The sequence below is a fragment of the Mucilaginibacter sp. genome (assembly GCF_028288225.1).
In the GTDB taxonomy this organism is placed as follows: domain Bacteria; phylum Bacteroidota; class Bacteroidia; order Sphingobacteriales; family Sphingobacteriaceae; genus Mucilaginibacter.
The window spans coordinates 1-87455 of the sequence record NZ_JAQBOC010000060.1; the positions used below are offsets into that span (position 1 = coordinate 1).

General features: G+C 41.5%; 63 protein-coding genes, 1 tRNA gene and 1 pseudogene. 35 read left to right on the forward strand and 30 right to left on the reverse strand.

All coding sequences use genetic code 11. The annotated features are described in order from the left end of the window. The first annotated feature begins 312 nt into the window (after positions 1-312). From JWQ54_RS18190 to JWQ54_RS18220, 7 genes are all read left to right on the forward strand, one after another. Positions 313-2898, forward strand: a complete 2586-nt coding sequence (locus JWQ54_RS18190; RefSeq protein ID WP_299587656.1) for a kelch repeat-containing protein — start codon at positions 313-315, stop codon at positions 2896-2898. A 349-nt stretch (positions 2899-3247) separates the two neighbouring features. After that, entirely contained in the window at positions 3248-6400 is a 3153-nt protein-coding gene (locus JWQ54_RS18195) for a TonB-dependent receptor (protein WP_299587658.1), read from the forward strand. Between the two features lie 15 nt (positions 6401-6415). Beyond that, positions 6416-8326: a RagB/SusD family nutrient uptake outer membrane protein gene (locus JWQ54_RS18200; protein WP_299587661.1), complete on the forward strand. Its 1911-nt coding sequence runs from the start codon at positions 6416-6418 to the stop codon at positions 8324-8326. A 10-nt stretch (positions 8327-8336) separates the two neighbouring features. Further along, positions 8337-9092 (forward strand): DUF3823 domain-containing protein, encoded by a 756-nt coding sequence (locus tag JWQ54_RS18205; protein ID WP_299587664.1) that lies wholly within the window; start codon positions 8337-8339, stop codon positions 9090-9092. 112 nt (positions 9093-9204) lie between these two features. Next, positions 9205-11382, forward strand: coding sequence for a hypothetical protein (locus tag JWQ54_RS18210; RefSeq protein WP_299587668.1), 2178 nt, complete (start codon positions 9205-9207; stop codon positions 11380-11382). A gap of 127 nt (positions 11383-11509) precedes the next feature. Continuing rightward, positions 11510-12514 carry a hypothetical protein gene (locus tag JWQ54_RS18215; RefSeq protein WP_299587670.1) on the forward strand — a complete coding sequence of 335 codons (1005 nt, stop codon included), beginning with the start codon at positions 11510-11512 and terminating at the stop codon, positions 12512-12514. A gap of 47 nt (positions 12515-12561) precedes the next feature. After that, complete coding sequence (locus JWQ54_RS18220) at positions 12562-14844, forward strand: GH92 family glycosyl hydrolase (protein WP_299587673.1); 2283 nt, start codon at positions 12562-12564, stop codon at positions 14842-14844. A gap of 52 nt (positions 14845-14896) precedes the next feature. Here the strand turns inward: JWQ54_RS18220 and JWQ54_RS18225 are convergent, their stop codons facing one another. The 3 genes from JWQ54_RS18225 to JWQ54_RS18235 all read right to left on the reverse strand — a co-directional run bounded on the left by JWQ54_RS18225 (position 14897) and on the right by JWQ54_RS18235 (position 23523). Next, a complete protein-coding gene (locus JWQ54_RS18225) occupies positions 14897-18562 on the reverse strand; it encodes a CheR family methyltransferase (protein WP_299587676.1) in 3666 nt (1221 codons plus the stop codon). 288 nt (positions 18563-18850) lie between these two features. Next, positions 18851-20440, reverse strand: coding sequence for a SusD/RagB family nutrient-binding outer membrane lipoprotein (locus JWQ54_RS18230; RefSeq protein ID WP_299587679.1), 1590 nt, complete (start codon positions 20438-20440; stop codon positions 18851-18853). Between the two features lie 23 nt (positions 20441-20463). Continuing rightward, positions 20464-23523, reverse strand: coding sequence for a SusC/RagA family TonB-linked outer membrane protein (locus JWQ54_RS18235; protein WP_299587682.1), 3060 nt, complete (start codon positions 23521-23523; stop codon positions 20464-20466). 310 nt (positions 23524-23833) lie between these two features. Here JWQ54_RS18235 and JWQ54_RS18240 point away from each other — a divergent pair, with 310 nt between their 5' ends. Together JWQ54_RS18240 and JWQ54_RS18245 are read left to right on the forward strand one after the other, a co-directional pair. Next, entirely contained in the window at positions 23834-24601 is a 768-nt protein-coding gene (locus tag JWQ54_RS18240) for a ThuA domain-containing protein (protein ID WP_299587685.1), read from the forward strand. Between the two features lie 271 nt (positions 24602-24872). Next, a complete protein-coding gene (locus JWQ54_RS18245) occupies positions 24873-27791 on the forward strand; it encodes a triple tyrosine motif-containing protein (RefSeq protein ID WP_299587688.1) in 2919 nt (972 codons plus the stop codon). A 52-nt stretch (positions 27792-27843) separates the two neighbouring features. Here JWQ54_RS18245 and JWQ54_RS18250 read toward each other — a convergent pair whose 3' ends face one another. The 7 genes from JWQ54_RS18250 to JWQ54_RS18280 form a co-directional block, all read right to left on the reverse strand. Further along, positions 27844-29871 carry a hypothetical protein gene (locus JWQ54_RS18250; protein WP_299587691.1) on the reverse strand — a complete coding sequence of 676 codons (2028 nt, stop codon included), beginning with the start codon at positions 29869-29871 and terminating at the stop codon, positions 27844-27846. Between the two features lie 206 nt (positions 29872-30077). Then, positions 30078-30836 (reverse strand): ThuA domain-containing protein, encoded by a 759-nt coding sequence (locus JWQ54_RS18255; protein ID WP_299587694.1) that lies wholly within the window; start codon positions 30834-30836, stop codon positions 30078-30080. Positions 30837-30849: 13 nt separating this feature from the next. Continuing rightward, the gene (locus JWQ54_RS18260; RefSeq protein WP_299587697.1) at positions 30850-31383 is read right to left on the reverse strand and encodes a DUF4468 domain-containing protein; all 534 of its coding nucleotides are present in this window, start codon (positions 31381-31383) and stop codon (positions 30850-30852) included. A 73-nt stretch (positions 31384-31456) separates the two neighbouring features. After that, positions 31457-32215: a ThuA domain-containing protein gene (locus tag JWQ54_RS18265; protein ID WP_299587700.1), complete on the reverse strand. Its 759-nt coding sequence runs from the start codon at positions 32213-32215 to the stop codon at positions 31457-31459. Between the two features lie 125 nt (positions 32216-32340). Further along, on the reverse strand, positions 32341-33108 hold the full coding sequence (locus tag JWQ54_RS18270) for a ThuA domain-containing protein (protein ID WP_299587703.1): 768 nt from the start codon (positions 33106-33108) through the stop codon (positions 32341-32343). A 289-nt stretch (positions 33109-33397) separates the two neighbouring features. Next, positions 33398-34537, reverse strand: a complete 1140-nt coding sequence (locus JWQ54_RS18275) for a redoxin domain-containing protein (protein ID WP_299587706.1) — start codon at positions 34535-34537, stop codon at positions 33398-33400. An 11-nt stretch (positions 34538-34548) separates the two neighbouring features. Next, positions 34549-36369, reverse strand: a complete 1821-nt coding sequence (locus JWQ54_RS18280) for a glycoside hydrolase family 9 protein (RefSeq protein ID WP_299587709.1) — start codon at positions 36367-36369, stop codon at positions 34549-34551. A 136-nt stretch (positions 36370-36505) separates the two neighbouring features. Between JWQ54_RS18280 and JWQ54_RS18285 the strand changes: the two genes are divergently transcribed. The 7 genes from JWQ54_RS18285 (at position 36506) to JWQ54_RS18315 (ending at position 42471) form a co-directional block, all read left to right on the forward strand. Beyond that, a complete protein-coding gene (locus tag JWQ54_RS18285) occupies positions 36506-36772 on the forward strand; it encodes a hypothetical protein (protein ID WP_299587712.1) in 267 nt (88 codons plus the stop codon). A 103-nt stretch (positions 36773-36875) separates the two neighbouring features. Then, on the forward strand, positions 36876-37310 hold the full coding sequence (locus tag JWQ54_RS18290; protein ID WP_299587714.1) for a hypothetical protein: 435 nt from the start codon (positions 36876-36878) through the stop codon (positions 37308-37310). Further along, entirely contained in the window at positions 37303-37773 is a 471-nt protein-coding gene (locus tag JWQ54_RS18295) for a PTS sugar transporter subunit IIB (protein ID WP_299587717.1), read from the forward strand. Before JWQ54_RS18290 ends, JWQ54_RS18295 begins: the two co-directional genes overlap by 8 nt. A gap of 107 nt (positions 37774-37880) precedes the next feature. Continuing rightward, positions 37881-39461, forward strand: a complete 1581-nt coding sequence (locus JWQ54_RS18300) for a PTS system mannose/fructose/sorbose family transporter subunit IID (RefSeq protein ID WP_299587719.1) — start codon at positions 37881-37883, stop codon at positions 39459-39461. A 12-nt stretch (positions 39462-39473) separates the two neighbouring features. Continuing rightward, complete coding sequence (ptsP, locus tag JWQ54_RS18305; RefSeq protein WP_299587721.1) at positions 39474-41180, forward strand: phosphoenolpyruvate--protein phosphotransferase; 1707 nt, start codon at positions 39474-39476, stop codon at positions 41178-41180. Between the two features lie 265 nt (positions 41181-41445). After that, a complete protein-coding gene (locus tag JWQ54_RS18310; protein ID WP_299587724.1) occupies positions 41446-41712 on the forward strand; it encodes an HPr family phosphocarrier protein in 267 nt (88 codons plus the stop codon). Beyond that, positions 41713-42471 (forward strand): 6-phosphogluconolactonase, encoded by a 759-nt coding sequence (locus JWQ54_RS18315; protein ID WP_299587726.1) that lies wholly within the window; start codon positions 41713-41715, stop codon positions 42469-42471. 108 nt (positions 42472-42579) lie between these two features. Here JWQ54_RS18315 and JWQ54_RS18320 read toward each other — a convergent pair whose 3' ends face one another. Next, a complete protein-coding gene (locus tag JWQ54_RS18320) occupies positions 42580-43704 on the reverse strand; it encodes a glycoside hydrolase family 18 protein (RefSeq protein ID WP_299587729.1) in 1125 nt (374 codons plus the stop codon). Positions 43705-43875: 171 nt separating this feature from the next. After that, a complete protein-coding gene (locus tag JWQ54_RS18325) occupies positions 43876-46866 on the reverse strand; it encodes a glycosyl hydrolase family 28-related protein (protein ID WP_299587731.1) in 2991 nt (996 codons plus the stop codon). Positions 46867-47149: 283 nt separating this feature from the next. Between JWQ54_RS18325 and JWQ54_RS18330 the strand changes: the two genes are divergently transcribed. After that, entirely contained in the window at positions 47150-48076 is a 927-nt protein-coding gene (locus tag JWQ54_RS18330) for a Nif3-like dinuclear metal center hexameric protein (protein WP_299587733.1), read from the forward strand. Positions 48077-48207: 131 nt separating this feature from the next. Here JWQ54_RS18330 and JWQ54_RS18335 read toward each other — a convergent pair whose 3' ends face one another. Both JWQ54_RS18335 and JWQ54_RS18340 read right to left on the reverse strand, forming a co-directional pair. Beyond that, positions 48208-48792: a carboxymuconolactone decarboxylase family protein gene (locus JWQ54_RS18335; protein ID WP_299587736.1), complete on the reverse strand. Its 585-nt coding sequence runs from the start codon at positions 48790-48792 to the stop codon at positions 48208-48210. Between the two features lie 68 nt (positions 48793-48860). Next, a complete protein-coding gene (locus JWQ54_RS18340) occupies positions 48861-49406 on the reverse strand; it encodes a peroxiredoxin (RefSeq protein ID WP_258138145.1) in 546 nt (181 codons plus the stop codon). 517 nt (positions 49407-49923) lie between these two features. On the opposite strand from JWQ54_RS18340, the gene JWQ54_RS18345 reads away from it, so the two are divergent. The 3 genes from JWQ54_RS18345 (at position 49924) to JWQ54_RS18355 (ending at position 54178) form a co-directional block, all read left to right on the forward strand. Then, complete coding sequence (locus JWQ54_RS18345) at positions 49924-51549, forward strand: hypothetical protein (protein WP_299587739.1); 1626 nt, start codon at positions 49924-49926, stop codon at positions 51547-51549. A 175-nt stretch (positions 51550-51724) separates the two neighbouring features. Then, positions 51725-52597: an ABC transporter ATP-binding protein gene (locus tag JWQ54_RS18350; RefSeq protein ID WP_299587742.1), complete on the forward strand. Its 873-nt coding sequence runs from the start codon at positions 51725-51727 to the stop codon at positions 52595-52597. A 3-nt stretch (positions 52598-52600) separates the two neighbouring features. After that, positions 52601-54178, forward strand: coding sequence for a hypothetical protein (locus JWQ54_RS18355; protein ID WP_299587745.1), 1578 nt, complete (start codon positions 52601-52603; stop codon positions 54176-54178). A 67-nt stretch (positions 54179-54245) separates the two neighbouring features. Here JWQ54_RS18355 and JWQ54_RS18360 read toward each other — a convergent pair whose 3' ends face one another. The 3 genes from JWQ54_RS18360 to JWQ54_RS18370 all read right to left on the reverse strand — a co-directional run bounded on the left by JWQ54_RS18360 (position 54246) and on the right by JWQ54_RS18370 (position 56096). Beyond that, a complete protein-coding gene (locus JWQ54_RS18360; RefSeq protein WP_299587747.1) occupies positions 54246-55067 on the reverse strand; it encodes an N-acetylmuramoyl-L-alanine amidase in 822 nt (273 codons plus the stop codon). Positions 55068-55110: 43 nt separating this feature from the next. Continuing rightward, positions 55111-55545: a Fur family transcriptional regulator gene (locus tag JWQ54_RS18365; protein WP_299587749.1), complete on the reverse strand. Its 435-nt coding sequence runs from the start codon at positions 55543-55545 to the stop codon at positions 55111-55113. Between the two features lie 125 nt (positions 55546-55670). Next, the gene (locus tag JWQ54_RS18370; RefSeq protein ID WP_299587751.1) at positions 55671-56096 is read right to left on the reverse strand and encodes a MerC domain-containing protein; all 426 of its coding nucleotides are present in this window, start codon (positions 56094-56096) and stop codon (positions 55671-55673) included. A gap of 142 nt (positions 56097-56238) precedes the next feature. Between JWQ54_RS18370 and JWQ54_RS18375 the strand changes: the two genes are divergently transcribed. Beyond that, a complete protein-coding gene (locus JWQ54_RS18375) occupies positions 56239-56898 on the forward strand; it encodes a phosphatase PAP2-related protein (protein ID WP_299587753.1) in 660 nt (219 codons plus the stop codon). A 3-nt stretch (positions 56899-56901) separates the two neighbouring features. Here JWQ54_RS18375 and JWQ54_RS18380 read toward each other — a convergent pair whose 3' ends face one another. From JWQ54_RS18380 to JWQ54_RS18400, 5 genes are all read right to left on the reverse strand, one after another. Then, a complete protein-coding gene (locus tag JWQ54_RS18380) occupies positions 56902-59757 on the reverse strand; it encodes a hypothetical protein (protein WP_299587755.1) in 2856 nt (951 codons plus the stop codon). Continuing rightward, entirely contained in the window at positions 59754-60515 is a 762-nt protein-coding gene (locus tag JWQ54_RS18385; RefSeq protein WP_299587757.1) for an NYN domain-containing protein, read from the reverse strand. Before JWQ54_RS18385 ends, JWQ54_RS18380 begins: the two co-directional genes overlap by 4 nt. 152 nt (positions 60516-60667) lie before the next feature. Continuing rightward, entirely contained in the window at positions 60668-61456 is a 789-nt protein-coding gene (locus JWQ54_RS18390; protein ID WP_299587760.1) for a hypothetical protein, read from the reverse strand. 16 nt (positions 61457-61472) lie between these two features. Further along, on the reverse strand, positions 61473-62441 hold the full coding sequence (locus JWQ54_RS18395) for a hypothetical protein (RefSeq protein WP_299587763.1): 969 nt from the start codon (positions 62439-62441) through the stop codon (positions 61473-61475). Positions 62442-62567: 126 nt separating this feature from the next. After that, positions 62568-63686, reverse strand: a complete 1119-nt coding sequence (locus JWQ54_RS18400; RefSeq protein ID WP_299587766.1) for a DUF2911 domain-containing protein — start codon at positions 63684-63686, stop codon at positions 62568-62570. Positions 63687-63905: 219 nt separating this feature from the next. Between JWQ54_RS18400 and JWQ54_RS18405 the strand changes: the two genes are divergently transcribed. The 9 genes and pseudogenes from JWQ54_RS18405 to JWQ54_RS29200 all read left to right on the forward strand — a co-directional run. Then, positions 63906-64925 (forward strand): sensor histidine kinase, encoded by a 1020-nt coding sequence (locus JWQ54_RS18405; protein ID WP_299587768.1) that lies wholly within the window; start codon positions 63906-63908, stop codon positions 64923-64925. Continuing rightward, positions 64922-65632: a LytTR family transcriptional regulator DNA-binding domain-containing protein gene (locus JWQ54_RS18410; protein ID WP_299587770.1), complete on the forward strand. Its 711-nt coding sequence runs from the start codon at positions 64922-64924 to the stop codon at positions 65630-65632. Before JWQ54_RS18405 ends, JWQ54_RS18410 begins: the two co-directional genes overlap by 4 nt. 129 nt (positions 65633-65761) lie before the next feature. Further along, the gene (locus tag JWQ54_RS18415) at positions 65762-66445 is read left to right on the forward strand and encodes a response regulator transcription factor (protein WP_299587772.1); all 684 of its coding nucleotides are present in this window, start codon (positions 65762-65764) and stop codon (positions 66443-66445) included. A 37-nt stretch (positions 66446-66482) separates the two neighbouring features. Beyond that, complete coding sequence (locus tag JWQ54_RS18420; protein WP_299587775.1) at positions 66483-67841, forward strand: ATP-binding protein; 1359 nt, start codon at positions 66483-66485, stop codon at positions 67839-67841. Between the two features lie 76 nt (positions 67842-67917). Next, on the forward strand, positions 67918-69201 hold the full coding sequence (locus tag JWQ54_RS18425; protein WP_299587778.1) for a TolC family protein: 1284 nt from the start codon (positions 67918-67920) through the stop codon (positions 69199-69201). Positions 69202-69215: 14 nt separating this feature from the next. Then, complete coding sequence (locus JWQ54_RS18430) at positions 69216-70313, forward strand: efflux RND transporter periplasmic adaptor subunit (RefSeq protein WP_299587780.1); 1098 nt, start codon at positions 69216-69218, stop codon at positions 70311-70313. 134 nt (positions 70314-70447) lie between these two features. Next, positions 70448-73585, forward strand: a complete 3138-nt coding sequence (locus JWQ54_RS18435; protein ID WP_299587782.1) for a CusA/CzcA family heavy metal efflux RND transporter — start codon at positions 70448-70450, stop codon at positions 73583-73585. 122 nt (positions 73586-73707) lie between these two features. After that, positions 73708-73941 (forward strand): hypothetical protein, encoded by a 234-nt coding sequence (locus JWQ54_RS18440; protein ID WP_299587784.1) that lies wholly within the window; start codon positions 73708-73710, stop codon positions 73939-73941. A 31-nt stretch (positions 73942-73972) separates the two neighbouring features. After that, positions 73973-74221 (forward strand): annotated as a pseudogene (locus JWQ54_RS29200) (type II toxin-antitoxin system RelE/ParE family toxin); the annotation flags it as partial. A 42-nt stretch (positions 74222-74263) separates the two neighbouring features. On the opposite strand, the gene JWQ54_RS18445 reads toward JWQ54_RS29200, so the two are convergent. Beyond that, a complete protein-coding gene (locus JWQ54_RS18445; RefSeq protein WP_299587787.1) occupies positions 74264-74545 on the reverse strand; it encodes an ATP-dependent Clp protease adaptor ClpS in 282 nt (93 codons plus the stop codon). Positions 74546-74628: 83 nt separating this feature from the next. On the opposite strand from JWQ54_RS18445, the gene JWQ54_RS18450 reads away from it, so the two are divergent. Further along, positions 74629-75486: a hypothetical protein gene (locus tag JWQ54_RS18450; protein ID WP_299587789.1), complete on the forward strand. Its 858-nt coding sequence runs from the start codon at positions 74629-74631 to the stop codon at positions 75484-75486. A 45-nt stretch (positions 75487-75531) separates the two neighbouring features. Here JWQ54_RS18450 and JWQ54_RS18455 read toward each other — a convergent pair whose 3' ends face one another. From JWQ54_RS18455 to JWQ54_RS18480, 6 genes are all read right to left on the reverse strand, one after another. Further along, entirely contained in the window at positions 75532-75993 is a 462-nt protein-coding gene (locus tag JWQ54_RS18455) for a DUF2314 domain-containing protein (protein WP_299587790.1), read from the reverse strand. 17 nt (positions 75994-76010) lie between these two features. After that, entirely contained in the window at positions 76011-77885 is a 1875-nt protein-coding gene (locus JWQ54_RS18460; RefSeq protein ID WP_299587791.1) for a CocE/NonD family hydrolase, read from the reverse strand. 246 nt (positions 77886-78131) lie between these two features. Beyond that, positions 78132-78386, reverse strand: coding sequence for an ATP synthase F1 subunit epsilon (atpC, locus tag JWQ54_RS18465; protein ID WP_299587792.1), 255 nt, complete (start codon positions 78384-78386; stop codon positions 78132-78134). Between the two features lie 82 nt (positions 78387-78468). Further along, complete coding sequence (gene atpD, locus JWQ54_RS18470; RefSeq protein ID WP_299587793.1) at positions 78469-79974, reverse strand: F0F1 ATP synthase subunit beta; 1506 nt, start codon at positions 79972-79974, stop codon at positions 78469-78471. Between the two features lie 252 nt (positions 79975-80226). After that, a complete protein-coding gene (locus JWQ54_RS18475) occupies positions 80227-81222 on the reverse strand; it encodes an NAD(P)H-quinone oxidoreductase (RefSeq protein ID WP_299587794.1) in 996 nt (331 codons plus the stop codon). A gap of 132 nt (positions 81223-81354) precedes the next feature. Continuing rightward, complete coding sequence (locus JWQ54_RS18480; protein ID WP_299587795.1) at positions 81355-83718, reverse strand: ABC transporter permease; 2364 nt, start codon at positions 83716-83718, stop codon at positions 81355-81357. A gap of 153 nt (positions 83719-83871) precedes the next feature. Between JWQ54_RS18480 and JWQ54_RS18485 the strand changes: the two genes are divergently transcribed. The 4 genes from JWQ54_RS18485 (at position 83872) to obgE (ending at position 86297) form a co-directional block, all read left to right on the forward strand. Then, positions 83872-84333 (forward strand): peroxiredoxin, encoded by a 462-nt coding sequence (locus JWQ54_RS18485; RefSeq protein WP_299587796.1) that lies wholly within the window; start codon positions 83872-83874, stop codon positions 84331-84333. A gap of 71 nt (positions 84334-84404) precedes the next feature. Further along, positions 84405-84478, forward strand: a tRNA-Arg gene (locus tag JWQ54_RS18490). A gap of 129 nt (positions 84479-84607) precedes the next feature. Beyond that, a complete protein-coding gene (locus tag JWQ54_RS18495) occupies positions 84608-85180 on the forward strand; it encodes an adenylate kinase (RefSeq protein WP_299587797.1) in 573 nt (190 codons plus the stop codon). Positions 85181-85298: 118 nt separating this feature from the next. Further along, positions 85299-86297, forward strand: coding sequence for a GTPase ObgE (gene obgE / locus JWQ54_RS18500; protein WP_299587798.1), 999 nt, complete (start codon positions 85299-85301; stop codon positions 86295-86297). An 81-nt stretch (positions 86298-86378) separates the two neighbouring features. Here the strand turns inward: obgE and JWQ54_RS18505 are convergent. Then, a partial coding sequence (locus tag JWQ54_RS18505; RefSeq protein ID WP_299587799.1) for a hypothetical protein occupies positions 86379-87455 on the reverse strand: 1077 nt, incomplete at its 5' end.

Genomic DNA, 87455 nt, shown 5'->3' on the forward strand with positions numbered 1-87455 from the left:
CTCCTGATAGTTTTTCTTTCCTTGCATGACACAATATACTAATAATCAGTATATTAAACAAATTTATTGTTTGTTAGGCATGTAGTCGTGCAACAGCCACTGAAGCCAAACGGCAATGAATGAAAAAGATAGCAGATAACTTCATTGCCGTCCCATTTTATGGGGCGGATAAGGATAAAACAAGAGCTAAGGGTTTTAGCCAAAAACCAGCAGGTTAGCGACAATTTGATTTGCACCCCCTAACATCCTAAAAAAATTATAATTTAGCTATGTTATTTATGGGGACCGTCCTTTTTTAGTTTACGTGATTAAATGATAAGAAAAAATAAATTTTTAATACTGCAATTAAAGGTATCTAAGATCATATTTCTTTTTGTTTTTCTGTCGGTTGCCTTTAAAAGCAAAGGTCAGGGCTTGCAATTTAACTCTAACGACAGCCTGTTAAGCAAGCGTACTTCTTACTCAGTTTTTAAAACAGACCCGCCAACCTTTTCGGGTCATTTATACATAAACTTTGATCTTTCTTTGTGGGATAATGAGCACCTGGGCTATATTTTAAACATAACCGATACCAAAAACAATTCATATAGCCTAAGTTCCATATACAACGGCTCACCTTTTTTAAATTTTAATATTGATAGCAAAAGCAATAAAATAACAATCCCGCTTAGCCTAAACCAGCTAAAAAAACGTAACTGGATGCCGGTAAAAATTGATATCGACTTAAAAGCTAATACAGTAGGAATTTTTATAAACGGCAAATGGTACCGGGCCGGTGAGTTTAATTTTGATGGCGCAATTACCCCAAAGATCTATTTTGGGAGAAATGAACATTACTCTGATGTACCAAAAATGGCCATCAGGAATCTGACGGTCAGCGATGCGGACAAAAGGTACACTTTCCCCTTAAATGAATGGAGCGGAAAAAATGTATACAGCAGTGATGGGAATGACTTAGGGGTGGTTGACAATCCTGTTTGGCTCATCAATGAATCCTATTTCTGGACACCGCGGTTTACACGCAATTTTAAGGAGGTAGCCGGTGTTAATTTTAATGAAGCAGGGCAGAAACTACTGATGTTTAAAAGCGATTCGCTGATAGCTTATGACGTACAGCGAAACACTTTATCAACCCAAGCCTATCAAAACAAATGCCCCATACCCCTGCATTTGGGTAAAAGTATTATCAATACTAAAGAAAATAAATTATATGCCTATGAAACCTTAAAGGCTCCCAAGGCACCAAAACCTGTCCCGAGCATTGCCGCGCTTGATCTGAACATCTTAAAATGGGACGTTATTGGCTTTGCTACCATTACCGAGCAAAGGCATCACCACAATATATTTTACGATAATACCCAAGATAAATTTTACCTGTTTGGCGGCTACGGCTCGTTCAAATACTATAAGGATTTTTTTGAGTATAATAACAAAGCCGACACATGGGATAAACTCACGTTTAGCGGCGATAAAATAACGCCCCGTTTTTTTTCGGCCTACAGCCAGGCAGATGAAAACAACAACGTTTATATTTTTGGCGGATACGGCAATCAAAGCGGTAACCAAATAGTTGGCGGTGAGCATTTTTATGATCTGTACTGCGTTAATTTAACCACCCGCACTATAAAAAAATGCTGGGAGATAAAGCCGCCTGCCGAAGATTTTGTAGCGGCCAACAACCTGATCATCTCCAGCGATAAAAAATATTTTTATGCGTTGTGCTATGCACACGAAAAACCTAAGACGAGCTTAAAACTCTATAAGTTTTCCTTAAAAGATGGTTCATATGAAGCGGTTAGCGGCAATATCCCGACTAAAGGCGAACGTATTGAAACCGATGTAAATCTCTTTTACAACCACAAGCAGGAAACCTTTTATTGCGCCATACAGGAATTTACCACGCCTGATTATTCAACCGTAAGGGTTTATTCCCTGGCATCACCGCCGGTGCATGAGCAGGATTATTTAGCCTCGCAGCAAGCAAATATATCCTCTGGTTGGTATTTTAAATTTTTGGTTCCTGAGTGGATAATTGTTTTGGCTATAATTATTGCTTTAGCGGGATTTTTATATTTCAAACAAAAAAAGAATAAGCCTAAAGTAATACCCGAAGATATTGACCGGGATCCGGCAATTATAGCTATCCATAAAAAAGAGGATGAAAAAAGAGCCAATGCCATTTATTTATTGGGCGAGTTTACGGTGTACGATAAAAACAGGAGGGATATAACATACCTGTTTAGCCCTAAAATAAAGCAGTTGTTTATATTGATCTTACTAAATAGCAAGGATGAAAGCGGCGTGGTATCAAAAAAGATCTCAACTACTTTATGGCCCGATAAAGACATCGCCAAAACAAAAAATATAAAAGGCGTTACCATTAACCACCTGCGCAATATTGTTGCGGACATTGATGGCCTTGAGCTTACTTTTTTAAACGATACCTACTGCTTTAAGTTAAGCAATACGTTTTTTTGCGATTACTTTATTGTAACAGATGCTATTAAAGAACTAAACAGCACTGCTAAACAGCCTGATGAAAATATATTAACTCATTTTGACCTCATCGCCCGCGGCGGTTTATTACAGCACATCCCCGAAACCTGGTTGGATGATATTAAGCAAACCTATGAGGAAACACTAATGCCCTGGATCCTCCCCGAAGTAAAAAAAGTTTATGAAAGCGGCGACTTCCGCAAAACCATCGAAATAACCCGGGTAGTTTTAAATATCGATCCTTTTAATGACGAGGCTATAAAATTCAAGCTGAAGGCCTTTCGTCGCATAAAAGGCATTGAGTATGCCCACAAGGTCTACAGCGATTTTATTGCTGAATATGAAAAATCATTAGGTGAAACTTATTCAATTCCTTTTGAGAAGATTTGTGCTGTGAAGTGAGGTTGATTGAGTTTCGGCTGTCCTCTAATGCACATGCAAATCCCTGCTGAACGAATTGCGAAAACAGATCTCTTCAATAATTACAACTTTTACAACAATCTAATCCAACTTAATCAACCTAATCCAACTCAATCAACCCCAAACCCCATTAACAAATGGGTTAATTCTACCCGGTTAATGAAATTTTAATGTTATTAACCCCTTTTTTAACCCATCCTTTAATACCGCCCGCTCTATTATTGTTTCACCAATTGGAAAGCTTAAGATGCCCCTGACAGGTTTAACCAGCCTGTTTATCCTTTGATTTTTCTGTTGGATAGATTTTTATAAACCAATTAACCAATTATTTATGAAGGAAAATTTTACCAATTATGGTGGGTGCCCCGGCATTCATTATCCGGCTAAATTCAAAAGGTTACTGCAATATTGTATTGCATCCTTTTTGTTTTTACTCATGTGTACTTCGGCCATTGCACAAACCAGCAGCATAAAAGGCGTGGTATTAGATGAACAAAAATTGCCGATGCCCGGCGTAACCGTTAAGCTAAAAGGCACAACTACCGGAACTGTAACCAGTGTTGACGGGCAGTTCTCCATTAACGCGGCTCTGGGTCAAACGCTCGTTTTTAGCTTTTTAGGTTATTCGCAGCAGGAAGTAACCATAAAAGATCTGAAAACCATTACCGTAAACCTCGCTGCAAATGCAACCAATATGAACGAGGTTGTTGTTGTAGGTTATGGCACGCAGAAAAAGGTATCGTTAACCAGTGCGGTATCATCAATAAACAGCGCTGAAATTGTTACTACCAAAAACGAGAATGTACAAAATATGCTAACCGGTAAAGTAGCCGGCCTACGTGTGGTACAAAACAGCAGTGAGCCTGGCTCATTTGATAACTCGTTTGATATTCGTGGACTTGGCTCCCCGCTGGTGGTTATTGACGGGATTCCCCGTGATAATATTACTCGCCTTGATCCTAATGACATTGAAAGTGTATCCGTTTTAAAAGATGGCGCAGCAGCTATTTATGGCGTTCGTGCAGCAAACGGCGTAGTGCTTATTACCACCAAACGCGGTAAAAAAGGCACGCTTGAGCTTACCTACTCCGGCGATTATGGCTGGCAAAAGCCATCGGGCTTACCAAAAGCTGTTGGTGCACTTGATTACATGACGCTGGCTAACGAGCTGCTGATGCATAATGTAAATGGTGGTCACCTGGGCTATACAGCTGCAGATATGGCTCCCTACCTTGACGGCTCCAAAAAAAGCACAAACTGGTACACGCCTGTTATCCGCAATAATGCACCACAATCACAGCATAGTTTAACTGCCAGCGGCGGTAATGAAACTACCAACTATTTTATAAGCATGGGCCTTACCAACCAGGATGGTTTCCTGCGCAGCGGCGATTTGAATTATAAAAGATACAATGTGCGTTCAAACATTACCAGCAAGATCTCAAAAAACCTAACTGTTGATTTAAACATGACGGGAATAATGGACCAAAAGAACCAGCCTTACCAGGATGCATGGTGGATAATCCGTTCATTTTGGAGGCAGGTACCTACCCAGACCATTTATGCTAATAACAATCCTGATTATTTGAACAATGGGCAGGTTGACGGAAGTAACCCCGTAGCGCTTGCCGATCAGAATGTTGATGGTTATAAAAACTTAACTAACAAATGGTTCCAGTCGTCAGCATCACTTACGTATAATGTTCCGTTTGTAACGGGGCTTACTGCTAAGGCTTTGTATAGCTATGACTATTATATGTCTGATAATAAGATCTATCAAAAATCATATAACCAGTATAACTATGATGCCAATAGCAATACTTACAACCCGGTACCAAACCAAACCCCTGCAACAATTTTAAGGCAGTTTTACAATAAACCGGCAACACTGTCGCAGTTATCACTTAATTACGACCGATCATTTAAAGGCGGCCACAACTTAAGCGCTTTGTTGCTTTATGAAGAAAGTGAAAACAAAGGCGATAATTTTTATGCACAGCGCGAGCTTTCATTAGGCGTTGACCAGCTGCTTGCAGGTAACAGCTTAAACCAGCAGGGTTATATTGATCCGGGGGTGTTGTATGATAACGTTAACAGGGGGCTTGTTGGCCGTGTAACCTATAACTACAAGTCAAAATACCTGGCCGAATTTAGTTTCAGGAATGATGGTTCATCAAAATTTGCGCCGGGCAAACAATGGGGTTTCTTCCCTTCAGCTTCATTAGGCTGGAGAATTTCTGAAGAAAACTTCTGGAAAAACTCATCAACCCTGTCATTTATCGATAACTTAAAACTACGTTTCTCGTACGGTAAACTGGGTGATGACTCAGCTTCAAGCTACCAGTTTATTACAGGTTATACTTACCCCGCAGGCGGTTCAAACAACCAGTTGCCTCCGGGATCAGTGTTTGATGGTACGTTTGTTAACGGGGTTCAAAGTAAAGGGATAGCTAATCCTAACCTTACCTGGTACACTTCTGAAACCTATGATGCAGGTATTGATATAGATGCATGGAAAGGTCTACTGGGCGTTACCTTTGACGTGTTCAGGCGCAATAGAAGCGGCTTATTAGCTACTGAAGTGTTAAGCTTGCCAAGTGTGGTAGGTGCCGATCTTCCGCAGGAAAACTTAAACAGCGACCTTTCACAAGGTTTTGACTTTGAAGTTAACCACAGAAATCACATTGGTAACTTTAACTATTTTCTGAAAGGCACTTTCTCATACACCCGCACGCAAAACAGAACGCTTGTACAGGCAATGGCCGGTAACTCACAGCTTAACTGGCATAACAACGGTAACAATCGTTACAACAATACTTATTGGGGATATGGCGCCGATGGCCAATATACTTCATACCAGGATATTTTAAACAGGAACGTCTTTGTACCACGCGGTACCCTTGTAGGCGATTACAAGTATGAAGACTGGAACGGTGACGGCCAAATTGATGGTAACGATGTGCACCCTGTAGCTTATACCGGCGCACCAATGGTAACTTACGGCTTAACTATCGGCGGCTCATATAAAGGGTTTGATTTCAATATGTTATGGCAGGGAGCTGCTGATGTTGATGTATCATACTTTGAACAGCTTAATACCCCGCTTTGGGGTGGTGGCAGTGCGCTTAGCCAGTTTTTAGACAGGTATCACCCTGCTGATCCTAATGCCGATCCTTATGCGCCAAGTACCGTATGGGTACCGGGCCATTTTGCCTACACCGGATCAGTGCCTGATCAGAATTCATTGTTTAATATTCAAAGTGCCTCATACATAAGGTTAAAATCCGCCGAGCTGGGTTACAGCATTCCTGCCGGTTTTGCCAAAACAATAGGCATAAAAGGAGCACGGGTATTTGTTAATGGTTACAATTTGCTAACCATTACCAAGCTAAAATATCTTGATCCTGAGCACCCGTCAAGCACCTATGGCTACTTGTACCCGTTAGACAAAACCATCTCTGTAGGCGTAAATGTTAAATTATAGTAATCCGTAAAAATCATGAAAAAATATACATACATCATATTGTCCGTTTTGATCTGCTGGACATCGGCATGTAAAAAGCTAAATGTAGCGCCGATGAATATCATACAGGATAAGGACGTTTTTACCAGCGAAGGCGGGATCCAGGCCTACATGGCAAGGATCTATAGCGAGCTTCCGATAGAAGATTTCAGGTATTCACCAACCAGGGGGTTGAACTTTTTCTGGATCATAAGCCCTTTTAGCTGTATCAGCGGAGAAGGCTTAAGCCGCGATCAGACAAGCGCAACCCAGGAAACTTTTGGTTACTGGAGCGATGCCTACAAGCTGATCCGTGAAACCAATTATTTTATGGAAACGTTGCCCAAATATTCGGGCACTTACTCAACTGCACAGGTAAACTCATGGTTGGGCGAGGCGCGTTTTATCCGCGGCGCAACTTATTTTGCTTTGGCAAAACGCTATGGCGGTGTACCAATTGTTGATAAGGTATTGCAGTACCCTGGCACAAGCATCCAGGAGTTAAACATTCCACGTGCATCAGAAGAAAAGGTGTACGATTTTGTTGCTGCCGATTTGGATTATGCCTATGCCAATTTGAATGCATCAAACCAGGTTGGCAGGGCCAATAAATATGTGGCAGCCGCATTTAAATCAAGAGCGATGCTCTATGCAGGCTCAATTGCCAAATACAACAATATAAGCCTTGTTGATAATACCGGCAACAGGCTTTGCGGCATGCCTGCAGCTAAGGCTATCACCTACTTTAAGGCAGCATATAATGCAGCCATTTTGCTGGATGGCCACTATAGCCTTTATAAAAAGGCTTGGGCGGCAGGTGATAAAGCAGCACAGTACCAAAACTACGTAAACCTTTTTGGTGATGCTTCAAGCCCTGAGAACATTTTTGTACGTCAATACCATTATCCTGAATCGGTACACGGATACGATTCTTATAATGTACCCCGCCAGCTAATGGGCGCTAACGGTTATTCAGCTGAAATTAATCCGACGCTGAATTTCGTTGAAATGTTTGACGGTCTCCCAAAAAATGCCGATGGAACAATAAAAACTTTAGATGCCAGCGGTAAATATATAGAGTATACAAACACAATGGACCTGTTTGCTAATGCCGAACCAAGGTTGAGGGCTACAGTAATATTTCCGGGCGATGAATTTAAAGGTCAAAGCATCGAGATTCGTCGTGGTATTTATACCGGTAGCTCAACAGGTGGAATAAACAGGCTGTTACCTGCAGGTTCAACCTCAAATTATCCTGCTGAAAACCTGGTTACCTCATCAAACGGGGCGCAAACACCTTATAAACTGCCCGACGGGACAACAATGAATCCGGCCGGTTTAAGCGGTGTGTTCACTGCTGATGGAACATGTGCCATATCAGGTTTCTCCATCCGCAAAAACCTCGATCCTAACAAACCAACTTCTGAAGTGCTGGAAAACCATTCGGACGAAACATGGATTGAATTACGCTATGCCGAAGTTTTATTGAACCGTGCTGAAGCCGCTGTTGAATTAAATTCATTAGGAGATCAAACTGTTGGATATTTACAGGATGCATTTGTTGCCATTAACCAGGTGCGTGAAAGGGCCGGTGCTGATCTGTTAACCAGCGCAGCAACATTAACCGACTTAAACATTGTTCGGAAAGAGCGCCGGAAAGAGCTCGGTTTTGAGAATAAAACCTGGTGGGACCTGAGAAGATGGAGAATTATCGACAAAGAACAAAATTCAACCATTTACCGGGTGTTGATGCCGTTTTACTCGGCAACTGATAAGAAGTATTTCTTTGATGCAAGGCCCGATGAAAGAAACGCGCGTTACACATTTGATAACCGCTGGTACTACGAACAGATCCCGCAAGGTGAAATTGCCAAAAGTCAGAGTTTAATTCAGAACCCCGGATATTAACACTAAAAAGATGAAAAAGATATTTTATTACATAGCAATAACCATGATTGTTGGAGCAGGCAGCTCATGCAAAAAATTGGATAATTACAATGCCCCAGCCGAAACATTAACAGGTAGTGTTGTTGACGCCAGCGGCAAAACCGTGCAAACCGAAACAGCAGGTAACGGAACACGTGTTAAATTATTGGAAACAAGCTGGAGCGCTAACCCTACTCCATTCTATTTTCAATCTATGCAGGATGGTACATTTAATTATACCAAATTATTTGCCGGCACGGATAAGGTAAGCGTTGAAGGTCCGTTTGTGCCATTAGTACAAACCGATAATACAGGAGCCACTATTGTTGATAAAAGTCAGACGGTACAAATAAAGGGCGTTACCACCCTAAAGTTTACTGTTGAACCTTTCCTGGATATTGAATGGATAGGCGAGCCGGTTTTAAATGCAGACGGCACCATAACCGCTACCATTAAATTTATCCGCGGCACTACTAACCCTGCCTTTCAGCAAAATGTGAGTGATCTGTTCCTGTTTGTGAATGCTACCAAATATGTTGGCAATAACAATTATGATAACAGGTATTCAAATCATATTGGATATAACGGCACTGATGGTAACAATGCCGTTGGCCAAACAATTACCTTAACAACAACAGGTGGCAAATTACCCGGTCAAAGAGAATACTTTATAAGGGTAGGCGCCAGGATCTCGTACGGGCTTAATTATTATAACTATACCGACGTAAAAACTGTAACCGTTCCCTAATTATATAAGAGATGCAAGAATCAAGATGACAGGAATCAAGAGAAGCATTAAGTTGCTATAATTTATCTTGATTCCTGACCTCTTGATTCTTGCATCTAATTACAAACTATCTATGAAAAACATTTTATTTTTCTTCTGCCTTATCGCGCTGGCTTTTACCGTAAATGCGCAGGATCAACCAAACCAATTAAAAGAAAAAACGGCTTTTCAAACCAGCAGCCCGTGGATGCCAGAGATTGATGTACGATCAGACATTGCCATAGTTTATGGCGCTAATGACAGGGCAGGAATGACATTTGAAGAGCGCGTAAAATCATGGCGCGACCATGGCTACCAAGTAAATTTTATGACAGGCATTGCCTGGGGTCAGTATTACGATTACTTTTTGGGTAAGTGGGACGGAAAAAACCATCTTGGTGTTGGCCAGGTAACCATGAAGGGCGATACCATTTTCCATGGTAAAAACATGCCTTACGTTGTCCCTGTACAGTCGTTTATTGATTATATGAAAACGGCAGTTGTTAAAAGGGTGATCGATGCCAATATCGGCACCATATTTTTAGAGGAGCCTGAGTTTTGGGCTCGCGCAGGTTACAGCGCGCCATTTAAAAAAGAATGGCAAAAATACTACGGCTTTCCATGGAAACCCCAGGATGCATCAGCCGAAAATACTTATCTATCGAGTAAACTTAAATATCATTTATATTATGATGCTATAAAACAGGTATCCGAATACGCCAAATCATACGGTAAAAGTAAAGGGATGAACATTAAGGTTTTTATAGCAACGCATTCCCTTGTTAACTACTCCTCATGGCAAATTGTAAGTCCGGAAGCAAGCCTGGCCTCGTTGCCTAGTATTGATGGCTACATTGCCCAGGTGTGGACAGGCACCGCCCGTGAACCTACGTACTTTAACGGGATCCAAAAAGAACGCGTTTTTGAAAACGCCTTCCTTGAATATGGTTCCGCAGTTTCAATGACCGCGCCAACCAAACGCAAGATGTTCCTTTTAACAGACCCTATTGAAGATCGTGTACATGACTGGAGCGATTATAAACGCAACTACCAGGCTACATTTACAGCCAAACTTTTGTACCCTATGGTTGCTGATTATGAAGTAATGCCGTGGCCCGAAAGGATCTATACCCATCCTTACCCGGTACCCGGCAGTAATGAAAAAATCCTGATCCCGCAATTTTATTCAACCCAAATGCAGATAATGGTTAATGCTTTAAACAGTATGCCTAAATCAACTAACCAGGTATCAGGCGTAAATGGTGTTGGGGTATTAATGAGCAATACGCTGATGTTTCAGCGCTTTCCTACCCATAACGGGTTTGAGGATCCGCAGTTTTCCAATTTTTACGGGCAAACGTTGCCATTGTTAAAACGTGGCGTACCGGTACAAACCGTACACATGGAGAACCTAAGCTATGCCGCGTCATTACAGGATATTAAGGTTTTAGTGATGAGCTATTCAAACATGAAACCGGTATCAGCAGAAATACATACCGAATTAGCCGGCTGGGTTAAAAAGGGAGGTGTATTAATTTACTGCGGAAGAGATGACGACCCTTATCAATCAGTAATGGAATGGTGGGATACAAAAAGAAACAAATTTATGGCACCATCGCAACATCTGTTCAAACTGCTGCGCATAAAGCCAGCAAAAGACAACCAGAAATTCAAAGTTGGCAAGGGCGCTGTTTATGTGTTAAGGCAAAATCCAAAGGAATTTGTGATGCAGGCAAATAACGACAGCACCTACGTAAGCCTTATAAAAAAGGGTTATGAAAATGACGCTAAAGCAGGCGGGCTGACATTCAAAAACAGCCTGTACCTTGAAAGGGGGCCTTATGATATTGTTTCGGTAATGGATGAGAATGCCGACAGCAAGCCGTATACTATAAATGGCCCGGTGATCGATCTTTTTGATCCGCAATTGCCTGTATTAGCCGAAAAAACTGTAAACCCCGGCGAGCAGGCATTATTATACGTTGTAGGCCGTGTGGCTGATAAAACAAAGCCCCAGGTTTTGGCATCGGCATCAAGAATTTATGAAGAAAACATACAAAGCGGCAGTTATTCATTTGTTGCCAAAAGCCCTATAAAAACATTGAACAGCGCACGCGTGCTGTTACCATCGCAACCAAAAAACACTACGGTTACCGATAGCAAAGGACAAACTATCACCGATGTTAAGACATCATGGGACCCATCATCAAACACGCTCTACCTCGGCTTTGCCAACAGCCCCGATGGTATAAAGGTTGATTTGAAATGGTAATAAGAGCTTTTTTGAGGAAAGGTTGGTTTCTTCCGTGCACGAGCAATCGTGCGCGGGAGTTTTTTGAAGCCGGAATTTTCCATAAAGTGCTACTCAAATGGAGTTAATAAATTAACCAGGAAAAGCTATGAGAAAGCGCACATTTATTATCAATAGCCTCGCAACGCTTGTGCTATTTATTTCATGTCAAAAAAGTAATAATAACTTAAACATTAAACAGCAACTGCCTTCCGCGCCACCGTCGGATGGGCCAAGGGCTATGCTGAGAGGTTATATTGAAAATGTAACTACTGCCGATGGTAAGATTTATGCAGCTAAAGATAATACAGGTAAAACTATGGATTGCCTTAAAATAATTGCAAATCCTTCGGGGGGCTATATTGGCGTGTACCATACCATGATAGCCGGTACATTTAAAACAAATGTTGCATCCTCAACAGACCTGCTTCACTGGACATGGATAAGGGAGCTTGCCGGCAGCGTTACCGGCGGGGCCTCGCAACCTACTATTGCCGCTACTGCCGGAGGTGGCTTTGTTATGGTATGGGAACAGGAACCAAACAATCACCTTAAATTCAGTTATTTTAACAGCTGGATGGATCTGAAAAACGGGACAGTTGGTAAAACATACGAAGCGCCGCATACGCTCTCATCCTGCGCAGAGGGTACGCCTAATATTTACTCGGCGAGCAGTACTTCTGTTGATGTTGGCTTTCATTATTGGAGCAATTGTGATGTTGACCGCCAGGCGCGCGGCACAACCAACTGGACATCATGGAGCGCAAGTGCTCAAACACAAATTGACAATGCAATTTTATATTGGGGTGTTAAAGGAAATATTGGCGACCGGGACGGCTACCTGAACTTTCAGACCTATAACTTTGGTGTTATTGAAGGCCAGGGTACCAAAGGCGACTTTGGAACCTGGAAATGTTATCTGTATGATTATCAAACGGGGAACGCTGATAAATTGTCCATCCATACAGATGGCGGCAGTGCCGCATTTGCAAACCCTACAATTACCTTATTAACAGTTGGCGGCCAGCCGGCAATTGTTGTTACTCAATTTATCCCTTCACAGGGATCAGCCGGCGGCGAATCCGGGGAGCTGATCTATTACAAGAAAATTTAATCCCTTAACATAACCGTCAGACTTTCTTATTAGAATATCCATAATACATGAAAACCGTCATTCTATTAGCTGCATTACTTCTTCCTCTTTCTTTATTCGCACAATCACCTGGTGGTGTTACTGATCCTGTCGATCTGATCAATCCTCTGATGGGAACTGCTTCTAAACCGTCACTCTCAAACGGCAATACTTACCCGGCCATAGCGTTGCCCTGGGGTATGAACTTCTGGACACCGCAAACCGGTAAAATGGGTAATGGCTGGCAGTATACTTATGAGGTCGATAAGATCCTTGGCTTTAAACAAACCCATCAGCCATCGCCATGGATGAATGACTATGGCATGTTCTCTATCTTCCCTGAAACCGGCAAACTCATACTCGACGAAGGTAAACGGGCCAGTTGGTTCTCACATAAGGCCGAAATTGCAAAGCCTTACTATTACAGCGTTTACCTTGCCGATTATGATGTTACCACCGAAATTACGCCAACCGAACGGAGCGCCAGCTTCAGGTTTACTTTTCCAAAAAGTGACAGCTCTCATATTTTAATTGATGCTTTCGATAAAGGATCGTATGTAAAGATCATCCCAGGCGAACAAAAGATAGTTGGCTACAGTACCAAAAACAGCGGGGCAGTAACCGAAAACTTTAAAAACTACTTTGTTATTTATATCGATAAGCCTTTTGAGCTGGCAGCGGCCTGGCATGATAAGCAAACCGTTGATGGCAAGCTTGAATACACAGGCGACCATGCTGGTGCGGTTATCAGCTTTAAAACAAAAAAGGGAGAGCAGGTTCACCTGCGGGTAGCTTCATCCTTTATCAGCATTGAGCAGGCTGAAATCAACTTAAAACGTGAGCTTGCAAATGACAGCTTTGAGGTAACTAAACAAAAAGCAAAGGCTACATGGAACAAAACCCTGAGCCGGTTAAATGTTGAGGGCGGCGCTATCGATCAAACCCGTACTTTTTACTCTTGCCTTTACCGTATGCTTTTCTTCCCCAACAAAATGTATGAGGTCGATGCCAACGGGAAAAACATTCATTATAGCCCGTATAATGGCAAAATATTGCCGGGATACCTGTTTGCGGGTACTGGTTTTTGGGATACCTTCAGGGCGCTTTATCCCTTTCTTAACCTTGTTTATCCATCTATAAATAAAGAAATGCAGGAGGGCCTGATAAATGATTACAAAGAAGGCGGGTGGCTGCCCGAATGGTCGAGCCCGGGTTATGCCGATTGTATGATAGGCAATAACTCAGCATCGGTAGTTGCCGAGGCTTATTTAAAAGGGATGCGTGGTTATGATATTAAAACCCTGTATGAGGCATTAAAGCATGGAGCAAATAATGAAGGGCCAAATGCGGCCGGACGAAGGGGCGTACAATATTATAATACCTTAGGCTATGTGCCTTATGATGTAAAGATCAATGAAAATGCCGCCCGCACACTGGAATATGCTTATGATGATTTTGCAATTTATCAGCTTGGCAAAGCGCTTGGCCGCCCGGCAGCTGAAATTGATATTTATAAAAAACGCAGCCAAAATTACCGCAACCTGTATGATAAGCAAACCGGTTTAATGCGTGGCAAAAACAAGGATGGATCATTTGAAACGCCTTTTAACCCTTTTAAATGGGGAGATGCTTTTACCGAAGGAAACAGCTGGCATTATAGCTGGGGTGTTTTTCATGATATCCAGGGCCTGATTAACCTGATGGGCGACAAGCAGCAATTTGTGGCTAAGCTCGATTCGGTATTTACCCTACCTCCTGTTTTTGACGATAGCTATTACGGAACTGTGATCCACGAGATCCGCGAGATGCAGATAGCCAACATGGGGCAATATGCGCATGGTAACCAGCCCATTCAACACATGATATACCTGTATAATTTTGCCGGCGAGCCATGGAAAACTCAATACTGGGCCCGCGAAACTATGAATAAACTCTACAAAGCCACGCCTGATGGTTATTGCGGCGATGAAGATAACGGGCAAACATCGGCCTGGTATGTATTTTCGGCAATGGGCTTTTACCCGGTAACCCCGGCTAGCGACCAGTATGTGTTAGGCGCGCCACTGTTTAAAAAGTTGACTATCAATTTAGAGAATGGTAAAACCATCACCATAAACGCAGCAAACAATAGCGCGGAAAACAAATATGTAAACAGCCTGCAGGTTAACGGCAAACCCTATAATTTTAACTGGCTGAGCCATAAAGCATTGCTGGAAGGTGCTGATCTTAATTTTGATATGTCGGCAACGCCAAATAAGCAAAGGGGGATTGATAAGGCAGCTGTGCCTTATTCAATGTCGAATGAGAAATAAAAAAATATTTGAACCATGATTGTTATGTATCAAGCAATCATGGTCCAAAAAATTATAAAGGCAACGTAAACCAAAATGTTGAGCCAACGCCTACTTCACTATCAATGCCAATGTTCCCGCCGTGCCGTTTAATAATTTCTGAACAAATATAAAGCCCCAGTCCCAGTCCTGAATATTGCCCGCCATTATAATCTGCCCGGTAATAGCGGTCAAACAAATGGGGGATCTTATCCTTCGGAATGCCCGGACCGGAATCCTTAATAGAGATCTTAATTACATTGCCATCCTTCTCAACAATTACATAGATGATCTTGCTATCTGGCGCATATTTAACAGCATTGTTCACCAGGTTAACCACTACCTGTTCAATCCGGTCTTCATCGGCATTTACCTGCAGTGTTTCATCTCCCTGTATAACCAGTTCATGGTCACCTGCCGCCCGCACATGAACGCAACACAGATTTAGCATATCGGCAATGGTAAACGGAGCTTTATTTAACCTTAACTGCCCTTCTTTCATACTATTAACATTTAACAGCTCGTCAATAAGGCGTGTTATTCTTTCCATACTCCTGTTAGCCTGGTCAAGAAACTTTGGCAGCATCGGCGAAGGGTTGCTCTTCATCCGGTCAAGCAATTGCAGCGATGCTTTAAGGCTTGTGATAGGTGTTTTTAACTCATGACTGGCTATGCTTATAAATTCGTCTTTTTTCCGCAGCATCTCTATCGTGCTATCTTCCAGTTCCTTTTCAATAGAAATATCAAGAACAGTACCTATAAAACGTGTGGCTTTATTTTTTTTATTAAAATAAGCTTTGCCCTTTGACTTTATCCAGCGCAGCTTTTGGTCATTTTGGCCAATAGAGCGGTACTCAACATTAAATTCCCCTCCATTTACTCCGTTCAATGCTTTATTTATGGCATCATCGGTATCGGCACGGTCATCAGGATGAATAAGCTTTAAAAAAATCTCAAAGTTAATTTCATCTGCCGGTGCAAGGCCAAATAGCTCTTTGTTCCGGTTATCCCATATCAGTTCCCTGGTTATTGGGTTAAAATCCCATGCCCCTATCCCGGCAGATTCAATTGCAAAATGCAGCCTTTCTTTACTTTCGGCCAGTAAACGTTCAGCTTCGGCAAGCCCTTCTTCCACTTTCCGCTTATCGGTTATATCATGTATGGCCAGCAAGGTTAGCTTTTCGTTAGTATAGGTATCAAACTGCCTTGCAGTTAGCTGCATTATCCTGCGGCCTATGGTTTTAAAAATATGGTCAACTTCAAAAGCCTTAAAAAAGCCCTGCTCCGGTAATACTTTTTCTAACTGATGCCTCAAGGCAGGGATATCCCATTGCCTATTGCCCAGGTCATATATAAATTTCCCCTCGGTGTCTTCCTCATTCACCCTGAACATATTGTAAAAACCGTCTGTCGCACGTAATACAACAAGGTCCTTATCCAAAATAACCAACGGATCATGTATGGTATTAAAGATCTCCTCGGTATATTTTCTTGAGTTGTTCAGTTGATCATTACGGTCAAGCAACTCATTATTAACAATAGTAATTTCCTCGTTGGTACTTTGCAGCTCCTCGGTTGATGTTTCCAGCTCTTCATTCAAACTGCGGAGCTCCTCACTCCCGGATAGCAGCTCTTCATTGGCGCTTTGCAATTCTTCATTGGCGGCTTCCTGTACTTCGGTTATTGTCCGCATATCCTCACGGGTTTGGCTCAACTCTTTTTCCAGCTGATCTATGCGCTGTACCCAGGCATTTATACTTTCCTGCGGATGTTTGGATGATGTGATATTTTTACCTAAAAACGATGCTCCTGAAAGAATGCTATTTTGAAAAAGTATTAAATAATAAGTTTCCTCCGCATCAGCTATCGGTATTACTTCAATATTAACATATTGCTGTGCTTCGTCTACCTTAAATGAAATGCCTTCTTTTCGTACCGTAATGTGCTTGGTTTTAGCCAGGTGCAGCAGGTTCCTTATCTCAAACGAAAGGCCTTCCCGCGCCATTTTCAATACATTGAAACTTGGTTTCCCCGGCGATACCGTAAGCCATGCATCCGTTTTACCACGAAACTGGATAATATCAAAAGCCTGGTTAACCATAACACCCGCAGGTGTATATTTTGATAATAATATGTTATCAGCAATTTTATTAATATCCTTTTCGCTGTTTTTGTCAGGTGCTGACTGGTCAAGGTCCCTTAAAGTTTGCTCACTCCTTTCAGATGTTACCGTTCTGAACCGTCCATGAGGGCCCTTTGACTGGTAGATCTTTTCGTGCTTATTAGTAGGTGCAAACAGGTCAGTGCTGGTGCCTATGGTTTCTGATTTACCCAGTACTAAATAGCCCCGCTCATTCAACGCATAATGAAAGGTAGCCAAAGCCCTTTTTTGCAGTACCGGTTCAAGGTATATCATAACATTCCGGCAGCTCACCAAATCTATTTTTGAAAAAGGAGGGTCTTTTAATAAATTATGATGTGCAAAAACACACATCTCCCTTATTGATTTATTTACCTGGTAGCTGCCATCCAGCTTATTAAAAAACTGTTGGATCTGCATTGCTGAAAGGCCCTCAAGTTCCGTCTGGCGGTAAATACCGGTCCTGGCCCTTGATATGGCAGTTTCAGACACGTCGGTTGCAAAGATCTGTATTTTGCGGGTAGTAATTTTATCACCCAAATATTCCTGGAGACAAATAGCCATTGAATAGGCTTCCTCGCCGGTAGCGCAACCTGCTACCCAGATCCTTAACGGCTCGTTTGGTGTTTTTTGAAGCAGCAGGCCCGGCAGTATGTTATTACATAACAATTCAAAGCTTTGCGAATCCCGGAAAAAATTAGTTACTGATATCAGCATGTCATTATATAGAGCGTCCTGTTCACTTTTATTTTCCCTCAAAAAAGTTAAATAATCCTTTGGATTATCAATCTTATTCAGGGCCATACGCCGAACAATACGACGCTTAATGGTATTTTGCTTATAGTTGGTAAAATCAACTCCCCTTCGGATGCGCAAAACTGTAAGCAGCTGCCTGAAAATCTCCTCATCCTGTTCGGACTCATTTTGTTTGACTTCTGAAGAGGTGTGATTTGCGTTAAAGGGATGGTTAATATTTATAAGTTTTGGAATAATTTGGTCGGCCGGCAAAATAAAATCAACCGCACCCGACCTGATAGCGCTTTTGGGCATGCTATCAAATGTCGCCGAATCCTCACTTTGGGCAAATGTTAGTCCCCCGTATGATTTAATTACCTGTAAACCAAGTGTACCATCATCTAATGCACCCGATAATACCACGCCAACGGCAAAACTTTGATGCACTACTGCAAGTGATGAGAAGAAAATGTCGATGGTTTTAACCTTTTTATTTTTTAACGGCTCAAGCTTAAGCACCCCGTCTACAGCTGTAAGTATGCTGCCCGGCGGGATGATATAAACGTGGTTAGGTTCCAAATGGATATTATCGGCAATTAAATAAACCGGAATTTTAATAAGCTTTTGAAAAATTTCGGGCAAATAACTATCGTACTCCGGGCTTAAGTGCTGTACAAATACATAAGCCATGCCCGAATCTTCAGGTACCGCCTGCAAAAATAGCTTAAATGCCTCTATGCCCCCTGCCGAAGCACCTATTCCAACTACAGGGAATTGTTTTTCTGTGTTGAAGGTTTCAGGTGGAACGGGATCAGGTAATCGCATAATTAATATTTACAAATTGGATGGAAAGTTGGAAAAAGTAGCCATCAGAACGAAGATAAAGGTATAATAATTTAAATAAATGAAGTCCCTTACAAATAAATGCATATCCCCTGTTTTTAATAACAACGCCTCATTATTCAAACTGTTTTACTATCGGGTAACTCTTTTTATTTAATAATTAATCTCATAGGATTAACCGCGTAAAATTCAATAAAAAAATACCCCCCTCATCGTTTCCAATGAGAGGGGTTTCTAACTTTACTTAATTAACCAATCGATCTTATTATCTTAATTTACATCCCACCATAAACGTTTGCCGGCACTGTCATCGCCACCAAATTCTTTGGCCACAGCGGCATCAACCTGCGCCTTTGACGCGTTGGTAAATGTTCCTGAATACGGCATGCGTTTTACAAAATCGCCGTCAGCTATTTTGCCCTGGCTATCATTCTTTTTTACAGGGTATAGGTGCGGGTAACCGGTTCTTCTAAATTCGGCCCAGCCTTCATAACCTTCAGGGTATACGGCTATCCACTTTTGTGTAATAACGCGTTCCAGCTTCCTGGCCAGGGGGTCGCCCTCAGTCCATTTAACAGTAATGTTTGAAAGTGGTGCAGCGTCATTAGCATGGTTTTTAGGGTCCACATAAGCTGCCGGAGTTGAGGTGGCATCTGTAAGGTAAGTGTCAACACCGCCTGCTCCATATTCAATGAACGATGCTCTAATGCCTTCTTCGTAAAAGATTTGGGCCGAGCCTCCGCCCATGTTCCAGCCTTTAAGCGCACCTTCCGCCCGCAGAAAGAAACTTTCAGCTCCGCTCATAATTTTTAGCGGTGCACCGAATGAAGTTGCAAGCTTTGAAAAATTGCTGTAAGTACCTGTAGTGAGCGCTATCCCTGTTCTTATACCTTCAATCTGGCCGTTAAGTGCAGGATCATCAGCAGGTAAGGCCATTTTAGTAAGCCTTGGATCTTTTAAACCGCCTAATATTGAACTAACTGGAGCGCCTAAACGCATATCACCCCATGATGTTACGATCTCATCAAGGGGATTTTGTCCAGATACATTCATGAAGAACCCACCATCGGCAGCTTCTAAAACGCCATACTTATTGCTTACTGCCGATTCTGCTTCTGCTTTTGCTTTTGTGCCATCAATATTTGAGATCCGGATGGCTAAGCGTAATTTCAGTGTATTGGCGGTCTTAATCCACTTAGCGTAATCCCCGCCAAATTTGCTGTTATCAAATGGTTTGAAACGAAGCTGGTCAGCATTCGGTTCCTTATCTTCAACAGCAGATAACGCGGCAATCGCCTGGTCAAGATCAGCAAAAAATGCATTATATGCTTCCTGCACGCTATCAAACGGAACGTTGGCTGTTGTTCCTATCTTGCTGTAAGGGATAGGGCCAAAGGTATCTGCTGCCCTGCTGGCGCCAAATACTTTACAAATCAGGGCTATCCCATACAGATCGGGATATTTTGTATCAAATCCCTTTAATTTCCATTGCAGCCAGGTGTTCAGTATATTTTGCTGCGGAACATCCCAGCAATAATCAACCCAACCGCTAACAAAACTGTAGGTAAAATTATTTACGTTACCCAAAAAAACCGAAGGCACAGCGGTATAGCCTGCATACTCATCCTGCCCAAGATCCTGCTGCCCCTGGTAAATATAATTTACCGGCGATTCGATGTTTGTCATCATGCCTGGTAATAAAATACTTGCTTCTTTACCGTCAATTTTCAGCAGGTCCTGCGGTAACAGTTTTAAATCCTGGTTAAGGCCGTTCATATCCTTTCGGCAAGAGGTAGTAAAGGATAGCAGGACGATCACGCTAAGCGTGATTGTACTTTTTATATTTTTTAATTTTTTCATCGTTGTAATGATTAATATTATAATTAAAGCGAAGTTCTGACACTAAAACCGAAAGAACGGGTAGCAGGCACACCAAAGCCATCAATACCCATAGTATTAGTTGTTGTGGAAATAGCCTGTTCCGGATCATAAGGGGCCTTCTTATAAAAGAAGAACAGGTTATGGCCGGTTAAAGAGATATTTAAATTTTTAAAGGTTTTGCCGATAAGCGGGAAGGTATAGCCTAAGGCAAGCTCCCTTAAACGGATGTTTGTAGCGCTATAGGTGTATTCGGGCACTGCTGCACCATCTGCACCGGCGGATATTGCTGTGTAATACGCCTGGGCATCAACCATTTTGCCGTTAACTAATACTCCGCCTGCATTACGTGCATCAGCCGTCCGCTGCGAAATTCCTTTATAGTCAAGCCAGGTTTGCGTCATCGAAAATGTCTGTCCGCCAAAACGGCTGTCAATCAAAAACGAAAGGTTAATCTTTTTATAACGGAAGCTGTTATTAAAACCGGCTAAAAATTTAGGATTTGGGTTACCAACATACCTGGGATCATTTGCCGGGGTCAGAATAGGGATCCCGTTAGCATCAACTTTTATTGATCCATCAGGGTTTTTATCTATAAGTCTGCCATAATAATCACCAAAAGCGCCATATTTGCCATCTTTGGGCTTTGTTAACCAGGTTGCAACCAAACGTGTATTATCTGATGATGAAACTACATAATAGTTCGCAACATATAATGGGCTAAGGGCCCGTATTTGGTTGGAGTTGTGCGAAAAGTTTAAAGCAGGTGTCCATTTTAAATCGCCAAAGCTCGCGTTGTAGCTAATGGTTCCTTCAAAACCAAAGTTCCTGATCTCTCCGCCATTCAATATGAAGCTTTGTGCACCCGATCCTGAAGGTGCTGCGATAGTGATGATCTGATCGCTGGTATGCGCATCATAATAAGCAAGGTCAACGTTTACTTTATTAAATAAGGTAAGCTGTGCACCAATTTCAAATGTTTTTGTACGTTCAGGTTTTATCTCAACCGGTGGGTTAGTGCCATCAAAAAACGGAAGCTGACTTATTGCTTGTGTGCCGACTATCGGTTGGAGATTATTAAGCGAGTAAGGAGGATTACTGTTATTGGCCCCCAGGCCAGGTGCGCGGCCAACGTTGGCATAGGATGCCCTTAACTTAGCGTATGACAATACATTTGATGTGCCAATTGTATTTGTTAAAACATACGATAAACCTACCGATGGATAAAAGAATGAACTTGGTGTGGTGGACGCCCATTCGTTACGCCCGGTAGCATTCAGGAACAGGGTTTCTTTATATCCGATAGTGGCTGTAGCCAGCACGGCTTGTGTAATGCCTTTATATTCGTGTTCATTTGTGGCCAACGGGTGTGTCTGATCATAATTATTAGCCGAAAAATAATTGGCCAGGCTCAACCCATAATTATTGGTGCTTTGCAGATTGGTACTATAGTCAAAGCTCCTGTCGTCCGATGCACCTAAAGTGGCTTCAAGCGAAAAATCCCGGCCAACCCTGGTATCAGCAGAAAGTAACAGATCCGAATATAAATGAGTGCCATAACCCTGGCCCGTGTAATAAGATCCGTTAATGCTTTGCTGTGCACTTTGCGCAACCGGATCGGTAGTAGCGTAATTTTTGTTCTCGTTGCGGTAGTTATAACCATCTAAAGTGGTACGTGCCTGCAAATTGAGCCATTTGGCAAAATCATACTTTGCTTTAAATGATGATATGTAGCGGCTTGAAGAACGTTCATTCAGGTCCCTGTATGCTATCCAGTACGGGTTTTGATTTGAGCTGAATTCATTTTTTTCGTAAGGCCAGTTTTGCTCACTTAAACCGCGTGTAGCGTTATATGTTTCAAAATGATTTTTATCGTAGTTGCCAAAATTATCATCAGTAGGGAACTGGTATAAACCAAACATCGGGCTAAAGGTTAAGCCGGCCTTTGGCGGGTTTTCCTGTTTCTGATAGATATAGTTAACCGAGGCATCAAGCGTTAACTTGTCATTTAAAAATTTACCTGATCCTCTTAATGTGAAGTTATGCTTTAAAAGCGAATTGTTGGGAACAATACCTGTTGCTTTGGTGTTTGCATAAGATGCATAAAACAAAGCTTTTTCGTTGCCGCCAGAAAGCGATACCCCATTGATATAGGTTTTACCTGTATTAAAAAAGTTTTTAATAAATGCATTGCTTGCACCTGTTGATTTAGCCCCCCACATATCATCGGCGCCTGGGGTTGTACGGCCATAAGTTGTTTGTGGCGATGGCAAGCCAGTAGCCGTATCAAAAGTAGTAGATGAGTTGAAATCTACTCTGGTGGCGCCGGATTTGCCTTTTTTGGTTACTATAAGCAAGGCTCCGTTTGCGGCTGCACTACCGTATAGCGCGGCTGCACTGGCTCCCTTAAGTACCTGGATACTTTCAATATCATCAGGGTTAAGGTTTGACAGTGGGTCGATGCCTGCACCATCACCAAGACCTGCACTTGTGCCGCCCGCGCCCTGGCCAATAGGGATTCCATCAATTACATAAATAGGGGCGCTGTTGCCACCTATTGACTTGGGGCCTCTCAATTCAATCCTTGATGCACTCCCGGGACCGCCTGTACCCTTGGTAATTACCAAACCGGCAGCTTTACCGGCAAGTGAATTCACAAAGTTAGGGTCTTTGGCTTTTTCAAGCTCGGTACCGCCTACGTTTTGAGTGGCATAGGTTAAGCTTTTGGTTTTTTGCTCAATACCCAGCGCAGTTACCGTTACTGTTTCCAGCATGTGCTGGTCGCTCTGGAGAACAACGTTTATCACTGCACCGTTTACCTTCACGGTTTGAGTTACAAACCCAATAAAGCTAAACACCAATGATGAGCCTGTTGGTGCGCTGATGGAATAGCTTCCTTCAACACTGGTTGAGGTACCGCTGGTAGTTCCGGCTACCTTAACATTTACCCCCGGCAGGGGTTGGTTGTGATCATCTGTCACAGTACCCTTTACGGTTACATTTTGTGCGGAAGCATACATAAAGCAGCCAAGCAGAAATGTAACCAACATGTAGAGTTTTTTCATAAAAATAAATTGTTTAAAGTGAAAATTAGGACGTTAGTTTCACCGAACTTACAATGAAATATTTACGGTTGTATGACTTTTGGTGACTGGTAGAGGTAATGTAGTGGTTTACTCAATACAGCTGATACGGAGTATTTCATGTTTCAATTTGTACAACCCTGAACGGCAAATAATTGAGATAAAGCAAAATTTGCCGGCTGCACTACATCACCACTACTTTTAGATGTAAAAAAGTCATAAATAAAAAGTTTCCCATATACTTGTCACAAGTGGCAATGCCCTGCATCTTATGTTATATTTTAAACCGGCAATGAAAAAACACGCAATAAACCTGCTCCTTTACCTATTTTTTGTTTGCAGTGCTTATAACACTATTGCCCAAACAACCCAAAAGCCCAGGTTTAAGGCCATTGCCATTGCAGAGATTGGCGGAGGGCACGCTTTATTTGACGCAGCCGCAAAAGTTTGGTTAAATAAACTGGCAATTGATAGTAATTTCACAATTGACTATATCAGCGATACAAAATCAATCAATAAAGATTTTTTAAAACAGTACCAGCTTTTTATCCAGCTGGATTATCCGCCCTACCCATGGGAAAAAGAGGCGCAGGATGCTTTTGAAGATTATATTGAAAATGGCCGTGGTGGATGGATCGGTTTTCATCACCCTACCTTGTTGGGTGCGTTTGATGGTTATCCCATGTGGCAATGGTATTCAGGTTTCATGGGCAATATTGAATTTAAGCGCCACATTCCCGGTGGTACGGAGGCTAAACTTACTATTGAAGATGCTGCTCATCCAGTTATGAAAGGAATCTCTGCTGCTTTCACAACTAAAGATGAATGGTACATCTATAATAAGAGTCCACGCGCTAATGTGCATGTGCTGGCAAGCATTGATGAAGCAACTTATAATCCACCCAAGGACGTTAAAATGGGAGATCATCCTGTTATATGGACCAATGAGCATGTCAAAGCAAAAAATATTTACATAGCCATGGGGCATTTCCCGGAACTTTTTGAGGACAGTAATTATACTACCCTGGTTCGGAACGCAATATTTTGGGTGGTTAGGTAGAATCAGGATTCAAGAGATCAAGAATCAAGAAAGGGTGTTATGTTGAGGCACCCACCAGGCATCGTTCTAAAATTCAAGTTAGTACAGTTACTTCTTGATTCTTGACCTCTTGAATCTTGCCTCTCTCCTCCGCCCTCTACATCACCACTACAAAATTTAATAAATTATAGCTAAAAAGCTTTATAAATAGCCCTACAAGCTTTTCAAAGTTAAATTCCGTTCGGTTTATATAAAATCTTCATTAATTTACGGTTCTAATTATTTAGCCGGAATGTTAATTAAAAAAAACGTTTTATTAATTATTGTATTCCTTGCTTTAACCGGCCTGGCAGTTGCGCAGCCTACCATTGGTATACCGGCTATTAAAAACTATACTCACGCCGATTATAATGCCGCTACCGAAATTTGGGATGTTAACCAGGATAAAAATGGCATTCTATACTTCGCAAACGATGAAGGACTATTATCGTTCGATGGGAGCTACTGGAAAACTTACCAGATGCCCAACAAGGCCTCCATTAAATCGGTGGCGGTAGATCCTTCCGGAAGGATCTATTGTGGGGGACAAGATGAGATTGGTTACTTTTTTCCGGATAAGGATGGCATTTTAAAATTTCACTCATTAAAAAACCTGCTGCCCCAAAAAGCCCGGCAATTTGCTGATATATGGAATATTGTTCTTTTTAATAACGAGGTGTTCTTTCGCACCATTGAGTGCATTTTTGAGCTAAAAGACAACGAGCTAAAAACATTCGATGCCCCGGGGGGATGGCGCTTATTGTCAAAAGCAGGCTCACAGCTTTATGCTGAAGATAAGGATTCAGGCCTGATGATCTTTAAAAGTGGCCAATGGCAACACTGCTGCGGTGCCTCACCTACTGCCGAACTACAGGTGACCGGGATAATTGATTATAAAAAGGATACCCTGCTGGTTACCACTTTAAAAAAAGGTTTGTTTTTAATGACAGGGTCATCTCTCATTAAAAAAAGCACCGCGATTGATAATATCCTAAACAATGACCTTGTTACCTGTACAAAAAAGATAGCAGATGACCGCTATGCCGTAGGCAGCGTGGCAAAAGGTCTTTTTATAATTGATGGAAAAGGGAACCTGGTTGAGCGTCTTTCAATTAACGAGGGCCTGCAAAATAACAATATACATGCTGTACTGATTGATCACGATAAAAACTTATGGCTCGGTCTTGAGAACGGGCTCGATTTTATAAATTATAATACATCAGTAAAGCACATCTACATTGATAAAGAAAACCAGGTAAAAAGCAATGCTGCAATTGTATTTAATAAAAAGCTGTTTATCGGCACATCAAACGGGTTATACAGCATCCCGCTCGATCAGCAGAAGGATATCAGCAAAAGCAAAGGCATTTTTACCGGGGTTGGAAACACGAAGGGCCAGGTATATAATTTAAGCGAGATAGATCATAACCTGGCTTTAGCACACCAGGACGGCGCAATGCTATTGCGCAACAACCGGGCCGAGCCAATAACAACCGGGCAGGGTGCCTGGATGTTTAAGCCCATTCCTAACTCAAATGACATTATCATTAGCACCTATACAGGCTTACAACTTGTAAAAAATGTAAACGGTAATTTCACAAGCGCAGGAAAAATTGAAGGGATCTATGAGTCTCTCTCTACCATTGCAAGGGATAATACTAACACAATATGGGCATCACACCCATACAGGGGTATTTACAAAATACAATTGTCGCCGGACAAAAAAAAGATTATCATATATACCCAGTATACCGAAAAAAACGGACTACCTTCTATATTGAATAACCAGGTATATTTTATAAAAAATAAAATTATTGCCGGCACCGAAAAAGGCATTTTTGAATACAGCGCTGTTAAAAATAAATTTATCCGCTCAGCTTGGTTTAATCCCATTTTTGGCGATGCTACCATTGAGTATTTAACAGAAGATAAGGGCGGTAATATTTGGTTTATCAGCAATCAGCGGGTTGGTGTTGTTGATTTTACAAAACCGTCGGCAAATAAGCCATATAATGTTGTTTATTTCCCCGAGATGGCCGGCCAGATGGTAAAGGGTTCCGGATTTATATATCCTTATGACGCCGAAAATATTTTTGTAGGTTCGGCAAATGGGATCTTTCATTTAAACTACCGCCAATATATTGCCACAGAACGTACAATGAATGTATTGCTAACCACGGTTAAAACTATTGCCGAAAAGGACAGTCTGATTTTTGGCGGTTATTTTATGAAAAATAACAAAATAACCGATGTTCAATACACCAAACATATTCCCACCGTAACCAATCACTGGAATTCATTCCACTTTGAATACTCATCAACATTATTTGCCCAAAAAAGCAACGAAGAGTTTACCTATAAGTTGATAGGGTTTGATAAGGATTGGTCGAAATGGTCGCCTAAAACAGAGAAGGATTATACGAATTTGCCGTACGGCACCTATACGTTTTCGATAAAGGCGCGCAATAATCTGGGCAATGCATCTGCCCCGGTAAGCTATACTTTTAAGGTTGAACCTGCATCGTACCAAACTGCATGGGCCTATTTCTTTTATGTTTTAATGATAACCTGCGCCATTTTTTGGGCTGCAAGGGCACAGCACAAAAAGTTTAAAGCTCACGAAAAAAGGCACGAGGATGAGCAAAAAAGATTACAATATTTACACAGTCTGGAGCTTGACCGCAATGAAAAGGAAATCATAGCTTTAAAGAACGATAACCTGGAAACTGAGCTTAATTACAAAAATAAGGAATTGGCAACCGTAACCATGCACCTGGTTGACAGGGGCCGCCTGCTGCTGAACATTAAGGATGAACTGATGGTATTAACAAAGAGGCTGAATATTCCCGATCCTTTGTACCAGTTCAGAAGCGTTTTTAAACTTTTGAGCGATACGGATAAAAACAACGACGACTGGAACCATTTTGCCATATACTTTGACCAGGTGCACAATAATTTTCTAAGCACCATGAAAACCAAATTCCCGGGTCTTAGCTCAACCGATTTAAAGCTTTGTGCCTATTTAAGACTTAACCTAACCTCAAAAGAAATAGCGCAGCTGCTTAACATCTCCCTTAAAGGCGTTGAGATCAGCAGGTACCGGGTTCGCAAAAAGCTTAATCTTTCAACAGATGTGCATCTGTATGATTTTTTGATAGATATAACTAATTAAAAATTGTCATTGCAAGCGATAGCGTGGCAATCGCTTGCAATGACAATAGGGCTTACTGATGCTCTATATCAGAACCATCCTGTTTAACAACCACATCCTTAAACTTCTGCTTTATAAAATCAGGGTTACTGTTGTTTGTTGTTGGATTACTTGAAAAGAAGCCGAAAGGCATCAGAGAAAAGCCCATATGATGTACCGACATTATCGGCCATTCTTCGGGCCTTACGATATGTGTGATCCCTGCAACGTACCATACCACGAGGTCGTTGTTATTAATAGCCCGGTTTTTTGCTGTCCACTCGGGCAGGCCATCATAAATTTTATTACTAGCCGGGTATTTCCCTGCAGGATATTCTTCGCCTTCGTTATATTGGGTAACCCAAAACTGGTGATTTAAAAACCCGGCTTTTTTGCGCAACAGTGAGCTTTCTGGCACAAATGTTTTGGCCTGCGTACCCGGCATCAGCATATAACCTACGTGCTGCCCGTAATCACTCATTCCTTTGTTATTATAAATATGCCAGTTGCGTGCGCTTAAGTAATCAACATCGCGTTGTGCCTGCAACTCTGTGTTAAACATGGTTCCGTCTACATAAAATGCATTGCCATAGGGATTATCCTTACCCGCCGGAACAAGTTTCGAGTTCATTTCCATCACGCTGTTATTTTGCGCACCGTCAATGTCAAGGTCCATCCTGAAAACAAAAAAGTGTTGGTGATTAATAGCCTCCACATGTTTATGGACAAGCGTCCCGAAGGAATGCCCATTGTATGACAGGTCATTTTTATCAGGCTTATCCATTTCATTAACCCGATGAACGCCTTTTACCTCAACTATCCCCGTCAGTTCCACATCAACATCAATGGTGCCATCTTCCTTAAATCGCCAGGTAAAGGCATAGTCATAATTCTCAATCATGGTGTAATACTTTATGGCCAGGTTGGTTGCCCTGCGCGAAACTGTACCATGGCGCCATAGTGTCCCACCGTATTCTTCAAAAACCGCTACAGCTCTGTCAATCTGGAACGGTGTCCCATTTTCCCGGTGCAAAACTGCTGGCATGTATTCGGCATTCTCCGGCGCATCAGCTCCCGGGCTCATCGACTGTGCAACACCCTGCCCCAGCCTGTATTCGCCCGCATCAAAAAAGTTATACGACGCCTGAAACAGGTCAGGCGAGCCATAAGGCACCAACATTTCCGGCATCGAGCCGCGGTACATAACAGAACGCTCTTTCCCTTTATCTATATATTTCACATCGTAAATTACAAGGCCCTCGCGGTTGTCCACACCATAGCGCAACTTCCAGTTTTGCCAGGTAATTTCATGGCCCTTAATATTAAACGTATGGCCTTCGGGTTGAGTGATAATAAGCGGCAACGTGCTTTTGTTAAGCTCCTTAATTGAATCTTTATTAAAATAATTCAGATCAACCGCAGCGCTAAAGCTATTGCCCTCATCAACTATCTTTAGGATCTTACCGGTGGTGAAATCAGTGTAGGCCATCAAGCCTTCAATATCAACATTATTCTTTTTACGCCGGGCAATTACCAGTTGCTCCCGGTGCCCGATAGGCGCAATGCCGATATCGCCTGTAAAAATGCTGCGGTGGGTTACCGAGTCAATGGAGATACCCCGCTTTTTTAGCGCCGCTACCCAGCCTGCATCTTTTTTTACAATAGCATTGGCTACCGAGTCGGCTTCCAGGCCCATGCCAATTACATTGGGAACGTTTTTAACAGAAATTACTTTACCTGCATTAAGGTCAACCACCGCTTCGGTAACGCCATTTTTGGCATAGTCATAAAAGCTGGTAAAAGCCTCGCGCCTGAAAGGTGTGCCGGGTTTATAAGCCAAGACCTCAGATTTAGGCGGTTCCTTCAGGTTGATGATATTAAAAATATCCTTACCCGTTGTTGTTTTGCTGTCCTTTAAAATTTGGACAACTTTTTTCATTTCTGTTGCTGTTAACGGATCAAGCGGGTAAGTGGGGCTATCGTCATCAATTTTTTGTTTGCAGGATTGTCCTGCGCACAAGATCAGCACCAAAAAGGTGTAAAGTAAACATGTTTTTGCCATTGCTATTTTGTTTAAAGAGTGATTCTTAACAGTTTCTTCTCAAACTTTAGGATAACCGGCTCTTAAACATTGCATTAACAGTTCGTCTTCGCAGATATACTCGCATTCTGCAGATAAATAAAACTCAGTGCCCTCTGTGCGTCACTTTGTGAGCTCTGTGGTAAAAACAACCACGGAGTTACAGAGAAGACACAGTGTGCGCGGAGTTATTTTGTACCCAACCACATAATGGCGTCTTCAAACATCTGGTTCTGAACATCAGAAGTAAAATTCTTATCTCCATGCCCCATGTTCATATAAATCATTTTGTATTTGGTATTTGTCCATACAACGGGAATGTCCCCATCATGAATAATATTCTTTTTACCTAATGGATAATTAGCAGGATCAAGCGTAACCAGTATCTTTATATCTTTATTATCCCGCGGATTTGGTTTCCAGCCGTACCATTCGTTTATTGGCGCGGTATAATTTTTAGGCAGGCGCTTTGTTGCCGGATGGGTGTTATCATCAACAATCATTTTAGCGGGCAGCGGCGGCCAGTTGTTGTTATAAAAAGTTGCCCCTAAAAAGCTTACAAACCAAGGCCATTTGGTGTACTTATCATTATACCCCGATACATGAAAACCCAGCCATGCGCCGCCGTTTGCCATAAACTTTTCAAAAGCGCTTCGTTGCGCCTGGTTATGCGGAAACTCGTTAAGCCAAATTACAACCTGGTAGTTCTTTAATTTTTCATCGTTCAGGTCTTCCCAGCGGGAGGTAGTATCAAAAACAAAGCCCTTCTCGGTTGCCATTTTGCTATAAAACTTCATGGCATCAATGGCAAAATCAACGTGATCACTTTCTACATTGGTGGAGAATAATGCCAGCGCTTTAAATTTCGGCACCTGGGCAAAAGTTAAGGTTTGCAGTATCAGTAATACGATCAGGCTCAGCGTTACTTTCAGTATGTTTCTTTTCATAACATCTATTGTATTATTTACTCATTGTTGTTTCCAGAGATGCCATCATTTCATTAAGATCTTTACTCATCCCCTCAAACAACGGCTTATCCTCGGCCCCCCAGGGCTTACCCTGCCTGTAATCCCACCAGCGGTATTCAATTTTTGAATACTCGTTTGAGATGCCGGGCTCAATCGGCTTTTCATAAAAATCATAAGCTTTAAGCTCGTAAGTGGCATTATGCACTGTAATATTTATAGCAAACCTCAACCAGTAATAATTACCTGATGCGCTTGTTACAATTTTAAAAACACCGGTCCCGCTAATCTCTCCCTTTTTCTCATCAGTAGTAATTGCGCCTTTATCAGGATCCTGGAAAGCCCCCTTAAACCAGTTAACAGCACGGCTAAAAAGTTCTTCCTTTTTAAGACCGGCATTAAGCGAATAGGTATTATCAAAATAGATCTTCCCGTTCCTCATCTGCATTATTACCGGGTGTATGTCGCCCTGGGCGACACACAGATACGGCAATAGGCTTAGGGTTATAATTATTAGTTTCTTTATCATGATCTTATCTTAAAACTTTCCGACTTATCGACTTTAAAACTTTCGCAATTGGCATTCCGACTTCCGAATTCCCCTACTTCCCTGCTGCCCAAAAAATGGCATTGCTAAACATTGTTGTATAATCCTTGCTTTCAAAAAGGATGGGCGAATGGCCCATAAATATGTAAATATTGCGCGCCTTGTAATTGGGGTTTGTCCATACTACCGGGTGATCGCCCATTTTAATATCAGAGTCGGGCACATAGGTTCTTTCATCTACCGAAGCAAGCACATGTACATTTGGGCGCATGCTTTTTTCATAAGTATAAAACTCTTCCTTTTCAACTATAAATGCAGGGGAAACGCCCTTCATTACCGGGTGTGCCTTATCCTCAACATTTACCTTTGCTTTTACAAAAGTTGCTATATAGTTTTTATATCGCGTATCCCCCATAAACTTGCTGAACCATTGCCACATGGGATAGCCGTCAAACTCGCCCAGCAAAGTGGCATGGTGAAAGCCAATCCAGCCGCCCTTACCCTGCTCAATATAATTTTGAAAAGCAGCAGCCGCTTTTTCTTTCCAGCCATAAGGAGCATAATCCAATTGAATAAACAGCTGGTAATTAGCTAAAAAAGCATCATCAATTTTATCTGTATTCTGAATATAATCAATAGTAAAATTACTATCAACTGCCAGCTTATCCAGCCATATTTTAGCTGCTCTTGAATATTCAATATGGTGGCCACCATTTTCATAAAGAGCAATTACTTTAAAACGCGGCGCTTTTTGCCCCCATGCGCTGCAAATCCCCAATACGCAAAGCCCAATTACTGATGCAAATTTTTTCATTTTCTTTTTGGTTGATATTATCTTTTTTAATCTCAGTGTTACTCTGTGAATCTCTCAGCGAACTCTGTGGTAAAAAATACCGAGTGGTAACGGAGCAGACACAGAGGGCACGAGGGATCTGTTTTTTATTTTGATGCTGCCCATAAAATGGCATCACGCATTAATATTATATAGCTTGGGTTAACCAGTGCAGTTGGTGAATGGCCGATACAGATATAGATCATCCGGTGAAAATTTTCGTTTGTCCAAACCATGGGATGATCGCCCATTGGCTTGTTTTGCTTATAGGTTGATTCATCAACCGTAGCCAAAACCCGCACATTACCCCTTGGACTTTTATCCCACTCGTACCACTCGTCCGAAAGCCAAAATTTTGCCGGCAGATTTTTTGTAACCGGATGCTTATGGTCCTCCACCACAACCGTCCCATCCTGGAAAGCGGGGTGCGGCGAATAGGTTACACCTCCCATAAAAGTTTCAAACCATTGCCAATATTTTGCAGTTGAATTCGGCCCCAAAAACTGTTTCCCGGTTAGTCCGGCGGCGTGCACGCCTACCCAGCCCTTGCCCTGTTCCGCAAACTTTTGCAAAGCCGCCTGCTGGCTTGCCGACATATCAAAGGGCGCTAAATGGAACATCACGAATACCTGATACCTGGCCAGATTGGCATCATTGATCTTGCTGGTATCATCCGTAAAATCAACACCGAAATGGTTTTCAGCGCCCAGTTTTTCAAAAAATTCTTTGCCTGCGGAGATGCTTTTCCAATGATCCTTGGCCTGCGAGGCAACCACAAGCACTTTGAATTTGGAAAATTGGGCATTAGCCTTTAAGCTAAAAAGAGCAAGAATAATTAAAGCTGATACCGAAGCTTTTTTGAATGATTTGACCATTTTAATTTTTGCTGATTATTATAAGTTCTTAAATTCAATTTTTATTCCCTTTTCAATCACTACAATTTATCCATTAGTACCATATGCTCCGTAGGAGCTACCTCTTTGTAGAATGTAATTGCCAAACTTTGTGCCTCATAGAGGCTACCCTTCTACATTGTGTATTATCGCCTTGCTATTATGGGTTGCACCTACGGAGCAATATTTATTGTTTAAAAAATGCTACAAAGAGGGAGCTCCTACGAAGCAATCAATTTGTAGACGAGTGCAAAATACATTCAACAGTGTTTTATGGTTTTGCAACCGGCTCTTTATAAATCCTCCCCATCATCGGGTCATCAAAAATTATTTTTCTTAATTCTTCCGCATCAATGGCTCCCTGGTGAGCATAAACAATTTTACCATCGGGTTCTACCAAAAGTGTATACGGCAATGCGCCGTCCCATTTAGGGTCAACAGCCTCTATCATTTTATATTTATCATCCCCGCTGTAGATGTAATTAAGACCCGATGCCTGCTTACGCTGCAAAAATTTCAGGGCCTTGTCCTTATTAGCCGGATCGTCGGCGCTTATACTTACAAATTCAAGGCCTCTATCGCGGTAGGTATGGTTTAGGGTAACCAGGTCGCTAAATTCGGCAACGCATGGGCCGCACCAGGTAGCCCATAAATTAACCAGCCTTAATTTATCTGTGTGATTTTTTATTACTTCCTTTATGCCGTTGGCACTAAGCGTATCCAGTTTTACAGGCTCTTTGGCCCATTCAATCTGCGCCTTTTCCAGCCATACGCTTTTCTCGGCCCACTTTATGGAACAGCCGAATGTTTTGGTAACCGGCACGGCTATTTCCTTACCGGCTAAAATGGCATCAATGGCATTCCGCACGTCAAGCGAGTGCGGCGTTTTTGCCGGGTTCTCCATATCGTCAATGCGGCCGTTATAGCGCAGTTTTCTATCCTTATCAAAAATAAAAATGTGAGGTGTTGCAACCGGGCCATATTTGTTTGAGGTTATTTCGGTTTCGCCATCATACAGGTATGGGAAATTAAACTTCATGTATTTTGCGCGGATCTTCATCTCTTCGAACGAATCGCCAAGGTCACTGTACCCCAACTCGTCCAAACGGAGCCCGGCTGGGTTATTAGGGTTAATAGCAACCACGCTTACTCCTTTAGCTGCATAATCGCCGGTTAACTTAATCATCCTGTTCTCATAAGCCTGCGATGTTGGGCAATGGTTACACATAAAAACAATTACCAGCACCTTTGCATTTTTAAACGATTGCAGGGTATAGGTTTTGCCATCAATACCGGGCAGACTAAAATCGGGTGCGGTTTCACCTGTTGCTAATGTTTTATGATCCACAAAAGCGGATGCAAAGCTGCAAAGCGTTAAAATAAAAACTAAACTTGTTATATACTTTTTCATCTGTTTAAGATTTAATCATTTATAGAAACTGCCAATAAATACCAGGCGGTATGTGGTAGCCATTGCTCGGCCCAGCGCCAGTCAGAATCTTTACCTGATACTGCATACGGGATATTATAATCGATGTCATCCTCGTTATCAAAACCGGAGGTTATGCCATTTACAATTCCGCCGGGTGCATTGGTATATTCAAAAGTTCCGAAAAATCCGTAGGCCGGGTTATTGTGTCCTATTCCCTGCAGCATGCAGCTATCAAAAGGATTTAAACCAAGGATCCAATTCAACTGGTCGAGTGCAAAACCGTCTAGCTGATCATGAAAAGGTTTATCATCCCTAAAAATATTGGCGGCCATCCTTGCAGCAGCGGCTACCGAGCCGAGGCGCGCATTCTCGCCCTGCCACCATGGCGAGGCATCGCTGCCATGCGGAAAAAAGAAAGAACTGTGCCTGTTGCCTAAAGTATCCTGCACCAGTTGGCGGCTGTAGCCAAATGGATTATTTACCTCATGAGTAATAGCAAACTCAAACTCCATCGATTCTTTTGTAGTTTTTTTGATCTGTGCCTGCTCATCCGCAGTAGCATAAGGATAATAATACAATAAGCTAACCAGTGGCAGCCCGGCATCCGATGGGTGAAAGAACGGGCGATCCTTATCGTCAGCCCTGAAATAATTTTTATAGTTTTTCCAGGTAACCAGTCGGCCCATTATACCGGCGGCTCTTTTTGCAGCCGCGGCCTTGTAAACATCCTTTTTGGTTACTTTATAAAGCTCAGTAGCTGCATTTAAGGCACAATAATCATCCAGCATATTTTCTTTGCCGTCGTAATCCATTTGTTTGTTATCCTTCTCTAAAAAAGCAAAGGCATTTTCTGCAGCTTTTAAATAATCAGCATTGCTGAATTCCCCGCTTACCGGGTAAGCTGAGGCCATTGCCAGAGCTGCTATGGCCATTCCAGCACCGGAGCGATAGCTCGATTGATAAAGCCGCCAGCTTTTCTCTGTGGCGCTTTTATTGAATGCCTGGTCTTTTGTTTTCTTTATCCGGTAGCCGCCTTCTTCTGCAGGGATCATCCTGTCCTTTGGCAATTTCCCGGGACCTGGAGCACCAACTGAACGGTAAAACGACCCGCCTTTGGCCTGCATCCTCACCAAATAATCAGCGCCATACATAGCCTCGTCCAATATCCGTCGGTTAAACTGCCTGAAATCTGTACCTGGCCTGGCGTTTAAAAGTTCGTAGGTTTTAAACAGGCTCCAATCGGTTAATGAAATTTGCTGGGGGTTAAAGTAATTTGAAAATGACAGGTGTGAAAGATGCTTGCCATAATCGCCGGTGGCATCGTACCAGCCGCCGTGCGCATCAATAGTATCTGTTGTTTTGCCTGATAATAACAAGTGATGATCAGCCTTATCCAATAAGCCCGAACTGCGCTGCCCCTTAAAGTAATACACCACATCAGATATGGTGGCTTTCTCCAGCACGTTTTTCCCAATGATGAACGGGTAGGAAGACACAAGGTCTTTTGGCGAAGTTATTTGCAGCTTATATGTACCGGGTGTTGTAACCGGGCTAAAATCAATCGTCCAGAATTGAAAGTTCTTCCATTTATTAACGGCACCGCTAAATACAGGTTTACCTGTAAATACAGATGCACCCGTGGCTGCGTCAACCAAATTAAATGAATTTATGTTCAGTTTGCTATCGGCAACTATAATAGCATGCTTTGCTTTGCTATCTTCATAGCCTACATGGTTGGTAACTATTTTTACTGATTGTGCATGCAGAAAAAACGGCATACACAACAATAAATACATTATCCAATTTTTCATACTTGATAAAACCATGAGCATTATTTATATTGAGGGTTTATATTATTAATGGATGTTGGCATGCATCCCGGAAGTCCAAAGCTAATATATTACATTTCCCGCAAGAATTTTCATACCCCTACATTAACACTACGGTTTGATAAAATTTGATAATTCACCTGTCGGTGTATCGGCAATGGTGTGTTTGAAACGCATTTATGTATATGCCTGCATTTCATTTCAACGGATTAAAATCCGTTGTTACAATATCGACCGAAGCTACTCTTCTGATTTTTGGGTAACAGATAGCATAATTTACACCCAATTCAGCACCACCGGCTCGGCCAATTTTGTAGGGATGGATTTTAATCCATCCGTTTTAACGGACAAAAATCCTATAAAAACTATAGTAGTGGTATTGTAGTGCCTTAAAAATAGTATTTAATTAAAGTTTGGCTGATTATTGCACAATGTAAAAATGCATATATTGTAATGCCAATTTATTAAACAAATACCAATAATACCGGATGGAGAAAAGTGATAAAATAAGGAAGTTCCTGATTGCTACCCATGGCACGTTTGCCGCAGGGGTAAAGTCATCGTTAGATCTGATTATCGGCGCTATTGAAAATGTATTTTTGATACAAGCCTATATAAACGCTGATATTGCAGTTGACACACAGATAAATGAAGTACTGGACCAGGTGAGCGATACTGATGAACTGGTTGTATTTTGTGACATACTTGGCGGCAGCATTACCAACCAAATATTGCAGCATGCTTTAAAGCCGAATGTGCATGTTATATCAGGATTTAATTTACCCTTGCTTATTGAGGTTTTAATGAGTGATACTGATACACCGGTTGAGGAAGTAATAGCATCGGCACTTAATAATGCTAAAGAACAAATGACATACGTAAATAAACTTTTAACCGCTCAAAAAGAAGATCAGGATGATTAAGCTTACCCGGATTGATGATAGATTAGTGCATGGGCAGGTTGCATTTACCTGGACGCCGGCATTGGGTGTTAGTTGCCTTTTAATAGCAAATGATAAAGTTGCTAAGGATGAATTTTTGAAGATGGCGCTTGGACTGGCCAAACCAGCCGGCACCAAGCTTTTGATAAAATCATTAAAGGATGCTGCTGCATTTTTAAACGATGAAAAAAGCAGCAGCCTGAAAATATTATTGATAATAGACAGTGTTAAAGATGCTTACGCGTTAGTTAACGAGGTATCTGAAATTAAGTCGGTAAATTTTGGAGGAATCAGGTTAAAAGATGGCGCCAGGCTTATTTCAAAAGCTGTTTCCATTAATGATGATGATATAACCCTGATAAAAGAACTATTGGATAAAGGTATAGAACTTGAATTAAGGCAGGTACCAACTGATACAAAGCAAATGGTAGGAAGCCTTATTTGAGAAAAAAGATGCAAGAATCAAGAGAGCAAGGGTCAAGAATATTTCTTTTTTATCTTGCTTCTTGACTCTTGATTTCCTGATTCCCTATACAACATTAATTAAAACATATGTCAATTTCGTACCTGCTTATTGCGCTCATAGCCATGTTTGGCCATTCCGAAGATTTTTTGGGTACCACACTGCTGAGCCGCCCGTTGGTGCTTGGCCCGTTAGTGGGACTTGTACTTGGTGATTTAAACCAGGGTGTAATTATCGGCGCTACTTTGGAGCTGATATTTATGGGCAACATAAAAGTTGGTGCAGCAATACCGCCTGATGTTATCACAGGCGGCGTATTGGGTACAGCTTTCGCCATTATCTCGGGCAAAGGGCCTGCTATTGCGCTGGCTATTGCCGTGCCGGTATCTATACTGGCCGAAATGCTGATCAGCAGTCTTTTTGTATTCAGGGCTGTGATCAATAAAAAGTTCAATCAATATGCCGATGAGGGAGATTTTAATGGGATCCAGCGGCTGCATATCCTCTCCGGGATCCTCCGCCCTATATTAATGGGGATTATCATCCTGCTGGCCCTGCAATTGGGCGCAACGGTTATGAAAGATTTCCTGGCCCTGATCCCCGCCTGGGTACAAACGGGCTTACAGGTTGCAGGAAATATGCTGCCTGCATTAGGTTTTGCACTTTTAATGAACCTGATGTTCAACAAAACAGTTGCACCGTACTTTTTCCTGGGTTTTATGCTGGCTGCTTATTTAAAATTACCGGTAATTGCTATTGGCGGCCTGGGAATTATTATAGCGCTGATAATAACACAAGTTACACCCAAAACAGATGGCGATGATGAGGATGAAGATTTTAAAGAAAGTAAAGAGGCTATTAAACCCGCACGAAAGCTTAACAAAAGAGATATTCGCAACTTGTTTTTAAGATCTCTTGCGCTTGAGGCCAATTTCAATTTTGAAACCTGGCAAAATACAGGCTTCGCGTTTTCTATTATCCCCGTTTTAAAACGACTTTATACTACCAAAGAAGCCATGGCTGCAGCACTGAAAAGGCATTTACAGCTTTTTAATACCAGCCCGTATGGCTCAACCCTTATTTTAGGAATAACCGCTGCAATGGAAGAGCAAAACAGCAATGATGCCGATTTTGATGAGGAATCAATAAGCACGGTAAAGCTGGGTTTAATGGGTCCGCTGGCCGGTGTATTCGACTCGCTGTTTTGGGGTACGTTTAAAGTTATTGCCGCCGGAATTGGCACCTCACTGGCTATAAAAGGGAATATCATGGGGCCGGTTCTTTTCCTGCTGGTATTTAATGTACCGCACCTTGTACTCAGGTATAACCTCACTTTTATAGGCTATAACGCCGGAACTAAATTTCTGCAAAACCTTGCCAAAAACAATGTAATGGACAGGCTAACTAAAGGTGCATCTATATTGGGTTTGATGGTAGTTGGGGCAATGCCGGCAACTTTAATGTCAATCAGTACCCCTATAAGTATTGGTTCAGATAAGTCGGAAATAACTATTCAAAGTGTTTTAGACCAGGTAGTACCGGCTATTATACCATTGGGATTAACCTTTTTGGTTTACTATTTTGTAAAAAATGGTGCTAAAACAACCCATTTATTACTGGGCTTGCTGGCACTGGGCTTTATAGGCAGTATGGTCCATTTGTTTGCTTAATTTGACAGGAAGATGAAAGGAATTGGCGTTTCACCGGGTATTTCAATAGGGAAAGCTTTCGTAATTCAAAAAAAAGAAGCCGCGCTAACGGGCATTCTGTTGAACGATCCGGCAGAAATACAAGCAGGTATTGAACGCTTTGACATGGCCATAAGCGATGCCATTAATGAAGTTGAGGCAATCAAAAATAATGCATCTCTTTCTGATGATGACATTGCTATTCTCGAAACACAAATTGAATTATTAGGTGATCCGGAGATAAGGGAAGGTGTAGTTGAGAAAATTGAGACTGAATATAAAAACCCAAATGATGCCGTATTAGAAGTTATTGCAGTTTTTGTACAGCTTTTTGAAAGCATGGACGATGAATATATGCGCGCCCGCGCTGCCGACGTGCAGGATATTGGAAACCGGATCTTAAAAAATCTTAATGGTCAAACTTTGGGGAACAATAAATTTGAACCGGATACTATTATCATAGCAGAAGACCTTTCCCCGTCAGATACCATCACAATGGATGTAAGCAGGGTAATTGGTTTTGCTATGCAGATGGGAAGCAAAACATCGCACACTGCCATTATTGCCAAAGCAAAAGGTATCCCGGCAGTTGTTGGTTGTAGCGTGGATTTGATCAGCGTAAAAAATAATGATGTTATTATTTTAGATGGACTAAAAGGCGAAGTATTTATTAATCCAAACCAGGAACAGCTTAAAGAATATACAATAAAAAGAGATGCATTTAAGCAGCGTGCCAATAGCCTGAAAGCCCTAAGAGATGTGCCTGCTATTACAACAGATGGCGTGCAGGTAATGTTATCTGCCAATATTTCGGGCGCTGAAGACTTTGAGGGTGTTTTTGATAACGGCGGAGAAGGCGTAGGTCTGTTACGTACCGAACTCCTGTTCATGAACCGGGATGCCTTCCCAACGGAAGATGAACAATTTGAATTTTATAAAAAGGCTGCGCTGCGAGCCAAAGGCAAGCCGGTTATTGTACGCACTATTGATATTGGAGGCGATAAGTACCTCCCTTATTTTAATCTTCCCACCGAGCTTAATCCTTTTTTAGGTTACCGGGCAATCAGGATCTGTTTGGATAGGAAAGATCTTTTCATAACACAGCTTAAAGCCATTTTAAGGGCATCGGTATTTGGCGATTTAAAGATCATGTTCCCGATGATCTCAAACATACAAGAGATCAGATCGGCAAAAAGCATTTTGGCGGAAGCAAAAGCAGAATTATCACAGAATAATATTTCATTTAATGCAGCAATCAAAACGGGGATTATGATAGAGGTCCCATCTGCAGCCATTACTGCCGACCTGCTGGCTAAAGAAGTGGATTTCTTCAGCATCGGTACAAATGACCTTTGTCAGTATACCCTGGCTGTGGATCGAATGAACGAAAAGATAAGCCACCTTTATGATCCATTTAATCCCGGTGTATTAAGGCTCATCAGCTTTGTAATTGAGCAGGGTCAGAAGCATAACATTCACGTTGGCATGTGCGGCGAAATGGCCTCAGATCCATTGGCAACACTGCTATTATTAGGAATGGGGTTAAGGGAGTTTTCTATGAGTGCGGCTGCTATCCCCGAAATAAAAAGCATTATTGTTAATAGCAGCAAACTAAAGGCAAAACAGGTATATAAAAATGTAATTGAGATGGATAGTTCGGAGGATATTTTGGAATATTTGAAAGGGATAATACAAGGATAAACAAAAGGGGGTTGTTATGCTGAGGCGCTCGAAGCATGCGGGCAAAGGCCTTTGCGTCAGGCTTAGCAAGCGGACAGGCCACTGCGCTCATCCTTCGAGTGCCTCAGGATGACATCCCGTCTTGTCCCCGCAGGGTCTCTCGCAGAGGACCCTGCGCTGGATGATGTTAATAGGAGGAAAATACAAGGTTTAATGCATAGTTTAATACTTAGCACGCGGCGCAGGGTCTTTCAGGAGAGCCTGCGAAGACGAAAAGAAACAACAAATGATAACTAAAGACTATATAATACTGGCCCCGCAAGGTTTACACGCCCGCCCGGCAACTACATTAATAAGGCTTGCCAAAGGTTTTAAATCAACAACCAGCCTTCAAAAGGCTGGGAAAACCGTAAAGCTTAACAGCATGCTTAATATATTATCCCTGACAATAAAAGGCGGGGAAACCATCACCGTTATTATAGAAGGCGAGGATGAAACCATAGCATCAGCAGCTATCAACCAATTTTTTACAGAACAGTTAAAAGATCTATAAATGAAAATTACCATTACAAAAACCGAACAGGAATTTGATATAACCGCAGCCTGGCGCATTATTGCGCAGATGCTGGAAAAACGCAATTCAGTGATCGGCCTTTCAACCGGGCAAACTACTATCGGCATGCACCGCGTTGTATCTGAAATTTTTAAGCAATATCCGTTTGATGTTTCGGGTATAACACTGTTTAATGTGGACGAGCTTACCAATCTTTCAAGAGAATATGCAGGCAGCTGTTACACTATGATCCTGAACCAGATTGCCGGCCCGTTAGGCATCTCTGAAGAAAACTTTATTATGCCACCTACCCTGTCGGATGATTTTGAAGCAGAGAGTATTCTATTTGAAAAGCGTCTTGCCGAGCGTGGTGGCGCCGATCTGCAGATGCTGGGTATCGGCAGCAATGGCCACATAGGTATTAACCAGCCTGGTACACCGTTTGAAAGTGAAACCTGGGTATCGCCAATGGATCCTGACTTTGAGGCCCGTGTACGCCGTGAAACGCAAGTGCCACCAGAAACTGAATTAGGTGGCTTAACTCGTGGTGTAAAAAATATTATGCACACCCGTAAATTGATCCTCATAGCGAAAGGAGCCCACAAAGCTGATATTATTGAACAGGCTATTCTTGGCCCGGTAACAACGGATATCCCGGCATCCGTAGTGCAGCTGCACCCAAATTGCGAAATCCTGCTGGATGCCGATGCGGGAACCAGGATTGCGGAATATGCTAAAAGGAGGAATTATAACTGGTAGCCATTGGGAGATTTGACAACTTTAAAAAAGTTGTCAAATCTAATACTTCATCCTCCGCAATGACTCCATTTTTTCTTTCGGACTTCCGGACTTTCCCGACTTTCGGACTTACTTCAAATCTTTATTAATCTCATTCAATAAATACTCTTTTTTATCGTCACTGTATTCCCAAAACATTGCCCCGGCCATCCCTTTTTTGTTCACATAATCGCACTTGCTTTTTATTGACCATTCATCTTCATAAGAAATAAATTGCCGTGTTAAGGAGTTAAACAGATACGGTGCGGCAGCATCATAATCTCTATAATATTTAAAGCCTTTGCTGCTATTGGTTACCAGGCTGTCTTTTATAAAAGTAAAACCGCCGGCCCGCATTTTACCATCGGTTTTTGTGCCAAGGCCATTTGCAGTGGTATCAATAACCCGCGATGATCGCCCATAAAACGCCATACCCATAACCAGCTTTTTTGCAGGCACACCGGCGGCTATAAAATCATCTACAGCCTTTGCTGCATTATCCATGGTATTATATTTTTTGGAAGCGTACAGGTTGGTATGATGTACCGCTATGCCCAAACTATCCTGGAAATAATCATAGGTCATCAGGTTTACATAATTCAAGTATTTGGCTACTTTATCCATTTCGGTATGCTCTGTAAACCGTTTAAAGCCACCTACCGCTGCGGTAAGAAATAGTTTTTTGCCGGTTTCCTTTTCCAGTTGATCCAGTTCTTTCCTTATCGCCTTAAACATCAGCGTAAAATTCTGTTTGTCTTCCGGCCGGTAAACATTGCCGTCGCCAATATTATCCGGGTACTCCCAATCTATATCGACACCATCCAAATTATATTTCCGGGCGATCTCAACTGCACTGGCTGCAAAAGCATTGCGTGAAGTATCCGTAAGCACCGCATCCGAAAAATTCTTGCTCCATGCCCATCCGCCTATTGAGATCAGGATTTTCAGGTCAGGATTAATCTTTTTCAGCTTCAACAGGTTTTTAAAGTTGATGGTATCGGTTTTAATATTGGTGAGCCATGCCCGGTTGTCTTTCACGTTCACAAAAGCATAGTTAATGTGTGTGAGCTTTTTTGCATTTACCATGCTGGTATCAATCAGTCCACGATAACCGCCAACGTAACCGATGATAACGTGCTTTTTGGGTTGAGCAATTGCGGAGAGGCTTATGGTTAAGTATAACGATAAAGCTGCTACTAATTTTAATTGTTTCATATTTTGGTATCTAATAATTAGAAATTCATGTTAACATAAATAAATCGAATGCGCGGGGTGTCATCCTGAGCTTGTCGAAGGGCGACGCGCGTAGAGGCCTTTGCCCGCATGCTTCGAGCGCCTCAGCATGACACCCTCTTTTGTCCCCTTTTTAATAAATTAATCAATTACCTAATCCACCTTCACCTCAAATACCGAATTATGGCTTGTAACATAAAGCGTCTTATTTGCACCAAAAGTTAATGATGTTGGCCTTTCAGGTACTTTTATAATATTTATTTGTTTGCCGGCAGGATTGTAAACGTAGATCTGCCCATCGGCTATGTATACATTACCCTGGTCATCTATTGCAGTGTCAAACTCTCCGCGTTCGGCAAAATATTTCAAATCGGATACATAGCCTTCAGGACTTACATTTAGGCTTACTGTTCTTTTATCATATTCGTCTGTGGTGTAAAGCGCTTTGCCTGGATAAGCCTGGGCCAGGGCGGTTGAACGTGCGAGGTCATAAACCACGGGGATAATGGTCACCCCATCAGGCGCCACAAAACACTCTGTGGCCTTAGCCACCGATATAGTATTAAAATCATGGTAGTCCCTCCATCTATGCGCAGGATAAAGCGCTTTATAAACCGGGTTAACACTGCCCATCGGCTCCTTTTTCAGCAGTTGAATAGTCTCGTCCGGGTTGTTTGGGTCGATGGAATAAACTAAAGTTCCAAAGCCCGAATTTCCCCAGCCGCTGAATGAAGTGCCCGATGCATCGGGCGGGTTTTTAAATTCCTCGGGCTTGCCGTTTACAAGGAAACCCGGCTTTGGCACATATTTAAAAACAACCAGCAGGTTATCATTTTTATCGCAGGCTAATGATAATGGTTCCCACGGGTAATCAGCCAAAAGACTAATTGTACGGGTACTTGCCGACCATTTATAGATCCTTTTCATGCGCTGTTCGCTGAAATAAATATTGCCCTTACTATCTGTACAAATCCCATTCGCAAATTCAAAGCCGGTAGCCAGCCGCGTTATTTTACCGGCAGATGGCCCTGGATTATTATCGTCAATTAACAATCTCGCAAACTCCCATGGTCGTACCTCGGTATCGCTGTTAATGTCATACAATGGGTTTGTGGTAGTATACTTTATCTGGCTGTAATTGTGCACATTTAAAAACTCGATATTTTTGCCACCCCATTCGCGGATGGCGTAAGGTGCAGGTTTATTAACCCGGATAACCCGAAAGGTATACAAGTTGGCAAACACCATATTGCTGCAATTCTCCACTTCCAGCGGCTGGCATTCTGTGCTCTCCCGGCTTTCTTCCTCCAGTTGCAGGGCGTACACATTCCAGTTGGATACATTATTGAATCTTACTTCGTTTCGCACATGGTGCTCAACCGACAGTGCATAAACATGGCTTGGGGTTGATGTATTTGAAAAATAAGCGCCATTGGTAGCGTAGGTGTTAGCAGTCCAGATATTCATAAAAGTACCGCCGCCATCATCAGTTACCCAAAGGCTCCAGTATTGCGTGTCCCATGAGGGGTCCGCACCGTTATAGCCTTTACTATAGATCCCCGTCCGCTCTTTTTTTGGCTCAGATTGTTTAACAGGCCGCTCTAAGCCGCCATGACCGCCAATAAATTTCACATCGTTTAAAATAGAATTTTCGCCCGACATCCACTTACAAGCGACTGCCCGCGGATTATCCGCATTTGTTGAAAGCCCAATACCGGTAACCATGTTCTGTCCGCCTTTTGCACTTTCCAGTAATGCTTTCGGTCCGCCAAAACCACCAAAAGCAGGAGTATTGTCAGCAATTAAAAACTGGGTAGCAATTGGGTTTAAGCCAATAAGAACAGTATTTGGTTTTAGCTTAATAGTTTCGCTAACGCGATACCAACCCTGTGGCACATATATGGTTGCATATTTATCAATAGCATCCTGAATTATTTGTGTATCATCAGTAGTGCCATCACCTTTAGCACCAAGGGTTTTCAAATTCACCCATGTATTTATAGCAGGCAGCTCGGGAATATCTTTTTTAACAGGCTCCGGGAAAACAGATAAAGGCTCAACATCATTGATGGTTTTATAAACCGGGTCGGCATTAAGGCTGTCCATCTGCAAGCCATCAATAAATCTTTTTACTTTATACATGGTGCCAGTACCGGCAGTTTGTTTTCCGCTTCGGCGATAGCTGGCAAATACCGGCACATTCCGGCAATCAATATTTTTCAGACTGATCTGATTAAACGCATTTTCCCCGTTACTGATAATAATTGCCGGGCCGCTCACCTTATCAAACCGGCAATTCTCCATAAATAGTTTTTCGTGATAATTTGGGTTGATGCTGATTACGGTTGGCACATTTTTAACATTCATTCTAACTATGGTTAGTCCGCCTTCCTGTGTTTTTATCGCTGCTTCACGTTGTCCCTCAAAATAGGTATCAACCATCATAAACTGCCAGCCTGGTGAAGGCTTGGTAGTATAAATACCGTATTGTCCGCCAAAAAAACGTACGTTATTCATTGCATTACCCACGTCAAACATCCCGGCCTTTCCGTTGCCAATGTTTACATCAACATTTCCTACAAAGCTATGCTGGGCAAAATGGGCGCGCATGGCAACAGCAACAGGGTTGCCGTCCTCTATTTTTAGGTTGATATTGTTTATGGCACTGTAAAAGGTTGATGCTCCGGCATCATGAAGCGGCTCACCAGGTTTTGAAAGGCTGCTCACAAACCAAAACATGTATTTAGCTTTCCCTTTATCGGTTGAATCTGCCGTTTGGAAACCGGGAGCATTTTTTGCAAGAATAATTTGTGGGCGGTTTTTGCCATAGCCAATTAACCGCACCGCTGTTGGGATATATATAGTTTTAGAGACCAGGTATTTCCCTTCGGGGATAAAAAGAACACCGAAATTATACTTGGTTTTCACTTCGGCAATTGCCTGCTGCAAAGCTGCTGAGACATCTGTTTTTCCATCAGCCTTTATATTGAACTTTTCAGGCGTAAAATAAACCGCGTCCGCATCATCCAACCTGGCCTGGTAAACAGACTTACCCCCGTTGTCCTTATCATTGGTGAAAGCTCTGCCGAAACAAACAGTTTGCGTTAATAAAATAGCTATAGCTATTAAAATATTCTTCTTCATTTTTATTGGTGCAGATGAATGTTATTTAGGTCTGGTTTATTTTTTAAATGTACCATCTGTAACTGTATCATTGTTCACGTACAGGTAATTGTTACAGAAACATAAATTAAGTTTAAACCTCCCGCAAATCTAATCCACAGCTATGTTCAATGCTATTATTTACACACTACTTTACTACTACCAGGGTAAAACATCTGGTTCAAACCCCTGTAATTCCACTAAAAAAAGAATCAGGCTTAATAATTATTGAATAATGTTTTACATTTAAACTAAAATAAAGATCATGAGTGATAAACCTACCCGACTAAATTACCCGGCAATTAACCGGAGAAATTTTTTTGTTAATACTGTAAAAACTACCGGCGTTTTACTGCTTGCACCGCTTGTAAATAAGGCATCGGGTTTTCTTAATATGGATGAATCTTACACGGTGGGTCAAATTATGGATCTGTTTATTAAACAAGTGCCGGGCGGGGCTTTAACTACTACGGTTGATACTTTAAAATCCGGAAGCAGGGACACAAAGGTAACCGGGATAGTTACGGCCATGTTTGCAACCATTGAGGTGATCAGGAAGGCGGTTGACCTGGGCGCTAATTTTATTATCGCTCATGAACCTACTTTTTATAACCACCTTGATGACACCGGCTGGCTGCAAAATGATGAGGTTTATAAATACAAAGCCGCGCTGCTTAAACAACATAACATTGCCGTATGGCGGAACCACGATTATATTCACCGCATGGTTCCGGATGGTGTTACCCAAGGCGTGCTTGATCAATTGCAATGGCAAAAATATGCCGATAAAAAAATCCCTAATATCCTTACCATGCCTGCAACTTCATTAAAGAACCTGGTTGGTTATGTAAAAGAAAGGCTGGGCATTGAAAAGGTAAGATACATTGGCGATCCGGTGCAATCATGCACCCGGGTTTTATTTATGCCGGGGTCTGCGGGCGGACAACGACAGATCCAGGGTATAGCCCAGGTAAAGCCCGATGTATTGATCTGTGGTGAAATAGCGGAATGGGAAACCGCCGAATATGTGCGCGATGCAAGGGCGAAAGGTGATAAAATTTCACTGGTGGTGCTTGGCCATATAGCCAGCGAAGATGCAGGCTCGGAATTTATGCTGAGCTGGCTTAAAAAGAATGTACCTTCTGTTAAAGCTACTCGTGTAAAACCGGGGAACTCTTTATCGTTTATGTAAAAACGTCCCGAATAGCGTAGGCCTGCGACCTACGCTAATGGATTTCGCCCTTTCAGGACTTTGAATAGCGGCTCTCCCGACCTGAAGGGCCTAATATACCAGCACAAGTCGCAGGCCTGTGGGCAAATTATTTAAAACACAACCTTTCCGGTAGCAGTTACCAGTGATGCAATTCTAACCGCATCAAAGATCCGCTCTTCAGTTGTACCCAATTTTATAAGAGAATCTTCATGAGCATTTACACACATTTCGCAGCCATTAACTGCAGAAATGGCAAGGCTCATCAGCTCAAAAAATTCTTTCCCGGTTACGGGCTTCATCATTAGCTGCATCCGGATCCGGGCGGGGATCTGTGTATACTTTTCCTTTTGCGTAAAATGACGGAAACGGTAAAAGATATTGTTTGATGCCAGTAATGATGCGCAACCCACCGCTTCGCCAATTTCGGCAGCAGTAGCTTCCTGTTCTTCAGCATATTTGGCAAAAAATGTTGCCAGCAATGTATTATTGTTATTAATAGCGGTTGAAAGGCCAAGCAGGGCACATTCTTTTGCGCTCAAATGTTCAGATGTAAGCGTGCTTGTAAAATTCAGCTTCAAGTCGCGCAGGTAGCGCGATTCGCCGTTTTCGAGCAGGGTGAGGCTGTTAGTGCGATAAGTGGTATCGAAGCCCAGGCTTTGCAGCAACTCGGTTATTATCTCAGTGGATTCATTCATTTTTTTAGAATTTATTGTATAAAAAATCCCCGCATTTATTAAATACGGGGACCATATATTTTAATTAATTAAACAGTAATAGTTTCTTCGCCTTTAACCCAGTTGCAAGGGCAAAGCTCGTCGGTCTGTAAACCATCAAGTACACGCAAAACTTCTTTAACGTTACGGCCTACACTTAAATCATTTACAGAAACCCAACGGATAATGCCAGTAGGATCGATAATAAAGGTAGCACGGTAAGCAATTTTTTCGTTTGGCTCTAATATACCAAGCTCTTCAGCTAATGATTTTGAAGTATCAGCAAGCATCGGGAATTTAAGATCGCGCAGATCCGCATGATCTCTTCTCCAGGCAGCGTGTACAAATTCAGTATCAGTTGAAGCACCAATTAAACGGGTGTCGCGGTCGCGGAACTCACCGTAGCTTTTATTGAACTCGGCAATTTCGGTAGGGCATACAAAAGTAAAATCCTTTGGCCACCAGAACATTACTGTCCAAACGTTATCTTCATTTACAAGAAAATCTGAAGTGATCGTTTCAAACTCTTTTCCTTTTTCAATACTTACAACAGCTGTTTTAGAAAACTGAGGGAATTTTTGACCTATAGTTAGCATATTAATAATGTTTTTAAATTTTCATTGCAAATATACCACTTTTAAAGAGGTGGCATTATATAAATTATTTATATAATATAAGTTATATCTATAATCAATCGCTTTTATAATCATTTTTATCAATATAATAAAAAGACGGCTTTTATAGCTAAACAATTCACTTATTTAAAAAAAGAGCCGCTTAGAATTGTGAAAGGCACAATTAGTTTTAAATTTAAAACGTGTCCGCAGGGGCCATTTTGTAAAAATATTTTTTTCCTGGCTTCCATTAAAAAAATATAAATGCTGCAAGTGCTTGCGCAATAAATGGTTTTTAAAATAAATTGTAATTCTTACTTTATTAGTTTTTCTGTCTATAATTCGTTCGTGTTTAATTGAATATAAAACGGTAAAAACCTACTTTTACCAATCACAACTGTTTTATCTTTTTGTCTGGCTGATTTAAATTAAGACCAGAACAAGCTTTATTATCAATTTTATGCACAGACGCAATTTTGTAAAACTTTCTGCCACTACCATGGCTGCTCTATTATTTAGCCGGATCACTTACGCAAGTGGCGATACCGCTTTAATGAATAATCCTGATGAGGTTTGGGGACAAGCGGGCGCAGAATGGTTTCAGCTAAAGCCGTCAGGCAGCGGATTTACTTATAAGGATATTGAAGTGAACATAAAAACAAACGGTAATGCAAGCGGGGTATATATCCGATCGCCCTCAATGGCCTTAACGGGGGTCCGCCTAAAATGGAAGCATCAAACAAATGCATCGTCAAAAGTATTAGGCGATCATTGGGAACGTACTTATGGCGACATGGCATGGAAATCTCCTGACAGTAATATTAAAAATCCATGGTATGTATTATTAAATGATGATAAGCATACGGCCTGCTTTGGTGTTAAAACCGGAGCCAATACTATTTGCTGGTGGGCTGTTAATCCTGATAGCCTGGAATTGATCCTTGATACCCACTCAGGCGGATCAGGCGTCCAGTTAGGCGCACGTAAATTGCATGCTGCCGATATTGTAACTACAGAAAGCACCGCAACTGAAAACCCATTTGCTACGGCCCGCAGGTTTTGTAAGCTGATGTGCGATAAGCCCCGCCTGCCCAAGCAGCCTGTTTATGGGATAAATGACTGGTATTATGCTTACGGAAATAATTCAGCGAAGCTGATAAGAGAAACTACTGCAATGATGGCCGAACTGGTAACGGATATCAATAACCGTCCATTTTCAGTAGTTGATGCAGGATGGGCTGAATATTCACCCTTATTGCCTGGTGATGGCGGTTGGAACGAAACTTACTCAAAACCGAACGACAAGTTTAAGGATATGCATGCGCTGGGCGATGAAATTAAAAAGCTGGGAATGCGTCCGGGTTTATGGATCCGCCCTTTATGTGCCAGGCATGATGAAAAAGCCAGCCTGCTGCTTCCAAAGATCCCCGGCAGGAACGACCCTAAAAGTCCTTTACTCGATCCAACTATCCCCGAAAACATAGAACGCATTAAGTATTACTTTGATGTGTATAAAGAGTGGGGATTTGAGATGGTAAAGCATGATTATACTACTAATGACATAAGTGGCAGGTGGGGATTTGAGATGAAGGACAGCTTCACTGCGCCCGGTTGGAGCTTTTATGATAAGAGCAAAACAACAGCCGAAGTTATCAACCATCTTTACCGTTCAATCCGCGAAGCGGCAGGCGAAAACATTTATGTAATAGGCTGTAATACCATGAGCCACCTGTCTGCAGGTCAATTTGAACTTAACCGGATTGGGGACGATACCAGTGGTAAAGAATGGGCCCGCACGCGTAAAATGGGTGTAAATACCATGGGCTTTAGGTTACCGCAGCATAATGCTTTTTATGCGGTAGATGGCGACTGCGTTGGCTTAACCACCGATATTCCGTGGGAAAAGAACAAACAATGGATGCAACTACTTGCCGAAAGCAGCGCTCCTTTATTTATATCCGCACAGCCTGAAGCATTAGGCGCTGAGCAAAAAAGCTTTATTAAAGAATGTTTGGCCAAAGCTGCCAAAACACAACCCATTGGCGAGCCACTGGATTGGCTGACAAATCCATTCCCGGCCAAATGGAAATTGAATGACAGGGAGGTTGATTTTAATTGGAGCTGAGGAAAGAGACAAGAATCAAGAAGTCAGGAATCAAGATAAAAAGGAAGACTGTTTTGCCCTTTCTGATGCCGTACCTCTTTATCTTGCATCTTGATTCTTGACTTCTTGATTCTATTTTTCCGCACAACTGTAACCTTATACCATATTCAGCATCTCACAGGGATATAAAACCATTATGGCCTTAGTAATTCAAAATCTTACCAAACAATATAACAAACATAAAACAGGGTTATCCAATTATTCTATTACTATAGATAAAGGAATTTTAGGTTTGCTTGGCCCAAACGGCGCCGGTAAATCAACCCTGATGAAAATTATCGCCACCATTAGCAAACCTACCGCAGGTACGCTTTTTTTGGATGGCGAGGATATCATTAACAATCCCGATAAAATTCGTAAAATCCTTGGCTACCTGCCTCAGGATTTTGGTGTTTACCCAAATCTGAATGCTTACGAGTTTTTAGAATATATAGCAGCACTTAAAGGTGTTGGTGGCACCGCCTTACGCAAGCGGATAGATATGCTGCTTGATGGTGTTAACCTAACTGCAGATGCAAAACGCCCCATAGGAACCTATTCGGGGGGAATGAAACAGCGCATAGGGATTGCCCAAGCCCTGCTTAACAATCCTAAAGTGCTGATCTTTGACGAACCCACTGTGGGGCTTGATCCTGAAGAGCGGGTAAGGTTCCGGCAGCTGATATCCGACATGGCCAGCGATTGTATTATTATTCTTTCATCACACATTGTATCAGATATTGAGGCAATTGCCGATGAAGTGGCTATTATGCAACACGGAACACTGCTTGAAAAAGGCATGCAGCCCGATATTATTAAATTGGTTGAAGGCAAGGTATTTGAAACCGTACTAAACAGCAATGACCTTACCGCCTTAAAAGCTAAACACCTGGTTATTGATACCAGCCGCCAGAAAGAACTTACAAAGGTGCGGTACATTACCAAAAACAATAAGCCTGAAACAGCTTCTGTTGCTGTAAACGCTACTTTAGAAGATGCTTATTTGTTTTTAACACAAAACAAAGCCTAAGCAGTGAGATACATTTACAGCATAATAAAGGCCGACTATTTGCAGCGCACGCGCAGCTATTCCTTTTTAATAACACTTGCCATTACAATTTATGGGGCCTACTCTTTTGTACCGCCTCCAACAGCTTCTTATACCACGTTATCCATGGTTGGTTACAAGGGCGTTTTTAACGCGGCATGGGTAGGCTATGTTTCGGCAATGATGACAGCCATCATGCTCTCGTTATATGGGTTCTTTTTAATAAATAGCGGCATTAAAAAGGATATAGATACCGAAGTTGGTTTGATAATAGCAACCACGCCTATTACCAACTTTGGATACCTGCTAAGCAAATTGTTCAGCAATTTTTTAGTGTTGCTTACCATTGCAGCAATCACGTTCGTGGTTAGCATTGCTATGTTTTTTGTACGAAGCAGCGGCTATCCTTTTATAATTGGCGATTTTATAGCTCCTTATATCTTTTTTGCATTACCAGCATTATTTACCATCTCGGCCCTGGCCATAGTTGCCGAGGTTTTTTTAGGCCGGAAGAATATTCTGCAATACATCCTTTTCATTTTTCTATTCGGCATTATAATGGCCAATGTAAATGGGCAGAAAAACAATACCGTAGCAGTTTTTATAGATCCGTTTGGTGTGCGCGTTATGACCAACAGCATTAAAGACAAGGTAAACACGCAGTTTCATGAAAATATTAAAGATGTGTCCCTTGGTTTTGTTTTTGGTGCCAAACACGCATTTAAAACCTTTGAATGGAATGGCGTCAGCTGGACAGGCATTTTCTTTTTAAGCCGTTTATTATGGATCTGCATTGCTTTTGGTATTGTTTATTTTTCATCCTTCTTCTTCCACCGCTTTGATTTTAAACAATCGGTAAGTAAAAAGAATAAAGTTTCAGCATCTGCAGATCTAACCCAAGTATTAAGATCAGCTCCTGTAAGCATCAACCTGGCATCCCTGCCCCCGGTTGTTGCTGATTATGCTATATTTCCATTTATTAAAATTGAGTTGTTGTTATTGATCCGCAAGGGGCCAAAATGGTTTTGGTTTATAAACGGCGGGCTTGGGCTAAGCATGCTGTTCGTTCCGTTAAACATTGCCCACGCTTATTTGTTACCTGTATTATTATTTTTACAGGTTACCCGCTGGTCGGACCTGGCTACCAAGGAAAAAACGAACAGGCTGCATTATTTTACCTATTCGTCATACAAACCACTACAGCGGATGCTGCCCGCTCAATTACTTGCCGGTATTATAATGTCAATAGTATTAACATTGCCGGTACTGCTCCGGTATCTTATAGCAGCGAATTTTTATTCCATTATCAACATTATTAACGGAGCTGTATTTATTGTGCTGTTAGCAGTTTGCCTTGGAATTTTAAGCGGCGGCAAGAAACTATACGAGATCATATTTTTTATGCTTACTTATGCTGTTATTGAAAAAATACCACCGGCTGATTATTTAGGTGGAATGCAGCATGATTCGCACCTGGGCTTTATAACAATAGTATTGGCATTGAATATATTTTTAGGTGCGGTAAGTTTTGCGGTTAGGAGTTACCAGGTTAGGCATTTGTAAACGGATCACTTTTCAGGGTAATTGAGAATAATTATCAATTCTGTATTAAATTAATATCTGGATTGTTTTAACGGGCGCCTATCCCTTTACGATAAATTTTAATTGCCCTTACTATTGAGCTGGCTATTGCATTCTGCCCGTCTTCAGAATTCAAATATTTTTCTTCAATATTATTATTTATGTAACCCGTTTCAACCAATACGGCGGGCATTGCGCTATGGGCCAAAACCAAAACACCTTGTTCCTTAACCCCGCGGCTTTTGCGGCCATCATTATTTTTAAACTGATCATTCAAAAGATCGCCAAACAGGATACTTTGTTTGCGGTATTTTTGCATAAATGTATTTAAAATAATCATTGAGGCAGGGTCCTTTTCGTCATACCCCGCATAGTTTTTTTTGTAGTCTTTTTCTATGTAGATAGAGGCATTCTCACGCAGGGCCTCCATCTGCTCCTCTTTACGGTGAAAGCCATATACCAAAAGCATTACACCTTTTTCTTTATGGGCAATTTTTGCTGTCCCTTCCGGAGATGAATTACAATGAATGGAAATAAATAAGTTGGCATTTATTTGGTTAGCAATTTTAGCCCGTTTATTTAATTCAACAAACTTATCGGTAGTACGGGTCATTACTACGTTTACATCCTGCATGTTTTTTTTAAGCAGGCGTTCTACTTTTTTGGCTATTGCTAACGTTACATTTTTTTCGAAGGAGTATGAACCATGAGCCCCCGGATCTTTCCCGCCGTGCCCTGCATCAATTACAACCGTTCTGAATTTAAAAGATGATTCAGGCAGTTCATCGTCAACAGTAAAAGATGTTAATATGAAAAATAAAAACAGGGTAAGCGGTCTAAGTACATTTAAGCGTTTAGCGTTCCTGATCATTAAGATAGATAAGCGTGCAATAACCAATTTGTTTCAATCTGTTTTACGCTGGTTTGTTGCATTTGGGACAAAGTCCGGTTGCATATAAAGTAAAGCCCTGCGGTTTAAAACCCCTGGGAAGTTTTATTTCCGGTAAATTAAGCTCGTCTAAGCAATATACATTTTTACAGTTGGTGCAATTAAAATGCAAGTGTTCGTCATGATGATGATCTTCGCCGCAAGCCGGTGAGCACATGGCATAATTTGCAGTTCCGTTTAAATCAAACACCTTATGAATAATGCCTTTTTCTTCGAATGCGCTTAGTATCCGGTATAAAGTAACACGATCAATATCGCTCATCACACCTTCCAAATCAGGCTGCGAAGTTGCCACATTCTTTGCCGATAACATGGATAACACCTTAAGGCGCGGTCCTGTTTTCTTTAAATGATGCTTTTCAAGCAGGCCTTCAAAATTTTTATTATGGGTGTGAATCATTGAAATATTAAATAATTTACAATTGCAAAGTTAAAAAGAATAAAACATAATTTAAGTCCTAAGTCAGTAGTCTTGAGTCTTAAGTAAAAATCTGACTTTGGACTCTAGACTTAAGGCTACTTACTTTACTTATGCGGGTGGCTGTGCTTTAAATGAAACAAGGTATTATCAGCTCTGCAGATGGTTGTGTACTTGTAATTAAAAAAATGCGCCGTAGCAATCAATAAACCACCAAAAGGCACAATAATAGCTTCGCGCCAGTTAGTTACATATAAATGACCGATAATTATTATTAAAAAACCTCCCACAAGCAAAATCATAGGCAAAATACGGTGATGCGAGCGAAAATAGGAAAGACCAATAGCATAAACGCCTATAAATAAGGCAAAAATTATCATACTCCACTCCACCCATGGGTTGGCTAAAAACCCTAAGCCCAGCAATGGCAAGCTGGTAATTAAAAAGGGCACTACAGCACAATGAACAGCACATAATATTGAAGCTGTCATGCCCATGTTATCAAGCTTGGTAGAATGCTTTGGATGATTCATTTTGCAAAGGTAATAACAAATGCAACACAATTGCATTTAAAAGGCCATATTTTTTGTCATGTTAATTTAATATTACTTTAAAGTTTTCTAATAGTTTATCAATTATTACTTTTGCCAACGCGAAAGTTAATGCTGTCCGCCTATGCCAACAACACCATTACAAAACATTTGGAAAGAAACCTGGAAATTAACCTATAACCGCCGACTAATTATAATAGGCACAGTAATTATGCTGTCTGTGGTCTTTACTATGCCACTTTTTTTTGGATATATTGAAAAAAGACAAGGTACCTTTATAAACGATCCTGTTTTAGCTGCGGTTCCATCCTACAATGTTTCCGTGCTAATTTTCACCATTATTTGGGGAATGGCATTGCTTATACTATACAGGGCCTTGTACAAGCCATCTATTTACATAATTTACTGCTGGGCGCTTATTCCTATAACCATAACCCGTTTTATCACTATAAGCATTGTACCACTGGCACCACCAGCTGGACTGATCCCATTAACTGATCCTTTAACCGGCATTTTTTATGGCCAGGCACTTATAACTAAAGACCTTTTTTTCTCGGGCCATATAGCCACGCTTACATTAATATTTTTATGCCTCGAAAAAAGGAATGATAAAATATTAGCCTTTTTGGCAACTATTGTCATAGCCTGCTTATTAGTGATACAGCATATCCATTACTCTATTGATATTTTAGCTTCCCCAGGAATTACCTATATATGTTATCGTTTAACCCGAAAGTTTTTAGACAAGGAAATTAGCATAATCAGTCCTTTTCTGCGTAGTTAGGCATTATTTACCGGATAAATTTATTTTTCTTCTATAGCTTCCCAGGTTCCCATTTATATCCGTCCCTTCTATAATTATGGTATAGCTTCCGGCCTTGTCTGATGAGAAAAATGACACGGTGGCTTTTCCTTGTTTATCGACCACTAAATTTGGCCTCCAATATATAGTTGAACGGAAATCTTTAGCTGATGTATCTTTATTTTTTACCGTATATTTTGGCTCATAAAACTGCTTTGGCAAGCTGAAAGGCATCGGTTTAAACAAGTACGTTCCGGGGGTATAAGGCATTGAAGGCCCGCTGCCGGCGCGTGTAGTTATCTCAACAAAAGCAACATCGGCCATGCTTAAAGTGGCAGGGGCATCCATTGGGATATATTTCATAGTATATTTTGATGTAATATTAACCTCTATGCCTCTAACATCCTCTGCCGAATGGGTGGTTAAATAAGTGTTGAGATCCCTAAATTCTCTTAATGCATAAACTTTTGAAAGTGGCACCCCATCTACAATTATTTTTATTGGTCTGTCATGTATAAAATACCAATTGCCGCGGCCAGAATCTCCGGCCCCGTCAGTTACAAAACCAAACAACATCAGATCATGTTTACCCCTTGATCCACCAAGAAACAGGAAAAATCCCTCATGAAACCCTTCAACTCTTTCCTTCAATAAATCCAAAAATGTTTTCTTACCTGCCTTTTCCAGGTCTTTTTCATCAATAACCACATCGGCATTGCCCGGCCCGTTAAGGTTTTGCGAATCCTTAATAAACTTTTTGGCGGTAACCTTCACCTCCTTTAATATATGCCCGCTGCCATTGTAGTTGTCTTTTGCAGTTTTGTTTACTATACTTCCTTTTATATAATTCATTATGCTGGTATCGCTATTAACATACCATGGGGCCGCCGCTTCGCCTGTCGCAGCAAATAAAGGCGGCTTAAATTCATCTACCTTTAAATCAACATTAAAGCTCGTGCCCCGCCTATTCCGGGCTTGTAACATATAAATTGGGGTATCTAAGGGTATAACATTGTGGATGCTAAAGCGCCCTTCGTTATTGGTTACAGAATCAATTAACAACGGCGGTTTTTTTGAAAACAGCAGCACATGCGAATTTGCTACCGGCTTGTTAAACACATTTGATACCCGGCCGTTTATAACAAATTCTTTTTCGGCTATGAACGCCCGCTGTCTTGCCGGGGCAAGTATATCCTTCCAATCATATCCAATCCATCCCTGGGTTAACAACAGGTTATCTAATTGTTGTTTAATGCTGCCATCCGCATCCTGCTGAAAGTAATAGCCAGGGTCTTCAATATTTCCTTTTAAATCCGATGTAAGCAGCAAATTGCTGATAATGTTATTTGTGTTGATGCTATCAATTTTCACTTGCGAATCATCTGTTACCGCGATTGAAAAGCTGCCGCTTACCGGGCCCCCATCGCTATCGATAATATTTATTTGCAGGGAGATGCTATCTCTTGCTGCATAAGCGGGCTTATTGGGTTGCACGTCAATCTTCAAAAAATCATGATGATTAATAAAAACCATGCGCTCATTTAACGGCTGCCGGGTTGCATTCAATAAGGTGAAACGTGCGATGCCGGTTGGGAACCCCGAGGTGGGTATTTTACTTTTTACCGAGTTGTTTTCAAGGTTTACTATAGCGCCATAACAAACCACACCATTGGCCTGTCCTGTTAAATAATAGCTCCCGCTTGCCTGTGCACCGGCAATAGTTATTGATAATGAATCGGAGCCTTCAACCTGCCTTATTTTTAAACTTGTACCAACGCTTTGAACTGCAGGCAGGTTATATGTTTTTACAATCCCGTTTTGCAAGGCTACTTTTGCAGTATAAATTTCGCCCGCTGCCGGTATCATATCAAAAGTTCCCATTCCCTTATGCGTTGACTTAAACCCGGCAATTTGTTGTTGATGACTGTCATAAACCGCGCCTTCAACATCAACCGGCTTGCCATCTTCGCCAATTGCCTTAAAGCTTACGCGGGCAGGCAAACCAGTTATCAATGCGCCACCTTCGGGCATAAACTGCAGATCGGTATTTTCGGGCCGGTTTATGTTTATAGGAACAATTACCGTATGGTTATCACCGGCATTGCCTGTTTCGTGCACTATTATGGTGAGTTTTTTTGATGGGGTTTTTAGAGCGAAATCAACATCAATAGTTCCATCCAGCTTGGTTTGCGCTTTGCTTTTGTACCATTTTTTTGTACCGTCAAATACGTTTAATTCCAGGTCTTTTAAAATTGCAGGCTCCTGGTTAAACCGGTTAAATTGCAACTTAAGCTTAACCTTTTCAATGCCGTTTTCCTTATTCAAACTAAACCGGTTGTTTACCAGCCAATTATTTGCGGATGGATTTGCAATATAAAACCTTTGTTTAAAAACATAAACTTCGCCAAAGTTTCGCATCCAGTTGGTATAGGCCCTGAAGGTGTAGCCACCTTCGGTTATGGTCTTTGCATCGAGCCCTATATTACCCCAGCTTAAGCCATGTGCTACAGGCAGCATCATCCGTTGTACTACCTTGTTGCTGTCGTTTACCAATTCCGCATATAATATGCCGCTTTTAACTGATGGTGTAAGATAGGCGGCGGCATTAAGCAGGTAAGCTTTAAACCAAATTGTATCGCCAACGGCATAGTGAGGTTTATCGAATTGGAAATAAAGTTTTTCAACCGCTGTTTGGTTTCTGAATAAGTCAGCAGCAGCAGTAAGCTTAACCATATCGGGTTTGGTAATAACTTGTGCCGATGCCGTGCTAAACAATAGTAAAAATACAAGGCCAGGGCCAAAAATGTTTAATGTCCCGTATAATAAGGTTTTAATATTCACTTTATTTTAACATATACATGTTTTATATTCCCTTTACCTGATTCCCTTTCGTCAAATTCAAATTTATTTAAGCTTTTTATAAGCGGAAGCATTTTAGGATATCCATAATTCCTGGAGTCGAAATCGGGTTTCTTTTTTAAGATCTGTGTGCCAAGGTTACCTAAATAGGCCCAGCCATTTTCGTCCCCCAAATCTGTTATGCTATCTTTTACAAGCTTTACCAGCTCCTGGCCAATCTTATCTATCGGTATGCTTTTGGATGATCCTCTTTTTTTCGACGACCTTACTTTCCTTTCTTCATCAGGCACAGATTCGTCCATTTTTAAAATTTCAATATAAATAAACTTATCGCAGGCAGTAATAAACGGGATAAGTGTTTTTTTCTCACCAATACCAATAACCTTCATCCCTGCTTCTCTCAATCTTATCGCAAGGCGCGTAAAATCGCTATCACTTGATACTATACAAAAACCATCAACCTTTCCTGAATATAAAATATCCATAGCATCAATTATCATTGCGCTATCGCTTGAATTTTTACCTGTAGAATAGCTGTATTGCTGTATAGGCGTTATAGCATTCTCCAGCAAAACGGTTTTCCAGCCCGATACTGTTGGCCTTGTCCAGTCTGCATAGATCCTTTTAAAAGTTGGCGTCCCATATTTTGCAATTTCCTCGAACATTTGCTTCACATTTGCATAAGGAACATTATCTGCATCAATTAAAACGGCAAGTCTCAGATCTTTGATCATATCCATATTACACGCTTTTATAGTTTATAGTTTGCAAACATTTGCAACGGAGTGGAAAAACGAAGGTTGGTTACCCTATCATTTTACGTAAAGATATACAAAAAAACAGCCCTTGCAGTATTTGCAAAGGGCCGTTTACAGGGTTATAGTTGATTGATTTATTTTGCGAACCTTGGCAACAGGTCAGTGGCGGCATCCATCATTTTTAATTTATACCTGTAGCCGCCATTAAAAGCATCTTCTTCCTTTAAAAATTCATGATCTTTTTTGCTGATCCAAAAAGTCTGTGAAAAATGGCCGCCTGCATAGTCACCCTCAGTAATCAATTTCCAGCAATCAGCCTTCTCATTGCTTAGTGTAGCTATTGTTTCGCTACCGGTAACTTTGTATAAAATATATTTTGGCGGGTCCAACCCGGCATCGTAGAAATTGATTGCAAAAGTTTTACCTGCCGACAATGGCAGCATCTCAAAGGTTTCAATATCCAGGTTCCAGTTAAAGTTTGGCGCATTAAAATTAAGGGAGAAATCCTTTTTTGAATTATCAGCTATGCTATCGGCACCATTAATTTTATCATTGTCCCAGTTATAGGCGCTTGTTTTATTTTGTACGGTTTCGGAATGATAAACCGGCGCAAAATCAGCGGCTTTATTTATTGAGTAAACTTTACGGTAGCTATTAGTATCGCTGCCATACCAATGTTGTGCTATTGTAAAAACCTTTTCCCCGTTCCTGTTTTCAGTTTTAATATCCCTTAGCCAATACCAAAACCGGAGCGTTTTTTGAGCCTTGGCAGTTTGAAAATATATAAGATATTGTTTAAGCCCCGGTTTTAATACCGAAGTGAGCAACCGTTTATCTTTCAGGCGGATGGTATCCGTTTGTCCGTAAGCTAAGCTTAACGAAAAAAATATGGAAATAATAAGAACGTAATTGAACTTTTTCATTGAATATTATAAATGTTTAATGTGTAGTGTTTGAGATATTGACCGGGATCATCAATATATTTCCCTCGCTATTAAAAATGCTTTTATTTTCGGCTTCCAGCTCGTCATAATTTAATGGTTTCGCCTTTAGATCCCGTTTATAAAAGCCCTTTACCCTACTTGACGAGTAATACAGCATTTTTCCATCCCGGGATACATATGGAGATGAGTTAGAATCGCCGTTATTTACCTGCGGCCCTAACTTTTGCGCTGTTCCCCATTCGTTACCATTTTTTGGGCAGTAGTAGAGATCACTACCGCTTAAAAAAACCACATAGCTTTCATCAGGCGCCGTAAATGGATCTTGTACATCCTCCTTCCCAAGCAATATTAGCTGTTGGGGCTTATCATAATGGTCGCCCAGCCATTTTGCCGAGTAGCCCCCCATGCCCTTATTGCCTTCCCTATTGCGTGAGCAAAAGAAAAGCGTGCCCGAGCTGCTTACAGATGGCCCATAATTATTACTCCCGGCCAAGTTTACAGTACCATTTATGTGCTTGGGCGCCGACCATTCGTCACCCGAAATATGATCAACATACCAGATATGGTAATTCTTTTGAGGCTTATCTTCACCAGCTTCAAAAGGGCGGTTTGATATAAAAAACATCCTTTTACCATCCGGACTAACAAAAGGATCTGTATCGTTATACCTTCCTGAAAAAGCGGCCACTCCCGGCCTGCCCCATTTGCCGTTAACCAGCTTTGAGTAGCAGATGGTCCAGTAAATAGCGCCGCGTGAAAAGTACACCGTGTTGCCATCAGGGGTAAATGAAGTAGCCCATTCGGAGTAAGGGGTTGATACCGCACCTTCGGCAAATACCTTCGGCCTTGAAGCGGTATCAACAATATTTGGCTGTGAAGCCTGGCTGAATACCGAAAAAATTGAGCACAATGTAATGATTATACCAATTGTAACTTCACGTGATAACCAATATAAAAACTGCATATTAAGATCCTTAAATTATAGTTTTAAAATTTTATTTGTAAAACAGATACGGGTTTGAGACCGATTTAATCATCCTAAGAGATTGTTTGCTATAGACACTAACCTCTGATCTCTAGCCTCTAATCACTAATTTATATCCTTACCGTCCTGTAAGGTTTTAATAAATTTATCCGTTATATCTTTATTCGTCTTATCCGGCGCCAGGGTATGGGCTTTTTGTGCAAATGTTAAAGCCTTTTTATAATCTCCTATTGCCGAATACCCTCTTGCCATGCCGGCATTAGCAAGAAAATCATCCGGGTGTTTATTATAGTTCATTTTAAATATTTCAAGAGCCTCTTTACCTTTTTTATTACGGGTTAAAGTTCTTCCATAAAAATATATTTCATTTAAACTGGCATATGGCAAAGCTTTTTTCATTACATCTGCGGCTTCGGTTTTACGGCCAAGGCTGTCTAACACAGTTGCCTTGGTACTCCATGCCTGGAAACTCTGGCTGCCGCCAAAATTTATGCTTGTTGCCGTATCAGCCCATAATAAGGCTTCATCTAAATTGGTTTTATTTTGTGCACAGTATAATGCAGCCTGGTTCCAGCTTTCCCAGCTAAAGCCTTTTTCGGTGCGCAGTTCCTGCCTGAAAGATGCCAGCTGGTTTTTCACCGCGTCAGCCTCTATCTTAAAAGGGACAACCAGTTTTTCCCATTGCAGCTGGATGATAGCACTATTTGATGTTTGGCCGGCAAACTCATATTTCAACCTATCAACGCTTTTATCGGCTGGTATGGGTTTTACTTTTACGCGCAGCACATCTTCATCTGGTTTATAAAAAAACGAGCCCCACGACGTTGAATTTTTTGAGAAGATCAGTGTACAGTCATCAGCACCGTAGGCAACAAAAAAGCCATACTTACCTGCGGCTAAAGGCTGACCCTCAACCTTTACATCGGTTGAAAACTCAATGCTGGTACTCTCATTTGCGCCAGCCCTCCATGGGGCCGACTTTGAAGGACCAAAGCCCTGATCGACATATCCCGGCGGAACAAGCTGGCCCCAAATATGGCCATCACGTTTTTTTACACCGGGGCGGCTGTAATGAATGCTTACATCAGTAAGTCCTATTTGCTCACTAACTGATGCCCTTTTATTATCCCCGTCAGGAAAGGATGTTAGCTGTGCCTTAGCAATATTGGCCAAGCCAAATTGAAGACATGCTAAAATGATAAAAGCATTAAGAAGTTTTTTCATGTCAAAGGTTTTTAAATGTGGATTTGAAACAGAATATTTATTAAAGCTGGTTTTTATCGGGTAATCAAACAAATCATTTAAACCTTATACCGTTTATTTTAAATGATTTACCTAATAATATCAACAGACGGTATTTACCATAAAGCAGCATTTATTGAATAAAAAAGGCGAATTATTGAAAACCAGCGGCAGGAATGAAAAAGCTTTGTAAATTTAAAAATGGAATTTAATGGCAGCAAGGCAACACTTAAACAGCTTCAATGGCTTATTTGGGTAGCGGTTTTTTTAATTATATTTTTTTCATACCTGCCCGAAGATGGTTTTTACCAGGCCGGAATATTTTCCCTGTTAAATGTTTCTTTTTACGCTGTTGTTATTTATGGAAATATTAAATTTCTATTCCCTAAGTTTTATGAAACAGGAAAAAAAGTTCAATATGCAATTTTCGCATTCATATTTGTTGTCTCCGCAGGTTTATCAAGGGGCTACCTGCTCACTTATATTTATAATAAATACTTCGCCCTTAAACCCGAGGTTATAACAAAAAGCACTCTTATAAATTTCATGATTGCGGGTTTTTTAACATACCTGCTCAGTTTTATTTTTCGCATTGCTATTGCATACTTCACCTTAAAACAGCAGTCGGAAAAAATACTGGCGCAAAAAAGTCAGGCCGAGCTTAATCTGTTAAAATCACAAGTACAGCCTCATTTTTTGTTTAATACACTGAATAATATTTATTACGAGGCCTATCGCGAGGCCCCCCGTACTGCAAAACTAATTGAACGTCTATCAGACATTATGCGTTATTTTGTTGATGAAAGCCCGAAGGAAGAAGTTTCGTTGGCAACCGAGGTACAGTTTTTAGAAAACTATATTGCTTTGGAAAAAATTCGCATCCGGCACGAAATAGAGTTAAATTTTATTAAAGATTGTAATGCAGATCTCCGCATTCCGCCTATGCTGCTGATGACATTTGTAGAAAATATTTTCAAACACGGAGTTGATAAATCGAGCAGTAAAAACAAGATAGATATTTCATTGGTGCAACAGGATGGCTACCTGCTTTTTGAAACCCGCAACCAGGTGCATGATAAACCCGGAACCAACGAACCAAGCGGGTTTGGTATTGAAAACCTGCGTAAACGCCTTACTTTGCTATATGGCTCAAACTTTGAGTTAAGCATCAATAACCCGGGTGCTTATTTTACCGCCTTTTTAAAAGTCCCTGTAGCATGAATTTAAATTGTATAATTATTGACGATGAACCCAATGCGGTAAACCTGCTGGAGATCCTGATAGGTCAAAACACGAAATGGCAGCTTTTAGCCAAATGTTATGACGCTCTGGAGGCTATTGCATTTTTGAAGGAAAACAAACCCGATTTTATTTTTTTAGATATCAATATGCCCCAGCTCAGCGGGATGGAATTGGCTGGTCTGCTGTCAAAGGATACAAAAATTGTTTTTACTACTGCCTACTCCGAATATGCTGCCGAAAGCTATGCCTTTCAAACTATTGATTACCTGTTAAAGCCCATCACCCTTAAGCGCTTTTTGGAAGCGATGCAAAAGATAGAGGCATATTTCACCTTCCACGTAAATAATCACAACACGTTGCCTTCTACGGGTAGCGAGTACTTTTTTGTAAAATCGGGCAAGGTGCTCAGGAAGATCCTGATGGAGGACATTCAATATTTTGAGGGCGAAAAAGAATATGTGCGCCTGGTAACCCCTGCCGAGCAGCTGCTTATCTATCGCCGGTTAAAGGATATTGAAGAGCAATTAAATCCGCCGTTTGTAAGGGTGCATAACTCCTATATCGTTAATACCAAACAGATAATCAAGATCCAGGACAACCATATTTATATTGCCGGCAAGCAAATCCCTATCAGCGAAAAATTTAAGGAAAAGTTTATGGCGGTGATAAGCCAGCGGATCTTCTGATGGTTTTGAACCATGATTAATAGGATTTTAGGATTACTTGATTAACTTGCGAATCAGGTAGATCCTTGTTTAAACAAAAAATCCGAAATCGAACATCCGAATTCCGAAATTTACTCATCTTTGCTCCCTATGGCCAATATCTGTTTAGTTGAGGACGAACAAAAGGTTGCTGCATTTATCAGCAAAGGACTTGAGGAGCAGGGCTATAAGATCAGTATTGCCAATGATGGTATAACGGCAAAGGCACTGTTGCAAAAAAACGATTTCGACCTGCTGATACTGGATGTTATGCTTCCGGATATTAATGGAATTGAGCTTTGCAGGCAGATAAGGTTTACTGATACTAAAACTCCCATTTTAATGTTAACCGCGCTTGACCAGGTACAGAACAAAGTATCAGGCTTAAAAGCCGGGGCTGATGATTACCTGGTAAAGCCATTTCATTTTATTGAGCTGGTGGCCCGCATTGAAGCTTTACTACGCCGCCAGAAAGTTGGTGAAACTGCCGACCATATCCTGGTATTTGACGACCTTAAGCTGGATACCTGGAGCAATGTTGCCGAAAGGGCAGGTCAGCAAATTGCGCTAACCGCTAAAGAATATACATTGCTCGAGTTATTTATGAGCTATCCAAATAAAATTTTATCAAGGGAGTATATTGCAGAGCAGGTATGGAAAATTGATTTTGATACCGGAACCAATTTTATTGATGTGTATGTAAATTACCTGCGTAAAAAAATTGAAAAGGGCTTTAAAAACAAGCTGATCCATACAGTTATTGGTATGGGGTATATTTTAAAGAGCGATAAATAAAATCTCTGCACACTTTGGAAAGAGTTGGCTATAACTAATGAAAATAAAGAACAGGCTTTCGCTTTATTTTACTACAATTAGCGCAATTGTACTGTTAATTGTGCAGGCGGTTGTTTGTATTGCCTTTAATTCACTTATCCGGTCGAACTTTTACGAACAATTAATGGACCGGGCCAACATTGCTGCTAAACTATACCTGAAAGCTGATGAAATTTCGCCCGACTCTTTAAATCATGTAAAAGAAAATTATCTAAACAGCCTTCACAATGAGGTGATTCGTCTTTATGATGAAAAAAACGCCGCTTCGTTTATTAAAGACAAAAACCAGTTTTGGGCGAGCCCGATAATTAACCAGGTACGTAAAAACAAACAGCTGGAGTTTGATGAAGGCCAACGGCAAACGGTAGGCATTTACTATAATGACAACCAGGGTAACTTTGTGATATTGGTTTCGGCTATTGACATACAGGGCGCGAAAAGGCTGCAGGATCTAATCAAATCAATGGCTGTATTACTGATATGTGTTACGGCAGGTCTATTTTTAATAAGCAGATGGTTTGCCCAAAAAACGCTGGAGCCTATTGATGAAGTAATTAAACAAATGCAACTGGTAAGGGCAGGTGATTTGAGCTTAAGGGTTGATGAAGGGAACGGAAAGGACGAGATAAGCGCGCTGGCCCATAATTTTAACCGGCTTTTGGCACATTTGCAAAACGCGTTTGAGCTGCAGCAAACATTTGTTGTAAACGCTTCGCACGAGCTGCGTACACCAATTACATCTATAATTGGCGAAATTGAAATTGCTCTGAATAAGCTGCGCACCCAGCCTGAATATGAAGAGGTGCTGAAATCTGTTCTGAATGACGCAGAGCGGCTTAATGAAACCATTACCAGCTTGCTCGAATTGGCAAACGTTGATATGGATTATACCCGCCCGGCCTATAAGCCTGTAGCTATTGACGAGCTTATATGGGAGCTTAATGATTATTGGACCGTAAAAGCTGGCAAAGGAATGTTCATTGTAAATATTTTGCAACTTCCTGATGACCAGGAAAAATTACAATTATTTGCTAATAAATCATTATTAACCATAGCATTTAATAATATTATAGGTAACGCCTATAAGTTCTCGCAAAACAAGCGTGTACAGTGCGACCTGTATGCTGATGAAGAAAATATCATTGTAAAGATAATTGATCGTGGTATTGGTATAATGCCCGGTGAACTGGAAAAAGTTTTTGAGTCATTTTATCGTGGTACCAATGTAAAAAACTTCCAGGGCAGCGGAATCGGCCTTTATGTAACCAGCAAAATTATCCAGCTTTTTAACGGAACAATCCAAATTGAGTCTATCCCTGGTGAAACCACCACCTTTACCATTAAGTTCAGCAGGTAAATTCTAATGTAATTCTAATCCGGCTTTAATTTGCCTCTAATACGGGTAGTATAATTTTGTGGGATCAAATTATACTATGTTCAAAAGGTTTGTTTTTATTATATTATTACTGCAAACGGGGTTTATAATTTTCGCAGCCAAAGCAAATGCGCAAGCTACGGCAAGTGATACACTTAAGCTAACTATTAAACAGGCCGAGGATCTGTTTTTGAAAAACAACTTGCAGCTCATTATCCAGCGTTACAATATCGATAATGCAAACGCCATGGTAATTACAGCCCGCTTGTTTCCCAATCCTGATTTTAATTTTTCAAACGGCATTCATTCTAATGATGCCACTGAAGGGCCTGCATATAAAGACCATTCGGCTGGCATTTCACAGCTTTTTACTACTGCTGGTAAACGGAATAAAAATATCCAGCTGGCAAAGCTCAGTGCTGAACAGGCTAAGTATCAGTTTTTCGATCTGCTCCGCACCTTAAAATTCACACTGAGAAATGATTTTTATACCATTTATTTCCAGCAGCAATCGGCCAAAGTTTATGATCAGGAGATCACTTCTTTAGCAAAAGCCTTAACCGTTTTTAAAGAACAGTATAAAAAAGGCAACGTTGCCGAAAAGGAAGTGTTGCGCATCCAATCGCAGCTTTACACTTTGCAGGCTGAATATAATAACCTGCAAACAGGCATTGATACAGTACAAAGTGAATTTAAGCTATTAACCAAAACGCCTGCAAATACCACTATCCAACCCCAAACTGATTATAACATTGAAGGAAAAGCTGTTGTAGCGGGCGTGCCCTACAAAACATTACTGGATTCTGCTTATGCCAACCGCTATGATCTAAAACTAGCCAAATCAGCTGTTGATTATAATAACATTAACCTGCAATTGCAAAAGGCAACCGCTGTACCTGATGTTTCGCTTTCCCTTAATTATGACAAGTTGGGCAGCTATGGCACCAACTTTTTAGGCGCAGGCATCGGTTTTAGCCTGCCATTTTTTAACCGTAACCAGGGAGGAATTAAACAGGCGCGAATTGCTATTGACCAAAGCAAGGTGCAATTGCAAAGTCAGCAGGATCATATTGAAAGCGATGTGGCAACAAATTATAAAAACGCATTACGGTTAGAGAGTCTGTATAACAGCTTTGACCCGGCTTTTAAAAACGACTTTATCCACCTGATACAAGAAGTTTTTAAGAACTACGAAAAAAGGAACCTCAGTTTGCTGGAATTCCTTGATTTTTATGATTCCTACAAAACCAACACCCTGCAATTAAATACGCTTCAGCTTAACCGGGTTACCTCGCTGGAGCAGCTTAACTATGTTACCGGGACACCATTCTTCAATCAATAATTACTGCTACAAAAATGCATACCAAATATAAAATACTCGCGCTTTCTATAGTTCTTTCTGTTACGGCCCTTACATTTCAAAGCTGTCACCGTGCTGATGACAGCCAGGAAAAAGACACCCGTTTCCAGGTTACGGACAGCCTGATCAACAGTCTGCTTATCGACACGGTTAAAGAGGCCAGCGCGCTAGCACAAATTACGTTAACCGGCAGTATTGCACCTGATGAGAATAAAATGGTAAAGGTGTTCCCACTGGTAAGTGGCGTTGCACAGGATGTAAACGTTCAACTTGGCGATGTGGTGCACAAAGGCCAAACGCTGGCTATTATGAAGAGTGCGGAAATGGCCGGTTTTACCAGGGACTATATTTCATCTGAAGCTGATATTAGGAATACCAAACGGGTAATGGAATCAACCCAGGATCTGTATAAAAGCGGGCTTGCATCGCAAAAAGATCTGGAACAGGCACAATCCGACTACCAGAAAGCTGTAGCCGAAGGTAAACGTGCCGGTGCTGTAATTTCTATCAATAAAAGTAATAGCAACGGGTATGAAGTTAAAACACCACTGTCAGGCTATGTGGTTGAGAAAAACCTGACCAATAATACACAGGTAAGGGCAGATAACAGCCAAAACCTGTTTACTATAGCCGACCTTTCAACAGTATATGTGCTGGTTAATGTGTATGAATCTGATATCTCCAAGATCCAGGCCGGCGACCCGGTAAAGATCACAACGCTCTCTTATCCTGATAAAACATTTGAAGGAAAGATAGACAAGATCGATAATATGCTCGATCCTGACAACAAGGTAATGCACGCCAGGATCAAAATAGAAAATCCGGGCAATCTGCTCAAACCGGGAATGTTTGCCAATGTGCTGATAAAAGCAAAATCAGGTGAGAACCTGCCCGAGGTTAGCTCCCATGCTTTGGTTTTTGATAACGATAAAAACTATGTGATAGTAGTAGATGGCAAGGCAAAGGTTCACGTTCAGCCGGTTGAAATAGCTAAAACAGTTGAAGACAGGGCATACATCAGCAAAGGCTTAAAGCCTGGCGACCAGGTAATAACATCAAGACAGGTGTATTTGTATGAATCGTTAAAGGATTGATTTTGAAGAATTTCGGAATTCGAATGTTCGATTTCGGAATTAGAAAATAAAAAAATTAAACAGGATATCGGTCATCTCAATTTCGAAACAAAACAAATCCGAAATCGAGCATCCGAAATCCGAAATAACACTACATGAATAAGTTCATAAAAAATATTCTTTCATTCGCTCTCAGGAACAGGTTCTTCATATTTTTTGTGACTGCGCTGCTTGCTGTTGCTGGTTATATCAGCTTTAAAACAATAAGTATTGATGCTTTTCCTGATGTTACCAATACATCGGTTACCATAATTACCCAATGGCCCGGCCGGAGCGCCGAAGAGGTTGAAAAATTTGTTACCCGCCCTATTGAAATTGCCATGAACCCGGCAGAGAAAAAGACCAGCATCCGGTCATCATCGCTGTTCGGCCTCTCTGTAGTAAAGATTACTTTTGATGATGAGGTTGATTATAATGCAGCGCGCCTGCAAATCAATAACCATATTGGCGATGCCAGTCTGCCCGATAATGTAAACCCGTCTATTGAGCCTCCTTATGGGCCGACAGGTGAGATCTATCGTTTCACCTTAACCAGTAACAAAAAATCTGTTAAGGAATTAAAGACCATTGAGGATTGGGTGGTCGACCGCGAATTAAAAGCTGTACCTGGCGTGGCGGATGTAAACAGCTTTGGCGGTGAAGTAAAAACTTACCAGATCACTATTAATCCCGAAAAAGCAGTACAGTATAATGTAACTCCATTACAGCTATATGAAGCAGTATCCAAAAGCAACGTAAATGTTGGCGGCGATGTGATCGATCAAAACGGGCAGGCTTATGTAGTACGCGGCATTGGTTTACTTAACAATATTGATGAAATCAAAAATATAGTCATAAACAATATTAAAGGCACGCCAATATATGTAAAAACTATATCAGAGGTTACCGAGTCTGCCTTGCCGCGTTTAGGACAGGTTGGGCGCGATAAAGATCCGGATGTTGTTGAGGGGATTGTGGTAATGCGCAAAGGCGAAAACCCAAGCGAGGTTATTAAAAACCTTAAATTAAAGATCAATGAGCTTAATACAAAAATACTGCCCGACGATGTTAAGCTAAACACATTTTATGACCGGGAGACCCTGGTAAACTTTGCTACGGACACCGTTTTGCATAACATGGCCGAAGGGATAATATTTGTTACAGTGATCGTGTTCCTGTTTATGGCCGACTGGCGCACAACGCTTATCGTGTCGCTCATTATTCCGCTTGCATTGCTTTTTGCTTTTATCTGTTTAAAGCTAAAGGGCATGTCGGCCAACCTTTTATCAATGGGAGCTATCGACTTCGGGATAATTATTGACGGGGCCGTGGTAATGGTTGAGGGCATTTTTGTGGTGCTTGATCACAAGGCCAAAGAAGTTGGCATGGCTAATTATAACAAAATGAGCAAGCTTGGGCTTATTAAAAGGGCCTGCCTGGTTAACGGTAAGGGCATCTTTTTTGCCAAGCTTATTATCATAACCGGTTTGCTGCCAATTTTCAGCTTCCAAAAAGTTGAAGGTAAAATGTTTTCGCCCCTGGCATGGACATTAGGCTTTGCCCTGCTGGGTGCAGTTATCCTCACATTTACTTTTGTACCTGCTTTAGCCAGCTTCCTGTTAAAAAAGGACGTTAAAGAAAAGCATAATGTATTTGTTGATTTTATAACTAACAATGCAATGCGGTTTTACTCGGTTTGTTTTAAGGCCCGCAAATTGGTATTCCCCATAGCTATCGCTGCTCTTGTTGTGAGCCTCGGCTGTTTTAAGCTTTTAGGTACCGAGTTTTTACCAGAGCTTAACGAAGGCGCCATCTATGTTCGTGCTACAGGGCCGTTAAGTATTTCACTTAAGGAGTCGGTTAAAATGGCTAACGAGATGCGAAACATCTTCCTGAGCTTTGATGAGGTAAAGCAGGTAATGTCGCAAACGGGCAGGCCTAATGATGGTACCGACGCAACGGGCTTTTATAACATCGAGTTTCATGTTGACATTTACCCCGAAGGCCAGTGGAAGCGGAAAGAAACTAAAGAAGAACTGATTCAGCGGATGCAAGAGAAGCTGAAATTTTTTCCCGGCGTTGATATCAACTTCTCGCAGCCTATATCTGATAACGTGGAAGAAGCGGTATCCGGTGTAAAAGGCTCCATCGTTGTAAAAATGTTTGGCGAGGATTATAAATACATCGAACAACAGGAAGTAAATATCTACTCCATATTAAAACGTGTAAATGGCATCCAGGATCTGGGGGTACTGCATAATGTTGGTCAGCCGGAACTGCAAATAGACCTTAACCAGGATGAGATGGCACAATACGGCGTTACTGCTGCAGATGCCAATGCTGTAATTGAAATGGCTATAGGTGGTAAAGCTGTAACGCAGATCTATGAAGGTGAGAAAAAATTCGACCTGCGGATCCGTTATCCAGAAGATTTTAGGAATAATGAACTGTCCATAGGCGATTTACGGGTACCAACCCTTAACGGAAACACTGTCCCCCTGCGCGAGATAGCAAATATTAAAAAGACCACTGGTATCAGCATGATTTACCGGGACGATCATCAGCGATACGGGGCAATAAAATTTTCTATCCGCGGCAGGGACATGGGCAGCACCGTTAAAGAAGCACAGGGCAAGGTAAATGCGCAAATAAAGTTACCAAAAGGCTATTCCCTGCAATGGGCCGGCGATTTTGAGAATCAGCAGCGCGCAACAAAAAGGCTGAGCCAGGTTGTGCCTATTAGCCTGCTCGTGATCTTCTTTATCCTGTTTATCCTGTTTGGTAATTTCCGCGATTCATTACTTGTACTAAACAATGTTCCGTTTGCCATAATGGGCGGGATCCTGGCCTTGCTGATAACCGGGGTTAACTTTAATATCTCGGCAGGTATAGGCTTTATCGCATTATTCGGAATCTGCGTGCAAAACGGCGTGATCCTCATCACCAAGTTTAAAAGCAACATTACCGAACTAAAGCATCACACCACCTGGACATCATTTGCAGTAGCCTTAAAAGCAGGTGTAGCCGACCGTTTACGCCCGGTAGTGATGACAGCAATGATGGCTGCAATAGGTTTATTACCCGCTGCTATGTCGCACGGGATAGGCTCCGAGGCATCAAAGCCATTAGCTATAGTGGTAATTGGCGGACTGATAACCAATACCATATTTAACCTTTTTGTTTTTCCAATCGTGTTCTTCTGGTCGTACCGCAAAAGAGTTGAAAGCGGCATAGTGATCAGGAATAAAAATTAAATTAATACCCCTTGTTTTATATTGATGTGTCGAAGGTGGTGCAGCGAAAGCTGCACTATCCGGAGACGGTTTTTAAGCATTAGGCCTGAAACTTTGTTGAATTATTTCGTAAATTTGATATTATGGATATCCAGGCGGAAAAAATAGAATTGGCTAAATTGATATTAAGTACCAATGATGCCGGACTCATCAATAAAATTAAATCTTTATTTAAAGATAAAGAGGAGGATTGGTGGAACGAATTACCATTATCAGTAAAACAAGGCATCAATGAGTCTTTGGAACAAGCTAATAGAGGAGAGTTTATTTCCTATGATGAAGTAAAAAGAGAAGTGAACGCCTTGCTTAAAAAATGAAACTTGCAATTATCCTAACCCAAAGGCAAAAGACACTTTTTTATCTATAATACTTTTTATCCGTGAAAATTGGGGCAGTAGCTCAGCTGAAAAGTTTGTTGAAAGAACATACAAGGTGTTAGATACAATTTCCCAACAACTTTATATTTTTAAAGCATACCAGGAAAAAGATGTTAGAAAAGGTTTAATAACCAAACATACATCAGTTGTATACAGAGGAGTTAACGATCGGATTGAAGTGCTTTTTTTCTGGGACAATCGTCAGGAGCCTGTTAATTAAATGCTCTTACCTATCTTAACTTTGACTTGCTACCTTTATCCTCTATTCAACACTCACCGTTAACCCTTCCTGCTGAAGGATCTTACGATAAACTTCTACTTCAGTAAATGAGCCTTCGAGTATGGCGCATTTTCCCTCGTTATGCACCTTCCACGCAATCTTTTCGGCCTGTGCGTCAGAATAATCCAGGTATTTCATCATGCAAAAAATAACATGGTCAAAGGTATTATGGTCGTCATTCCATAAAATAAGGCGGTGCATTTCTTTAAGCCCTGCTAATATCTCCTCAAGGGTGAGGGTTTCTTCCTGTACTTCAGTTGGCATACGTAATCACAAAATTACTCAAAAACTATAATAAAGCAGTTAAAATAATGTTCTATTGACTTTAAAAGCCATATTTTTATTTTATGAAAGCAATCCCCCCCTACTTTGCCTTTGCCGTAATTATCCAATTATGCAGCGTAACCTTAAGCAGTGCACAAACGACAATCACCGCTACCTTACAGGCTCCGCCAAAAAACATTGCTGTAGATGGTTCAATTAAAGAATGGGGCGACAGCCTGCACTACTTTAATGCCGAAAAACAAATCAATTATGACCTTGCCAATAGCAAGGATACCCTATACATGGCCATACGTGTTAATGACAGAAGCGAGCAGGTCCGCATCCTTAAGGCAGGCCTTACTTTAGGCATCAACACAAAAGGTAAAAAAAAGGAAATCTTTAGCATTACCTTCCCGCTTAATACAGGGGAAAGCGGCCCCCTGCTTGAACTGCAAAAAGATGATAGCGGCGATTTAACAAAACAAGACCGCGATGAGCTAAAAGCAGCCATGTTAACTTCATTACGGGGCATAAAGGTTGAAGGTTTTAAAGATATTGAAGGCAATATGATTACTACCAGCAACACCTACGGCATTAAAACCGCCATTGACTATGACGATAAGGGCTACCTTATTTGCGAGGCAGCCATCCCCCTGGTGCTTTTGCACACCGATAATGCTGCAAAAACCGAATGGGCCTTCAATTTCAAAATCAATAGTATAATCCGGCCGGCAGCACCCGGTGGCGAAGGCCAGGAAGGCAACGGAGGGCGTGGCGGAAGAGGCGGTGGTATGGGCGGTGGTGGTGGTCGCGGAGGACGCGGCGGCGGCGGTGGTGGCAGAGGCGGCCGGGGTGGTAACCCTGGCGGAGCAGGTGCAGCCGATCACAGCGTACTCTCTAAATCAGAAGATTTTTGGGAGAAATTTTATTTGGCGAAGTGAGTTTTGGATACGCGGGTCAAATCGTAAGGTATGACCCTCGCCTAATTAGTTTTCCTTACTATTAATATACATTTCGGAAAAATATCCGATGTGCTTCCCGGTTATTAAATTATCAATGGACCAATCTTCTATACTTTCTCTCTTGATTATAACCTTATCACCGGTTTTTATATTTTTTATAGTAAATGCGGAATCAATAAATATCCCTTTAAAATCACCATGGTTATAATTAAATATAAGCGACCACATGTGCTCGTGTTCATCACCTTCAACAAAGTCTGATTTTATAATGAACCTGTAATTAGCAGTGTTCCTGCCATATTTATTTAAACTGTCAATAAATGTTTGCAGGTGCGCCTGGGCAGTATCTTTTAAAGTTAAAAATGTAGAATCATCTTTAACTAAACTAACAGACTCATAAACCTTACTACCGCTCACTTTTGTTTGACTGTGAGCGGTAGTAAAACCTATTGTAAATAAAAATATTAAAAAACTTTTCGTCTTCATATTGAAATATCCGCAAATCATTCCACAACCCTTACTTTCAAAAAGCTTGGATTAGTTTTGGAGGTGTAAACCCTGTGTGTAGCTTTCTTAAAAGTGGTGCTGTCACACTTCATAATATCAACAAAGGTTTGCGGGTTCCGGTCAATAAGCGGGAACCAGGTGCTTTGTACCTGTACCATTATTTTGTGGCCCTTTTTAAAGGTATGCAATACATCCTGCAGCTCCCAGTTTACCGGGGCAACTTTGCCGGGTGTAAATGGCTCCGGCTTTTCAATTGAGTTACGATATTTGCCGCGCATAGGCTCGCTGCGTACCATTTGCTGGTAACCTGCCATCTTTACATCCTTACCGGTAAACTTCGTGTTTGCAGCAGTATCAGGGTACACGTCCAAAACCTTTACCACAAAATCAGCATCAGTGCCGGTGGTTGATACTTTCAGGTTCGCCCAGATATTACCTGCTATGGTCACGTCGCTGGCAAGTACATCGGTTGTATAGCTTAAAACATCTTTGCGATCAGCCAAAAACCGCTGATCGGCAGTCATGTATTCGCGGTCCATGTCCATGCTTTTATGGTCAAGGAATGGTACAGGGTTATTAGGATCAGATACGTATTCGTCATAGCTGTCCTTACCTGTAGCCGGGGCTTTGAATGATAGTTTGCCGCCAGGTAATAAGTATAATTGTTTTTCTTGTGCCTCTTTTGGTGGCCAAGTTTTGTATTCGTTCCATTTATTTACCCCGGTTTCAAATGTATTAATTGGGGCAATGCTCATGTCAGTACCCTTTAGGTAATGACTAAAAAACTTAAATTCAATATCGTCCCTGTAATGCGGGCCTGTGGCCCCGCCAAAATCAACATCACCTAAATGATCGCCTGCACCGCGTGCCCATCCACCATGCACCCATGGCCCCATTGTGAAGTAAACGGGTGTTTTAGGGTTTTCCTTCACCAATGTTTTATAAGTGTTTATAGCCCCATACAAATCCTCGGCATCGTACCATCCTCCCGTAACCAGTACTGCTGTTTTTATATCGTGCAGATGTGAAAGCACATTCCGATCCTTCCAGTGCTGATCATAGGTAGGATGATCCATCATCTCGTTCCACAGGCGAATAGTATCTTTATAATACTTATCGTTGGTGTTTTTCATGGGACCCATCTTCATAAAAAACTCGTACCCATCATTAGTACCCGGATTAAACCGGCCGCCCCTGCGTTGGGTTGGCTTATCATCCTGCCTGTTGGTAAAACCCGGATAAAAGCCAAAGTTGGCCACTAAGAAGAATGCACCATTATGCCAGCCGTCATCTCGCCATAAATCGGCTATAGGAGCCTGCGGCGATGCGGCCACCAATGCAGGGTGACGGCTCAACAATGCGGTTGTGGTATAAAAACCAGGATACGAGATGCCCCATACCCCTACTTTGCCGTTATTATCCGGAACATTTTTTAGCAGCCAGTCGATAGTATCATAAGTATCGGTGCCTTCATCAACATCGTTATTGGTTTTATGCTCTTCCTTTTCAGGCGTCATCTCTTCATAAATGCCCTCGCTCATCCAGCGGCCACGCACATCCTGGTAAACAAAAATATAGCCATCATGCAAAAACGCTAGCGACGGGCCAAGGCTGCCTTTATACTTATCGACACCGTAAGGCGCCACACTGTAGCAGGTGCGGTCCATCATAAACGGGTATTTTTTCGACTGATCCTTTGGTACATAAACCGAAGTAAACAGTTTCTTACCATCCCGCATCGGGATCTGGTACTCGTATTTGGTATAGTTATCCTTAACATAAGCAGCATCGGGACTATTACTACCCGGTTGTGCACTAGAGACTAAAGCTAAAAGCGTAAAGCATAAAGCGGAGAGTATAAATTTCTTCATTTAAACGATTTCAAAGTTTAAATGTAAGCATTAAAACAAAAAAGACAACCCTAATGAGCCGTCTTCATAAAATCGTTACCTGAATTGGATTCACAGGTAATTTTGAACCGTGATTCGTAGGGTTTAAAGAGGGACAGGACTTTGGCGCCATCCATCCTTTAATCCTAAAATCAGGCAAATCAAGGTTAAAAAAAAAAACCGGCCAAATAGCCAGGGATTTCTTAAATTTCAATTAAGCGGGATAAATTATTTATGCTGAATACCTTCGGCTAAAATAACAACCTTATTGTTTGATGCTTCAACAACGCCGCCCTTTATAAACCATATTTCTTCTTTGCCTGCGCTGCCTCCACGTATGGTTACCTTACCATCTTCTAAGGTAGAGATGATAGGTGCGTGGTGGTTCAGGATCTCAAAAAATCCCAAAGTACCAGGAAGGGTTACCGAGGTAGCCTCGCCTTCGTAAACTGTCTTATCGGGAGTAAGAATTTCTAATGTCATGCTTTGTGTAGATTTAAGAAGTCAAGAATCAGGAGTCAAGAATTTTTATCTTGAATCTTGATTCTTGCCATCCTGACTCTTCTTAATTATTCGCTTCCGCTATTAATTTTTTACCTTTTTCAATAGCTTCTTCAATGCTGCCTACAAGGTTGAATGCTGCTTCAGGATATTCATCCACTTCGCCATCCATAATCATGTTAAAGCCTTTTATAGTTTCTTTAATATCAACCAATACACCTTTTAAACCGGTAAACTGCTCGGCTACGTGGAACGGCTGAGATAAGAAACGCTGAACACGGCGTGCGCGTGATACAACTAATTTATCTTCTTCACTAAGCTCGTCCATACCAAGAATAGCAATGATATCCTGTAACTCTTTGTAACGCTGTAAAGTTTCTTTAACACGCTGAGCAGTATTGTAATGCTCGTCACCTAAAATAGCAGCGCTAAGGATCCGTGAGGTTGAATCCAAAGGATCCACCGCAGGATAAATTCCAAGCTCGGCAATTTTACGTGAAAGTACGGTTGTAGCATCCAGGTGGGCAAATGTAGTTGCCGGTGCAGGGTCAGTCAAGTCATCCGCAGGTACGTAAACGGCCTGTACAGATGTAATTGAACCGCGTTTTGTTGATGTGATCCGCTCCTGCATGTTACCCATTTCTGTTGCCAATGTTGGCTGGTAACCTACCGCTGATGGCATACGGCCAAGCAACGCCGATACTTCAGATCCAGCTTGTGTAAAGCGGAAAATGTTATCGATAAAGAATAAGATATCACGGCCTTTACCTTCGGCATCCCCATCGCGGAAATATTCAGCAATAGTTAATCCTGAAAGGGCCACACGTGCACGTGCACCGGGAGGCTCGTTCATTTGTCCGAAAACGAAGGTTGCTTTTGAGTCTTTTAATGCTTCAGGATCCACTTTGGACAAGTCCCATCCGCCTTCTTCCATGGAATGCATAAATGCATCACCATATTTTATAATCCCTGATTCAAGCATTTCGCGCAGTAAGTCGTTACCTTCACGGGTACGTTCTCCTACACCTGCAAATACTGATAAACCAGAGTATGCTTTTGCAATGTTATTGATCAGTTCCTGGATCAATACGGTTTTACCTACACCCGCACCGCCGAACAAACCAATTTTACCACCTTTTACGTAAGGCTCTAATAAATCGATAACCTTAATACCGGTAAATAACACCTCAGTTTCGGTTGACAGATCCTCAAAACGCGGTGGCGCATTGTGAATAGGACGGCCGTTAGTGTTATCAAGATTAGGAATACCATCAATAGCATCGCCAACCACGTTAAATACGCGGCCTTTAATATCTTCGCCAACAGGCATTTTTATAGCTGATTCCAAATCCACAACCTTCATTCCGCGTAGCAGACCGTCAGTTGAATCCATGGCGATAGCGCGAATGCGATCTTCACCTAAATGCTGTTGAACCTCTAAAATAACCTTCTGACCATTTTCCTTAGTGATCTCTAATGCATCATAAATTTTAGGAAGATGAGCGTCATCCGCGAAGCTTACGTCAACTACCGGACCGATGATCCGTGATATTTTTCCAATGTTTGGCATATATTACCTGGTAATTTAAAGTATTTATTATGAAATATTAGGCGTAAAAAAAATACCTCCTATTTCGGTGCGCAAAGTTATGATTTATAAACAAATATTAAAATAGCAGAAGTAAGATTTTTTGGGTGAATATTTAGTTGGCAGTTTTCGGTTTACAGTTTGCAGTTTTTTCCTGATAACAATCTGCGCCATGCAGGTATCGGCCCTTGTGCTACTCCCGCTACCCGCTGCCACTTTCCCTTCGGCTATGAATTATGAACCATCAACTATGAACTCCAACACTATCTTCCCCACATGTTCGCTGCTTTCCATCAGTTGATGTGCTTTGGCAGCTTTATCAGCCGGGAAAACTTTATTAATAACCGGTTTTATTTTGCCCGATGCCAAAAAAGGCCAGATAATTTTTTCGAGATTTTGGGCGATGGCTGCTTTAAAAGCAATTTCCCTCGAACGCAGCATCGACCCGGTTATGGTTAAACGTTTACGCATCACCACAGAAAGATCAACCTGCACATTCTTACCACTCATGGTGTTGATGAGCACCAGTCGCCCCTCTTCAGCTAATGCGCTAAGGTTACCAGCGGTATAATCGCCGCCTATCATATCTAAAACAACATCAACACCTTTTTTATTTGTAACTTCCTTTATAACATCCGCAAAGTTATCTGTTTTATAATTGATGGCCTTTGCAGCGCCCAGATCTTCACAAAACCGGCATTTTTCATCCGATCCGGCTGTTACGTAAATGGTATGCCCTAAAGCCGTTGCCATTTGTATGGCAGCAACCCCTATCCCGCCCGATCCGCCATGAACCAGCAGCGTTTCATTTTTCTTTAATTGGCCTCTGTCAAACACATTGCTCCAAACGGTAAAAAAGGTTTCGGGCAAGGATGCTGCTTCTATAAAAGTGAGATTACCCGGAATAGGTAAACATTGACCTTCGGGCACATTGCAGTACTCCGCATAACCGCCGCCCATTACCAGGGCGCAAACTTTATTACCAACCTTCCACCGGGTAACTTCTGAACCAATCTCAGTAATAACACCTGCAATTTCAAGTCCCGGGATATCCTGCGGTGCACCCTGTGGCGGCGGATAATTTCCTTTACGCTGGTAAACATCGGGTCGGTTAACCCCGGCAGCGTGTACCTTTATCAATACCTCTGTTGATGAGTAAGCTGGTGTTGGCCGTTCTTCAATTTTTAAAACTTCGGGACCACCCGGCCTGGTTATGATGATGGCTTTCATTGGGTAAAAATAACCTTAAATATGGCAGGAATGTTTGCAAATAACGTAGGGGCGTATCGCATACGCCCTATGACCCCGATGTACTGATGTGTAATCCGTTGTATAGGGCGTATGCGATACGCCCCTACGGTTTCATTCGCTCCTTAAACTATCCACGGGGTTCACCAGCGCCGCCCTAATTGATTGATAGCTCACCGTAATAAATGCGATAACTAATGCGCCTAAACCCGTTACCGCAATAACCCACCATTGGAAATTTTGACGATATGCAAAACCCTCCAGCCATTTTTGCATCGTCAGCCAGGCAAGTGGCGTGGCTATTATTATGGAGATGAATACCAGCTTAATGAAATCCTTAGAAAGCATGGCCACAATGGCGGCTACCTCAGCGCCCAATACTTTGCGGATGCTTATTTCGCGGTTACGTTGTTCAGCAGCATACGCGGCAAGTCCGAATAACCCAAGACAGGCAATGATAATGGCCAGCGACGTAAAAACGATGAAGATCTTGCCCATCCGCTGCTCATTATTATATAAAGCATTAAAATCATCATCCATAAATGAATATTCAAATTGCAGGTTGGGCTGTAATGCTTTCCACTTGTTTTGCACCTGTTGCATCAGCGCGGGCAAATTGGCGGTGTTTAATCTAACACTTAGTGAGGCCATCCAGTCATTTTTCATAACAAGCATTACCGGGGTAATATTATCCCGTAAGGAGTTGAAGTTAAAATCTTTTACCACACCAATGATTTTATAATCCTTTCCGTCACGTATTTTCTCTGCTGGGCTACCTTTATAGCCAATCATCTTCGCCATGGTTTCATTGATTATTACCGACGATGAATCGCTTAAAAACTGTTCATTGAAATTACGGCCCTGTATTAGCTTCATTCCCATGGTGCTGATATAATCGGCATCTACCTGCCAAAACTGCGTTTCGATGTTTTTTACTGTACCTGCATCAACATAATTCAGGGCGCTTAAATTGGATGTAGGCAGGTAATGGGTTAAGGTTGCGTTTAATACACCGGGCATTTGTTTAACCTGCTGCTTTAACACCTTAGGATCAATAGAATTTGCATTTTTTATAATAAGCACCTGGTTACGGTTAAAGCCGAGGTCCTTATTGCGGATATAGGTGAGCTGGTTATAAATAACCAATGTGCCAATGATAAGGAATATGGATATAGAAAACTGGAACACCACCAAAAAGCTGCGCAGGACGCTTCCTTTAAAACCTGTTGCTAATTTTCCTTTTAAAACCTGGATGGGTTGAAAAGCGGAAAGAAAGAATGCAGGGTATGACCCGGCCAGCACGCCAACTACTATAATGACAATTAATAACGCGGGTAATAGCCAGGCAAAGGTTTGGGCGGTGATGGTTAATGATTTGCCAGAGATCTGATTAAACAAAGGCAATATCGCCCATGCCGTAAATACTGCTATAATGGTAGCCGCAAGTGTAACCATTATAGATTCGGAAAGGAACTGGGCAACCAGGTATTTCCGGGATGAACCTAATACTTTACGGACACCCACCTCGCGGGCGCGGTTAGCCGACCGGGCTGTTGAAAGGTTCATGAAATTAATACAAGCCAGGATCAATATAAATATGGCTATAGCCGAAAATATGTAGATGTATTGCGCATTTCCATTTACCCCAAGTTCCCTCTGCCTGTTTGAGTGAAGGTGGATGTCCTTTAGCGGCGTTAAATTTAGCCTGATATAATTGCCCTTTGCTTCAAATTTATTATAATCAAAGGAAGGAGTGGTTTCATTTCTGCGGATAAGGGCGGCAAACTTTGATTCCAATTTTTTACGATCGGCGCCCTGTTTAAGGAGGATATAAGTATTGGTATTAAAGTGCGCCCAGCTGTTATCATGATTAGGCCCCATAGCTATAAAAAGATCAGCCTTAAAATGTGATTGGGTGGGCAGATCTTCAATAACTGCGGTTACTTTATACATGGTGCTGTCGGTAACCAAAAACAGGGTTTTCCCAACGGCGTTGGTGGTATTAAAATATTTCAGGGCGATGGTTTGGGTAATAACCATTGTATGAGGTTCGGCAAGCGCAGTTTTTGGATCGCCTTGCAGCATGGGCAAGGTAAATATGCCGAATACGCCGCTGGAACAATAAAATGCCTTTTTCTCGTCTATAACATCATTGCCTTTTTTAAAGCGGATGTTTACACCCTGCCCTATCCGCATTGATCTTTCTACCTCCGGGAATTCTTTCAGCAGTGCATCGGCAACCGGGGGAGCAGTTATATCAAAGGATGTTTCATTGATGCCGGCTTTAAGATCAGTATTTACCCTGTAAATTCTTTCGTATTTGGTATTAAACCTGTCGTAACTCAGTTCATCAATCACGTAAAAAACAATGAGCAGGCAGGTTGACAAACCAAGGGCAAGCCCCAAAATATTTGTAAAAGTGAAACCTTTGTTTTTTAAGAGACTGCGGAATGCGGTTTTGATGTAATTTCTGATCATGGCAATAGCATTTAATTATTACCATAAAGTTATAACTAAATATTTAGTTATACAAATTTTAATTTGTCAGGAACTTGTAAATTCAGTTTGTAACGATACAATTGAAGTTAAACATTGATTTAATTATCATTTATTTGCGTAAAAAAATCATTCATGTTATTACAACCAGGTTCGCCCGCTCCACAATTCACTTTAGTTTCATCAGCATTAAAAGAAGTATCACTGGCCGATTTTAAAGGCAAAAAAGTAGTATTACACTTTTTCCCAATGGCTTTTACAGGCACCTGCACTACCCAGTTGTGCACCATGCGCGACAACTTTGGCTATTACGACGGCTTAAATGCAGCTATACTGGGCATCTCTGTTGATTCGCCATTTACCCTTACTAAATTTAAGGAAGAAAATAACTATCAATTCGATTTATTGTCTGACTTTAACAAGGAGATTTCAACTGCATACGGCGCTATATATGAGCAGTTTGTGTTTGGATTGAAAGGGGTTTCAAAACGCGCAGCATTTGTTATTGATGAAGAGCAGAATATAGTCTATGCGGAGGTGCTTGAAGTAGCCACAGACCTGCCTGATTTTGCCGCAATTGCAGCTGTTGTAAAGTAATTTAAAAAATATTATAACGGAATGAAAAGAAATCCTATTTTTGCAGTCCGTTTAAAAAAGCACTTTATACCGCACTTGTAGCTCAATTGGATAGAGCACCTGACTACGGATCAGGAGGTTAGGGGTTCGACTCCCTTCAAGTGCACTCTTTTAAAGTCGTTAGCTTGGGGTTCAAAGTCGAAGTCAAACTTCTCTTCTGACTCAGAACATAAGACTAAAGACTAAAAATAAGCCTTTCTGTATAGTACCGAAAGGCTTTTAATTTGATAAAAGCATGCTAAACCTGGTATTGTTTGGTCCTCCCGGGGCAGGGAAAGGGACACAATCACAAAAACTTATTGAAAAACACGGGTTGATCCATCTTTCAACCGGTGATCTTTTACGGAGCGAAATTTCCCAGGGAACAGAACTTGGGTTAGAAGCAAAGAAGCTGATGGATCATGGCACGCTGGTTCCTGATGAAGTGGTTATTGGCATGATCAGTCATAAGCTTGATGCAAATAAAGATGCAAAGGGTTTTATTTTTGACGGATTTCCACGTACAGTAGCACAGGCAGAAGCGCTGGATCAGTTGCTTGCCAGCAAAAATGCCCCTATTTTGGGCATGATAGCGCTTGAAGTTAATGATGATGAGCTTGAACAGCGTTTGCTATTACGTGGTAAAGATTCAGGCAGGCCTGATGATGCTAACCCCGAAGTTATCCGCAAGCGGATTAAAGAATATAATGATAAAACCGCGCCAGTTGCCGGTTTTTATAAAGCTCAGAATAAATTTAAAAGCATAAACGGCATCGGATCAATCAATGAAATATTTGATGAGATTGATGATGTGATAGCTGCATATTAAGAATTTCGGATTTCGAATATTCGATTTCGGATTTTTCATTAAGGGTTGAGAAAATCCGAAGAAGGATTCAGAAATAAAAAAAAATCCGAAATTGTAATTCCGAAATCCGAAATAAAAAATGTCTCAAGGTTCAAATTTTGTTGATTATGTGAAGATCTGTTGCCGTTCAGGCCACGGAGGGGCTGGCTCTGCGCATTTGCACCGCGATATATTAACCTCAAAAGGTGGGCCTGATGGTGGTGATGGTGGCAGAGGCGGGCATGTTATTGTAAAAGGTAACGCTCAGTTATGGACCATGCTTCACCTTAAGTACCGGAAACATGTAATTGCCGGCGACGGCGATTCGGGAGGCAGTTCGTTAAGAAGCGGCAAAACCGGCAGGGATGAAATACTTGAAGTGCCTTTGGGTACAACTGTTAAAAACGCAGAAACCGGGGAGATTATTTTTGAGATAACCGAAGATGGTGAAACAAAAATTTTAACTCCCGGAGGCAGGGGCGGACAGGGAAACTGGCATTTTAAAACATCCACACAACAAACCCCCCGCTACTCACAGCCCGGCGAGGAAGGTAAAGAAGACTGGAACGTACTGGAATTAAAAATACTGGCTGATGTAGGCCTTGTAGGTTTCCCTAATGCAGGTAAATCAACCCTGCTTTCCGTTGTATCTGCTGCAAAGCCCGAGATTGCCGATTATGCATTTACTACTATTGTTCCTAACCTGGGTATAGTTGCCTACAGGGGCGGGAAATCATTCGTTATGGCTGATATCCCGGGAATTATAGAAGGAGCATCGCAAGGGAAAGGTTTAGGGTTCAGGTTTTTAAGGCATATCGAACGTAATTCCGTATTACTATTCATGGTGCCCGCCGATACTAACCGTTCTATAAAAGAAGAATATCTGATCCTGCTGCATGAGTTAAAGGAATACAATCCGGAAATGCTCCATAAACCAAGGGTACTAGCCGTTACAAAATCAGATCTGCTGGACGATGAATTAATGGGAGAAATGAAAAAGGAGCTTCCAACAGAAATTCCTTCAATTTTTATTTCATCAGTTGCACAGAAAAATATCGACGGACTAAAGGATTTGCTTTGGAAAAAGATTAATGGTTGAGGGTTGAATATGTTGATTGAGTTAGATTAAGTTGATTAGGTTAAAAAGCCAAATCCTATCATGTTTTAACTCAATCAACCACTACTTCTTCATTTTAGCCGAATACAAAACATATTTATCACTCAGCATTGATAGGTTAAAACCCATATAGCCGGGGAATGCTTTCATAATCAATTTCTCTTTTGGCCCGTTATAGCTTTCGGGCAAGATAATATAAAGCGGCCCTGCAACACCCTCATATCGATAATCATCCATATCTATCTTCAAATCATCATTTATAGGTGATAAGTTTATAACCCGGTTATGCAGGATCTCCTGTCCGATATCATTGGCGATAAATACAAAAACGGCGTTCTTGTTTTCCCTGTCGAGTTTCATAACTGCATTCAATGCCGGCTGATCAATGTTGATCTGTGAGATACCCGAAACACCTTTTGCGCCTACATTTTTATTGATCCAGTATCCCTTTATTAAATAATTGAAACTAAAAAAAGCCATGCACAGGCATGCAACAGTAAAGAGCAATTGATAGATCCGTTTTAACCCGCTCACCAAACAGATCATCCCCGGAACTATTAACAGGCCAATTATCCGGAAATGCCTGGCTTCATAGGAGATGTTAAGTTGCTTTAGATAAGCAATTCCAAAAAACAGCAATGCACCAAAGTAGAAGACAATTATAAACACCGTGTAGTTATTATTGGGTGAATTACGAATCAGGCTAAAAATCAACAGCAAACTCAACATTGCTAAAACAATCACAATTGCTACAGATATGCCATGACTAAACATCGGCCGTCCAAAATTATATAACAAGCCATGAAAAAAATCATCAAGAGAAAAACCTGAAAGAATGGGTGCAGAAAGCGGGAAGCTGAAGGTTTCGGCTGTTAGCTTAAGTCCTTTGGAAACCGAGGCGGGGCTCTGACCTTTGGATAGGAAAAATATATAAATAGTTGTCAATGACAGCACTGCAGGTATCCCAATCCACAATCCTCTTTTTATCCATTCAACAATACCTGTGCGGCCCCGTGATAAACGCACCCACAAGCAGCAAAGCCCCGCAGCATAGATCCAGATAAAAGATGATTTAAAGAAAAAGCCCAGCCATCCGGATAAAAGAACAAACAGCAACAATTTCCAACCGGTTCTTTGCAG

Coding starts and splice junctions, on each gene's coding strand:
- JWQ54_RS18200 (WP_299587661.1), top strand. CDS start 6,416: ATGAAAAAATATACATACATCATATTGTCCGTTTTGATCTGCTGGACA.
- JWQ54_RS18475 (WP_299587794.1), bottom strand. CDS start 81,222: ATGAAAGCCATCATCATAACCAGGCCGGGTGGTCCCGAAGTTTTAAAA.
- JWQ54_RS18480 (WP_299587795.1), bottom strand. CDS start 83,718: ATGATCAGAAATTACATCAAAACCGCATTCCGCAGTCTCTTAAAAAAC.
- JWQ54_RS18445 (WP_299587787.1), bottom strand. CDS start 74,545: ATGCCAACTGAAGTACAGGAAGAAACCCTCACCCTTGAGGAGATATTA.
- JWQ54_RS18220 (WP_299587673.1), top strand. CDS start 12,562: ATGAAAACCGTCATTCTATTAGCTGCATTACTTCTTCCTCTTTCTTTA.
- JWQ54_RS18215 (WP_299587670.1), top strand. CDS start 11,510: ATGAGAAAGCGCACATTTATTATCAATAGCCTCGCAACGCTTGTGCTA.
- JWQ54_RS18375 (WP_299587753.1), top strand. CDS start 56,239: ATGCCAACAACACCATTACAAAACATTTGGAAAGAAACCTGGAAATTA.
- JWQ54_RS18315 (WP_299587726.1), top strand. CDS start 41,713: ATGAAAATTACCATTACAAAAACCGAACAGGAATTTGATATAACCGCA.
- JWQ54_RS18310 (WP_299587724.1), top strand. CDS start 41,446: ATGATAACTAAAGACTATATAATACTGGCCCCGCAAGGTTTACACGCC.
- JWQ54_RS18455 (WP_299587790.1), bottom strand. CDS start 75,993: ATGAAGACGAAAAGTTTTTTAATATTTTTATTTACAATAGGTTTTACT.
- atpD (WP_299587793.1), bottom strand. CDS start 79,974: ATGCCAAACATTGGAAAAATATCACGGATCATCGGTCCGGTAGTTGAC.
- JWQ54_RS18395 (WP_299587763.1), bottom strand. CDS start 62,441: ATGCAGTTTTTATATTGGTTATCACGTGAAGTTACAATTGGTATAATC.
- JWQ54_RS18290 (WP_299587714.1), top strand. CDS start 36,876: ATGGAGAAAAGTGATAAAATAAGGAAGTTCCTGATTGCTACCCATGGC.
- JWQ54_RS18485 (WP_299587796.1), top strand. CDS start 83,872: ATGTTATTACAACCAGGTTCGCCCGCTCCACAATTCACTTTAGTTTCA.
- JWQ54_RS18320 (WP_299587729.1), bottom strand. CDS start 43,704: ATGAAACAATTAAAATTAGTAGCAGCTTTATCGTTATACTTAACCATA.
- JWQ54_RS18275 (WP_299587706.1), bottom strand. CDS start 34,537: ATGAAAAAGTATATAACAAGTTTAGTTTTTATTTTAACGCTTTGCAGC.
- JWQ54_RS18235 (WP_299587682.1), bottom strand. CDS start 23,523: ATGAAAAAACTCTACATGTTGGTTACATTTCTGCTTGGCTGCTTTATG.
- JWQ54_RS18410 (WP_299587770.1), top strand. CDS start 64,922: ATGAATTTAAATTGTATAATTATTGACGATGAACCCAATGCGGTAAAC.
- JWQ54_RS18250 (WP_299587691.1), bottom strand. CDS start 29,871: ATGGCAAAAACATGTTTACTTTACACCTTTTTGGTGCTGATCTTGTGC.
- JWQ54_RS18385 (WP_299587757.1), bottom strand. CDS start 60,515: ATGGATATGATCAAAGATCTGAGACTTGCCGTTTTAATTGATGCAGAT.
- JWQ54_RS18260 (WP_299587697.1), bottom strand. CDS start 31,383: ATGATAAAGAAACTAATAATTATAACCCTAAGCCTATTGCCGTATCTG.
- JWQ54_RS18255 (WP_299587694.1), bottom strand. CDS start 30,836: ATGAAAAGAAACATACTGAAAGTAACGCTGAGCCTGATCGTATTACTG.
- JWQ54_RS18420 (WP_299587775.1), top strand. CDS start 66,483: ATGAAAATAAAGAACAGGCTTTCGCTTTATTTTACTACAATTAGCGCA.
- JWQ54_RS18325 (WP_299587731.1), bottom strand. CDS start 46,866: ATGAAGAAGAATATTTTAATAGCTATAGCTATTTTATTAACGCAAACT.
- JWQ54_RS18430 (WP_299587780.1), top strand. CDS start 69,216: ATGCATACCAAATATAAAATACTCGCGCTTTCTATAGTTCTTTCTGTT.
- JWQ54_RS18335 (WP_299587736.1), bottom strand. CDS start 48,792: ATGAATGAATCCACTGAGATAATAACCGAGTTGCTGCAAAGCCTGGGC.
- JWQ54_RS18330 (WP_299587733.1), top strand. CDS start 47,150: ATGAGTGATAAACCTACCCGACTAAATTACCCGGCAATTAACCGGAGA.
- JWQ54_RS18440 (WP_299587784.1), top strand. CDS start 73,708: ATGGATATCCAGGCGGAAAAAATAGAATTGGCTAAATTGATATTAAGT.
- JWQ54_RS18415 (WP_299587772.1), top strand. CDS start 65,762: ATGGCCAATATCTGTTTAGTTGAGGACGAACAAAAGGTTGCTGCATTT.
- JWQ54_RS18495 (WP_299587797.1), top strand. CDS start 84,608: ATGCTAAACCTGGTATTGTTTGGTCCTCCCGGGGCAGGGAAAGGGACA.
- JWQ54_RS18405 (WP_299587768.1), top strand. CDS start 63,906: ATGGAATTTAATGGCAGCAAGGCAACACTTAAACAGCTTCAATGGCTT.
- JWQ54_RS18345 (WP_299587739.1), top strand. CDS start 49,924: ATGGCTGCTCTATTATTTAGCCGGATCACTTACGCAAGTGGCGATACC.
- obgE (WP_299587798.1), top strand. CDS start 85,299: ATGTCTCAAGGTTCAAATTTTGTTGATTATGTGAAGATCTGTTGCCGT.
- JWQ54_RS18190 (WP_299587656.1), top strand. CDS start 313: ATGATAAGAAAAAATAAATTTTTAATACTGCAATTAAAGGTATCTAAG.
- JWQ54_RS18435 (WP_299587782.1), top strand. CDS start 70,448: ATGAATAAGTTCATAAAAAATATTCTTTCATTCGCTCTCAGGAACAGG.
- JWQ54_RS18350 (WP_299587742.1), top strand. CDS start 51,725: ATGGCCTTAGTAATTCAAAATCTTACCAAACAATATAACAAACATAAA.
- JWQ54_RS18280 (WP_299587709.1), bottom strand. CDS start 36,369: ATGAAAAATTGGATAATGTATTTATTGTTGTGTATGCCGTTTTTTCTG.
- JWQ54_RS18225 (WP_299587676.1), bottom strand. CDS start 18,562: ATGCGATTACCTGATCCCGTTCCACCTGAAACCTTCAACACAGAAAAA.
- JWQ54_RS18370 (WP_299587751.1), bottom strand. CDS start 56,096: ATGAATCATCCAAAGCATTCTACCAAGCTTGATAACATGGGCATGACA.
- JWQ54_RS18360 (WP_299587747.1), bottom strand. CDS start 55,067: ATGATCAGGAACGCTAAACGCTTAAATGTACTTAGACCGCTTACCCTG.
- ptsP (WP_299587721.1), top strand. CDS start 39,474: ATGAAAGGAATTGGCGTTTCACCGGGTATTTCAATAGGGAAAGCTTTC.
- JWQ54_RS18300 (WP_299587719.1), top strand. CDS start 37,881: ATGTCAATTTCGTACCTGCTTATTGCGCTCATAGCCATGTTTGGCCAT.
- JWQ54_RS18295 (WP_299587717.1), top strand. CDS start 37,303: ATGATTAAGCTTACCCGGATTGATGATAGATTAGTGCATGGGCAGGTT.
- JWQ54_RS18400 (WP_299587766.1), bottom strand. CDS start 63,686: ATGAAAAAACTTCTTAATGCTTTTATCATTTTAGCATGTCTTCAATTT.
- JWQ54_RS18365 (WP_299587749.1), bottom strand. CDS start 55,545: ATGATTCACACCCATAATAAAAATTTTGAAGGCCTGCTTGAAAAGCAT.
- JWQ54_RS18270 (WP_299587703.1), bottom strand. CDS start 33,108: ATGGTCAAATCATTCAAAAAAGCTTCGGTATCAGCTTTAATTATTCTT.
- JWQ54_RS18340 (WP_258138145.1), bottom strand. CDS start 49,406: ATGCTAACTATAGGTCAAAAATTCCCTCAGTTTTCTAAAACAGCTGTT.
- JWQ54_RS18460 (WP_299587791.1), bottom strand. CDS start 77,885: ATGAAGAAATTTATACTCTCCGCTTTATGCTTTACGCTTTTAGCTTTA.
- JWQ54_RS18240 (WP_299587685.1), top strand. CDS start 23,834: ATGAAAAAACACGCAATAAACCTGCTCCTTTACCTATTTTTTGTTTGC.
- JWQ54_RS18195 (WP_299587658.1), top strand. CDS start 3,248: ATGAAGGAAAATTTTACCAATTATGGTGGGTGCCCCGGCATTCATTAT.
- atpC (WP_299587792.1), bottom strand. CDS start 78,386: ATGACATTAGAAATTCTTACTCCCGATAAGACAGTTTACGAAGGCGAG.
- JWQ54_RS18205 (WP_299587664.1), top strand. CDS start 8,337: ATGAAAAAGATATTTTATTACATAGCAATAACCATGATTGTTGGAGCA.
- JWQ54_RS18450 (WP_299587789.1), top strand. CDS start 74,629: ATGAAAGCAATCCCCCCCTACTTTGCCTTTGCCGTAATTATCCAATTA.
- JWQ54_RS18425 (WP_299587778.1), top strand. CDS start 67,918: ATGTTCAAAAGGTTTGTTTTTATTATATTATTACTGCAAACGGGGTTT.
- JWQ54_RS18265 (WP_299587700.1), bottom strand. CDS start 32,215: ATGAAAAAATTTGCATCAGTAATTGGGCTTTGCGTATTGGGGATTTGC.
- JWQ54_RS18210 (WP_299587668.1), top strand. CDS start 9,205: ATGAAAAACATTTTATTTTTCTTCTGCCTTATCGCGCTGGCTTTTACC.
- JWQ54_RS18245 (WP_299587688.1), top strand. CDS start 24,873: ATGTTAATTAAAAAAAACGTTTTATTAATTATTGTATTCCTTGCTTTA.
- JWQ54_RS18230 (WP_299587679.1), bottom strand. CDS start 20,440: ATGAAAAAATTAAAAAATATAAAAAGTACAATCACGCTTAGCGTGATC.
- JWQ54_RS18390 (WP_299587760.1), bottom strand. CDS start 61,456: ATGAAAAAGTTCAATTACGTTCTTATTATTTCCATATTTTTTTCGTTA.